Annotated in this window: 120 protein-coding genes, 1 tRNA gene and 1 other annotated feature (1 of these 122 only partly in view); of the genes, 46 read left to right on the top strand and 75 right to left on the bottom strand. The window is 61.5% G+C overall.

The window, feature by feature from the left end; all coding sequences use genetic code 11:
• From HWE01_RS09770 to HWE01_RS09755, 4 genes are all read right to left on the bottom strand, one after another.
• Window positions 1-281: the 5' portion of a hypothetical protein gene (locus tag HWE01_RS09770; protein ID WP_241821703.1), read on the bottom strand. It extends 247 nt beyond the left edge of the window; the window shows 281 of its 528 coding nt (coding positions 1-281); the start codon lies at window positions 279-281; its stop codon lies off the left edge, out of view.
• A 292-nt stretch (window positions 282-573) separates the two neighbouring features.
• Window positions 574-2,049, bottom strand: coding sequence for an efflux transporter outer membrane subunit (locus HWE01_RS09765; protein ID WP_241821702.1), 1,476 nt, complete (start codon window positions 2,047-2,049; stop codon window positions 574-576).
• Window positions 2,049-3,608: an MDR family MFS transporter gene (locus HWE01_RS09760; RefSeq protein WP_241821700.1), complete on the bottom strand. Its 1,560-nt coding sequence runs from the start codon at window positions 3,606-3,608 to the stop codon at window positions 2,049-2,051. The genes HWE01_RS09765 and HWE01_RS09760 overlap by 1 nt, the downstream gene beginning before the upstream one ends.
• Window positions 3,605-4,798, bottom strand: coding sequence for an HlyD family secretion protein (locus HWE01_RS09755; RefSeq protein WP_175343622.1), 1,194 nt, complete (start codon window positions 4,796-4,798; stop codon window positions 3,605-3,607). The genes HWE01_RS09760 and HWE01_RS09755 overlap by 4 nt, the downstream gene beginning before the upstream one ends.
• A 223-nt stretch (window positions 4,799-5,021) precedes the next feature.
• On the opposite strand from HWE01_RS09755, the gene HWE01_RS09750 reads away from it, so the two are divergent.
• On the top strand, window positions 5,022-5,546 hold the full coding sequence (locus HWE01_RS09750; RefSeq protein WP_241821699.1) for a MarR family transcriptional regulator: 525 nt from the start codon (window positions 5,022-5,024) through the stop codon (window positions 5,544-5,546).
• A 92-nt stretch (window positions 5,547-5,638) separates the two neighbouring features.
• Here the strand turns inward: HWE01_RS09750 and pip are convergent, their stop codons facing one another.
• Together pip and HWE01_RS09740 are read right to left on the bottom strand one after the other, a co-directional pair.
• Window positions 5,639-6,607 carry a prolyl aminopeptidase gene (pip, locus tag HWE01_RS09745; RefSeq protein WP_241821698.1) on the bottom strand — a complete coding sequence of 323 codons (969 nt, stop codon included), beginning with the start codon at window positions 6,605-6,607 and terminating at the stop codon, window positions 5,639-5,641.
• 67 nt (window positions 6,608-6,674) lie between these two features.
• On the bottom strand, window positions 6,675-7,136 hold the full coding sequence (locus HWE01_RS09740) for an Lrp/AsnC family transcriptional regulator (protein WP_008330522.1): 462 nt from the start codon (window positions 7,134-7,136) through the stop codon (window positions 6,675-6,677).
• Between the two features lie 198 nt (window positions 7,137-7,334).
• On the opposite strand from HWE01_RS09740, the gene HWE01_RS09735 reads away from it, so the two are divergent.
• The 4 genes from HWE01_RS09735 to fnr all read left to right on the top strand — a co-directional run bounded on the left by HWE01_RS09735 (window position 7,335) and on the right by fnr (window position 11,782).
• Window positions 7,335-8,402, top strand: a complete 1,068-nt coding sequence (locus HWE01_RS09735; protein ID WP_008330525.1) for a 1-aminocyclopropane-1-carboxylate deaminase — start codon at window positions 7,335-7,337, stop codon at window positions 8,400-8,402.
• Between the two features lie 207 nt (window positions 8,403-8,609).
• Window positions 8,610-9,236 (top strand): OmpW/AlkL family protein, encoded by a 627-nt coding sequence (locus HWE01_RS09730; protein WP_008330527.1) that lies wholly within the window; start codon window positions 8,610-8,612, stop codon window positions 9,234-9,236.
• Window positions 9,237-9,489: 253 nt separating this feature from the next.
• Complete coding sequence (locus HWE01_RS09725) at window positions 9,490-10,560, top strand: fatty acid desaturase (protein ID WP_349641001.1); 1,071 nt, start codon at window positions 9,490-9,492, stop codon at window positions 10,558-10,560.
• A 373-nt stretch (window positions 10,561-10,933) separates the two neighbouring features.
• Entirely contained in the window at window positions 10,934-11,782 is an 849-nt protein-coding gene (gene fnr / locus HWE01_RS09720; RefSeq protein ID WP_008330533.1) for a fumarate/nitrate reduction transcriptional regulator Fnr, read from the top strand.
• Between the two features lie 32 nt (window positions 11,783-11,814).
• On the opposite strand, the gene HWE01_RS09715 is transcribed toward fnr, so the two are convergent.
• From HWE01_RS09715 to yddG, 17 genes are all read right to left on the bottom strand, one after another.
• Complete coding sequence (locus tag HWE01_RS09715; protein WP_008330535.1) at window positions 11,815-12,072, bottom strand: hypothetical protein; 258 nt, start codon at window positions 12,070-12,072, stop codon at window positions 11,815-11,817.
• Window positions 12,073-12,147: 75 nt separating this feature from the next.
• Complete coding sequence (locus HWE01_RS09710) at window positions 12,148-12,693, bottom strand: FixH family protein (RefSeq protein ID WP_008330536.1); 546 nt, start codon at window positions 12,691-12,693, stop codon at window positions 12,148-12,150.
• Window positions 12,694-12,746: 53 nt separating this feature from the next.
• Window positions 12,747-14,222 (bottom strand): cytochrome c oxidase accessory protein CcoG, encoded by a 1,476-nt coding sequence (ccoG, locus tag HWE01_RS09705; protein WP_241821696.1) that lies wholly within the window; start codon window positions 14,220-14,222, stop codon window positions 12,747-12,749.
• A 146-nt stretch (window positions 14,223-14,368) separates the two neighbouring features.
• Window positions 14,369-15,301, bottom strand: coding sequence for a cytochrome-c oxidase, cbb3-type subunit III (gene ccoP / locus HWE01_RS09700; protein WP_008330543.1), 933 nt, complete (start codon window positions 15,299-15,301; stop codon window positions 14,369-14,371).
• Window positions 15,294-15,488, bottom strand: a complete 195-nt coding sequence (locus HWE01_RS09695; protein WP_008330546.1) for a cbb3-type cytochrome oxidase subunit 3 — start codon at window positions 15,486-15,488, stop codon at window positions 15,294-15,296. Before HWE01_RS09695 ends, ccoP begins: the two co-directional genes overlap by 8 nt.
• A gap of 4 nt (window positions 15,489-15,492) precedes the next feature.
• The gene (ccoO, locus tag HWE01_RS09690) at window positions 15,493-16,107 is read right to left on the bottom strand and encodes a cytochrome-c oxidase, cbb3-type subunit II (protein ID WP_175343614.1); all 615 of its coding nucleotides are present in this window, start codon (window positions 16,105-16,107) and stop codon (window positions 15,493-15,495) included.
• 12 nt (window positions 16,108-16,119) lie between these two features.
• On the bottom strand, window positions 16,120-17,547 hold the full coding sequence (gene ccoN, locus HWE01_RS09685; protein ID WP_008330550.1) for a cytochrome-c oxidase, cbb3-type subunit I: 1,428 nt from the start codon (window positions 17,545-17,547) through the stop codon (window positions 16,120-16,122).
• A gap of 152 nt (window positions 17,548-17,699) precedes the next feature.
• The gene (gene ccoS, locus HWE01_RS09680; RefSeq protein WP_008330551.1) at window positions 17,700-17,873 is read right to left on the bottom strand and encodes a cbb3-type cytochrome oxidase assembly protein CcoS; all 174 of its coding nucleotides are present in this window, start codon (window positions 17,871-17,873) and stop codon (window positions 17,700-17,702) included.
• On the bottom strand, window positions 17,873-20,389 hold the full coding sequence (locus HWE01_RS09675) for a heavy metal translocating P-type ATPase (protein WP_241821695.1): 2,517 nt from the start codon (window positions 20,387-20,389) through the stop codon (window positions 17,873-17,875). The genes ccoS and HWE01_RS09675 overlap by 1 nt, the downstream gene beginning before the upstream one ends.
• A 2-nt stretch (window positions 20,390-20,391) precedes the next feature.
• Window positions 20,392-21,246, bottom strand: a complete 855-nt coding sequence (locus HWE01_RS09670) for a sulfite exporter TauE/SafE family protein (protein ID WP_241821694.1) — start codon at window positions 21,244-21,246, stop codon at window positions 20,392-20,394.
• 11 nt (window positions 21,247-21,257) lie between these two features.
• Window positions 21,258-22,709 carry an oxygen-independent coproporphyrinogen III oxidase gene (hemN, locus tag HWE01_RS09665; protein WP_241821693.1) on the bottom strand — a complete coding sequence of 484 codons (1,452 nt, stop codon included), beginning with the start codon at window positions 22,707-22,709 and terminating at the stop codon, window positions 21,258-21,260.
• Between the two features lie 243 nt (window positions 22,710-22,952).
• A complete protein-coding gene (locus HWE01_RS09660) occupies window positions 22,953-24,488 on the bottom strand; it encodes a histidine-type phosphatase (RefSeq protein WP_081486088.1) in 1,536 nt (511 codons plus the stop codon).
• Between the two features lie 49 nt (window positions 24,489-24,537).
• The gene (locus HWE01_RS09655) at window positions 24,538-26,652 is read right to left on the bottom strand and encodes a TonB-dependent siderophore receptor (RefSeq protein WP_241821691.1); all 2,115 of its coding nucleotides are present in this window, start codon (window positions 26,650-26,652) and stop codon (window positions 24,538-24,540) included.
• Between the two features lie 153 nt (window positions 26,653-26,805).
• Window positions 26,806-27,219 carry an ExbD/TolR family protein gene (locus HWE01_RS09650; RefSeq protein WP_008330563.1) on the bottom strand — a complete coding sequence of 138 codons (414 nt, stop codon included), beginning with the start codon at window positions 27,217-27,219 and terminating at the stop codon, window positions 26,806-26,808.
• Window positions 27,219-27,953: a MotA/TolQ/ExbB proton channel family protein gene (locus HWE01_RS09645; protein ID WP_008330565.1), complete on the bottom strand. Its 735-nt coding sequence runs from the start codon at window positions 27,951-27,953 to the stop codon at window positions 27,219-27,221. The genes HWE01_RS09650 and HWE01_RS09645 overlap by 1 nt, the downstream gene beginning before the upstream one ends.
• Before the next feature lie 22 nt (window positions 27,954-27,975).
• Window positions 27,976-28,758, bottom strand: a complete 783-nt coding sequence (locus HWE01_RS09640; RefSeq protein ID WP_241821690.1) for an energy transducer TonB — start codon at window positions 28,756-28,758, stop codon at window positions 27,976-27,978.
• 165 nt (window positions 28,759-28,923) lie between these two features.
• Window positions 28,924-29,817, bottom strand: a complete 894-nt coding sequence (yddG, locus tag HWE01_RS09635; protein WP_241821689.1) for an aromatic amino acid DMT transporter YddG — start codon at window positions 29,815-29,817, stop codon at window positions 28,924-28,926.
• Between the two features lie 192 nt (window positions 29,818-30,009).
• Here yddG and HWE01_RS09630 point away from each other — a divergent pair, with 192 nt between their 5' ends.
• On the top strand, window positions 30,010-30,666 hold the full coding sequence (locus tag HWE01_RS09630; protein ID WP_175343606.1) for a 7-cyano-7-deazaguanine/7-aminomethyl-7-deazaguanine transporter: 657 nt from the start codon (window positions 30,010-30,012) through the stop codon (window positions 30,664-30,666).
• A gap of 96 nt (window positions 30,667-30,762) precedes the next feature.
• A complete protein-coding gene (locus tag HWE01_RS09625; protein WP_241821688.1) occupies window positions 30,763-31,920 on the top strand; it encodes an MFS transporter in 1,158 nt (385 codons plus the stop codon).
• A gap of 82 nt (window positions 31,921-32,002) precedes the next feature.
• On the opposite strand, the gene argE is transcribed toward HWE01_RS09625, so the two are convergent.
• Window positions 32,003-33,205, bottom strand: coding sequence for an acetylornithine deacetylase (gene argE, locus HWE01_RS09620; RefSeq protein ID WP_008330592.1), 1,203 nt, complete (start codon window positions 33,203-33,205; stop codon window positions 32,003-32,005).
• A gap of 521 nt (window positions 33,206-33,726) precedes the next feature.
• On the opposite strand from argE, the gene HWE01_RS09615 reads away from it, so the two are divergent.
• Window positions 33,727-34,182: a response regulator gene (locus HWE01_RS09615; RefSeq protein WP_241821686.1), complete on the top strand. Its 456-nt coding sequence runs from the start codon at window positions 33,727-33,729 to the stop codon at window positions 34,180-34,182.
• Between the two features lie 82 nt (window positions 34,183-34,264).
• Here the strand turns inward: HWE01_RS09615 and HWE01_RS09610 are convergent, their stop codons facing one another.
• A complete protein-coding gene (locus HWE01_RS09610) occupies window positions 34,265-34,507 on the bottom strand; it encodes a hypothetical protein (protein ID WP_008330598.1) in 243 nt (80 codons plus the stop codon).
• Between the two features lie 141 nt (window positions 34,508-34,648).
• Between HWE01_RS09610 and HWE01_RS09605 the strand changes: the two genes are divergently transcribed.
• A complete protein-coding gene (locus tag HWE01_RS09605; protein WP_008330601.1) occupies window positions 34,649-34,831 on the top strand; it encodes a type II toxin-antitoxin system HicA family toxin in 183 nt (60 codons plus the stop codon).
• A 17-nt stretch (window positions 34,832-34,848) separates the two neighbouring features.
• Window positions 34,849-35,100, top strand: coding sequence for a type II toxin-antitoxin system HicB family antitoxin (locus tag HWE01_RS09600; protein WP_008330607.1), 252 nt, complete (start codon window positions 34,849-34,851; stop codon window positions 35,098-35,100).
• 99 nt (window positions 35,101-35,199) lie between these two features.
• Here HWE01_RS09600 and HWE01_RS09595 read toward each other — a convergent pair whose 3' ends face one another.
• Both HWE01_RS09595 and HWE01_RS09590 read right to left on the bottom strand, forming a co-directional pair.
• A complete protein-coding gene (locus HWE01_RS09595; RefSeq protein ID WP_008330613.1) occupies window positions 35,200-35,823 on the bottom strand; it encodes a LysE family translocator in 624 nt (207 codons plus the stop codon).
• Window positions 35,823-36,278 carry an Lrp/AsnC family transcriptional regulator gene (locus HWE01_RS09590; protein ID WP_241821685.1) on the bottom strand — a complete coding sequence of 152 codons (456 nt, stop codon included), beginning with the start codon at window positions 36,276-36,278 and terminating at the stop codon, window positions 35,823-35,825. The genes HWE01_RS09595 and HWE01_RS09590 overlap by 1 nt, the downstream gene beginning before the upstream one ends.
• Window positions 36,279-36,691: 413 nt before the next feature.
• Here HWE01_RS09590 and HWE01_RS09585 point away from each other — a divergent pair, with 413 nt between their 5' ends.
• From HWE01_RS09585 to HWE01_RS09575, 3 genes are all read left to right on the top strand, one after another.
• Window positions 36,692-38,098, top strand: coding sequence for a lipopolysaccharide biosynthesis protein (locus HWE01_RS09585; RefSeq protein WP_241821683.1), 1,407 nt, complete (start codon window positions 36,692-36,694; stop codon window positions 38,096-38,098).
• Between the two features lie 15 nt (window positions 38,099-38,113).
• Window positions 38,114-39,379, top strand: coding sequence for a hypothetical protein (locus HWE01_RS09580; RefSeq protein ID WP_241821681.1), 1,266 nt, complete (start codon window positions 38,114-38,116; stop codon window positions 39,377-39,379).
• A gap of 137 nt (window positions 39,380-39,516) precedes the next feature.
• A protein-coding gene (locus HWE01_RS09575; RefSeq protein WP_502798431.1) for an IS3 family transposase occupies window positions 39,517-40,748 on the top strand; the annotation gives its coding sequence in 2 pieces (ribosomal slippage) (window positions 39,517-39,799 and window positions 39,799-40,748; 1,233 coding nt in all).
• Window positions 39,798-39,914 (top strand) — a sequence feature (AL1L pseudoknot). Its footprint overlaps the gene before it by 117 nt.
• 361 nt (window positions 40,749-41,109) lie before the next feature.
• Here the strand turns inward: HWE01_RS09575 and HWE01_RS09570 are convergent.
• From HWE01_RS09570 to HWE01_RS09400, 35 genes are all read right to left on the bottom strand, one after another.
• Window positions 41,110-41,904: a DNA adenine methylase gene (locus HWE01_RS09570; RefSeq protein ID WP_241821678.1), complete on the bottom strand. Its 795-nt coding sequence runs from the start codon at window positions 41,902-41,904 to the stop codon at window positions 41,110-41,112.
• A gap of 131 nt (window positions 41,905-42,035) precedes the next feature.
• Window positions 42,036-42,551, bottom strand: coding sequence for a lysis system i-spanin subunit Rz (locus HWE01_RS09565; RefSeq protein WP_241821677.1), 516 nt, complete (start codon window positions 42,549-42,551; stop codon window positions 42,036-42,038).
• Window positions 42,548-43,123, bottom strand: coding sequence for a glycoside hydrolase family 19 protein (locus HWE01_RS09560; RefSeq protein ID WP_241821675.1), 576 nt, complete (start codon window positions 43,121-43,123; stop codon window positions 42,548-42,550). Before HWE01_RS09560 ends, HWE01_RS09565 begins: the two co-directional genes overlap by 4 nt.
• The gene (locus HWE01_RS09555; RefSeq protein WP_241821673.1) at window positions 43,120-43,419 is read right to left on the bottom strand and encodes a hypothetical protein; all 300 of its coding nucleotides are present in this window, start codon (window positions 43,417-43,419) and stop codon (window positions 43,120-43,122) included. The genes HWE01_RS09560 and HWE01_RS09555 overlap by 4 nt, the downstream gene beginning before the upstream one ends.
• Window positions 43,416-43,820 carry a restriction endonuclease gene (locus HWE01_RS09550; protein ID WP_241821672.1) on the bottom strand — a complete coding sequence of 135 codons (405 nt, stop codon included), beginning with the start codon at window positions 43,818-43,820 and terminating at the stop codon, window positions 43,416-43,418. Before HWE01_RS09550 ends, HWE01_RS09555 begins: the two co-directional genes overlap by 4 nt.
• 83 nt (window positions 43,821-43,903) lie before the next feature.
• A complete protein-coding gene (locus HWE01_RS09545) occupies window positions 43,904-45,160 on the bottom strand; it encodes an acyltransferase family protein (RefSeq protein ID WP_241821670.1) in 1,257 nt (418 codons plus the stop codon).
• A 76-nt stretch (window positions 45,161-45,236) separates the two neighbouring features.
• Window positions 45,237-45,584, bottom strand: a complete 348-nt coding sequence (locus tag HWE01_RS09540) for a phage tail protein (RefSeq protein ID WP_241821668.1) — start codon at window positions 45,582-45,584, stop codon at window positions 45,237-45,239.
• Between the two features lie 54 nt (window positions 45,585-45,638).
• Complete coding sequence (locus tag HWE01_RS09535) at window positions 45,639-46,433, bottom strand: phage tail protein (RefSeq protein WP_241821667.1); 795 nt, start codon at window positions 46,431-46,433, stop codon at window positions 45,639-45,641.
• A gap of 10 nt (window positions 46,434-46,443) precedes the next feature.
• Window positions 46,444-47,040, bottom strand: a complete 597-nt coding sequence (locus tag HWE01_RS09530) for a YmfQ family protein (protein WP_241821666.1) — start codon at window positions 47,038-47,040, stop codon at window positions 46,444-46,446.
• Window positions 47,031-48,077, bottom strand: a complete 1,047-nt coding sequence (locus HWE01_RS09525) for a baseplate J/gp47 family protein (RefSeq protein WP_241821665.1) — start codon at window positions 48,075-48,077, stop codon at window positions 47,031-47,033. The genes HWE01_RS09530 and HWE01_RS09525 overlap by 10 nt, the downstream gene beginning before the upstream one ends.
• Window positions 48,067-48,474, bottom strand: coding sequence for a phage GP46 family protein (locus tag HWE01_RS09520; protein WP_241821663.1), 408 nt, complete (start codon window positions 48,472-48,474; stop codon window positions 48,067-48,069). The genes HWE01_RS09525 and HWE01_RS09520 overlap by 11 nt, the downstream gene beginning before the upstream one ends.
• Window positions 48,471-49,019, bottom strand: a complete 549-nt coding sequence (locus HWE01_RS09515) for a phage baseplate assembly protein V (RefSeq protein WP_241821662.1) — start codon at window positions 49,017-49,019, stop codon at window positions 48,471-48,473. Before HWE01_RS09515 ends, HWE01_RS09520 begins: the two co-directional genes overlap by 4 nt.
• A complete protein-coding gene (locus HWE01_RS09510) occupies window positions 49,016-50,131 on the bottom strand; it encodes a phage baseplate assembly protein (RefSeq protein ID WP_241821660.1) in 1,116 nt (371 codons plus the stop codon). The genes HWE01_RS09515 and HWE01_RS09510 overlap by 4 nt, the downstream gene beginning before the upstream one ends.
• Window positions 50,132-51,367, bottom strand: a complete 1,236-nt coding sequence (locus HWE01_RS09505; RefSeq protein WP_241821659.1) for a DNA circularization protein — start codon at window positions 51,365-51,367, stop codon at window positions 50,132-50,134.
• The gene (locus tag HWE01_RS09500) at window positions 51,367-53,232 is read right to left on the bottom strand and encodes a phage tail tape measure protein (RefSeq protein ID WP_241821658.1); all 1,866 of its coding nucleotides are present in this window, start codon (window positions 53,230-53,232) and stop codon (window positions 51,367-51,369) included. Before HWE01_RS09500 ends, HWE01_RS09505 begins: the two co-directional genes overlap by 1 nt.
• Window positions 53,233-53,358: 126 nt before the next feature.
• Window positions 53,359-53,883 carry a phage tail assembly protein gene (locus tag HWE01_RS09495; protein ID WP_241821657.1) on the bottom strand — a complete coding sequence of 175 codons (525 nt, stop codon included), beginning with the start codon at window positions 53,881-53,883 and terminating at the stop codon, window positions 53,359-53,361.
• Window positions 53,880-54,227 carry a phage tail tube protein gene (locus HWE01_RS09490; RefSeq protein ID WP_241821656.1) on the bottom strand — a complete coding sequence of 116 codons (348 nt, stop codon included), beginning with the start codon at window positions 54,225-54,227 and terminating at the stop codon, window positions 53,880-53,882. The genes HWE01_RS09495 and HWE01_RS09490 overlap by 4 nt, the downstream gene beginning before the upstream one ends.
• A gap of 60 nt (window positions 54,228-54,287) precedes the next feature.
• Complete coding sequence (locus HWE01_RS09485) at window positions 54,288-55,778, bottom strand: phage tail sheath subtilisin-like domain-containing protein (protein ID WP_241821654.1); 1,491 nt, start codon at window positions 55,776-55,778, stop codon at window positions 54,288-54,290.
• Entirely contained in the window at window positions 55,775-56,008 is a 234-nt protein-coding gene (locus tag HWE01_RS09480; protein WP_241821652.1) for a DUF2635 domain-containing protein, read from the bottom strand. The genes HWE01_RS09485 and HWE01_RS09480 overlap by 4 nt, the downstream gene beginning before the upstream one ends.
• Window positions 56,001-56,597, bottom strand: coding sequence for a phage tail terminator protein (locus HWE01_RS09475; protein WP_241821651.1), 597 nt, complete (start codon window positions 56,595-56,597; stop codon window positions 56,001-56,003). Before HWE01_RS09475 ends, HWE01_RS09480 begins: the two co-directional genes overlap by 8 nt.
• Before the next feature lie 10 nt (window positions 56,598-56,607).
• Window positions 56,608-57,078 (bottom strand): hypothetical protein, encoded by a 471-nt coding sequence (locus HWE01_RS09470; RefSeq protein WP_241821650.1) that lies wholly within the window; start codon window positions 57,076-57,078, stop codon window positions 56,608-56,610.
• Window position 57,079: 1 nt separating this feature from the next.
• Window positions 57,080-57,409: a head-tail adaptor protein gene (locus HWE01_RS09465; protein WP_241821648.1), complete on the bottom strand. Its 330-nt coding sequence runs from the start codon at window positions 57,407-57,409 to the stop codon at window positions 57,080-57,082.
• Window positions 57,409-57,753 carry a head-tail connector protein gene (locus tag HWE01_RS09460; RefSeq protein ID WP_241821647.1) on the bottom strand — a complete coding sequence of 115 codons (345 nt, stop codon included), beginning with the start codon at window positions 57,751-57,753 and terminating at the stop codon, window positions 57,409-57,411. Before HWE01_RS09460 ends, HWE01_RS09465 begins: the two co-directional genes overlap by 1 nt.
• Before the next feature lie 3 nt (window positions 57,754-57,756).
• Window positions 57,757-58,194, bottom strand: a complete 438-nt coding sequence (locus HWE01_RS09455) for a dynein light intermediate chain family protein (protein ID WP_241821646.1) — start codon at window positions 58,192-58,194, stop codon at window positions 57,757-57,759.
• 64 nt (window positions 58,195-58,258) lie between these two features.
• On the bottom strand, window positions 58,259-59,557 hold the full coding sequence (locus HWE01_RS09450; RefSeq protein ID WP_241821645.1) for a phage major capsid protein: 1,299 nt from the start codon (window positions 59,555-59,557) through the stop codon (window positions 58,259-58,261).
• An 8-nt stretch (window positions 59,558-59,565) separates the two neighbouring features.
• Window positions 59,566-60,234, bottom strand: a complete 669-nt coding sequence (locus HWE01_RS09445; protein ID WP_241821644.1) for an HK97 family phage prohead protease — start codon at window positions 60,232-60,234, stop codon at window positions 59,566-59,568.
• Window positions 60,231-61,535, bottom strand: coding sequence for a phage portal protein (locus HWE01_RS09440; RefSeq protein ID WP_241821643.1), 1,305 nt, complete (start codon window positions 61,533-61,535; stop codon window positions 60,231-60,233). The genes HWE01_RS09445 and HWE01_RS09440 overlap by 4 nt, the downstream gene beginning before the upstream one ends.
• The gene (locus HWE01_RS09435; RefSeq protein ID WP_349640999.1) at window positions 61,532-63,145 is read right to left on the bottom strand and encodes a terminase large subunit; all 1,614 of its coding nucleotides are present in this window, start codon (window positions 63,143-63,145) and stop codon (window positions 61,532-61,534) included. Before HWE01_RS09435 ends, HWE01_RS09440 begins: the two co-directional genes overlap by 4 nt.
• Window positions 63,146-63,227: 82 nt before the next feature.
• Window positions 63,228-63,743, bottom strand: a complete 516-nt coding sequence (locus tag HWE01_RS09430; RefSeq protein ID WP_241821639.1) for a phage terminase small subunit P27 family — start codon at window positions 63,741-63,743, stop codon at window positions 63,228-63,230.
• A 257-nt stretch (window positions 63,744-64,000) separates the two neighbouring features.
• Complete coding sequence (locus HWE01_RS09425) at window positions 64,001-64,309, bottom strand: HNH endonuclease (RefSeq protein WP_241821637.1); 309 nt, start codon at window positions 64,307-64,309, stop codon at window positions 64,001-64,003.
• 121 nt (window positions 64,310-64,430) lie between these two features.
• Entirely contained in the window at window positions 64,431-64,787 is a 357-nt protein-coding gene (locus HWE01_RS09420; RefSeq protein WP_241821636.1) for a hypothetical protein, read from the bottom strand.
• Between the two features lie 125 nt (window positions 64,788-64,912).
• A complete protein-coding gene (locus HWE01_RS09415; protein ID WP_241821635.1) occupies window positions 64,913-65,482 on the bottom strand; it encodes a hypothetical protein in 570 nt (189 codons plus the stop codon).
• The gene (locus HWE01_RS09410; RefSeq protein WP_241821633.1) at window positions 65,479-65,772 is read right to left on the bottom strand and encodes a hypothetical protein; all 294 of its coding nucleotides are present in this window, start codon (window positions 65,770-65,772) and stop codon (window positions 65,479-65,481) included. The genes HWE01_RS09415 and HWE01_RS09410 overlap by 4 nt, the downstream gene beginning before the upstream one ends.
• Window positions 65,773-66,020: 248 nt before the next feature.
• Window positions 66,021-68,717, bottom strand: coding sequence for a DUF5906 domain-containing protein (locus tag HWE01_RS09405; protein WP_241821631.1), 2,697 nt, complete (start codon window positions 68,715-68,717; stop codon window positions 66,021-66,023).
• Entirely contained in the window at window positions 68,714-69,193 is a 480-nt protein-coding gene (locus HWE01_RS09400) for a YmfL family putative regulatory protein (protein ID WP_349640998.1), read from the bottom strand. The genes HWE01_RS09405 and HWE01_RS09400 overlap by 4 nt, the downstream gene beginning before the upstream one ends.
• 152 nt (window positions 69,194-69,345) lie before the next feature.
• Here HWE01_RS09400 and HWE01_RS09395 point away from each other — a divergent pair, with 152 nt between their 5' ends.
• Together HWE01_RS09395 and HWE01_RS09390 are read left to right on the top strand one after the other, a co-directional pair.
• Entirely contained in the window at window positions 69,346-69,579 is a 234-nt protein-coding gene (locus HWE01_RS09395; protein ID WP_241821628.1) for a hypothetical protein, read from the top strand.
• 218 nt (window positions 69,580-69,797) lie between these two features.
• On the top strand, window positions 69,798-70,100 hold the full coding sequence (locus HWE01_RS09390; protein ID WP_241821627.1) for a hypothetical protein: 303 nt from the start codon (window positions 69,798-69,800) through the stop codon (window positions 70,098-70,100).
• Here the strand turns inward: HWE01_RS09390 and HWE01_RS22960 are convergent.
• The gene (locus tag HWE01_RS22960; RefSeq protein WP_502798430.1) at window positions 70,054-70,386 is read right to left on the bottom strand and encodes a transcriptional regulator; all 333 of its coding nucleotides are present in this window, start codon (window positions 70,384-70,386) and stop codon (window positions 70,054-70,056) included. The genes HWE01_RS09390 and HWE01_RS22960 overlap by 47 nt on opposite strands.
• Before the next feature lie 116 nt (window positions 70,387-70,502).
• Here HWE01_RS22960 and HWE01_RS09385 point away from each other — a divergent pair, with 116 nt between their 5' ends.
• The 9 genes from HWE01_RS09385 to HWE01_RS09345 all read left to right on the top strand — a co-directional run bounded on the left by HWE01_RS09385 (window position 70,503) and on the right by HWE01_RS09345 (window position 76,415).
• Window positions 70,503-71,177: a LexA family transcriptional regulator gene (locus HWE01_RS09385; protein WP_241821626.1), complete on the top strand. Its 675-nt coding sequence runs from the start codon at window positions 70,503-70,505 to the stop codon at window positions 71,175-71,177.
• A gap of 338 nt (window positions 71,178-71,515) precedes the next feature.
• Window positions 71,516-71,800, top strand: coding sequence for a hypothetical protein (locus HWE01_RS09380; protein WP_241821624.1), 285 nt, complete (start codon window positions 71,516-71,518; stop codon window positions 71,798-71,800).
• Window positions 71,797-72,093: a hypothetical protein gene (locus HWE01_RS09375; RefSeq protein WP_241821623.1), complete on the top strand. Its 297-nt coding sequence runs from the start codon at window positions 71,797-71,799 to the stop codon at window positions 72,091-72,093. Before HWE01_RS09380 ends, HWE01_RS09375 begins: the two co-directional genes overlap by 4 nt.
• Window positions 72,090-72,230, top strand: a complete 141-nt coding sequence (locus HWE01_RS09370; protein WP_241821622.1) for a hypothetical protein — start codon at window positions 72,090-72,092, stop codon at window positions 72,228-72,230. The genes HWE01_RS09375 and HWE01_RS09370 overlap by 4 nt, the downstream gene beginning before the upstream one ends.
• Complete coding sequence (locus HWE01_RS09365; protein ID WP_241821621.1) at window positions 72,227-72,481, top strand: hypothetical protein; 255 nt, start codon at window positions 72,227-72,229, stop codon at window positions 72,479-72,481. The genes HWE01_RS09370 and HWE01_RS09365 overlap by 4 nt, the downstream gene beginning before the upstream one ends.
• Before the next feature lie 4 nt (window positions 72,482-72,485).
• Window positions 72,486-72,764: a hypothetical protein gene (locus tag HWE01_RS09360; protein ID WP_241821619.1), complete on the top strand. Its 279-nt coding sequence runs from the start codon at window positions 72,486-72,488 to the stop codon at window positions 72,762-72,764.
• Between the two features lie 13 nt (window positions 72,765-72,777).
• The gene (locus HWE01_RS09355; RefSeq protein ID WP_241821617.1) at window positions 72,778-74,577 is read left to right on the top strand and encodes a ParB/RepB/Spo0J family partition protein; all 1,800 of its coding nucleotides are present in this window, start codon (window positions 72,778-72,780) and stop codon (window positions 74,575-74,577) included.
• Window positions 74,567-74,857, top strand: a complete 291-nt coding sequence (locus HWE01_RS09350) for a hypothetical protein (protein WP_241821616.1) — start codon at window positions 74,567-74,569, stop codon at window positions 74,855-74,857. Before HWE01_RS09355 ends, HWE01_RS09350 begins: the two co-directional genes overlap by 11 nt.
• Window positions 74,823-76,415 (top strand): recombinase family protein, encoded by a 1,593-nt coding sequence (locus tag HWE01_RS09345; RefSeq protein ID WP_349641000.1) that lies wholly within the window; start codon window positions 74,823-74,825, stop codon window positions 76,413-76,415. Before HWE01_RS09350 ends, HWE01_RS09345 begins: the two co-directional genes overlap by 35 nt.
• Here the strand turns inward: HWE01_RS09345 and HWE01_RS09340 are convergent.
• Window positions 76,372-76,448: transfer RNA gene (locus HWE01_RS09340), tRNA-Met, on the bottom strand. The genes HWE01_RS09345 and HWE01_RS09340 overlap by 44 nt on opposite strands.
• A gap of 200 nt (window positions 76,449-76,648) precedes the next feature.
• Between HWE01_RS09340 and HWE01_RS09335 the strand changes: the two genes are divergently transcribed.
• The 4 genes from HWE01_RS09335 (at window position 76,649) to HWE01_RS09320 (ending at window position 80,046) form a co-directional block, all read left to right on the top strand.
• The gene (locus HWE01_RS09335; protein WP_008330652.1) at window positions 76,649-77,215 is read left to right on the top strand and encodes an NUDIX hydrolase; all 567 of its coding nucleotides are present in this window, start codon (window positions 76,649-76,651) and stop codon (window positions 77,213-77,215) included.
• A gap of 17 nt (window positions 77,216-77,232) precedes the next feature.
• Window positions 77,233-77,976: a leucyl/phenylalanyl-tRNA--protein transferase gene (gene aat, locus HWE01_RS09330; protein ID WP_175343599.1), complete on the top strand. Its 744-nt coding sequence runs from the start codon at window positions 77,233-77,235 to the stop codon at window positions 77,974-77,976.
• A gap of 119 nt (window positions 77,977-78,095) precedes the next feature.
• Window positions 78,096-78,824, top strand: coding sequence for an arginyltransferase (locus tag HWE01_RS09325; RefSeq protein WP_008330660.1), 729 nt, complete (start codon window positions 78,096-78,098; stop codon window positions 78,822-78,824).
• A gap of 154 nt (window positions 78,825-78,978) precedes the next feature.
• Entirely contained in the window at window positions 78,979-80,046 is a 1,068-nt protein-coding gene (locus HWE01_RS09320; protein WP_241821614.1) for a quinone-dependent dihydroorotate dehydrogenase, read from the top strand.
• A gap of 88 nt (window positions 80,047-80,134) precedes the next feature.
• Here the strand turns inward: HWE01_RS09320 and HWE01_RS09315 are convergent, their stop codons facing one another.
• Entirely contained in the window at window positions 80,135-80,278 is a 144-nt protein-coding gene (locus HWE01_RS09315; RefSeq protein WP_008330662.1) for a hypothetical protein, read from the bottom strand.
• A 240-nt stretch (window positions 80,279-80,518) separates the two neighbouring features.
• Between HWE01_RS09315 and HWE01_RS09310 the strand changes: the two genes are divergently transcribed.
• From HWE01_RS09310 to HWE01_RS22860, 3 genes are all read left to right on the top strand, one after another.
• Window positions 80,519-81,118: a gamma-glutamylcyclotransferase gene (locus tag HWE01_RS09310; protein ID WP_008330663.1), complete on the top strand. Its 600-nt coding sequence runs from the start codon at window positions 80,519-80,521 to the stop codon at window positions 81,116-81,118.
• 35 nt (window positions 81,119-81,153) lie between these two features.
• The gene (locus HWE01_RS09305; protein WP_241821612.1) at window positions 81,154-81,573 is read left to right on the top strand and encodes an NAD-GH domain containing protein; all 420 of its coding nucleotides are present in this window, start codon (window positions 81,154-81,156) and stop codon (window positions 81,571-81,573) included.
• A 681-nt stretch (window positions 81,574-82,254) separates the two neighbouring features.
• Window positions 82,255-82,386: a hypothetical protein gene (locus HWE01_RS22860; RefSeq protein ID WP_008330666.1), complete on the top strand. Its 132-nt coding sequence runs from the start codon at window positions 82,255-82,257 to the stop codon at window positions 82,384-82,386.
• Between the two features lie 115 nt (window positions 82,387-82,501).
• Here the strand turns inward: HWE01_RS22860 and HWE01_RS09300 are convergent, their stop codons facing one another.
• A complete protein-coding gene (locus HWE01_RS09300) occupies window positions 82,502-83,383 on the bottom strand; it encodes an alpha/beta hydrolase (RefSeq protein WP_241821611.1) in 882 nt (293 codons plus the stop codon).
• On the bottom strand, window positions 83,380-84,777 hold the full coding sequence (locus HWE01_RS09295) for an HdeD family acid-resistance protein (protein WP_349640997.1): 1,398 nt from the start codon (window positions 84,775-84,777) through the stop codon (window positions 83,380-83,382). The genes HWE01_RS09300 and HWE01_RS09295 overlap by 4 nt, the downstream gene beginning before the upstream one ends.
• A gap of 164 nt (window positions 84,778-84,941) precedes the next feature.
• Between HWE01_RS09295 and HWE01_RS09290 the strand changes: the two genes are divergently transcribed.
• Window positions 84,942-85,709: a YdcF family protein gene (locus HWE01_RS09290; protein WP_034351125.1), complete on the top strand. Its 768-nt coding sequence runs from the start codon at window positions 84,942-84,944 to the stop codon at window positions 85,707-85,709.
• 254 nt (window positions 85,710-85,963) lie between these two features.
• A complete protein-coding gene (locus HWE01_RS09285) occupies window positions 85,964-87,793 on the top strand; it encodes a methyl-accepting chemotaxis protein (protein ID WP_241821609.1) in 1,830 nt (609 codons plus the stop codon).
• Window positions 87,794-87,860: 67 nt separating this feature from the next.
• Here the strand turns inward: HWE01_RS09285 and HWE01_RS09280 are convergent, their stop codons facing one another.
• From HWE01_RS09280 to HWE01_RS09265, 4 genes are read right to left on the bottom strand one after another with little or no spacing between them, the layout of a single operon-like run.
• On the bottom strand, window positions 87,861-88,748 hold the full coding sequence (locus HWE01_RS09280) for an HD domain-containing phosphohydrolase (protein WP_008330671.1): 888 nt from the start codon (window positions 88,746-88,748) through the stop codon (window positions 87,861-87,863).
• A gap of 18 nt (window positions 88,749-88,766) precedes the next feature.
• A complete protein-coding gene (locus HWE01_RS09275; protein WP_008330672.1) occupies window positions 88,767-89,408 on the bottom strand; it encodes a DUF1109 domain-containing protein in 642 nt (213 codons plus the stop codon).
• On the bottom strand, window positions 89,405-90,034 hold the full coding sequence (locus tag HWE01_RS09270; RefSeq protein ID WP_034350757.1) for a sigma-70 family RNA polymerase sigma factor: 630 nt from the start codon (window positions 90,032-90,034) through the stop codon (window positions 89,405-89,407). Before HWE01_RS09270 ends, HWE01_RS09275 begins: the two co-directional genes overlap by 4 nt.
• Window positions 90,035-90,049: 15 nt before the next feature.
• Window positions 90,050-90,715 carry a DUF1109 domain-containing protein gene (locus tag HWE01_RS09265; protein WP_237713569.1) on the bottom strand — a complete coding sequence of 222 codons (666 nt, stop codon included), beginning with the start codon at window positions 90,713-90,715 and terminating at the stop codon, window positions 90,050-90,052.
• Window positions 90,716-90,958: 243 nt separating this feature from the next.
• Here HWE01_RS09265 and HWE01_RS09260 point away from each other — a divergent pair, with 243 nt between their 5' ends.
• From HWE01_RS09260 to HWE01_RS09235, 6 genes are read left to right on the top strand one after another with little or no spacing between them, the layout of a single operon-like run.
• Window positions 90,959-91,237: a BufA1 family periplasmic bufferin-type metallophore gene (locus HWE01_RS09260; protein WP_008330675.1), complete on the top strand. Its 279-nt coding sequence runs from the start codon at window positions 90,959-90,961 to the stop codon at window positions 91,235-91,237.
• A gap of 20 nt (window positions 91,238-91,257) precedes the next feature.
• Entirely contained in the window at window positions 91,258-92,109 is an 852-nt protein-coding gene (gene bufB / locus HWE01_RS09255) for an MNIO family bufferin maturase (RefSeq protein WP_241821608.1), read from the top strand.
• Entirely contained in the window at window positions 92,106-92,861 is a 756-nt protein-coding gene (locus HWE01_RS09250) for an HvfC/BufC N-terminal domain-containing protein (protein ID WP_241821606.1), read from the top strand. The genes bufB and HWE01_RS09250 overlap by 4 nt, the downstream gene beginning before the upstream one ends.
• Window positions 92,862-92,881: 20 nt before the next feature.
• Window positions 92,882-93,352, top strand: a complete 471-nt coding sequence (locus HWE01_RS09245) for a DoxX family protein (RefSeq protein ID WP_008330679.1) — start codon at window positions 92,882-92,884, stop codon at window positions 93,350-93,352.
• Between the two features lie 15 nt (window positions 93,353-93,367).
• Window positions 93,368-94,996 carry a methyl-accepting chemotaxis protein gene (locus HWE01_RS09240; RefSeq protein WP_008330695.1) on the top strand — a complete coding sequence of 543 codons (1,629 nt, stop codon included), beginning with the start codon at window positions 93,368-93,370 and terminating at the stop codon, window positions 94,994-94,996.
• Window positions 94,997-95,037: 41 nt separating this feature from the next.
• Window positions 95,038-96,351 carry a tetratricopeptide repeat protein gene (locus HWE01_RS09235; RefSeq protein ID WP_241821604.1) on the top strand — a complete coding sequence of 438 codons (1,314 nt, stop codon included), beginning with the start codon at window positions 95,038-95,040 and terminating at the stop codon, window positions 96,349-96,351.
• Between the two features lie 29 nt (window positions 96,352-96,380).
• Here the strand turns inward: HWE01_RS09235 and HWE01_RS09230 are convergent, their stop codons facing one another.
• Window positions 96,381-97,046: a peroxiredoxin-like family protein gene (locus HWE01_RS09230; RefSeq protein WP_008330701.1), complete on the bottom strand. Its 666-nt coding sequence runs from the start codon at window positions 97,044-97,046 to the stop codon at window positions 96,381-96,383.
• Between the two features lie 146 nt (window positions 97,047-97,192).
• Here HWE01_RS09230 and HWE01_RS09225 point away from each other — a divergent pair, with 146 nt between their 5' ends.
• Together HWE01_RS09225 and HWE01_RS09220 are read left to right on the top strand one after the other, a co-directional pair.
• A complete protein-coding gene (locus tag HWE01_RS09225) occupies window positions 97,193-98,086 on the top strand; it encodes a LysR family transcriptional regulator (RefSeq protein WP_034350759.1) in 894 nt (297 codons plus the stop codon).
• 307 nt (window positions 98,087-98,393) lie between these two features.
• Window positions 98,394-98,582, top strand: coding sequence for a hypothetical protein (locus tag HWE01_RS09220; RefSeq protein ID WP_008330704.1), 189 nt, complete (start codon window positions 98,394-98,396; stop codon window positions 98,580-98,582).
• 130 nt (window positions 98,583-98,712) lie between these two features.
• On the opposite strand, the gene HWE01_RS09215 is transcribed toward HWE01_RS09220, so the two are convergent.
• On the bottom strand, window positions 98,713-101,058 hold the full coding sequence (locus tag HWE01_RS09215; protein ID WP_241821603.1) for a TonB-dependent receptor: 2,346 nt from the start codon (window positions 101,056-101,058) through the stop codon (window positions 98,713-98,715).
• Between the two features lie 642 nt (window positions 101,059-101,700).
• Here HWE01_RS09215 and HWE01_RS09210 point away from each other — a divergent pair.
• Complete coding sequence (locus tag HWE01_RS09210; protein ID WP_008330708.1) at window positions 101,701-102,261, top strand: gamma carbonic anhydrase family protein; 561 nt, start codon at window positions 101,701-101,703, stop codon at window positions 102,259-102,261.
• Between the two features lie 98 nt (window positions 102,262-102,359).
• Here HWE01_RS09210 and uraH read toward each other — a convergent pair whose 3' ends face one another.
• Window positions 102,360-102,713, bottom strand: coding sequence for a hydroxyisourate hydrolase (uraH, locus tag HWE01_RS09205; RefSeq protein ID WP_008330710.1), 354 nt, complete (start codon window positions 102,711-102,713; stop codon window positions 102,360-102,362).
• Window positions 102,714-102,955: 242 nt separating this feature from the next.
• Here uraH and HWE01_RS09200 point away from each other — a divergent pair, with 242 nt between their 5' ends.
• From HWE01_RS09200 to HWE01_RS09185, 4 genes are all read left to right on the top strand, one after another.
• Window positions 102,956-103,774 carry a hypothetical protein gene (locus HWE01_RS09200; protein ID WP_008330712.1) on the top strand — a complete coding sequence of 273 codons (819 nt, stop codon included), beginning with the start codon at window positions 102,956-102,958 and terminating at the stop codon, window positions 103,772-103,774.
• A 367-nt stretch (window positions 103,775-104,141) separates the two neighbouring features.
• The gene (locus HWE01_RS09195; protein WP_241821602.1) at window positions 104,142-106,457 is read left to right on the top strand and encodes a catecholate siderophore receptor Fiu; all 2,316 of its coding nucleotides are present in this window, start codon (window positions 104,142-104,144) and stop codon (window positions 106,455-106,457) included.
• A gap of 444 nt (window positions 106,458-106,901) precedes the next feature.
• Entirely contained in the window at window positions 106,902-109,139 is a 2,238-nt protein-coding gene (locus HWE01_RS09190; RefSeq protein WP_241821600.1) for a catecholate siderophore receptor Fiu, read from the top strand.
• A 156-nt stretch (window positions 109,140-109,295) separates the two neighbouring features.
• Window positions 109,296-109,976: a Fe2+-dependent dioxygenase gene (locus HWE01_RS09185; RefSeq protein ID WP_241821598.1), complete on the top strand. Its 681-nt coding sequence runs from the start codon at window positions 109,296-109,298 to the stop codon at window positions 109,974-109,976.
• A 121-nt stretch (window positions 109,977-110,097) separates the two neighbouring features.
• On the opposite strand, the gene HWE01_RS09180 is transcribed toward HWE01_RS09185, so the two are convergent.
• Window positions 110,098-110,685, bottom strand: a 588-nt coding sequence (locus HWE01_RS09180; RefSeq protein WP_241821597.1) for an aromatic amino acid lyase, incomplete at its 5' end; no start/stop codon positions are given.

The following is a 110,685-nucleotide window of genomic DNA, read 5'->3' as shown; positions in this document are numbered from 1 at the left end:
ACACCAGCGGTGCCGAAGTATGTGTCTTGCCGACGCGAAGTACCGAGCTGCAGGCCGGGATCAAAGGTCCCCGGAACCAGGCCCAGGCCCGCCGCCAGATTGACGATGCCGGCCGTGGACGCCAGGCTGTGGCTATGGCCGCTGACCCGGTGCTGGGCCCTGGCGGCCAGGCCCAGCATCAGGCCCAGCACCAGCAGCATGAGGGCATTGCGCCAATAGGAAAGGAAGATCGCCGCAACATGCGGCGCGCCATGCTTGCTCAGGTTCTCACGATTGCTCATCTGTTTGCCCACCTCGACGCTGCGGAATCGATCAGGGCAAACCACCATGCCGGATGCCCCGTCCTCGTTTTTTTTCATCCCCGGAGGGACGCTGCTCACCGCTTGTTATGTCGCGTATTGTCGGAGCACTGGGCGATTCTGGACACTGTCTTTTGGTGCAGCTTCCGTAAAGAATATGTGAATTATTTTTCGTAAGCTCACCCACCCGGAAGATGAATCTTCTGTCGCAATGGCGCAAAAAAACCGGCAGCGCATCGAGGCGCTGCCGGCGTGGGGGTGCGCTCGGGCGGATTCAGCCTGGCTGGTCGGACCAGCCCAGTCCCAGCGCCTTCTGGATGCCCACGAAGCTGCGCGTGAGATTGGCCTCGGCCTGCAACAGGTTCTGTTGCGCAGTGAGTTGCTGGCGGGTGGTATCGAGCACCTCGATGAGCGTGCCGGTACCGGCTTGATAGCGTTGCCGCGCCAGCGCCAGCGCACGGTCGGCGGAGACCTTGGTCCGTGCGAGGGTGGCCACGCTGATGCGACCATAGCGCATGCGCGAGAGCGCATCCTCGGCATCGCGCAGCGCTTCCAGCACGGCCTGGCGGTACTTCATCTCGGCTTCGTCACGCACCCGCTCGGCTTGCGTGACGCGCGCCCTGGCGCGGCCAAAGTCGAGGAAATTCCAGCTCAGCATGGGGGCGCCGATGGCAGCGAAATCATCCAGGCGCGTCAGGTCCGATGGATGCGTGCCGCCCAGTCCGATGACACCAAAGAGCTTGAGGCTGGGATAGCGTGCCGCTTCGGCCTGGCCGATCCTGGCGGTATCGGCGGCCAGCGTGCGCTCGGCCGCACGCACGTCGGGCCGGCGACGCAGCAACGACACCGGATCGCCGACGGCGACCTGCTGCGGTGGCAGCGGCACCGGTGCGGTCGCGGCCAGTTCCGCATCGAGCGTGCCGGGCTCCTGCCCCAGCAGCGTGGCCAGCTGGTTGAGGTAGGCATCGCGCTCGGCCTGCAGGGGGACCAGGTCGGCGCGGCTGGCATCGAGCTGGTTCTGCACACGCAACTGATCCAGCGACGAGGCGGTGCCGCGCTGGACCCGCTGATCGGTCAGCTGCAGCATCTGCTCCTGCGCCTGCACCGCTTGCCGGCCCAGCGTCAGGCGCTGCTGGCGGTCGCGCAGGCTGATATAGGCGTTGCCCACTTCGGCGGCCAGGCTGACCTGTACATCGGCCAGCGAGGCTTGCGCGGCGTCCGCCGTCGCCGTGGCTGCCTGGACGGCGCGGCGGTGTGCACCGAAGAGATCGATCTCCCAGCTGGCATCGAAGCCCACGCTGTAGAGATTGGCGCTGGTGGCCGAGCCATTGCCGGAGCTGGAACCGCCGGTCAGCGCCGCCAGATTGGCCGGTGGCAGGCGTGCGTGCGCCGCCAGCGCCGAGGCGCCCACGCTGGGCGCGGCGTTGGCCTGCTCCAGCGCCAGCCCGGCGCGCGACTGCTGCAGGCGGGCGCGTGCCACGCCAAGATTCGGGTTGGCCTGCAAGGCGCGTTCGATGAGGCTGGTGAGCTCGGCATCACCCAGGGCTTGCCACCACTGGTTGATTGGCGCGGTGGCCGTCACGGTGTCGCCGCCGCGCACGAACTGCCTGGTGTGTGCGGCTTGCGGGGCGGCCTCGGGCGGGCCGGCATAGTCCGGACCGAGGGCGCAGCCGGCCAGCAGAGCTGCCGCGGCCAGGGCGATGAGGCGCGTGGCCGGGAAGGAAGAAGAGGTCTTGTCCATGTTGTTCATCAATGAGAAGCCACCGGTGCGGCATGGGTCGGCAAGGGACGCAGGAACAGCACCAGCGGTGTCACGCACAGGATGGCCACGCCCAGCAGCCAGAACAGGTCGGCATAGGTCATGGTCAGCGCCTGGGCCTGGATGGTGCTGCCCATGAGCCGGATGGCCACGTCCTGGCCGCCCAGCAGATGGCCTTGCGCAGCGATGGTGGATTGCACCAGGTCGGAATTGGCGTTGAGGCTTTCCTCCAGGCGGCGGCTGTGCAGCCACAGGCGCTGGTCCTGGATCACGGCGATGGCAGCCAGCGCCAGCGAGCCGCCAAGATTGCGCGCGGCGCTGTAGAGTCCGGAGGCATCGCCGGCCTGCGAGGGGGGCACCGAGCGGATCGCCGCCTGGTTCAGGAACAGCATCGCCAGCACGGTGCCCACCCCGCGCATGAGCTGCGAGGCCACGAAGGAGCCGCCGTAGGAGAGCGGGCTGAGGTCGGTCTCGATGAAGGCCGAGGTCGCCAGCAGCAGGAAGCCCGTGCCGACGGCGATGCGGATGTCCACCAGCCGCATCAGCAAGGGCGTGAAGGGCATCATCAGGATCATCGGTACGCCCGAGAGCAGCACGATCCAGCCCGACTGCAAGGAGTTGTAGCCGGCGATGCCGGAGAGGAACTGCGGGATCACATAGGCCGTGCCATACAGCGCCACGCCCACGATCATGGCCATCATCACCACCGAGCCGAACTGGCGGTCACGCAAGAGCCGCAGTTGGATCACCGGATGGCGCGAGCGCACCTGGCCGATGGCCAGCAAGATGAAACCCAGCACGGAAGTGGCGGCCAGCCAGCGGATGTCGGGCGAGGAAAACCACTGCTCGCGCTCGCCCTCTTCGAGCACCACCGTCAGCCCGCCCAGCCCCAGCGCCAGCCCGGCAATGCCGAACCAGTCAGCCTGGCCGAACTGCTCGAACTTGGGACGCTCATAGGGGATCGCCACCAGCAGCAAGGTGATGAGGGCCGCGCCCACCGGCAGGTTGATGAAGAAGGCGTAGTGCCAGCTGACGTTCTCGGTGAGCCAGCCTCCCATCACCGGCCCCAGCACCGGCCCGAGAATGGCAGTAGCGCCGAACAGGGCATTGCCCACCGGCTGCTGCGCGCGCGGCAGCCGGGTGGCGATGATGGTCATGGCGGTCGGAATGAGCGCGCCGCCCGTGAAGCCCTGCCCGACCCGCCCCACGATCATCATCGGCAGCGTGGTCGAGAGACCGCACAGCACCGAGAACATCGTGAACAGGCCGGCTGCCGTCAGCAGCAGCACGCGCAGCCCCAGCAGCCGCTCCAGCCAGGCCGACATGGGGATGATGACGATCTCGGCCACCAGATAGGCGGTGGCGATCCAGGTACCTTCGGTGCCGGAAGCACCAATCTCGCCCTGGATGGTGGGCAGCGAGGAATTGACGATGGAGATGTCCAGCGTGGCCATGAGCGCGCCCAGCGTACCGGCGGCTACTGCCAGCCAGGCAGCGGCATCGGCCTTCTCTCCCTGGACGCCCTGCCCTGGCGACGCGGCGCTGCTCACTGCGGCTCCTTGCGGGTGGCGTTGATCTCGCTGTTGCGTTCGCGCAGATCGCGCAGTTCATCCTTGGCGGCGATGGTGTTGACCTCCACCGTCACCGACAGGCCGGCCACGAAGGCGCGGGTTTCTTCCGGGGTGGCATCGATGGCAATGCGCACCGGCACGCGCTGGACGATCTTGGTGAAGTTGCCCGTGGCGTTCTGCGGCGGCAGCAGCGAGAACTGCGCACCGGTGCCCGGCGAGAGGCTGTCCACATGACCGTGGAACTCCACGCCCGGCAAGGCATCGACCTTGATGATGGCGGGCTGGCCGATGCGCATGATGCCGATCTGAGTCTCCTTGAAGTTGGCCGAGACGTAGAAGTGTGTCGGCACCACGGTCATCATGCGCGTCCCCGGCGAGACGAACTGGCCGACCCGCACCTGCTTGTCGCCGATGCGGCCATCCACGCTGGCGCGGATCTCGGTATAGCCGAGGTTGACGCTGGCGGCGTCATACTGCGCACGGGCGGTTTCGCCCTGGGCCTGGGCCTGGCGCACCTGCGCCTGCAGCGAGCGCACCCGCAGCTGGGCCGCATCCAGCGCCGCACGGCGCGCCGCCACGGTGCTGCGCGCCTGAGCCTGCTGGTTGCGCAGGCTGGTCAGGCGTTCGCGGGTCTCGGCGCCGGAGGCGGCCAGGGGCGTGTAGCGTTCCACTTCGGCGCTGGCGAAGCGGGCATCCTCGTCCGCCGAGGCCAGCTGTGCCTTGGCCTGGGCGATGGCGGCCTGCTGCTCGGCCAGTTGCGCCTTGGCAGCTTCCTCGCTGGCGGCGGCGGCATCGATCTGGGCCTTGGCCTGAGCCGCCTGCGCGGAATAATCACGGGCATCGATGCGTACCAGTGCCTGGCCGGCCTTGACGATCTGGTTGTCGGCCACCAGCACCTGGTCGACATAACCGGTGACCTTGGAGGAGACCGTCACGCTGTCGGCCTGGACGAAGGCATCATTGGTGCTTTCGAGATACTTGCCACGGAACTGGTAGTACAGCACCCAGGCCGCTACGATGACCAGCACCAGCAAACCCAGCGTACGCAGGATGAAACGGGCACGCGGGCTCATGCGTTTCTTGGGAGCGCTGTTCTTGTCGTTACCGGGAGAGGAGGAGTCTGGCTGGGATGGACTGGCTTCTGGTTTGCCGGGTGTGGCGTCGGTCATCTTTTTTATCCTAATATCGGGGCGCGGAAGGTTTCAAACGGAATCCATACGGTGCCAGTACAGTGTTGGTGACTGGCAAGACACTTTGCCGTTGGGAAGCAATACAGTGCCAATACAGTGCCAATACAGTGGCGATACAGTGGCGATACAGCGTCAGTACGGTTATGCGCAAACCAAGGCAATAATTAATGAGGTACCATATGATATGGTATCTGGAAAAATCATGTCTACAAGCTTTACAAACGATGACAGCAGCAGTGCCGCCGAGGCACTGCGCGACTTCTACATTCGCTCGCACCGCACGCTGGACAAGCTCATGGCCGGTGAAGGCGCCTCGCTGGCGCGCAACAAGATGCTCGGCCATATCGAGCGCAACAGCCCGGTGCGCGCGGCTGATCTGGCGACGGCCTTCGGTTTTGCGCCGCGCACCATCACCGAGGCCATCGATGCGCTGGAGCGCGACGGACTGGTCCGGCGCAGTGGCGACGCCAGCGACCGCCGGGTCAAATACATCGCTTTGACCGCATCGGGCAAGGAAGTGCTGCGGGCCTCGGAGCCGGTGAAGAAAACCTTCATCGATGGACTGTTCGCTGCCTTGAGCGAAATGGAGATCGCCAGCTTGACCACTGTCCTGGGCAAGCTCAACCATCGATTGGCGGAACTGGAAGAGGTCTATTCCGCGCCCCCCTCTGCGACAGCCGTTGCAACGGATGAGGTACCCGCCAGGGGCGGTCGAAAGAAAAGCTGACACGGCAGAACAGACAAAAAAAACGCTCCCGCCAGGGGAGCGCCAGAACATGCGGTATGGCGAGGGGTGAGACCGCCTTCAGCGCCGGGCCATCACCGATCCGCGAAACGATCGGTGGCTGCGATGAGCTGGTCGAGAATACCGGGTTCGTTGTAGGCGTGACCGGCACTGTCGATCAAGTGCAGTTGCGAACCGGGCCAGGCCTGGTGCAGGTCCCAGGCGGACTTGGCCGGGGTGGCCAGGTCATAGCGACCCTGCACGATCACACCGGGAATGCCTTCCAGGCGCGCGGCATTGGCCAGCAGCTGGCCCTCCTCCATGAATCCCTTGTTGAAGAAGTAGTGGTTCTCGATGCGCGCAAAGGCCAGCGCGAATTGCGCATCGTTGAAGGAATCGATCAGGCCTTCATCGGCTACCAGGGTGATGGTGCTGGCTTCCCAACGGCTCCAGGCGCGCGCGGCCTGCAGCTTGGCGGCTTCGTCGTTGCCGGTCAGACGTCGGCGATAGGCATGCACCAGATTGCCGCGCTCGGCCACCGGGATCGGGGCCAGGAATTGGTCCCAGCGGTCCGGCACCATCCACGAGGCCCCCTCCTGGTAGTACCAGTCCAGCTCGGCCTGGCGCAGCAGGAAGATGCCGCGCAGGACCAGCTCGGTCACGCGCTGCGGATGGGTCTCGGCATAGGCCAGCGCCAGCGTGCTACCCCAGGAACCGCCGAAGACCTGCCAGCGCTCGATGCCCAGCAGTTCGCGCAGGCGTTCGATGTCGGCCACCAGGTCCCAGGTGGTATTGGCCTCGAGGTTGGCATGCGGCAGCGAGCGGCCACAGCCGCGCTGGTCGAACAGGACGATGCGGTATTTTTCCGGATTGAACAGGCGCCGGTGCGAGGGGCCGCAACCGCCACCGGGCCCGCCATGCAGGAAGACCACCGGCTTGCCCTTGGGGTTGCCGCAGACTTCCCAATAGACCTGGTGACCGTCACCAACGTCGAGCATGCCGTGCTCATGGGGTTCAATGGGGGGATAGAGGCCGCGCAGGGTGGCAGGGGAGGAAGTGGTCATCAGCAGATCCTTGGGGATGAAGACAAAAGAGGCAGTATAGGGTGGGCAGGATGAGAATGCAGATTCCTCATTCCACCACGAGTTCCGGATTGTTCTTCACTTCGTTGAGGACAAAAAAGGAACGCAATTGCCGCACCCCCGGCAAGCGCAGCAGGGTGTTGGCGTGCAGGCGATTGAAGGCTTGCAGATCCTTCACGCGCAGCTTGATCCAGTAATCGAATTCCCCGGCCAGCAGCAGGCACTCCTGGACGGCGGCAATCTCGCGCACCGCCTTCTCGAATTCGGCGAAGCTCTCCGGGGTGGAACGGTCCAGCACCACGCCCACCGTCACCAGTACCGGCAGACCGAGTTTTTCGGGATCGAGGATGGCGCGCACTTCCTTCACATAGCCCTCGTCCATCAGCCGTTTGGTGTGGTTCCAGCAGGCCGTGGCACTCATGCCGAGCTTCTTGGCCAGCTCGGCATTGCCGATGCGGCCATCCTTCTGCAGCGCCTTGAGGATGCGCTTGTCCATGCGGTCGAGCGTCATGATGATTCTTTCCTTAAATGACAAATTGTCGCAATTTTCTTTGCATGAAATAATTTACATCGATTTTTCATCACGAATCATGCCATAAATTCGGAAGCACCATTTTAATCCTCCGGCGTAAAGTTGATCCCGGCGATTCACCATGAATCGGACCAGATTCGGACCCCTTTCGACCATCCACCTGAACCGGAGCACTCCATGCTGGCACTCGACAAACTCTTCCCTCGCAAGACCCTGGGCTTCTTCCCCTCCCCCATCCACAAGCTGGAACGCTTGTCCGCCATGCTGGGCGTGGAAGTGTGGGCCAAGCGCGATGACGTCTCTTCCGGCCTGGCCTTTGGCGGCAACAAGATCCGCAAGCTTGAATGGCTGGTGGCCGATGCCCTGGCCAAGGGCTGCGACACCCTGGTCTCGATCGGCAACATCCAGTCCAACCACACGCGCCAGGTCTGCGCAGCCGCCGCCGCCGTGGGCATGAAGTCCTATACCGTGCAGGAAACCTGGCTGGAATGGGATGACCCGGTCTACGACAAGGTCGGCAACATCCTCTTGACTCGCATCATGGGCGGCAACCCGATCATGGGCGGCTATGGCTACTCCACCACCGAGAAGGACACCTGGGCGCGCGCCCTGGAAGAAGTGCGCGCCAAGGGCGGCAAGCCCTATGCGATTCCGGCCGGTGCGTCGGACCACCCGCTGGGCGGCCTGGGCTATGCCAACTTCGCCGATGAAGTGGCGATGCAGGAACAGCAGCTGGGCATCTTCTTCGACAACATCGTGGTGGCCACCTGTACCGGTTCCACCCAGGCTGGCATGGTGGTCGGTTTCGCCGCCCAGGAAAAGCGCCGCCGCGTGATCGGCATCGACACCGCCGATGACGAAGCCATGACCCGCCGCGCCGTCACCAAGATCGCCAACGACACCAGCGAGCTGATCGCCGCCAAGGGCGGCAAGCGTGTGGTGGTGCGCGACGCCGACATCGAGATCATCCCCGACTACAGCGGCCCGGCCTACGGCCTGCCGAGCGAGCAGACCATCGCCGCCATCCGCACCGCCGCCGAGATGGAAGCCATGCTGACCGATCCGGTGTATGAAGGAAAATCCATCGACGGCTTGATCGACATGGCCAAGAAGGGCCATTTCAAGGGCCAGCGCGTACTGTATGCCCACCTCGGTGGCGCACCGGCACTGAACGCTTATTACAAGGCCTTCGAAGATCCGGAAAACCTCACCAAGCTGGCGCGCGAAGCACGCTACAAGGAGTAAGCCTGAGCGCTCCGCGCAGGCGCATCGGCGCGCTGCACATCCAGCCCGTGCCTGCTCAAGCAGGCCGGGCTTGTGTCATTTTGGGGCGCAAGTTCCCGCTGGCCGGCTCATTTTTTATTCATGTGCCTGCCCGCTTGATCGGCATCAAAGCCCGCAGAAAGCTTCACGCGTACCTTTCGGACATCCTCACTCGACAGGTAAAACACCGTGAAAAAAATCGTCACCCTCACTGCCGCCGTGGCCGCCCTGGCCTCCTCCTTTGCTGCTGCTCCCGTGTTCGCACAGGAAGCCCAAGGCCCGTGGCTGGTGCGCGTACGCGCCGTCAACCTGAGCCCGGAAAACAAGTCCGACCCGGTCGGCGGCACCGGCGCCTCGGACCGCATCACCATCAACAACAAGGTGATTCCCGAGTTCGACATCAGCTACTTCTTCACCCCGAACATCGCCACCGAACTGGTGCTGACCTATCCGCAAAAGCAGGACGTACGCCTGGACGGCACCAAGATCGGTACCTTCAAGCACCTGCCGCCGACCCTGACGCTGCAATACCACTTCATGCCTGAAGCGGCCTTCAGCCCCTACATCGGCGCCGGCATCAACTACACCCGCATCTCCAGCGTCAGCCTCGCCAACGGCCTGCAACTGGATAGCAGCAGCGTCGGTGGCGCCCTGCAGATCGGTGCCGACTACAAGATCAACAAGAACTGGCTGATCAACTTCGACATCAAGAAGGTGCAGATCTCCAGCGACGTGAAGACCGCTGCCGGCACCAAGGTCAGCAACGTCAAGATTGATCCGTGGCTGATCGGCGTTGGCGTGGGTTACCGTTTCTAAGGTATTCTTGCCGCACCCAAACGGCGCGATCCGTCATCGATGATGACCGGTCGCGTTGTTTTTTGGGATCCGCGCTAACGTCCCGCCACCGGTTTTCCGGCCGCCATGTCTTGCAATGCCATCCGCCCCTTGCAGCGTTAGCTGGAGCAGTCTCCTGCGGCATGCTCCCCCGTCCACCGTTTGATAGTAGGAAGAGGTAATTACGATGTCGACGACTTCGCCCCCCCACACCCCGGTCGCGCCTGGCGCACCGATGCCCCATCGCAAGATCATCCGCTCCTGGGTGATCCCCATCAGCCAGCGCAGCACGGCCATCGCCCTGGCGCTGTCGGTACTGGACTTCTGCCTGTTCGGCGCCAGCCTGGCGGCCATCGTCTGGGCCCCCTGGCTGCTGGCCAAGATCGCCCTGGGCGTGGTCAATGGCTTCATCATCGGACGCCTGTTCATCCTCGGCCACGATGCCTGCCACCAGGCCTTCACGCCCAGCCGCAAGCTCAATACCTGGCTGGGCCGCCTGCTGTTCATGCCTTCGCTCACGCCCTATAGCCTCTGGGCCGTGGGCCACAACGTGGTGCACCACGGCTATACCAACCTGAAGGGTTTTGATTTCGTCTGGCAGCCGCGCTCGCTGGAAGAGTTCCGCGCCCTGCCGCGCTGGCGCCAGCGCCTGGAGCGCCTCTATCGCAGCGGCTTCGCTCCGGGTCTGTACTACATGGTCGACATGTGGTGGAAGCGCATGTACTTCCCCTCGAAGAAGCAGATGCCCACCCGCCGCGCCGAATTCATGTGGGATGGCGTGCTGGTGACCGCCGTGGCCGCCGTCTGGATCGCCGGCCTGGCTTGGGCGGCGCAGGCGACGGAACAATCGTTCTGGACCCTGCTGGTGACCGGTTTTGCGATTCCGCTGCTGTTCTGGAAGGCCATGATCGGCTTCGTGGTGTATGTGCACCATACGCATACCTCGGTGGCCTGGTATGAAGACAAGATCACCTGGGCTGCTGCGCAACCCTTCGTCTCCACCACCGTGCACCTTACCTTTGGCCGCTACTGGGGCGCGCTGCTGCATCACATCATGGAACACACCGCGCACCACGTGGACATGAGCGTGCCGCTGTATCGCCTCAAACAGGCCCAGAAGAAGCTGGAAACCATGCTGCCCGGCCGCATCGTGATCCAGCGCTTCTCCTGGCGCTGGTATTTCGATACCGCACGTCGCTGCAAGCTGTACGACTTCAAGCGCCTGTGCTGGACCGACTATCGCGGTCGTCCCACCAGCACGCCGCTGCCGCTGCCGGAAGTCAACAAGGCGACGGCCGAAGCCTGATCCGGCAGTGCCGGTCAACGCCTTCAGATCGCCACGAAGATACTGAAGTTTCAATAACAAGACGGTCGCATGGAAGGGCATTCGCGGGTCCCCGGTAACCCCGTGATACCGCCCACTTTCCCCCATCAAGGCCGCTTCTCTACACTGCGCTGTGCGCGCTTTCCAGTGCCGCTCAGGCACCGTCAGTTGTGATGGATTGCAGTGGAATTGCGCGTGACAACGCGGCCTCGCCAGTCGATTGCGGCGATTACTTCGACCATGTTTGATCTGGGACAAGAAATGCCGTCTGATACGGGAATACTGTGCTTCCTATTACGTTCCGCGCACTTAAAATCGAGTCATTCGATTGCCACAAGTCCGCCGGGAACATCGTATGAACCAGCCTTGCCACTCCACTTCGCTCGCCGCTGGCGCCACCAACGCCACCGCTTCCCTGACCTCATGCTCGCCGCTGACGGCCGCGCGTGAAGCCGCTGCCAGCTCCGCGCTGCGCAGTTGCACCGCCTGCGGCATGCACCAGCTGTGCCTGCCCATGGGTCTGGACGAATCCGACATGAAACGCCTGGACAAGATCATCGGCCGCCGCAAGGTCGCACGCGATGACTTCCTGTACCGTATCGGCGACCGTTTCACGGCACTCTATGCAGTGCGCGTGGGACACTTCAAGACCTACCAGGAAAACCTCGACGGCGACCGCCAGATCACCGGCTTCCAGATGCCCGGCGAACTGCTGGGCATGGATGCCATCAGCACCGAGCAGCATCAATGCGATGCGGTGGCCCTGCAGGACAGCGAAGTCTGCGAAATCCCGTTTGCACGCCTGGAACAGCTGTTCGGCCAGATTCCGCATCTGCTGCGTCATTTCCACCGCATGATGAGCCACGAGATCACCAGCGAACAGAACGTCATCATGCTGTTGGGGAACATGCGTGCGGAACAGCGGTTTGCCGCTTTTCTGGTGAATTTGTCTTCACGTTACGCTGCACGCGGCTATTCCTCCACACGCTTCCAGCTGCGCATGACGCGCCAGGACGTCGGCAACTATCTGGGCCTGACCATCGAGAGCATCAGTCGCCTGATTTCCAAGTTCCGCAAGCAGGGTCTGCTGGCGGTGGAACAGCGCGATGTGGAAGTGGTCGACCTGGCCGCGCTCAAGCGCCTGGCTGCGGGCGTGGATGCCTGCACTCCGGTGGCGGCGGCAACCGCCCGCTCGGGCAGCTAAGCGCCAGCGGCCCCGCAAAGCGTCCGGGGTGCTCAGCCCTGGACGTAATGGCGCAGGCGCTCTCTTGGCAGCGCCCGCGTCAGCCGTACGGCCAGCAGGCCACATGCGGCAAAACTTCCCCAGAAACAGAAGAACCCTACGGTGTAGGCCGCCAGTGCTTCCCACTCATGGCCGGCCGCCATGGCCAGCTCCTCGGGATTGAACAGGGAAAAGAACATTCCTTCGGCCGCGATGGCCATCAGGAAGGCGACCCAGCCCACGATGGCGAGATTGCGTTGTTGTTTGCGCATGACTGTCTCCTTGATGCAGGAAGTTTCATCCGTAGAGGGCCGGTCTTGAAGCCGGCTTCACTCCAGCTTAGCGCATTATTCGGCCGGTGCGTAGGCCTCGGCATTCATTTCGATGCTGCGCTGTTGCGGCCACACCCAGGTACCGTGCAGGCGCCAGCGGTGGCTGCCATCTTCGGCTACCAGACGCCAGCGCGCCTGTTCCATCTCCGCCAGCGGCACCGAGAAGCTGCCATCGGCGGCGGGGTGGACCATGAGCGTCCTGTCCTTGGCGGGCAGCGTCGGGTGCACCAGGTTCAGTACCAGGGTCTGCCCTTCTTCGCCGGTAGCAGGCGTCTGGCGCATCTGCAAGCGGCCCCGCAGCACCGCGCTGGCCGGATCATAGGCAATACCGATGGAGGCGCCCAGGCGCTGCGCTTCGTGATCGCGGCGCAGGTCCTTGTTGATGGCCTTGCCCTGCTTGTAGTAATCGTCGGCCACCAGCGCATCGGCGCGCGAAATGGCCAGCCAGGCAGTGAAGATGCCGGCCACCACCACCACGGCCGGGCCGGACATCAACAGCCAGGGCCAGCGGTGACGGTACCAGGGAAGGGTGTTGCCAAGCTTGGGGGAGACGGTCTGCATGGTTTCCTCTCGATATGACGTTGGGTTCATGTGAGCTGCGCCATTTCCTGCCGTCAGCGGCGCGGCACCAGGAAGACCGCCTTCTCGCTGACGTGCAGCGCGGGCTGGTCCTCGGCCTGCAATTCGATATGAATCTTGTTGGAGCCGGACTCGCCTGCCCCGTGCGGTGCCCTCACCCTGACCGGCACCATCAGGGTCTGGGTCGCAGCCAGTTCGATGGGACCGGCGGGATCGACCGTCAGACCATCGATGCCGGTGGCGCTGATGCGGTAGCGATGGCCGCGCTCGTCGGTATTGATGACCTGCAGGCGATAGACGTTTTCGATGATGCCATCTTCCACTTCGCGCCCCATCGAGCCGCGGTCGCGGATCACATCCAGCTTCAGCGGGGTGCGCACCACCAGCGAGCCCAGGAACAGCGCGATCACCGCCCCCAGGATGGCGGTGTAGATGAGGATGCGCGGACGGAACAGGCGGCGCCGGATTTCCGGCGTCGAGAAGCCCTGCTCGATGGCGTTCTCGGTGGAATAGCGGATCAGGCCGCGCGGACGGTCGATCTTGTCCATCACGCTGTCGCAGGCATCGACGCAGGCGGCGCAACCGATGCACATGTATTGCAGGCCCTGGCGGATATCGATGCCGGTGGGGCAGACCTGGACGCACATGGTGCAGTCGATGCAATCGCCCGCCTTGCGGCCCTCCTGCAGCTTGGCCGCCTTGGCCGCCGGCATGCGTGGCTCGCCACGGGTGTCGTCGTAGGTAATGATGAGCGAGTCGCGGTCGAACATGGCGCTCTGGAAGCGCGCATACGGGCACATGTACTTGCACACCTGCTCGCGCATCCAGCCGGCATTGCCGTAGGTGGCGAAGGCGTAGAAGACGATCCAGAAGCTTTCCCACGGGCCCAGCGCGAACTGCCCGATTTCAGGCAGCAGGTCGCGGATGGGCGAAAAGTAGCCGACGAAGCTGATACCGGTCCACAGGGCCACGCTGCCCCAGGCCAGGTGCTTGGCGGACTTGCGCCAGAGCTTGTCGAACGACCAGGGCTGGCGGTCCAGACGCATGCGGGCACTGCGGTTGCCTTCGATACGACGTTCAATCCACAGGAAGATCTCGGTGTAGACCGTCTGCGGACAGGCATAGCCGCACCAGACGCGGCCGGCAATGGCCGTGAAGAGGAACAGGCTGAAGGCACAGATGATCAGCAATGCGGCCAGCCAGATGAAGTCCTGCGGCCACAGCACCAGGCCGAACAGGTAGAACTTGCGCGAGGCCAGATCGAACAGCACGGCCTGGCGCTCGTTCCAGTTGAGCCACGGCAGGCCGTAGAACACCAGCTGCGTCAGGAACACGCACAGCCAGCGCAGGCTGGCGAAGCGTCCTTGAATCTCGCGCGGGTAGATCGGTTCACGCGCGGCATACATGCGGATGACGGCATATTCATCCTTGCCGTCCTTGCGGGGCGCCTCCTCCTGGGATGGCGGGCCCTCTTCCTTGCCCTGCCTGGGTGTCATTGCGGCCTTGTTCATGGTCTTGCCTGCTCTGCTTTCGCTCTCTGGAGCGCCCCTTGGCCGGGCGCGGTGATCATGGCCATCGGGCCATCACGAAGGACGCCGGGGCCGCGCAGCTCTGTGTCTGCGTCGGCCCCGGCGCGGGTTCAACTACGCATGGCGTCCTACTTGGCCGCGGCGTTGCTGGGCTTGTTGGACAAGCTCCAGACATAGGCGGCCAGCACATGCACCTTGGGTTCGCCGAGGAATTCGCCAAAGGCCGGCATGGTGTTGTCACGTCCCTTGTTGATGGTTTCCTTGATGGTGTCGATGCTGCCGCCGTAGAGCCAGATCTTGTCCGACAGGTTGGGCGCGCCCAGGGCCTGGTTGCCCACGCCGCCAGGGCCGTGGCAGGCCATGCAGGCGGCGAACTTGGACTTGCCCAGCTCGGCCTTGATCGGGTCATGCGCCGAGTTGGACAGGCTCAGCACATAGTTGGCGACGTTGTCGACATCCTTGTCCGTCCCCACCGCAGCAGCCATGGGTGGCATGACGCCGTGACGGCCCTTGAGGATGGTTTCCTTGATGATCTCGGGTGTGCCGCCATGCAGCCAGTCGTTGTCGGTCAGGTTGGGGAAGCCCTTGTTGCCGCGCGCGTCCGAACCGTGGCACTGCGCGCAGTAGGTCAGGAACAGGCGCTCGCCGATGGCATGGGCCTGCGGGTCGGCGGCCACTACCTTCAGATCCTTCTTGAGGTAGCTGTCGAAGAGCGGTCCGTACTTGGCTTCGGCCTGCTTGACGTCGGCATCATGCTCGCCGGTCGAACGCCAGCCCAGGGTGCCGGGCAGGTTGCCCAGGCCGGGATAGGCGATCAGGTAGCCCACCGAGAAGATGATGGTGATATAGAACAACCACATCCACCAGCGCGGCAGCGGGTTGTTCAGTTCGGTCAGGTCTTCGTCCCAGACATGACCGGTGGTCGAACCGGCAATGGGCTGGTCACCCTTCTTGACCTTCCAGCTGGACTGCTGCCACAGCAGCAGCGCGCAACCGGCGATACCCAGCACGGTCAGGACGATGATCCAGATATTCCAGAAACCATTGGTGAAATCAGCCATGGCTTGTCTCCTTGTCGCTGCTGTCGGCCGCGGGCTGGCCGATGTCGCCATCGGCGAAGGGGATCATCTCGGCTTGCGTGAAGTCAGCGGGCTTGTGGCTGACATAGGTCCACCACAGGATGCCGGCAAAGGTGAGGAAGCTGATCAGCGTGATCAGGCTGCGTGGATCGGTCAACATTTCAATCATGGTCTTATCTCTCCGCCTTGATCAGGACACCCAGGCCTTGCAGGTAGGCGATCAGCGCGTCCTGTTCGGTCTTGCCGACCAGCTCGGCCGGCGCATTCTTGATGTCTTCTTCGGTGTACGGGTCGCCGATGCGCTTCAAGGCCTTCATGCGCGAGACGATGTCGTAGTTGTCCAGCTTGGTCTGCTCCAGCCACGGATAGGCCGGCATGTTGGACTCCGGCACCACGTCACGCGGATTGTGCAGGTGGGCGCGATGCCATTCATCGCTGTAGCGGGTGCCGACCCGGGCCAGGTCCGGACCGGTACGCTTGGAGCCCCACTGGAAGGGGTGGTCATAGACCGATTCCCCCGCCACCGAATAGTGGCCATAACGCTCGGTCTCGGCGCGCAAGGGGCGGATCATCTGCGAGTGGCAGTTGTAGCAGCCCTCGCGGATGTAGATGTCGCGGCCGGCCAGGCGCAGGGCCGAGTAGGGCTTCAAGCCGGCGATCGGTTCTGTGGTCGATTTCTGGAAGAACAGCGGCACGATCTCGGCCAGGCCACCCACACTGACCACCAGCAGCACCAGGCCGATGAGCAGCCAGGGGTTCTTCTCAATCCATTCATGCGAAAACTTCATACTTTCCCCCAATCAGTGCGCAGCGTTGGTCACGGCAGGAATCGGTGCGACAGCCAGTTCGGTGCCGCGCATGGTGCGCCAGGTGTTGTAGGCCATCACCAGCATGCCGGACAGATACATCAGGCCACCCATCAGACGAATGACGTAGTACGGGTAGGTCGCCTTGACGCCCTCGACGAAGGTATAGGTCAGGGTGCCGTCGGGATTGACCGCACGCCACATCAGGCCCTGCATCACCCCGGCGATCCACATGGCGGCGATGTAGAGCACGATGCCGATGGTGGCTACCCAGAAGTGGATCTCGATCAGATCCTTGCTCCACATCTGGGTCTTGCCCGACAGACGCGGGATCAGGTAATACATCGCTCCCATGGTGACGAAGCCAACCCAGCCCAAGGCACCGGAGTGCACGTGGCCGATGGTCCAGTCGGTGTAGTGGGACAAGGCGTTGACGGTCTTGATAGCCATCATCGGACCTTCAAAGGTGGACATGCCATAGAAGGACAGCGAGACCACCAGGAACTTCAGGATGGGATCGGTACGCAGCTGGTGCCAGGCGCCCGACATGGTCATCATGCCGTTGATCATGCCGCCCCAGGACGGTGCCAGCAGGATCAGCGAGAACACCATGCCCAGCGACTGGGTCCAGTCAGGCAGCGCGGTGTAGTGCAGATGGTGCGGACCGGCCCACATGTAGGTGAAGATCAGCGCCCAGAAGTGCACGATGGACAGGCGATAGGAGTACACCGGACGGTTGACCTGCTTGGGAATGAAGTAATACATCATCCCCAGGAAGCCGGCGGTCAGGAAGAAGCCCACCGCGTTGTGACCGTACCACCACTGGATCATGGCATCCTGCGCGCCGCTGTACATGGAGTAGGACTTGGTCAGCGTGGCCGGCATGGTCATGCCGTTGACGATGTGCAGGATGGCCACGGCGATGATGAAGGCACCGTAGAACCAGTTGGCCACGTAAATGTGCTTGACCTTGCGCTTGACGAGGGTGCCGAAGAACACCACGGCGTAAGCGACCCAGACGATGGCGATGAGAATGGTCAGGGGCCATTCCAGTTCGGCGTATTCCTTGCCGCGGGTCAGCCCCATGGGCAGCGTGATGGCCGCACCGACGATGACCAGCTGCCAGCCCCAGAAGGTGAAAGCGGCCAGGAAGTCGGAGAACAGCCGCACCTGGCAGGTCCGCTGGACGACGTAATACGAGGTAGCCATCAGCGCACAACCGCCGAAGGCAAAGATGACTGCGTTGGTATGCAGGGGACGCAGCCGGCCGAAACTCAGCCAGGGAATCCCCATGTTCAATTCGGGCCATGCCAGCTGGGCGGCGATGATCACACCGACCAGCATACCGACTACGCCCCACAGGATGGTCGCCACGGTAAATTGGCGCACAACCGTGTAGTTGTAGCTATTTTCTTTGCTCACGAAACTCTCCCCACTTTGTTGAGTACTGTTCAATGCGAGCTTACGGGGCAAGCCTTCCAGGGGCATTGACGTGTATCAAGTAGAAAGACAGCGGCAGAGAAATGCCGCAGATCGTGAGCCACAGGCCGCAGCGCGCGGCACGCAAGAGCGGCTCAGGAAGGATCGTGCCGACCCTGCGGCGCAGGGGTGTCATCGTCGTGGAGAATGCGCATGGCCGGGCCTTCGAGGTCATCGAACTGGCCGCCGTCGGAGGCGCGGAAGAACACCCAGATCGCCACGAACACCAGCAGCGTACTGAGCGGAATGAGCAGGTAGAGCGCTTCCATCACGCCCCTCCTGCCAGTGCTGGCCGAGGTGCCGATGTCGGCACCGTGACCGGCAGCGATGGGCGCGTGGCCCGACTCAGGCGCAAGGCATTGCCGACCACCAGCAGCGAGCTGGCCGACATGCCCACCGCCGACATCCAGGGATCGAGCAGGCCGAAGGCTGCCGCCGGGATGGCGAGGAAATTGTAGAGGCTGGCCCACACCAGATTCTGGCGCACGATGCGCATGGTGCGCCGAGCCATCTGCGCGCACTGCGCCACGGCAGACAAGCGGTCGCTCATGATGACGGCATCGGCACTGACCTGGGCCAGCGCCGCACCCTTGCCCATGGCGAAGGACACATCCCCGGCGCGCAGCATGGCGGCGTCGTTGATGCCATCGCCAACGATGGCCACCACCGCCCCGCCCTGCTGCAGTTCGCGCACCACCTCCAGCTTGCGTTGCGGGGTACAGCCGGCAATCACTTCATCGATGCCGACGGCGGCCGCCACCTCGGCGCAGACGTCAGGCTGGTCACCGCTGAGCAGGATCACGCGCATGCCCTGCGCACGGAAGGCGGCCACCGTCTCTTCGGCATCGGCACGCAATGCGTCAGCCAGGTCGAAGCGCGCCAGCCAGCCATCGCTGTTGCCCAGATAGACCGACCCGGCAGCGGCGGCAGCGGGATGACTCAGCTCGGAAGGCAGCTGTGCTCCGGCAAGCTCGGCCACGAAACGACGCGCTCCCAGACGATGCGGTACGCCATCGATGAGGCAGTGCATGCCAGCACCGGTCACCGAACCCGGTTGCATCACCTCGCACGCCGCAACACCCTGGCGCCGCGCCTCGTCCACCAGTGCCCTGGCCAGTGGATGCAGGCTGCCGTGCTCCATGGCCGCTGCCAGCGACAAGGCCCGTGCTTGCGGGATGCGGCTCCACAAGGCTGTCAGTTGCGGCCGGCCCTGGGTGAGCGTCCCGGTCTTGTCGAAGAGAATGGTATCGGCGCGTTGCAAGGTTTCCAGTACATTGCCACGCACCACCAGGGTACCTTCACGCAGCAGGCGATCCGTCGCGGCGGCCAGGGCCGAGGGCGTGGCCAGCGACAGCGCACACGGACAGGACACCACCAGAACGGCGATGGCCGTGGCCCAGGCGCGCGCAGGATCGATCAGGTGCCAGGTGAGAAACGTGATGGCCGCCAGCAACAGCAAGGCCACCACGAAGCGCGAGGCCACGATGTCGGCCCACTGCGCCAGGGCCGGCTTGCCCTGCCCGGCTTGCTCGGCCAGGCGGGTAATGGCGGCCAGCGTACTCTCGCGCGTGGTGCGCAGTACACGCAGCAGCACCGGCTGGCTCAGGTTGACGGCACCGCCCGGCGCCTCCTGGCCGGGCTGGAAAGTCTGCGGACGACTTTCGCCGGACAGCAGGGCCAGATCCAGTTCGGCCAGGCCTTCGAGCAGGCAGGCATCGGCGGCGATGGTATCGCCGGGACGGGCCAGAATGACGTCGCCGACCTGCAATTGCGCGGCTGCCACCAGCGTCGTCTCACGTTGCTGCGGATAATTGCGCAGCACCAGCGCCGCCGCAGGAAAAGCCTGCTGCATGCGTTCCAGCGCCGCCGCTGACTTTCGTCGTGCAGCCGTTTCCAGATAGCGGCTGGCCAGCAGCAGGAAGATGAACATGCTCACGCTGTCGAACCAGATCTCGCCCTCCCCGCGCCAGGTGGCGATGGCGCTGCCGGCGAAGGCGGCGGCGATGCCAATGGCCACCGGCAGGTCCATGCCCGGCGCACGGGCGCGCAGACCTGCCCAGGCGCCGGTGAAGAACGGCAAGGCTGAATAGAACACCGCCGGTATGGTGAGGAACAGGCTGGCCCAGCGCATCAGCGCCATCATGTCGGGATCGATGCCTTCATGCGTCATGTAGACCGGCACGGCATACATCATCACCTGCATCATCGACAGGCCCGCGATGAACAACTGGCGGAACAGGCGGCGACCGGCGCGGCGCGCCTGTTCACCCTGGCGTAGCGGATCGAAGGGATAGGCGGTATAACCCAGGCCACGCAGACCGCGCAGGATGGTGGAAGTGGAACAAAGGGCGGGATCACGGCGGATGTGCAGCCGTGCACTGGCCACGTTGAGTTCGGCGATGTGGATACCGGGCAGCCGCGTCAGGTATTTTTCGATCAGCCAGACGCAGGCGGCACAGCGCAAGCCGTCGATGGACAACACCAGTTCCTGCGCTTGGTCGGTTGTGCCAGAAACTTCACCATCGCCTGTCTGCACGGGCAGGTCCACCAGCGCCAGCTCGGGCGGCAGCAATTGTTCCGGGTCGACACGGGCTGAGGGAACGGTACGACGCAGGTAGAAATCTTCACATCCACTCTCGACGATGAGCCGGGCCACGCTCTGGCAGCCCACGCAGCACAGGGCGCGCTGAACACCGCCGATCTCCAGCCGCCACGACTCCCCCGCCGGCACCGGCTGGCCGCAGTGGAAACACAGGTTCGCCGCGTCACTTTCCTGCTTGCGCATGGTCATCCTCCATGTACCGGACTGACGCAGAATACGTCGATCCAGCCACGTGCGATTCCCAGGCCGCCTATTTCGGCAACGCGCAGCAACCCCAGCAAGCCGAAGGCCAGCACGATCACACCGGCGCTGCGCCGCACCCAGACCCGCGCGACCAGCTGACGCAGGCGCGCACCCGACATGCCTGCCACCAGCAGCACCGGCAAGGTGCCGGCACCGAAGCTCAGCATGGTCAATGCGCCCTGCCAGGCACTACCGGCCATGAGTGCGGTGAGCAAGGCGCTGTAGACCATTCCGCACGGTAGCCATCCCCACAGACTGCCCAGCAACACGGCCTTGGCGGGCGTATCGACCGGTACCAGCCGTGCCGCGTGCGGACGCAGGCGCGCCCACAAGCCGCTGCCCAGTTGCTCCATGCGTGACATGCCGCTCCACCATTGGGTCAGGTAGAGCCCCAACAGGATCAGGACGAGATTGGTGATGACGTAGGCCACCGTCTGCGCCGGTGCCATCCAGCCCAGCACATCGGCGCCGCGCAGCAGACCGGCGGCGATGCCACCGGCCAGCGCACCCGCCAGCGTATAGCTGGACAGGCGTCCCAGGTTGTAACCCAGCACGCGTACCAGGTCTTGTCCGAAGGCCTGCAGCTGCGCCGGGCCAACGAAATGAAGAGGAATCACGCGAGGTGTGCCGCGCACCGGCTGAGCCGCCATGACGCAGACCTGAGCCGGTGCCGGTGCTGGCCTGCCCGATGCACGGGCAGGTGCGGCCGAACTGAGCGCACCGACGATGCCGCCACACATGCCGATGCAATGGACGCTGCCCATCAGGCCTACCAGGAAGATCGGCAGCAGGTTCATCGTGGCTCCGCTCAGACGGTCTGCGAATAGCGCTGCGGTGCGTCCTTGTCTTGGCTCGCAGCCTTCTCGCGATCCTGGGTCAGGTAACGATCGAACACCATGCAGATGTTGCGGATGAGCAGGCGCCCCTTGGGCTCGACGGTGATCCATTCAGGTTCGATCTTGATGAGGCCGTCTTGCTCCAGCAGCTTGAGCTTTGCCATCTCGGGTGCGAAGTATTCGCGGAAGACGATGGGATAGGCGATCTCCAGCGAGTTGATCGACAGTTCGAAATTGCACATCAGTCGCTGGATGATGAGCCGGCGCAGCACGTCATCCATGCCCAGCTGGATCCCGCGTGCAATGGGCAAGGTGGAGTTTTCCAGACGGGCGTAATAGCCGTCCAGGGTCTTTTCGTTCTGGCTGTAGCTGCCGCCCACGGCGCTGATGGCCGAGACGCCGCAGGCCACCAGATCGGTCTCCGAATGGGTGGAATAGCCCTGGAAGTTCCGATGCAGGCGGCCCTGCTGCTGGGCGATGGCGAGATCGTCGGTGGGCTTGGCGAAGTGATCCATGCCGATGTAGACGTAACCCGCACCGGTCAGCTGGCGGATGCACAGCGAGAGCATGTCCAGCTTGCTGTCGGCGCTGGGCAGGTCTTCTTCCCTGATCTGGCGCTGGGTCTTGAACAGCGCCGGCATGTGCGCATAGTTGTAGACGGCGATGCGGTCGGGGCTGGCGGCGATGACCTTGGCCAGGGTGCGCGACATGGACATCACGTTCTGCTTGGGCAGTCCGTAGATCAGGTCGATGCTGACCGAGCGGAAGCCGGCATCACGCGCGGCGGCGATGATCTGCAGGGTCTGCTCCTCGGACTGCACGCGGTTGACGGCCAGTTGCACCTCCGGATCGAAGTCCTGGACGCCCAGGCTGATGCGGTTGAATCCCTGCTGGCGCAGCTTGTGGACACGCTCCACCGAGACCGTGCGCGGATCGATTTCGATCGAATATTCGCCGACGTGATCCGGTGCCAGCGTGAAACTGTGGCGGATGTGGTCCATCAGGTCAGACATCTGCTCGTCCGACAGATAGGTCGGCGTACCGCCACCGAAGTGTAGCTGCTCCACCTGGTTCATGCCGGAGAACAGCGAGCCCTGCATGCTGATCTCGCGCTTGAGATAGCTCAGATAGAGTGCAGCCTTGGCGCGGTTCTTGGTGACGATCTTGTTGCAGGCACAGTAGTAACAGATGGTGTCGCAGAACGGAATGTGCAGATACAGCGACAGTGCCCGCCAGGCGCTCATGTTGCGGCGGTCGGAGACCGCGTGCAGGTAGTCGGTGACGTCAAAGTCGCTGGAAAAGCGGTCTGCCGTCGGATAGGAGGTGTAACGCGGGCCACGCTGGTCCATTTTGCGCAGGACGGCCTTGTTCATGCCGGCGAGACTGGCGGAAGGATGCAGGGTGGACGGATGGGCGACTTGCATGCGATGCTCCTGGCCGGCTGCCGCGCCGGACTGACGCGGCGCGCACATGCGCTGGGCCGCGAGCCCACCGGGCGAGCTGGTATTGACTGGAGCTTGCAGAATAGACAGATCCTTGCAGGATCGCATTGATGTGCATCAAAGGGGCGGGCCTGTTGACCGGTGGATATCAGTTACGCCAGGGCTCAAGCAGTACAGCCGCATACCGGCGCCCGTTGGCTCAACCGTGCCACCAGCCTGAGCACCTCAGTGCTGAGCGCCTGCGCGGGCCTGTCCATAACAGGCCCGCAACGCGTGATAGTCGTAGTAGTGGCTGCGGGGCGCGATTCTGGCCTGATCACAGGACGACTTGAAATCCATCTCCCCCTCGTTGTACAGCAGTCGCACCAAGGTACGTCCGGCGGCATTGGCAAACATGTCCCATTGCAGGTTGGCAGCCATCGGCGCAATCTGCGCGCCACGCCAGCCATTGCGAGCCGGCGCATAGGGTTCACGCGCGTCAACCTGCTGCGCCGCACCGGGCAGGCCCAGCAACGTGGCCAGCGGTATGACGATCTCGGCATGGGCAAAGCGCAGCTTGGCCAGATGCTGGCGCTGACCACGGTCGATGGCGTCGGCCTCATCAAAGAAATCCTGCAGCAGGATGCGTCCCATGCGCGAAGTCACATCGCCCTGCTCTACCATTGCCGGCCCTTTGCTGTAGAAATCTTCAGCATCTTCGATTTCCGCGAAGACCTGCGCCGCCATCGGAGGCATGATGTTGTCGAAAACCTTCACATTGCTGCCAGCCCGCTCCAGTTCAGTACGCATCCCGGCACTGATGGCATAGAGGTCATACAACGCCCTGGCTGCCTGCACGCCGCTGGCGATGACGCTGCGGCCGTCGCCGGTCAGGGTATTGGTATGACGCCCATCCGCGCTGGTAAAGCTGAGCGTGCCGCTGTTGCTGAAACGATAGCTGCCCTGCTCCAGGCGCGTCAGGAAGTCTGCTCTGAACAGCCGCGACAGGACCGCATCGGCGGCGTCCTGCAAGCGCGGATCCTGGCCGATGCGCGCCAGTTGCGCCTGCAGCGCTGCCCCATGCAGATAGGCCTGGTAGGCGCGGCTATCCTTCCAGGTCTGCAGGCGCAGCGTGGTCGTCTGTGTCGGGGGATTCTTGGGCAAACGATGGAAATACAGCAGATAGGTATCCTTGGAAGGCCCCTCCACATGACCGCGCAAGCCCGGACGGGCGGCCAGCAACGACTGCGTAAAAGCCTCTGCACTATCCACCGCGCGATCCTTGCCCGAACTGACCACGACGACCTCGCGTGCACCTGAGCTGGCCTGGTCGAACAGGCCGGGCAGACGTTGCACCATCCGTCGTGCCAGCTCGATGTGCTCTTGCAGCCCGGCCAGGGTCTCGTTGCCATAGCCGGGCTCGCTGATTCCGGGCACACCCGCCCCCAGCAGAAAATTGGCCCGCAGCATGGCCTGCAAGGCCGGTCCCAGCGTCTGGCCCAGCGGGGTCAGTGCGTGCTCCTGCTCGGCCTGCTGCCACAGGCGATAGAGGGCCAGATCGGATTTCATCCCGGTCAGGCCACGAGAACCATGGCGCGCCAGCAACTGGGTGAACACCGGTGCATAGCCGGCAGGCACCGGTTCCAGGCTGGAGAGCGGCTGGCGCGGGGCATAAGGTGTCTTGGTCTGGCGATCGTCACGATCAGCGGCCTGCGCCAGGCTGGCGGCCAGCAACAGGCCGATCAGCCAGGCACAGGCCCTGGCAGTTTTATGGAAGTTCATGCCACCGATCATGCGATATCAGCCTTTCCGGGTCGGGAACCCCTCACGCTCAGAAGTCGGCGCGCACGTTCAGGTTCAGGGTACGCGGCGCCCCCACGTTCAGGTAGGTTTCCTGATAGTAGGTCCAGTACTTGCGATTGGCCAGATTGGTGATGTTGGCGCTCCAGGTGGTCATGTGGCCACCGATACGGGTGCGATAGTTCAGACCTGCATCGAACAGGCTGTAGGGAGAGAGCATGTTGGTATTGGCCGAATCCAGCGCCATGGTACCCACATACTGCGCGCCGGCATGCAGTGACAGGCCTGCCAGGGTCGGCACCCGGTAGCTTAGCTGCGCACCGGCCTGCACATCTGCCGCGCCGACGGCGCGCTTGCCATTGACCGCTGCTGCCGCATGGGTGACTTCGGAGCCCATCACCATCACGCTGCCATCCAGGCTCAGGTCCCGGGTGAGCTGTAGCGACGCATTGACTTCCACCCCGCGATAGATGCTCTGACCATCGGCCACATAGACGTTGGCGCTGTTGATGTACTGCGAGCCACGCTCGATGCGGAACAGCGCCAGGCTGCCGTTCCAGGCGTCGTGCTCGGTCTTGACGCCCACTTCTGCCTGCTTGCTCTTGATGGGAGCGAAGGTCTGGTTGGCATTGACCGTCGTAGTGGGCGCCGAGGCGCTTTGCTCCAGGGCCTCGGCATAGCTGACGTAGACCGTCGTATCGGCACGCGGCTTGAACATCACGGCGGCCGTCGGGCTCAGCGGGCTGGCAGTGAAGCGTGCACTGGTGGCGTTGGCGGTGGTGTAGGCGGTATCAATGTAATTGGTGTAACGCAGGCCGGCCAGCAACGACCAGCGCTCATCGAACTTCATCGTGTCGCTGGCGAAGAGCGCGGTCTGCGTGGTCCTTTCATCACGATAGGTACCGCCGCTGTAGTTGACGCTATCGGCCGAGTAGATCGTCGGCGCATACAGGTTGCCGGTGCCGATGTAGGGCTTGGGCGTGGTCACGGAAGAAGTGGAAAGCAGGTTCTGGGCCATCGCACCGAACACGACTTCATGCTGCAGGAAGCCGGTGCTCACCTTGCCCTGCACCATGGCCTGTGCTTCGTTGAATTCGTAGCCATGGTATTCGGATGTGAGGCGGTCGCGATAGTTGCCGCTATTGCTGGTGATGTAGTACTGATCCTTCTTGTAGACTCGCACCGATTCGGAATGACGCACGGCGACGGTGGCCTTCCAGTCATCCGAGAGACGATAGTCGGCACTCAGCGTCACCAGGCGGTAATCCACATTGGTGTAGGAGCCATTGCTGTAGAGGCGCGTGCTGCCATCCAGCGCCGATGGGATCTTGAAGCCGCTGACGATGACATCGGTACCACCGGTGGTGATGCGCCGCTGGTAGAGGGCATCGAGCCTGACGGTCAGGTCGCTGCTCAGCCGTGCATCGAAGGAGGCACCGATGGATTGGCGGTTGATGCTGCCGTGATCGGCCTCGGTATCGCCGCTCTCGTTGACCAGGTTGATGCGGTAGCCCAAGCGCTGGTCCTCGCCCAGACGACCTCCGGCGTCGACGTGTTCCTTCCACGTCCCGCCACTGGCATAGCCGAGATCGGTAGCGAGAAAAGCGTCATCGGTCGGACGCTTGGTGACGTAGTTGACGATGCCCCCCGGCGAGCCAAACCCGTACATGAAACCGGACAAGCCCTTGAGCACCTCCACCTGCTCGAACATCTCCAGCGGCATCTCGGTGCCCCGATTGATGTTGGCCAGGCCATCGATCTTGTAGCCGTTCAGGTCGTCCAGGCGCAGCCCGCGTATCGCAATGGTGGCCGGGTGAGTGCCGTTGACCGGACTGCTGTTGCTGACGCTGGCGTCGTACTTCAGCACTTCGGCCAGCGAAGTGGCCTGGCGGTCTTCGATCTCGTCGCTCGTGACGGCGCGCGTGGAGAACGGCGTCTCCAGTTCGGAACGCTCGCCGAGGGCTCCTCCGCTGACCTGCTCGGCCAGCTTCTTCTTGTCGGCGCTGTCGGTCACGGTGATCTGGGGCAGCACGCTGTCATCGGCCTGTGCCAGCAGCGGACCGCTACTGCCCAGCAGCAGACCGGCGCCCAACAAGGCGCGCCGCATGGTGGAAGGACGGGGGGTAGCAATACGTCTGGAAATCATCTTGAACTCGCAGTGGATGGAAGTGAGGAATTTGGCCTTGCTTTTTTATGGTCTGATTCCGGGCATGCCCGATCAGCCTTTGGTATCGGTTGAATCTGATCTGTCTGTCTGCCTGTCTGCCTGTCTGCCTGTCTGCCTGGCTGCCTGGCTACCTTATGGCCGCGGATCGGTCACGAAGCCGATCTTGGCCAGCCCGCCAGCCTGTGCCATGGCCATCACCTGCGCCACCTTTTCATAAGGCGTGGTGCGGGCCGCGCGCAGATGCAGTTCCGGTGGCTGCGACCGGGCCGCCGCGGCGCCGATGCGGGCCTTCAGTTGCGCCATGTCGACCGGTTCGTCATTCCAGAAGGTCTTGCCCTGGGCATCGATGGCCAGGTTGATGCTGTCCGGCTTGAGCGTATCGGGCTGGGCTGTGGCACGCGGCAGGTCGATTTTTACCGCGTTGTTCATGACCGGAACGGTGATGATGAAGATGATCAGCAGCACCAGCATCACATCCACCAGCGGGGTGGTGTTGATCTCGGGGTTGAAGTCGTCGTCCGATTCGGACAGGGATCCCATGCCCATCACGCTGCTCCCTGGACGCGCAGGTGCATCGTATGGGACTGTTGCGGCCCGGCACCGGAGGCATCGGCGCGAGCGCCAGTGACGAACAGCGCATGCAGTTCGAATCCGAACTTGTTCAGGCGCGCGATGATGCTCTTGTTGCCACGCAGGAGCGCGTTGTAGCCGAAGGTGGCGGGAATGGCGACGGCCAGGCCCAACGCCGTCATGATCAGGGCCTCGCCCACCGGGCCGGCCACCTTGTCGATGCTGGCCTGGCCGCTGCTGCCGATGGAGACCAGGGCGTGATAAATGCCCCAGACCGTTCCGAACAAGCCCACGAAAGGGGCCGTCGAGCCGACCGAGGCGAGGACGGCCATGCCCGACTGCAAACTGGCCGAGGCCTCATCGATGGCCTGGCGCAACGACAGTGTGACCCATTCGCTGACCGGCAGACGATCCTGCAACTGGCCCTGATGGATCGTGTGATGATCCACCGCCCCTTGCCCGGCACTGGCGAGCGCGACGAAGGGATTGTCCCGCCCCAGGCAAGAGACGCCGGCAGCGACGTTGTCAGCCTGCCAGAAGGCGTGACCGGCGGCCTGTGCCGGGGCGCGATAGCGCAACAACTGCAGGGCCTTGGTCAGAATGACGTACCACGAGGCCATCGACATCATCGTCAGCAGAATCGCCACCGCCTTGGTGACGACATCGCCTTGCGACCACAAGGCCGTGAGGCCGTAGGGACTTGCATCCATTGTTGATTCCTTTCTGGCTGGATTACTGCGTCAATTGAAATTTGATCGGCACGACGACATAGGCAGACTGTGCCCGGCCCTGCTCTACATAAGGCTGAAAGCGGGCCTGCGCGACCGCCACGCGTGCTGCCTGGTCGAGGCTGGCGATGCCCGAGGATTTTTCCAATGCAATCTGTTCCACGCTGCCCTGGGCATTGATCAACACGCGCAGCAGCACTTCACCTTCGTCGCCACGACGACGGGCAGCGGCGGGATAAACCGGTTGCGGGGCGGTGAGGTATTGCACGCCGCTGGTGATGACGGGCGGACTGGATGGGCGGGACACTGCCGCTACCGGTGCAGCGGCAGCGCTCGCGGCGGCAGGCGCAGACGAGGATGATGCAGAAGCGGCTGGCGCAGTCACGGCGGCCACGGGAGGCGCCAAGGTCGGCGCTGCGCTCACGGGAACGGATACGGGCATGGCTGCCTGGTGGGCGCGCGGCGTTGGCGCGGGCCGCACGTGCACGGTGCGTACCGGCGGTGCGGGCGCCGGTAGCGCAGAAGGACGGACTGGCTGGGGTGCAGGCTCGAAGAGCGCCAGCATCACGGTGCTCGGTACCGGTGGTGTAATGGCGGGGGGTGACAGCGGACGCATCTGCAGCGCCAGCCACAGCACACCAAGATGCGCTGCGATCACCAGCAGCGCCGGCCGGACCGTCCGCCACCGGTCCGCTGCTGGCCAGGCGCGCCAAGCCGGTGAAGCAGCCGCTGCCACGGCCATGCCGGCAGCGGTGCGCTGAGGAAAATGAGGGAGAGATGACAACATGACTCGCGCCGCAGGGTACGGCGTTGCTTTGAAAAAAGCAGGAGTCTAGGCAGTCATGATGACCTTGCCGTTACGCTTGTGTGACAACGGCGTCAGGAAGGGCGTCGCCGATGTAAAACTTTGTAAGCCACCCCCTCCCCAACGGAGCTTCCCGCGCGACGAACGTCAAGGGTCCCGGCGTCCCGCCGTCGCCCGCCAGCACAGGATCGACCCGGCACACACCAGCGCGGCCCCCACCCAGAAAGAGGGCGGCAAGGGGGCTCGCAGCAGCAGCGCCGACAGCGCCGATGAAAACACCGGAATGAAATACGAGGCCCCCGCCAGCACCGTCACGTTGCCATGCAGAATGCCGATGTTCCAGGCTGCATAGCCCAGCCCCATGGCAGCCGAGGCCAGCACCAGATAGACCGCTGCGGGGATACTGAAGGATAGTTCATCGACATGCCCACCCAGCAAGACCTTCACCCACAAGGCCAGTGCCACCAGCATGAAGAAAGGAGTCACGCCGTTCTTGCCCCCGGCGATGCGCGTGGTGACGGTACAGTAGGCGGCCCAGATGAGGGCGCCGATGAAAGCCAGGCCATAGCTCAGCGGATTGTCCTGGATGTTGATGAGCATGCCGGGCAGATCCAGCCCCTGGTCGCCGCCCAGCACCCAGCAGATCCCCAGCATGGACAGGATGAACCCGGGCACCACCAGCAGCGTGGCGCGCTGCCCGCCGAACAGGATGGCCGCCACCAGCGTAAAGGTCGGCCACAGGTAGTTGACCATGCCGACCTCGATGGCCTGGCGGCCATCATGCGCATAACCGATGGAAAGCGACAGGCACAGCTCATAGGCCACGAACAGCACACTGCCCCACGCCAGATACCGGCGCGGAAAGCTCGACAGCCGCGGGAAACCCACCGACACCATCAGGATCAGCGACGCCACCGTATAGATCGCCGCCGCGCCGCCGGTGGCGCCGAGATGTTCGCTCACGCCCCGGATCAGGCCCACGATGGCGCTCCACAGGACCACGGCGCTCAGTCCGATCAGGGTTGCCTTCTTGCTGTTCATTGCACCTGCCCAAAAGCGCAAGAGTGTACCTCATGGGCCACGCTGCCTGTCCTGCAGCGGCGGGCGAGCCAAGCCCCGCCCCCGCTGCCGTGATAGAATCCTGCCCCTTCTGTCCGCGCTTGAGTGGCCGTCGCCCACCTGGCCGGACGTGTTCCATGGGTTCCCTCGCCCCCATTCATCAAAAAGGTTCATATGACGACTCTCGACCTGCGCCGCCACGCTGCGCTGCTGACCTGGCTATCTCTGTTCCACCTGGTGGTGATCACCTCCAGCAATTACCTGGTGCAACTGCCGGTTTCCATTTTCGGCCTGCATACCACCTGGGGCGCCTTCAGTTTTCCCTTCATATTCCTGGCGACCGATCTGACGGTGCGATTCTTCGGCGCCCCGCTGGCCCGCCGCATCATCTTTGCCGTGATGCTGCCGGCGCTGTTCATTTCCTATGGCATCTCGGCGCTGTTCTACATGGGGCAGTGGCAGGGCTTCGGCGCGCTGGCGCATTTCAACCTCTTCGTGGCGCGCATCGCGGCGGCCAGCTTCACGGCCTATGTACTGGGACAAGTGCTGGACGTACAGGTCTTCAACCGCCTGCGCGCCTCGCGCCACTGGTGGCTGGCGCCGTCGGTATCGATGATCTTCGGTAACGCCAGCGATACCATCGCCTTTTTCTCCATCGCCTTCTGGCGTAGCAGCGATCCCTTCATGGCCACGCACTGGGTGGAAATCGCGCTGGTCGACTACGGCTTCAAAATCGCCATCAGCCTGCTGTTCTTCCTGCCGGCCTATGGCGCCCTGATGTCGTTCCTGAAGAGCTGGTTCGCCCGCCCTCTGGCCGCCGATCCGGCCTAAGGCCTGCAGCGATTTCCATCCGGCGGTAAACTTGCGGCTTTTGCGCGCTCTGCCCGGGCGCGCCCTCCTCCTCTCCACTCTCCACCTGGACTGCGCATGAACTGGCCCCTGTTTGCCCTTGCCGTTGCCGCCTTTGGTATCGGTACCACTGAATTCGTCATCATGGGCTTGCTGCCCGACGTCGCGCGCGATCTGGGGGTGAGCGCACCGGCCGCCGGCATGCTGGTCTCGGGCTATGCCCTGGGCGTGGCCGCTGGCGCCCCCATCCTCGCCATCCTCACCGCCAGATGGCCGCGCAAGCAGGCGCTGGTGGGGCTGATGTGCCTCTTCATCCTGGGCAACGTGCTGTGCGCGGTAGCGCCCAATTACGTCTTCCTGATGGTGGCGCGGGTGGTCACTGCCTTCTGCCATGCGGCCTTCTTCGGCATCGGCTCGGTGGTAGCCGCAGAACTGGTCGCGCCGCACAAGCGCGCCCAGGCGGTGGCACTGATGTTCACCGGCCTGACGGTGGCCAACATCCTTGGCGTACCGCTGGGTACGGCCTTCGGCCATGCGGCGGGCTGGCGCTCCACCTTCGGCGTGGTGACCGGGATCGGGGTGCTGGCCGCCATCATGCTGTGGACCATGCTGCCCAGGAAGATCCCCATGCAGGCCGGCAATATCTTCCAGGAGTTCCGCTCCATCATCGATACCCGCGTACAGCTCTCGCTGCTGACCTCCACGCTGGCCTCGATCAGCATGTTCAGCGTGATCACCTATATCGCCTACATCCTGCTGGATGTGACCGGTTTCACCACCCAGCAAGAGAGCTGGGTGCTGCTGCTTTTCGGTGCCGGCATCACCGTGGGCGGACTGGTCGGTGGCAAGCTGGCGGACTGGAAACTCATGCCGGTGATGTGCGGCGTGTTCCTCTGCATCGCCGTGGTACTGGGACTGTTCTCCTTCACCAGCCACTACAAGTGGCCGACGCTGGTCACCATGTTTGCCTGGGGCGCCTTCGCCTTCGCGGTGGTACCGGGCGCGCAGATCCGCGTCCTCGATACCGCGCGTGGCGCGCCCAACCTGGCCTCCACCCTCAACCAGGGCGCCTTCAATCTGGGCAACGCCACCGGCGCCTGGGTCGGCGGCGTGGCGATCTCGGCGGGACTGCCCCTGACCGATTTACCTTTGATCGGCTCGGTCTTCGCCCTGCTGGGGCTGCTGACGGTGGCCTTCTCGGCCTCGCTGGACAAGCGCGTGCGCGCCCCGGCCTGATCAACCACGACGCCAGCAAGAAGGCGCTTGTCCCTCGCGGGAAAAGCGCCTTTTCTTCATTGCGGCGACGACAGCGGCGCCGTCAAGCCGCCGTCAGATGTGCCGAAGCGATGAAGTTGTCGAAGAAACCTTCACATCTGGCCAATTGCTCCAGCGTGACGAACTCATTAGGCTTGTGGGCATGGACGATGTCGCCCGGTCCGCAGATCACGGCCGGCATGCCGGCCTGGCCGAACAGGCCGCCTTCGGTACCGAACCCGACCTTGCGTGCACGTTCGCTGCCCAGGATGCGCAACGCCGAGCTCACCAGCGGATCATCGGGTGGCGTGCTCATGCCGGGATAGGCCGTGAGGGTCTCGAATTCGATGCGTCCTTGCGCGCCCTCGATCTGCATCTGCGGCAGCAGTTCCTGCTCGGCATAGCGCCTGACTTCCTCGAACACCTCCGCCGGATCGATACCAGGCAGGAAGCGATGCTCGAAGACGAACTCGGCCTTGTCCGGAATGATGTTGGGCGCATTGCCGCCGTTGGAAAGCGTGGTGACGATGGAAGAGTACGGTACGTCGAAGTCGTAATCCTGCGCCTCCGAATTGCGTACGCGCAGGGCGATCTCGCGGATCTTCAGCTGCATCATGGCGGCATAGTCGATGCTGTTGATGCCCAGGTGCGGGCAGGAGGAATGGGCTGCATGACCATGCACCGAGCAGCGATAGGATCGCTTGCCCTTGTGCGCGATGACGGGCTGCATCATGGTGGGCTCACCGATGATGACGCCGGTGGGCCGGATGTCGTTCTGCTGCAGATCGGCCAGCAGCTCGCGTACCCCGAGGCAGCCGACCTCTTCATCGTAGGAGAAAGAGAAGTGCAACGGCGTGTGCAGCCTGTCCTGGGCGATGGCGGGCAGGCGCGCCAGGCAGACCGCGATGAAACCCTTCATGTCGCAAGCACCGCGACCGAACAGTTTGCCATCGGCCACGCGCGCCACGAAGGGATCGGAATCCCAGTTCTGGCCGGTGACCGGCACCACATCGGTGTGGCCGGAGAAGACTGTTCCGTAGTGTCCGGGACCAGCGTCGCCCAGGGTAGCGAAGAGGTTGGCCTTGCGCCGTTGCGCATCGTAGGTCAGACGGGTGGTGGCGCCGTGGCGCTCCAGGGTGTCGCGCACCCATTCGATGAGGCCGAGGTTGGATTCGCGGCTGATGGTGTTGAAGCCGATGAGGGTCTTGAGGATATCCAGCGTCGCCTGGGTCGGGGCCGCAGCGGCTGATGTCAGTGGTGCATTCATGATGATGGTTTGCCTGTTCAAATCCGGAACGCCGGGCCATCGGACAGGAGGACAGATGGCGTGGGGGTTCCCTCAGAAGTGCAGCAAGCGGCGTGCCACGGCCTGCCCCTGCTGGCATGGCGGCCAGCCGAGGCAGACGGCGCGGCTGCAGATCCCTGCGCCTGGTTCCCTGCCGTCTCATCGGACGGGATCGGCATTGATCCGGGGGATCGCTACCCTGCACGTGAAGGACTTAGCTTACACCGCAATACATGGCGTGGTTGGAGAGATGAAGGATTTTCACGGCTGGGGGCGGGGATGCGCGCTGGCGAGCTTGCCCTGTCATGGCCCATCGAACAGGCCGGACGGCCTGCTCGACCGCGAAGCAGGGCCGTATCAGGAAAATCCTGCTAGGCGCTTTTGCGCATTTTTGTCAGACTGCTGCTGAAGTTTTGTGCCGGGAGAGGCGCCCGCAGAGGCCAGCATGGATTCCCGCAGCACAGGAATGGTGATCAGGGTCACTACAAGAGAAGGACAAGACCATGAAGCCGCCGATCATATTGATGATTGAGTCGAACGGCGAAGCAGTGGAGCTGGCGCGTTTTGCGCTCTGGCGCCAGAATTTTCACTGTGTATTGCAGTGGTATGACGAAGCAGACGCTGCCATCGAGCGACTGTTGCCACGCCGCCAGGAAGGTCAGGTGCAGTTACCGGGCATGATTTTTCTCGATCCGGGCATGATGGAGAACAATGGCCTGGACTTCATCGAGGCCATGAGGGCGGGCCGCAACACGCGCGCGGTACCGATCGTGGTGTTTCCTGACAGTGATTACCCGCCGGAGATGCCGGCGCTGCTGGAAGCCGGTGCTGTGGAATATCTGCTCAAACCCGAGACGGCCCAGCAATACATGGATGTGGTAGTTGACCGCGCGCGGCGCTGGAGCAAGCGACGGCGCCGACGCGATTCGGCTGCGGTGAAGGCTGACGGGGATGTCTAGCGGCCAGACAAGAACGCCGCGATCCTCGCAGGTCGCGGCGTTTTTTCTTGTGCCCGCACGCATGCCGGGGGAAAGTTGACGCTTATTTCTTCACGCGCGTGCTGATGTGGCCATCGAACTCACGCTGCGCTGCTTCCAGCCTCTTGAGGGCTTCCTGCCAGGGGTGGTAGTCGGCTTCCGTGAGCCAGGAACCGTCAGGATTCTGTTTCCACTGTTCCAGCTTGGCGGTCATTTTTTCATATTCTTCCAACTGGGCGACCAGTAGCGATTCCATTTGCGTCTTCAACTCTTCAGCGCGGGTGATCCAGGGATCCTGTTCTGACATGGGCAGCTCTCTTTCGTCATGAATGAAGGTGCGGGAATGTTAACACGACCGCCAGCGTGTAATGAGCCACTAAAAAACCAGCACTAACTCTGCATCAAGGTCCAAGTTATGTATTCGTGTTTACAATCCAGAATGCACTGCATGGACAGCGCAACCCTCATCAAACTACTCAAGGCCGACAGCTGGGCTCTGGTGCATACGGTCGGCTCGCACCACCAGTTCAAGCACCCGAGCAAGCCCGGCAAGGTGACGGCACCACATCCCAAGAAGGATCTGCCGCTGCCCGCGCAGAACAGCATTCTCAAGCAAGTCGGCCTGAAGTGAGGCCAACAGGAGAACTCATGCTCTACCCCCTCTACGTCCACAAGGATGCCGAAAGCGCCTACGGCGCGGCCTTTCCGGATTTTCCCGGTTGCTTTGCTGGCGCGGACAAACTGCAGGACCTGCCTGCCGCTGCGCAGGAGACCGTGGAAGCCCACTTCCATGGCGAGACCGAGCCCATTCCGCATCCGAGCGTTCCCGAGCACTGGGCCGGCGATAAGCAATTCCAAGGCGCCTACTGGTGGCCGAGCTCCATGGGAAAAACGATGTAGCTGAGAAGCTTTTGATCGCTTCTAGCGGCATGTCTCTAAAACTGGTTGCGGCGGCGCGATTTGCCCGTTATCTACCCTTTAGAATCAAATAGCCACCTATCAAATCACCAGGTGCAGAAGCGATCCGAACGCGTAAAGTGCGAAACCGATCAAGATCAAACCGGAGAGTCGCGATACCCATGTCGTGAAGCTTTCCGGTAACCGCTGCCGCATCATCGCCACGCCACCGCTCAGGAAAAACCACCACAGAATCGATCCCAGGAACACGCCCGCTACGACAAGCGTTGCATTGAGCCCGCCGGCAGCCTCGGCCAATCCGAGACCTGCAAACATCGCCGCGAAAGAAAGAATGGTCGCCGGATTGCTGATCGTCAGAAGAAAAGTCGCCGCCACTGTCCCGAGCAAATCGCGCGTACCAAGCTGCGCCGCCGCCCGCTTGGGTCCGGGCGTCAGATTTTTCCAGCCGAGCCAAAGCATGAACAGGCCGCCAATCAACTTGAGAGGCACATCGATCATTGCCAATACGGCGGCAAAAGCGGAAAAACCAATCGCCGCCAGACCCGCATAAAAAGCATCCGCAGCCGCCGTTCCCAACCCTCCAGCCACGCCGGACCAAAAACCACGTTCGAGGGTGCGAGTAATGCACAAAGCACCGATTGGCCCCAGCGGGGCCGCTACCGCCAGACCGAGAAGCAGGCCTTTTCCCAGCAGCAGAATCTCCATCAGACCATTCCTTCCTTCAAAATAAAGGGACCATCCACTACAGACGACAAGGCGATAATCGTCTCGGAACGGGCGAGATAGCCATGCTTTTTCATGTCCGCCAGAAAGTCCTCAATCCCTGCTAGCGACCGCGTATGGATTTTGATGAGATAAGACCATGGGCCGGTTACGTGATGACACTCCGCGATAGCAACATGTGCGGCCGCATAACTGCGGAACGCAGCCTCATCGGCTTGAGGCGCAAGGGCAATCCAGACAAAGGCAAGAATCGGCAAATCCAGCAAATGCGGATCTGCATCAACAGTCGTGCGGCGGATCGCGCCGCTTGCGGTTAGACGGCGAATACGTTCATTGACGGCCGATGTAGACAGCCCCACCGCGCTACTAACATCTGCCAGAGAGCGCCGTGCGTCTTTCGCCAGAAATCCGATTATTTTGCGGTCAATATCATCCATAACCACATTATTTATTGTTTAAGTATATTTTTCAATAAAATTTTCTTAACGAGGCGTGATTCGCGTGACTGCGATCATAGAGATGAGAAGAGCCTCAAGGCTAGCCCTACGGTGCATGCCGCGTGGACGCACTGCTCAAGAACTCGAAGACTCCGGAAAAGGAAAAACTTGAACTGGCGTTGTTGGCCGCTTGAGGAGATTGGGCTCGAAGCAACACTGGCGTAGCTGAATGCCGTAGCCACTGAGTTATAACTAAGCAGCTTTGATCTGAGGCATAAGGTGGCCACCGCCCGAAAAGCAAAAAACCGCTATCGGCCAAGGCTGATAACGGTTTTCTGAGATTTGGTTGCGGGGGCAGGATTTGTCCGTTATCTACCTTTCAGGATAAGTTAACGCAAGACTAACTTCGGCACATGAGGCAGCACGGCGCTCGTTTCCTCGCGGAAATTCTGAGTGGCTGGGAAAAATGCACTAAAATTCTTTACATTATTGCTTTCTTAAACGAGATAAAAATTAATATCCGACGTATTACGCCAGAGCAACAAGTCTTCTTGCGCAATGCCGCCTTCAATTATGGCGGCATCATTTGGCGAGCAGCCCTTAGTATTTTGCTAGTTCCCGTCTATGTGCGGCATCTCCCCTCCGAACAGTGGGGGGTAGTTGCCTTCTGTATGGCCCTTCAAAGTTTTCTTACGCTGGTCGACGCGGGACTAGCCCAAATCCTTCCGAGAGATATTGCACGCGCTGGCGCCTCAGCAAACTTATGCGCGAACACATTCGCGAAATTTTCTCGAATGTATTTTTTCTTAGCTTGCTTAGTATTTGGCCTCGGCCAAATTTCTATTCCGTGGCTTACGTCCAGCTGGCTAAAATTGGATGGCATCGCGCCATCGGACCTAGCATTTACACTGCGGCTGGCTTTCGTATTGTTTTTCTTTCAGTTTTGGAACACAGTTCACCTAGGCTACTGGAACGGGATGCAGCAACAGCACCGCTCCAATATCAGCCAAGTCGTTTTTGCGACCCTTAAGCATGGCGGCGCATTGCTGATGGTGCTCCTCTGGTCGCCCAGTGCTGATTCTTATTTGATCGCTTTCTCATCCGGTGCGGCTATTGAATGGTTATGCAACCGCAGGCTAATCGCGAACCACCTACCCCATCCCCCTTACAAGCCAACCTTCTCTGAACTATATGCGACCGCGCGCTCCACTGTGACGCTTTCTCTCGGAGTGCTATTAGGCATTTTGGTCTCTCAGCTGGACAAATTACTATTGCCAGGGATTGTGTCAATTGACAATTATGGTCGATATGCGGCCGTAGCCGGGCTTGGCTTGGCCTTCCTTCAGTTCCAATCTCCTGTCGTCAGTGCGCTATATCCTCGTCTTGCCAAGGAACTGCCGGTCGGCGCAACGAAATCTCTACATACGCTGGTTCTCGCGCTCATAGCAACCAATATATTGCCCTGTCTAATAGCTGCAGCTACCGCGAGCTGGTTGCTTCGCCTCTGGATTCACTCTCCCATCATCGTTAGTATCGGCACCCTACCGCTGCAACTGATTCTTCTTTCGATTGCAGTAAATTCCGCCTATCAGATTTTTTATCAGCAAATTCTCGTTTTTGGAGATGGGCGCTACGTAATGTGCATCAATGCATGCAACGTCATCGTTGTTGCTGTATTCATTGCTTTCACGGCCCCTCATCTAGGTATCGTCGCTGGGGGCGCTGGCTGGCTGCTTGGCGCTTGCGTGCAACTGACAGCAGGACTGATCTGGGTTTTCTTCCGCAAGCCGAGAATGATAAAGACCAAAAGCGTCAGTTAACTTCTTAAAACACGAATGCCCTTCCCTAAACGAACATCAGATCAGATCTTTTGGTCCGGCACAGTCTTGTATCTTGTTCTCGGCATGACTGTTGGAATATTCACCCAACTCCACTTCACTGAGGCACTTCATCTAGGTATTGCGGTGACAGATGTTTCAGCACTCGCTCATTCGTTAAGTGAAGTCTATGACCTGAATACATTTCTATACATCAAGCGCTATGATCTCGGCGGATTGATGCTGCTATATGCCCCTGGCTATCGTATAAGCCCTTCATTTTATCCAACAATTAACGTCCTTCTGTTCAGTGGTTCAGCGCTTATATACAAGCGATTAATTGTTGATCGGCTTTCCGATGGAGGCAGCCTTAAAATAGCTATGCTAGGCCTCCTCGGTAATCCTTTCTTTCTACTGAATATGGCGGGCCCGAATAAGGAACTTCCCCTCCTGCTGCTGACATTGCTGTTGGCATTTAATCTGACGAACAAAGGTAAGGGTTGGTTCTGGCAATGCATCCTGATAGCAGGCCTCGCAGCCTTTTTCCGGGATGGGTACGGCATATTGCTGATGGTCTTCGTATTCGTGTATTACGTCGCCCACATCCCGAGATGGCGGCTTCCGATACACGCGAGAGTAATTTCTATATGCTTGGCGATCTCTGCAGGTGCGGCTGTGTTCTCGCACCCGTTAGGCGAGTGGCTACCATTTGTGCGACGAAATCTGAGCGTGGCCGGCGTTCTTCCTCATGGCGCAGCCGCCGGCGAAGCTGACATCGCCACCACATGGCTTGATATCGTAATGGTCTTTGTGCAATGGGGACGACACCTCGTGTTGAACGCCACCAGTCTCGCATTGTTCCCAATGCTTTCCCAGCAGAACGGCTCCCTCTATTGGATCGGTGTCGGCTACACCATTTTCGGGTGTCTCAATTTGGTGGCGTGCATCTGTGCCATCTTCACCCTCGCTTCGACGGTAAAGGCCAATGAGGACGTCGCCCAACAACTTGACGCTTTGGTACTGGCAAGGATTCTCTCTCTCATATGGCTAGGCTTGTTTGTACTGATGTCGGCTTCAGCCTATGTTCAACCACGTTATCAAATGACGATCTTGCCCATCGGCCTAGCGGTAGTTGCACTGCACACGCGCCATGTCCGTCGTGCGATTCTATGGATTCCGATTTTGCTTGTTCTTGGGTTTCTCGCATCACGCTATGCGCATGGAACCCTACCTCCACCGGTCCCATTTGATTTTTTCCCAGTAAATCCGTACATACCCAGATGATGATGGGTCTTTCTTCCTGTGAAAGAATGATCACGCGTGTAGAAGCAGAAATACGGTTTGAATATAACGGCAACCTTGGCCGAGAGATGAACCGCCCCGGATTTTGAGGAGGCTCTAACTCTTGAGAGAATAGAGCCATGAACAAGAAATCAAGCAAGTTTTCCCCTGAGGTACGAGAGCGTGCGGTGCGCTTGGTGCGTGAGCAGCGGGATGAGCATTCCTCCACGTGGTCTGCAGTCCAATCGATTGCGCCGATGATCGGCTGTACGCCTCAGACGCTGCTGGACTGGGTCAAACGCGCCGAGGTCGATAGCGGCGAGCGGGATGGCGTCAGCACGGCCGAGCGTGAGCGTATCAAGGCACTGGAGCGCGAGGTCAGGGAATTGCGCCGTGCCAACGAGATTCTCAAGACCGCGAGCGCTTTTTTCGCGCAGGCGGAGCTCGACCGCAAACTGAAGTCGTAAATACATATATCGATCGCTATCGGGATATCCACGGGGTCGAGCCGATCTGCAAGGTATTGCAGGTTGCCCCGTCAGCATATCGGCTTTATGCAGCGAGGCAGCGCAATCCTCAATTGTGCTGTGCTCGTAGCAAGCGTGATGCGGTACTGCGAGTTGAAATCAGCCGGGTGTGGCACGCCAACATGCGTGTGTACGGTGCTGACAAGGTGTGGCGACAGCTCAATCGTGAGGGCGTATCCATCGCACGTTGTACGGTAGAGCGGTTGATGCGCCAGCAAGGGCTTCAGGGAGCCCGGCGTGGTAAGCAACTTCGCACCACGCGTTCTGATCGCAAGGCAGCCTGCCCGTTGGACCGGGTCAATCGTCAGTTCAAGGCTGATCGTCCCAACCAGCTTTGGGTATCCGACTTTACCTACGTATCGACCTGGCAAGGCTGGCTGTATGTGGCCTTCGTCATCGACGTGTTTGCCCGTCGCATCGTTGGCTGGCGTGTCAGCAACAGCATGACGACGGACTTCGTGCTGGATGCGCTGGAGCAGGCGCTCTATGCTCGCCAGCCTGAAGGTAACGGTCGCCTGATCCATCATTCCGACAGGGGATCGCAATACGTCGGGATTCGCTACAGTGAACGCTTGGCCGAGGCAGGCATTGCGCCATCGGTTGGCAGCCGTGGCGACAGCTACGATAACGCCTTGGCCGAAACCATCAATGGCTTGTACAAAGCTGAATTGATTCATCGCCGTGGCCCCTGGAAAACCAGGGAATCCGTCGAACTGGCCACGCTCGAATGGGTGGCTTGGTTCAATCATCATCGACTGCTTGAATCCATCGGCTATATCCCTCCGGCAGAAGCTGAGGCAAACTACTACAGCCGGTTCGCCAGCAATACTGCGGTGTCGGCATAACTTAAACCAAATAGCCTCCGCGAATCTCGGGGCGGTTCAGTGCCGCTAAGCTGCGTCGGCTTGGACGAAATGTCAGGTCTCAGGCTACACATCTTCCAGATGCCGGCCCACAAACTCCTTGCTTAGTAACGAAGTTGTTGTTGCAAGCAGTCAGCGCCAGCGCCGAGAGCATCGCTACCACACATTTCTCCATAGTGCCTCCAAGAAAGCGGAAAAGTTGACGATCCACCAATAATACTAGCTCAACATTAATGAGAAAATCAGTGATCACCTTGGTGCAACAACATCAAATGTCGCAATTTCACTACCAACACACAATAGGATGTGCTGAGTGCAATAATCTGCACTCAGCATCTAATTACTAGAACAGTCCGACCGGTTCAATCAGCCGATCCCAGCTATAAATCAGAAGCTCGCCCCGACGAGCAGCCTTACCGCCGCCACCGACCGTGTAGTCAATGCTCAGCTCCTCCAGTTGGAAGCCCGAGAAAATCTCGCGAATCGTCGGGTGGTCGTTGATGCTGACGATAGCCTTACCCTGCAGCGACCGCATCATTGATGCCATTTTCTCGTACTCGCCAACCGGGAATGACACACCATAGCCCTCAGTCTCCAGGTAGGGCGGGTCCATGTAGAAGAAGGTATGGGGCCGGTCATAGCGATCAACGCACTTCGCCCAGTCGAGACGCTCGATCTGCGCTGCTGCCAAGCGCAAGTGCGCGGCCGACAGCATCTCCTCGATCCGGAGCAGGTTGACGGGAGGCGCCGTCGTGGCGGTGCCCCATGTCTGGCCCTCGACTTTTCCGCCGAAGCAATGCTGCTGCAGGTAGAAGAACCGGGCTGCACGCTGGATGTCCGTCAGGGTTTCTGGCGGCGTGTCCTGCAGCCACTTAAAAATCTCCCTGCTGGACAGGGACCACTTGAACTGGCGGACGAACTCCTCGAGGTGGTTCTGGACGACACGGTATAAATTGACCACGTCGCCGTTGACGTCGTTGATCACCTCGACCTTCGCCGGCGAGCGCAGGAAGTACAGCGCTGCACCGCCAGCAAACACTTCAACATAGCAGGTATGGACGGGGAAACGGGGGATGATGATGTCGGCCAGGCGGCGCTTGCCGCCGAGCCAAGGAATGATAGGGGATGGTGTTGCCACTGTGAACCTTTCTTGTTGTGGTAGACTCCTGCCCGCCTCGCGAGGCTGGTAGGGCCTTGCTTGATTCACTGCCAACTCAGTGGATTGAGGCCCGGTCCGGTTGCTCCAACAACCGGCCGGGCGCTCTACTCTTACTGCTGTCCTGCTTCGTTAATCACTTGCTCTGCACGGTGGTACTTGTCGATACAGGCGTTGAGATCCCGCACGATGTCATCGCCTTCGAGGGCGAAATCGAGAATTCGCCCAGCAGTCGCTGGCAGAAGGTCGGCTCGCGCTTCTCGATCCCCAGCGGCGGCAGCTTGGGCAGCGGCGGCTGCACTAGCCGCGTCGACGGCGACTGACAGGCGCACAGCACCAGTGCGTAACTCATCACGCAAAGCATCCATCCGTTTTTTTGCATCGTCTTTCTCCTTTTGAAGAGCGGCCGTCATATTGGCGAAGGCTTGCTGACCTCCGCGTTCAGCCTCTCGGTATCGTTCGGTGGCGCTGGCCAGGGCGATTGCATGCTCTTCGCTGACCTCCGCCGCCCTCCCCTCATCGAGCTGCGCCTGGCGGTGGCCACCCCACAGGTAGCCACCAATCAGGCCCACGCAGAGAGCCAGCAGCACAGCGCCGAGGACGGTCACCACGGTCTGAAGCCTGTTCATGGGATCACCTCCAGCGCACGCTCCCAGATGGTCTTGCGCTCAGCAAAACCGTTTGCGTCACCGATGGCCACCGTCTTCTTACCTCGGTTGACCAGGTCGCTCACGCCATCGATGTCGCCCGCGTCAGCCCACTTGGCCAGGCCATTAACCGACCAGAACCAGCCGGCAGCACGACAACCGTGGACCGGCTCACACAGCAGGCGCGGCTGCTCCACGCAATCCACGTGCAGTGCCAGCATCGCGGCCAGGTGATTGAGGTAGCCAGTGATCTGGATCGGACCATGTCCCTTCCAGAATCGGCCCGGCGTGCTGCCATACGCGGCCGCGATTCGGATCGCCTCCGGATTGGTGTTACCGAGATCCGCGCGGTTGTCATAGGCGGCGCCGCTGGCCAACTCCTCCATAAACCGGAACTGGCCAGACTCATGGCCGATCTGCGACAGAAAGGCGGCAACGCGCAGGCGCGTATCGATCCCGAATTCCTGCATGGCTGCATTGAGGGGCTCCAAAAACAACGATGCCCGCGTAGAAGCGGGCATGATGCGTTGGAGCTGGGCAAGCGTGAGGATCATCTTGGCTCTCCTAGATCAGTTGAGCGACGGTTGCGGTAAAGCCAACCACCGGCCAGCAGGCCGGCCACGCCGACGTTTGAGATCACCTCGGCCGGCTGCGGGCTGATGTAGCCGTACAGCGGCCCGGCAATCACCCCAAATGCACCCAAGGCAGAAATGACATACCACGCACGCACCAGGTGATTGCTGCGATGGTTCATTCGATTCAGCGCGAATACGCAATGCAGGAACAGCGCGAGGCTGGCCAGGACATTGACGACTAGCAGGTAGTCGGTAGAGAGCAGGATCTTGATCATTTGGACGGCTCCTGGTTGATGTTGCCCCCTCCGAATTTTGTGCGCATCCACCCCAGCGCCAGCGGGATCACCGTCTGAGAGCTGGCCCCGATCAGAAACCCGCTACAGAGCCTGGTCGCCTCCGAATACTTCCCGGACCAGGCGAACACGTCGGACTGGATAGCCCAGGCGTGCAGCATGGGACCGACGTAGCCCCCCATGAGCGCACTGGTAATCAAGATCATCACGGCGCGAGGGCGAGATACTGGTGGCAGGCTTGAGAGCATGGCCAGGCCACCGGCCAGCCCTGCCAGCAGCATCTCGTACTGCAGTCCCAGGAATGACCCTGTAATGGTGATGGTGCCGACGGCAAACGCCCCCGAGCCGGCGCCGATCACTGCCCCTGTTGTTGGTTCTGGCATCTATGTCCCCAAATGAAAAGCCCGCACAAAGCGGGCATAAAAAAGCCGCCCGAAGGCGGCATGCTCTTAAGACTTTCTCATTTTCAATATCGGCTAATCGCACATGTCTCCACTTTCACGGAATCAGTGCCCCGTTTCCGCCGCAGCCACCCTCTATAGGCGGCCAGCATAGGCAGCTCGACATAGCGATACGCGACTACACCAACAGCAACTGAGATGAGCACTGCCACACTTGCCGCAGCAAGCGATCCCGAAGGCAGTAGGATCGGCCAGCGCGCAGCAACGGCCTGGATGATTACCAAGACGATTCCATGGGTTAAATAAATGGAGTAGGACGCAGCCCCCAAAAGCAGCGGCAACCGCGCCGAGATACGTACGCCTGCCTCGTGCGCTATCAGCGCGACGAGCAACACACACTCCGGGATTACACTTCCAATAAAGTGCCCAAAAAGCGGAACCTTTTGAAGTATCGGCGCCAGAACTGAAGGTGCCAAATGCCATCTAAAGAAGGCCAAGCTGAACAGAACAACGGCCATATTTACCCATCGTTTCGGAAGGGGACGGTCACGCAACAAATACTGCCAGATATAGAAAATCACTATCCCCGAGGCAAACGAGTTCGTGTAGTTGCCAACATAGGGGCGAAGGAAGAGGGGAATCTCTATCAATCGCCCCACCATCTCCGCACCCATGATCGCCACGATGACCAGCAACGGTGCCCATTTTTGGGTCAGCACCAAGCAGATGGCAAAAAGCAGATACAGAATAATTTCGATATTGAGCGTCCAGCCGACACCCAGCACAGGAAGAATTCCTCCATCGCTGTTCGTGTAAGGAATGAACAATAAGCTCTTCATCAGATGAAAGACTTCTTCACTGCCCGCCCACCTGATTAGGCACAAAAGCCCGCTCACCACCAAAATGGCGGGGAGCGCCAGCCAAAGATACTGCAGTATCAATTCGTCACTACACACCTTGCGACGGAAAGAGCGAAACAATGTCACGCCGCAGGCGATGAGAACACCAAATACCGCTAATAGCATCAAATGATGCCCTGATCTAAATGCTCCCGTAATCTCCGGAATGGCAAATCTCAAGTAGAGAACCAGAACCAACGCTGACGTAGCACACCAATACATAGGAGCGATACGAATCACTCGGTTCAGCATGAAGCCCTCGGCACCTTTCCGAGACACATAAGCCATCATGAATCCGCTCAAGCAGAAGAAGATAGCTACTCCACCGAACTCGGTGTGAATGCCGTTGAAAAAATATCCGGTGTGATAGAGGACGACCGCAATCGAAGCAAACGCGCGAAGCAACTGAAGATTAGATAACATTTCCCGCTAGTTGTAATTTTTTAGTTACGCAATCTTAACACCTAGCGAGATTTACGATTACTCAATGATACGTAACTCAATCATCTTGTCTATCAAGCCATGAGGGAACTGGACCACCGCCGTCATAAATCAACACCTCCCCACCAACCTCCACAGGGGTGTTGACCGCGTATTCGCGGTACTCCTCCACTCCTTCGGCTGTTACCGAGCGATAGAACAGCAGATCACGGCGATGATCCTCCACCAGTTGCCATCCGTTCTCGACGAATCGCGCAACGTATCCTTGCTGCGCCGCTGGCGGCTCATCAATCAGCGCTCCGTAGGGAATATTGAAATCACCCGGCTGCAGGGGCAGCTCGAAAGCCTCGGTCGGGTACAGAAAGAATCCCTGCGGATCTGCCTGATATACGGTTATCAAACTCATTGCTTACCTTTCAGAAAATTGCCACTGGGCGCAGTGATCGGCAGAAGACGCAGATCAAATATGGATGACAGGATTGAACGCGGTGTGCTTTGGCGCGGTTTCGGCCGTCCCTGTCGCTCCGGTGCTCCCGGTACCAGTCGGCGCACCGCCAGACGAATATTGGCCGCCGACAAGGCCCGCAACCCCACCGCCGTGAATATGCGACTTCAGGGTGTCCGCCTTGTACGAGCCGAGCGCCCTTGCATTAGCGGTATCTGCGTCCGTACCCGTATAGCGGCGGAAGATGTTGCGCAGATCCGGCACGCGGAAGCTGGTCGCATCAACGTCCACGAAGTAAAAAGCGCCGATGTTCGCTGTCCAGACTGCTTGGGTAACTACCAGCCCGTTTTCCTGAGCGAAGCCCCAGAGCGCTGCATAGGCGGTCTTGTTGAGCACGCCGCCCACGGCGCTGACCTCGGAAGCCAGCGGCGCGATGGTGTGACCGTCCATCGGACGCCCACACAGCGGACTGCGATAGCCGGTGAAATACGCGCTACTGGACCAGCGCCAGACCTCTGCAACCTCCGACACGAGGATCGGCCCGACGTCCTCGGTCGGCAGGTTTGCCACGGAGTAGGCCAACACCCCGGCGCTCTGTTCGATCAGCTTCTGAATCGCCAGGAGAAGCTGGTTCGTCTTGGTCTCGTCAGGCTCCTGGCCACCCGCAGCCTGAACAGCCAAGATCTCGTCGGTAACATCATTCCCCCACGCAGAAGGAATCAGCGAGCCTTGCTGGCCAGTCTGCTCGTTCTCGTCGATAAATTTGCCGTTGACCAGGCCGACGCCGGCAACCGATTTCGGATAATCCATTTCTTTCCCTTTATTCGTATTCGAAGAACACCACCGTGAAGGGTGGCGCCCAGCGCTTAATGACACATTCGACCGCCTCACTGGGATTCGCACCGAAGCGTTCGCCCCACAGCGCAACACCAAAGCGCCGTCCGCCGGCATGGCGCTGCCCCAGTTTGATCGTCCAGATGAATTGCGCCGCCCACGTTCCAAATCGGGCCTTACCAAAGCGAGACCGACCAAACCGGGGCGCACGCCATTCGACGGCCGTTGCATCGGGATAGCCAAGCCCCTGGGCCAGGCCCACGAAATAGGGCAGATCCTGCGCCCCCTGCGCCAGATGCCGCCGCAGCACAGCGGCCTTACGCTGCCCGAAGCTCGGATCATCTGGGAGACACTCGTCGGGCAGGCCCATGACCGCCTCCCAGTCGGGCAATAACTCTTTCATCGTCGGCGGGAACAGCTCGGCCAGCAGTGCGTCGCCTCGCGCATCGATGCGCGCAAATTCGGGCACCATACCTTGCAGAACCTGATCCACCTCGGCGCCGTAGAACTCTCGGTCCCACGCAGGACCAGGCGGGAGCAGCTGCCGCATCTGCTCCAGATAGTCCGCTTCGGTCATAGCCATGCGATGCCTCCGAAGGTCGCGATCTCATTGCGTAGCACCGTGACGCTTTCCGCTGGGACCACCATTTCGTGATCCTCCTCTCCAACGGCTCCGCTGATGGCTTCATCCTGGTGACTGCGCGGCAATGTCACACCCAGCGATGCTTCCGCCAGAATCAATGCCTGCAATGCCGCTGTCACCGCAGCACGCACCGGGCCAGTATCCGGCGTGAGCCTGATCTGGTAATTGACGGGCTTTGGCGTAGGCGTCAGCACGTACAACTCACCGGTGGCGTGCCGCCTCTTGTCGATGTAATCAAACACTGCCGCGCGAAACGCTTCGTTGGGGAACGGATCATCATCGCCATCGCACATGATGAACACCGCCACCGTACCGGGGCCCACCCAGTTGCGCCGCGTCCAGGCTCTGGTCACACCGGGATATTCCAGCGCCCAGGTCTCATAGTCATCGGCAGAGCCACCCTGCGGGACGATGCGATAGGTACGCAGCACCGCCGCGCGCAGTTGCTCAAGCGTCTCCTGGTCGACGCCACCGGTCATGCCGGCGGCCACGACCGCGGCTTCATCACTCACACCCAACACCGGAGACACCGCCGTCAGCTTGGTCCCGCCATCAAGATTACCTGCCACACCCGCAGTCACCGCCCGGATTGGAACAAGCGTCACACCATTGATAATCGTGTCTGCGGTCACGACCACTTGGCTCCGATCCGGCGCCTGGTAGAGCGAGCCAGCATCAATCGGTGCATCGGTCTGCCCTTCGCACTCCATGAATCCAGTCGCGTAGGTCGCGGCCCGGTACCCACGACCGAGCCGCCATTGCGCATAGCGAAGAAGCATGTCCTCATCGCACTTGTCCGGCAGACTCTGCGCGGCAATGTAATCCTGGTGCTGGTAGAGGCCAGCAGCCACACCGCTATGCGCGCGGGCCAGCACTTCGGCATCCGTCCGGCGAAGTGCGCCGGACGAGGTAGCGGGCACCAGATCTCCCCTCACCCGCTTAATCAAGGCCACAAGGCCCGGAATACTAAACGGCATTGATTACCCTCCAAAAATCATCGATTTCGATCTGTAGCGGCTCGTCATCCAATAGATCAATAACCGCGTTCATCGTCACGCCGTCGGTATCCGTCCGAGCAACCGTCACCGTCACCTTGCTCGCATGGCCATCGGAGACGAACCAGGCCAGCGCCTCTTCGCCGAATGCGACTGCGTCTTGAAGTGTCTCGTCCGTGATGGATCGGCGCTGCAGCAGCCACACACGGGAGCCGATCTTGTCATCGGTGACTGTGGGGTAACTATCCCCCCACCAACCGAGCGGATCGGCACCGTCGTTCGGATCAGAAGGATCTGCACGTCGCCAACTGAAGAGGCTAATGATCGCTGCACGCCACAGGACGGCGCGGCGGTCATCCTCAGAAAGAGTCAGGATCATCCGCCACCTCCTGCCTGCGGCAGACTTGTCTGCGGGCCGTCGTGCTCTTGGTGGAAGTGCTTGCCCATCGGGATGCCATCCACGACCACCTCGGGCATCTCCATCGGCCCGGTCGATTCAGCTGTCCCCGAGGCATCGAGCTTGTAATCACCCGTGGCGATGCTGACCGCCTCCTCGGCGACCACCTCGTAGCGCTTCGCCTTGACCCGATAGACATCGCACTCGACCTCGATAATGCGCCCCTGCCTCAGCACGATCCGTGCACCTTCGTTCGTATAGATGGCCACCTCGCCGGCCTTCAGGTCGGTCGGGCGGTAACGCTTGTCGCTCGGCATGATGACGGCCGCATGAGAGCGGTCTCCATCAAAGAACAGGGCGAGACCGCCCGCACCGACAAGAGGGATGGAGGTGATGCCGTACTGCTCGAACAACTCCACATCATCCTTACCCTCGCCGGACAGAATGCTGACTTGCACGCGCTGGCGGCGCTGACCAGGCTTGGTTAACATCACCGTGCACCTGGCGATTGGACTGTCGTTGCTCATGAATTCCTTTCCCAATCCGCAGGCAGCAAGTATTCGAAGCCATCTTTCGATTTCTTCAATTTCATGCGCTTGCGTTTGTCATTTGGTTCTGGCTCGAAACCATCCGGCGGCGCGACTTTCAAAACCGCTGTTGTACCGGCAGAGCGGGAACGCTTGTAGCTGACTTCCGAAATCAGCATGTCGCGGTCAAAGCCGATCAGCGGATCGACCACAGACACCACCATATTCGGCACCCACAGCGCGCCATTGGACTGGTACCAGCCCTGCACTGCATAGGTTGTTTCGAGCGCACGACTGATTCGGCTTTCTCGTTCCCAGTCTGCCCGCCACTGAGCCAGCTCGTTGGTGATCTGGCCAGATTCCCGAATAACCAGGCGCCGATGGCGAGACACACGGGTATCAACGGATGAGGCAGCCACTTGTGCGCTGTTCTCCTCATCATCGTCATCATCATTGCCAGACTGCTGCCCCTTGGTCACGTATTCAGAAAACACGTTCGAGAAATCAAGATCCGACTCCCCGGACAAGATGTTTTCCCGATAGACCAGTCGGTCATGTGCACGTCCGGCACTCCCTGGCCTGGCCATCACCATCCGGCCGCGTCCGTCGTCCATGGCCAGCAACCGCGACAGAGTGAGCAAGCGATCCAGCGATTCGAAAACTGTCTCGCCGGGCTTCACGGTATGGTCCTTAACCATGGTGCTGTCACCAGCCTCATTGATGACCGTGATCCCGTAGGGCTTCACCAAGGCGCGCGCAATATGCTCAATGGTTTGGTTGCGCCACTGTCCGGGCTTGTCATCCGGGCAGCAGTCCACCAAATCTGCCGGGCGGGAGCGCCCCTTAATCGACAGCGATATCGATTTAGCGTCATATCGAATCGGAGTACCAAAGACATAGCCAGTCAGGATCAAATGGCTGTCAATGCGTACCTCGCATCGGTCGCCCTGCCGGACCCGCACTTCACCCCGCTGGTTCTCCGGCCAATCCCAGGTCACCGTCAAAGTGAAGTCGCGCGCCAAGCGCAAGACTCCCGCACCGATATCCACGTCCAGCCAGCCGGCGTAGTCCTGCCCATTGACGTTCAAAGTGACGATTTCTCGATCTGCCATTTATGTCCTCGCCACTTGCAACTCGACCGCCGGAACAAATCCGGCATGCCGGATTCGGTTCCGGGACACGATTTCCGTCCCGCGCGATGCGTCTGCGTATAGTCGATAGGCGAGCACCAGCGCCGGCACAGTAGCGCTTGGTGTCTCAGTACGCAGCCTGACACCCGCACGCGCTACCGCCGAGAGATGAGCATTCACCGCCTGCCGCGCGGCGTTGAGCGTCTCGTAGTGCCCCAGCGGCGAATACAGGGCGTACTGGAAGACGGCTTCGGCCAGGTCATCCCTGGCGGCCACGATGTCATCAGCGACCGGTACCTCTTCCGCTGTCGTGATCGTGGCCGCCTGCATATCCAGGCTGGGCGTTGCACTTCCCGAGACGGACGGCGCCGGGATCGGCACAGCTGCTGCATCAAGCATGCCGTTGTAGGTCGCCGCGTCTTGCATCAGCGCCACCAGGGCCGACTGCACACCCTGCGCATCCTGACCACCCGAGACCGGCGCCTGGGCCAGCGAAGTGATCGCCGCTCCACTGCTCGACACCGAACTACTGGAGCTACTGAAACTGCTGAAGGGCCGTTCCAGGTCAGCCAGGGTCGAGAAGACCGTCGCACCAAAGGAGGACGGCGCACTCAAGAGCGAATCCACCATGGCGCCAGTGGAGGAAAAGAGCGAGGAAAGCGGCTTGACGTAGTTATTGACCGCTCCGTACACGGCCGCCACGTTCGCCTGGATGGCCCCCACCTTCACCCTGGCCATGTTCACCGCCGCCATCGCCTCGGCGAACCGAGTGAGCGCTGAGTCCTTGACCGATGTTGCAGACGTCTGCACTTGCTGAGCCGTGTTCGCCGTCGCGACGGGAAACCCGAGTTCGCCACCTTCCACAAAGACCAGCTCGAAGCGAACGACACCACCCTCATCCCAGCTGTGGCTGGCGGTACAGTCGCCGGTGGCCGTGACCTTCATCCGCCCGTACCAGGGATGGATCAACTCCCCCTCCCCTGGCTTGTTCAGTTCTGCCAGTAAGGCGTCTCGCTCTTCCAGGCAGGCCGGGCCAATCACGAAGGCGACAAAGCGAATAGTCCTCGTCTTGCTCCCCATGTCCTCCACGCGCGGCTTATCTCTGCCGGGATACTCGAAGACCACCACATCCCGGCCAACCGGCGAGGTCTCGGTATTGACACGGAAGGGGACGCCTCGGAAGGAGGCCGGCTTGAGCCGCTTTTTCCAATCACTCATCAGTTCCGTCCCAATGTTCTGTAGCCTACCTTCGGCGTGATGTTCAAGCCCGGCTGGTTGGACTGCCCCGCATCGACTCGCATGCCGGGCTGCGCATCATCAAAGCGCACCACCAGTTCACCGCGCAGGTTCGCTGTTGCCCCTGCACGACCGGCGCCGGCGATCAGCTGCTGGCGCCACCCAGCGGGACCGCCACTTGGCGTAGAACTCGCATCGCCCGAAACGCCCCGACCTGCACCAGCTACACTCGGGAAGACACCAGGTACACCCGAGTTTCCTGCCCCACCAAAGCCGCTGGCTACGGCGGGCACCTTGCGGCTAAACACGAAATTGAAGCCGTCAATCAACGGCTGCACATAGGGGCGGATGCGATCCCACATCTTGCTGAACCAATCGACGATGGGCTCCCAATTCTTGATGATCATGCCCAGCGGCGTGAAGCTGAACACCGTCTTGATGAACTCCCATCCCGCAGCGAAGCCGGATTTGACGACATCCCACATTTGACTGAAGAACGGCCCGACCGAGCGCCAATTCGCGATCAGGAAGCCGGCCGCCAATGCGATGAGGCGCACGGCAATGCCGATAGGCGTCAGGTTCGAGACGGCCAGGAACAGCTTCGTCGCCATGGTGGCACCCAACACCGCAATACGCAGACCGACGAAGCCGACCGCAGCCCCGACCAGACCCTTGATCAACCAGGGATTGGCTGCGGCCATCGAGGCGATTCCGTCTGTGATCGGCCCGGCCACCGCCAGCAAGCTATTGAGCGGCGGTAGCAACACGTTACCGACGTTGACACCCAGCGCGATCACGCGGTTGGTGAACAACTGGACGTTGTTGGCCGTGGTCGCCGCTCGCGCTGCATACTCCTGATTCATGGAGTTGGCAAACTTCGTCGCGTCCGTGACCTTGCCCAGGTTCTCCTTCAGCTTGTCCAGGTTCGTCAACATCGGCGCAATCGCCTCAATCGACTCCCGACCGAAGAGCTGTTGCAGCACCGATGCCTGCTTGGGCTTATCGACCTTGCTCACCGCCGTCAGCACGCGCAGCATCGTGCCCTGGGCATCCTTCTGCATGTCGACCGCCAGCTTCTTGGCATCGAGCCGCAGTGCTTTGAAGGTCTGCTGCTGTTGCTTGGTGGCCGAGGCCCCGGCCGTCAAGGTCAGGAAGAAATTCTTCATGCCGGTGGCGGCGACATCCTCCTGGATACCCACGCCAGCCAGCGTTGCGCCCATGGCGGCGATCTGGCCCGAGGCCAGCCCGGCCACCTCGGCCAGCGGGCCGATACGCGTCACGATGGCCGAGATCTGCTTGGCCTTCGCGGGACCGGTGTTGCCGAGATAGTTGATCTTGTCGGACAGCGCGACGACTTCATCCTGCGTCATCCGGAAGGAGGTGCGCCACTTCGCCATCATCTCGCCGGCCTCGCTGGCGCTCTGATCAAAGGCCACACCCATCTTGACCGCATCCTCGGCGAAGCGCGGCAGCTCACTGCGGTCAAAGCCGGCCTGCCCACCGGCCGCCACGATAGCCGCAATATCCTTCGCAGCCATCGGCAAGCGCCGGGACATCTGCAGCACGTCCTGGTTCATCTGCTTGAACTGGGCCGGCGTATCGAAGTTGACGACCTTCTTGACGTCGGCCATGGCCGATTCAAAGTCGATAGCCGACTTCGTGGCAGCAACCATCGTGGCCGCAAAGGCCCCGCCCTGTACCAGCTCGCCCAGCGAGATCTTCTCGCCCAGGCTGCTCGACGTCAGTTGCTTCCGAAACGATGCAACGTTCTTCCGGATGCCGGCCAGCGTCGGAGACAGCTTGTCGACGCCAGTGATCAGCGCCTTCAATTGAAATTTATCTGCCATCCCTATCTCTCATTTGCTCAATACGCCAGGCCTGAGACCGATGCTCCATCAAATGGGATATCGTTCGATCCAGCTCGATCTCAGGATCGACTTGCCAGAACCACGCACACTCGTAAGCGATATCGATCAGCTCGCTGTCGTCTCGGAAGTCCCACCCAAGAAAAAACCGGCGACCGCCCAATACAGGGAATTGAGCTCACGCGCCGACAGTTCGTCCAGCGATTCCTGTTCCTTGCCCGAGCAGTGCAGCAGGTACTTGGAAGCCGCGTCCGTGTTGATGGTCATGGAGCCATCCGGGGAGACCCAATAGGGCAAAGCCTTGATCTCCCGCGTGAACTTGCCTGTAGGCTCCTTCAGCTCGAACGACAACTGCACCTCGTCCTCGCTCTCCTGGCCGAGGAAGAAGCCCACGACTTCCCAGTACAACTGGTTGCGGTCCACGGCTGCCAGCTGGTCGACCGAGGATTGCGGAATGGCAGCGCAAGCCACCAGCAGCCGGGACGCTGCCTCGGTATTGATCGCCATGGATTCGTCGCGAGCCATCCAGTACGGCAAGGCGCGGGCTGCGCGGATCTGCGGACCGGTCGGCGACTTCAGGGTGATCTCGGTGAGCTCCTGGCCATGGGCCATGATGGGCTTGGAGAGCTTCATTGCCAGGTCCCCTTGATGCCATGGAATTCGAGGCCGGCCTTTGCGTCATCGCCCGAGGTGGTCGGGTCGCCCACCAGGTAAGCACCGGTCAGCACGTAGGTGCGCCCGTTCTTGAATTCGCAGGTCACCGTCATGTTCGTGCCCTCGGCCAGCTTGGCGCGCGGGAAGTTCGGCGTATCGACGGCGTCGCACTTGATGTAGGGCGTGCGCTCCTTCTCCGAGAAGTAGCCCGGCACTACCGTCTCGCGGGTGGTATCCGTGAGGGGAGCCTCGCAGCCGCCGCTGACGACGAGTTGGTCACCATCCACCTTGATGTAGCAATCGCCTGCTGTTTTTTGTCCCATAGGATTCTCCAAATAAAACGGCCCGGACTAGCCGGGCCGATAAGGGTTGATCGAGGATGCTTATGCCGTTTCCGCGTACTGCAGGCGGAACTGGTTGAGCAGCGCGAAGATACGCAGCTGGTTCACGTAGTCGGGCGGGAACAGCACATTGAGGCGGCTCGGATTGTTTGCATCACGCTCCACGATCAGATACTTGGCAAACAAGGCCGAGTTCTCGACCAGGCCGGCCGTCTCCATGCGCTGATACTCCCCGATGAGCTCATTGCGGATCACCGAGGGCGTCACGATGGCATCCCCCGGCCCATACTTGGTGCCGTCATCGGCCAGCTTGTGGCGTCCGTACTTGCTGGTAATGATCGACTGCAGCCGACGCATGACGGCGCCACTGATGTGCATCGTTTCCGAGTCGTAGTACGAATCGTCGGGCTGACCGTAGCTGTTGCGCTGGTAGGTGGTACGCGCACGCTCAATCTGGACCGACGAGCCGGAATACTTCTGCGTCGCAATGCCATTCTTCAGCAGCGCGCTGCGCTCCACATAGATGAAGCGCTCACCCGACGGCGCGGGCGTGGAACCGACCAGTTCACCGGTTTGTGTGGGACGCGCCGGATCGGCCGAGATGAACACCGCCTGACGAGCCGTGTAGGCGGCCACGTCATCCCAGATCGGATCAGGCTTGGTCGGCTCGAAGCCTTCGATGGTCATATGCGCATCGTTGCGGTCATTGCCAAATGCCGACAGCTCCCCCATCGTGCCACGGCGACCGGTATAGACATGGCCCCACAGCTGCTGGGCGTAGGACCAGCGCCCCGAGCTGTCATTCATCCAGTCCTTGAAATCGTCCAGGCTGGCCGCGTCGGAATACGGATGGCAGATGAATTCGAACGGCTCATCGCCCACCAGCGCCAGGAGCGACACCAGATCCGGAGAGCCGGCGCCACCCGTCAGGTTCGTCAGCGCGACGGTCAGGCCGGCCGGGGTCTTCTCGTTGGCCGAGGCGCCCTTGAAGTTCATTGCCAGGCGAATATCGTTGCCAGTATCGCCCCTCCAGCGGCACGTCAGCGTCACCTCACCCGCAGCTGCAACCGCTGTCACCGGCAGACTGGCCGCGTTGATGGCTGCGGCAATGGCCGCCGCGCTTTCTGCAGCGGTCTGACCAATCACCACCGTCGCGCGCACACGAGTCGCGCCCACGTAGAGATTGAGCACGCCGCCCTCCGTCGCAGCACCGCCGAACTCGACCTTGCCAGCGGCTGCAGTCCCGGTATCCACCTTCACCGGCAGCACCCACACCTCGCCGGCCGGATCGGACTTGCGCCACGCGGTGTACATGGAAGCGAGCATTGAGCCAGCGCCGCCCATGGCCACGGCATCACTGACGCGGGCCATCGGCTGGAGCTGGCTGGCCGGCAGCACCTGGTCATCGTTGACCTGGGCAATCAGCAGGCGGCGCAGTGTCGACGTTGCGCTGTTAGCCATGCTGTTATCCATCTCGCCGTAGAACAGCGGCACGTTGGCGTCTGCCGGCATATTGTTGAAGGGGACCGTCATTGCGACTCTCCTTCATTCGATGCGGACTTGGCTGCCGACTTGCCAGCAGGCTTTGCGGTACCAGCGTCATTGCTCTTCGCGATGACAGCGTCGCCGGAATTCACGGCGCGCACCCAGTAGGCGGTGCGCGGCACATTCCGGCCCTCGGCCGGAAGATCGTCGCCACGCGCGGGGTCATGGACAACACGTCCCTCGCCCGGCTTGACGAAAATGGAGCGGTCATTACTCACTTGGAAACTCCTGGTTAATGGTGATTTCAATACGCCCATCCGGGCCTGGATACTTCAGGTTTTTGTCCGCCATCGGGTCAATGGCGTCCAATTCGAACTTGATGCCTGTAATCGCTGGCAACTCATCTCGCACCACATCGCCCCAGGTCTCGGCCGGCCCCGTCGCATCTCCCCGGCCGAGCTGGAACTCGGTAAGAAAGGAGAAGCGATAGACGATGCGGGAACGGTTCTGCAGGATCAGCTGGCCGCCCACGAACTCAATGGGCTCGAAGTCCGGCATGGGCTTCCAGCCAACCAGCGCCAGCGACAGCAGAGTGCGCACCATATGGACGTCGTCAATGCGCTCCAGGTCCTGGCCATTCGGTGCATCCAGGACCACCACCACATCAAACTGATCGGTGACGTCTTGAGCGACCATGCTCTGGTACTTGTTGCGCTCGGCATCTGAATCACCGACGATCACATAGGCGCAGGGAGTAGCCAGCTTGGCGCTATCTTCCAGCGCCTCCCAATCGATACCGCCAAAGATGCGGCGCGCGAAGAAGGGCACGCGGTCGCGCAGCTGCGCGACAACGGGAGTCAGCTTCATAGGGGAATCCTTACTTGATATCGAGAGCCTTGGCGAAGGCCGACTGCAGTATCCTGCGCACCTCTTCACTGCGATCATTGAGCGCGTCGACCATATAGTTGCCGCGCGGCTCAACACGATTGCTTCCGCTGCCCTTTCCTTCGGCCTTGCGCTTGGCGCCCGGCTTGCGCCTGACGCCGTAATGCAGGAACGCCGGATAGAACTGCTTCATGTCCGAGGTCAGTTGAGGGGCCACTCGCACTAGGAAGCCCGAACGCGACACCTTGAGCTTGATGGAGCGCTGCAGACGTCCTGTTCGGCGACCGGGATAGGCGCCGGGCTGAGAGCGCGTCGACTTGGCGACCAGCTTGCGGGCGGCCTGCTGGACGGTGCGCCCCGACTGCCGCATGGCACGGCGGATCTCTTTCCTGTCGAAATCGATCTTCTTGTCGAAGCCGTCAAAGCCCCCGAAATGAAGATAGAAACCTTGATCTTTTGCCATATCAGAGCTCCTCGACTTCCAGCATCGTAAAACGTGGCGCACCGTTCATCGCCATAGAACGCCGCACCCGGTATACCTGGTCACCATGCACGATCTCGTGATCAGTGGTGATACCCAAGATCCGCCGCAGGAAGACCCGATGCGTTACCTTCTCCTCAATCTGCACACTTCCCGCATAGGTCGCCGCGCCCACCGGTTCGATCTTGGCCCAGCGAAGTCGGCTTTCCCCGAACGCATGGGCGAGCTCGGTATCAGCCAGCGGTAGATCCTGCCGGTGGCGGATCTCGATCCGGCGATTCAGTTCGCCGGCCGTCGGTTCATCGAGCGCCATCACACCCCCATACATTTGCGATACGGCTGCAGCAGGGACTGCGATCCGCGCGGTAACTCGAAGATGTCTCGCACCGCCACCACGTCCGAGCGGTGCTCGTAGAGATGGCCGAGGATCAGCAGGATCGCAGCCTGGATAGCAGAATTGACCACCATAGGTGCTTCGCCCGCTGTTTCAGCGGCCACGGCTTGCACCATCGCCTCATCCGATTCGAACACCTGGCGATTGAGAAACTCCACGGCCGTCGCTTCTGCTGCGCCCAGGTAGATCGCGATGCTGGCATCCTCATCGACCTCGTCTACCTTCAAGTGCTGCTTGGCCACATCGAGGGAAACGAGGGGCATGAATTAACCCTCCCCGCTGCCACCGGCGTCGGCGCCTGCGCCAGGGTCGGCACCTTCCTCCTTACCGGCAGGCGGTGCCTGCACACCGGTCGGGGCATCAGATCCTTGTGCAGACGTCTGCACGACATTGGCCGGCAGCGCGGCCTGGCTACCCGCATTCGCGCCATCCACTGGCACATTCGGCTTTGCCTCGGCTGCAGCTGCGGGGTTCTGCGGGCCACTGGCCGAAGCTGGCTCTTTTTTGGAACGGCTGGCACGAGCGGGAGCGGAGCTGCCTTTGGCGGGTACCGCAGGAGCCGCGGGCTCGCTCTCCACTCGCTTCACCAGGGACACCCGCTCCAACTCCGCAGCAACTGCTTCCGGGATCTCGACCACCTCCCCCTTGCGCAGATTGAGGCGACCGTGCATGAGCGACTGCCGCGCAATAACTTTCACATCCATGTGACTTCTCCTATACCGGCGCCCAGTGGCGCCGGCCTCAAGTTGTGATGGTGATCAGCGCCGATCAGGCCGCTTCCGGCGTCAGGTCGCCCTTGACGAAGGCCTCCGGGCGGTAATCCGCCAGGGCGAGACGCTCTTCGGCCAGGATCGTGACCAGATTCTTCACGAAGTCGTCTTCGTTCTGCGTGGCGATGGTGACGCTGGCCTGCTCGCGGTCGAAGATCTGTGCACCCATCTTGAAGGCGCCGACCAGGAACTCGTCAACGGTCATGGACTTGGTGGTGACCACCGGTCGACCCCACAGGCCCGGCTGCGCCGTAGACTGCGGATTGGCGAAGATGTAGGCCCCCGTGGAGTCCTTCTGCAGCTCAATGGCGGTCCAGTCGGCCGGGTTCAGCACGATACCAGTGGACGGATATTCCGCCAGCTCGGCCTGCAGCAGAGCCAGGCGCAGCACATCGATGCGCGTGGGATTGTTGATCACGATGGGCGCGACGTACTGGCTGGCCTGGGTATAGATGCCGTTCAGGTTGTTGCCCACACCGGAGCCCTTCAGCAACTGGGCTTCTTCGATCAGCGCCAGGCCATAGCGCAGGCGCGTATCGATGATCGACTGCAGCGCCGGGAAGTCGGACATGATTTCCGAGGATGCCTTGATGAAGTGCGCAATCTTGGCCACGACAGATTGCGCCTCGATCATGGTGATGCTCGATTCAGGCTTCTTCGTGGTTTCGTCCACCATGGCAGCATTGTTCACGAACCCGGTTTCCTTGATGTACTGGATCAGGTTCGAGGAGGTACGGCCAGGCGACAGCAAGTCGCGCACGGTGAGGCGCTGTTGCGGCAGAGTCACGATGCCCGCCAGGCGATCCGGCGCCACGGCTGCGCCGACGCTGTTGGCGGCGCTGGTGAGGGCCTTCACCTGGACGGTGATGCTCTTCTTGAAATTGCCTTCCTTGACGTACTCCTTCAGCTCATCGGACTCGACCACTTGGCCGCCGATGGATTTCAACTCGACCGATGCAGGGCCGGTGGCATGCTTGTCGAGCTTCTGCTCGGTCTCCTGGAGGCGCGCCTGCAATTCACCCTGCTTGACCAGCAGTTCGTCGACTTTCTTCTTCGTATCTTGCGAGAGCTCGCCTGCCCTCTCGGCTTCCTTCAGCGCCTTCTCGCCGACTTCCTTCACCTGGTCACCGATGCGCTTGAGCTCCTTCATGATCGGCTCGGGGTCGCCCTCGAACAGAATGCCACCGGTGCGCACCATGTAGATGAACAGATAGGCGTGCAGGAACTCGCCGGTATAGGTGATTGCTGCGGCCATCTTCTTGGAGATCGCCGCGTAGATTGCGCGAACTTGATTCATAGTTTTCCTCATGGATTGAAATTGAAGGCTTGCAGCGAAGCCAGGATGCCGCCGTCGGTGCCACCGGACTCACTCCGGTCAAGCAGGGTCTTCAGGCCGCGACTGGCGACAATCGTGGCCTGACTCTTCGAGAACCCTGCCTCACGCAAGATGTCCTCGAATTCGGAGAGGCTCGGCAGCTTCCCGCCATGCAGGCGGGACTTCACGCTGTCGATCAATGCCTCGGTGTTCATGGGGAAGGTCACTGCACTCACCTCCAGGAGATCGAGCTCCTTCAGCGAGCGGGTCCGCTCCTTCTCGTTCCAGCTGTCGTCCAGGACGTAGTAGCCGATGGACAGGCCCTTGACGATGCGGCGCTTCATCAGCGAATGCGCCTGTGCCGCCAGCGGAATATCGTCCTTGAGCAGGAAGCCCTTCACGCGCAGGCCGCGCTCATCTTCCTCCAGCTCGTCATAGCCGCCGATGGGCTGCGTTTCGTCGTGCTGCCACAGCAGCGGCAACGGATCGCCCGAGGCTTTCAGTCTGGCCAGGCTCTTGGTGAAGGCGCCCGGCAGCACGATGTCGCGGCCAAGGTCGACATTCCCGAAGATCGAGGCATAGCCACTGAAGGTGCCATCGTCCTTCACCTCGTCCGCAATGAAGGGCACGCGCTTGCGCGCCATAGTCTTAAAACTCATTGTTCTGTCACCTTGTCTTGTGAAAGCCAGGCATTGAGTGCCTGGCGAACTTGGGTGGCGCCATCGGCGCCCAGGCCCAGTTGATCGATAGGAAGCAGATTCGATTGCACGGTCAGTACATCGGCCTGGCCGCCATGGACTGGCAAGTTCTCCAAGCGTCGACACTCGTCGCGGGTCATGATCCCGTTCTGGACCATCTGGCTGTAGAAGGCAGCTCGCGCCTTGCTGTCGCCGCGCAGCAGACCTTCGAGCGAGATCTCCGCGTAGTAGCGGCGCTTCTCTTCCGGTCGGAGCAGATCCTTCCGGATGGCCTGCTCCAGCTTCACCGCCCAGGGCCGCATGGCAAGCGTCACTAACCAGGTCATCTTCTCTTCCAGGCCTGTGCCCCAGTTGCTGTCCTTACCGCCGTGACCGACCAGCGAAGGGTCTACCCGGTACCAGCGGCAGATCTCCTCGATGTTGAATTTGCGGGTCGACAGCAGCTCGGCGTCCTGCGGGTTCATCTTCAGCTGCTGAAACCCGGCCCCCTTCTCCATCACCATGACGCTGCCAGTCTTCTGCACCTTGTCGACGTGTTGACGGATATCCTCCCGCTGCTCGGGCTTCAGCACTGAGTCCATCATCACCAGGCCCGGCGACTTGAGACCATTGGTGAATGTCTCGGCGCTGGCCTTGTCCGCCGCCAGAGCTGCGCCGAACACATTGGCGCCGTAGGCAATCGGAGACAATCCGTCGACGCCATTCAAGGTGAAGGCCGGTACCTCCCACTGATTCCCCGGCGCAATGACCCGCGACGTACCGAGGATAGGATCGTTGTAGTGCCACTCGTACACGCCTGGCGCAATGCGGCGACGAGAGATGCACTCCGGTACCAGCGGAATCAGCGAGGTGATCGTGCGCCCCGCCATCCGCTTCTCGACCCTGGCCACCCCGTGCAGCAGCATGCTGGTCATGAAAACCTGCCAGAAGGTGGAGGCCGTCATGTCGGCATTGGGCTGGGTATGGATCAGGTAATACAGCTGGTGATCGCTGGCGGCGATAGGCGTGCCGTTCTTGTCCTTCTCATACAAGCCGAAGGGGAGCGTCGAGATCACCTCGGACAACAGGCGAACGCACGCCATCGCCGTGCTCAGCTGCAGGGTGGAGTTCACGGTCACGCGCTGGCCGGAGAAATTGTTCCCCAGCCAGCCCCGCCAGAACTCTCCGTCTGTCAGCTGGATCTCCCGACCAAGCCAGCCAGAGACGACCCCAACTACCGCAGACTTCACGCGGCGGGACCAGGTTTGCTTTTCTGTTTTCATGCAATGATCGGATTCTTCAAAAAGTCGTCAAGGTCGCCGGAGTCCTCGGGTTCGCCGAGCGTCCCGCCGACTGCCATAACTGCCGCCACCATGCCGTCTACGCGGCCAGTCGCCCTCTCCTTCGCAATCTTTCGATTGCCCGCCGGGTCAGTCAGCAGCACCGCGTTAGCAGCACACCAGGTCATCACAGGATTGCCGTCATGGCGCAGGCGCTGATCCAGCAGCATCCGCTCGAACTCATCGATGGCCGGCGCCATGTCCTTGAAGCCCTGCCCAAATGGCAGAAGGGGTGGCAATGCCACCCCTTCTCGGTTGATCAGATGCTGGAAGTCTTCCAGGCGCCAGCGATCACAATGGATCGCCCGCAAGTCGAATGATGCTGTCAGTGCAGCGGCCCGGTTGAGTACCGCCAGGCGGTCCACCGCCCGGCCGGGCAGCGCTTCCAGGTAACCAGCATCGCGCCAGACCAGATAAGGCACGCGATCCTTCTCGGCTTTCATGTGCAGCCCATCACCCGGTAACCAGAAATACGGAATGATCCGGGTGACCGGATCTTCGGGCGTGGGGTCCAGCGCCAGGACCAATGCCGTCAAGTCCTGCGTGCTGGATAGGTCGAGACCGGCCACACCGGCCCGGCCGTAGTACGCCTCGAGCGGCAGCTTCTCTTCCTCTTGGCAGGCAAACCACACATCGGCCGAGATCCACGGACTATCCGCCTCGGTCCACTGGCAGAAGTTCAGCCGGCGGACAATAGCCTCTTTCGAGGGCATGCCGCGCGCGTCGGTCACCTGCTCCCGTAGGTACTTCAGGCCAGGGATGCCCACCGATAGACTCGGATTCGCCTTTTCCCAGCAGCTCTCATCCTGGAACGGATCGTCACCAGGATCGAGCGAGCAAATGAAGGCGAAGAGGCTGTCGTTCTGTTCCGTTCCCGCCACGACCTTGCAGCCGTATTCGTGATAACTCCAGCAGACCGACCGCTTGTCGGTACCGGAATTGGTGATCATGAAGATCAGGGCCTGCTTCCGGCTCTTCGTGCCGGCCCGCATCATCTCGATCACCAGCGGCGACTTGTGCTCATGCACCTCATCGATCAGGGCCATGTGTGGCCGTGGGCCGGACTGCCCATCGTCCGCACTGATGGTGCGGAAGAAGCTGGACGTGGCGTGGTAAGCCAGGTTGAATTCCTTGCCCTTGCTGCCCGACGTCACCAGCCGTGCTGCCAACTGGGGCGACTGCTCATACATCGCGATGGCGTCCCGGAACAGAATCTGCGCCTGTTCCTTCTTGGTCGCCGCCGCGTACACCTCGGCGCGCTGCTCCCGGTCGGCGGTCAGGCCGAAGAGGCCGACGCCCGCCGCGAGCGGCGACTTGCCGCTGCCCTTGGCCGTCTCGATATAGGCCACGCGAAAGCGGCGCAGACCATCTGCACCCATCCAGCCGAACAAGCTGCCGACCACAAAGCACTGCCAGCTGAGCAGCAAGAACGGACTTCCCTCGAACGCGCCGCCATTCAGGCAGAGCACTTCCTCGAAGAAGGCAATGGCGTGATTGGCAGCCTTCAGATCCCAGCGCAGGCCGCGCTTCTTCCCTTCCTTCAGGTCGCGCAAGTGCCTCTTGCAGGCATTGCGCACGTCGGGGCCAGCCACCAGCGTGCCTTTAACAACAGCACGCGCATAGGCGGTCGCTCGATCAGTCGTTGAAGAACTTGTTCGCGGTTTCCTTGGGCTCATTGGGGAAGAGCTCCCCTTGAGGAGCATTGACGTTCAGGCGCATGCGCGCCGATGGGTTCAGGCCGAACGATGCGCCGGCTGTCCGCATGCGATCCTCGGCACGATTCGAGATCTGCATCCAGACGGACATTTGCTTGTAGCCACTGGGCGTCATCTCGGAAAAACCTTGCTCGCCCAGCTCGGTGATCTTCTCGCGGGCGCGCTTCCAGTCACCCCAGGCCTGGCAGTACACCGCCAGTTCGGCCCGGTCGACGCGGGACAACAGCCCCATCACCAACAGATCCGCGACGATGCGATTCCATTCTTCACGCGCATCGGCCGAGAGAAACTCGGGACATTCGGGCGGTGCAGCCGGCGCCACAACCGGACGGCCGGCGCCAGCCAGTTCAGCCGCGCTTTTTTTACTGCGATTGCCGCCAATCAGATGCAATGCTGCTGGCATCGGCTTGCGGCCAGAGTTGGAATTGCCAGCCATGCTGACCTCCTATGTCGAGATACCCCCCTCCCATATTTCCCGCTCTGACAAAAAACGGGAGGCGAGCGGTGTGGAAGAAGCGCGGCCGGAACTTTCGACCCGCCCCCTCCTACTTCTGTTCTGAAAATGCAATATTTAGGGGCAAAGGGAGTAACCCCAGGCGGGGCGCGCCTTCCCTGTGGTTTCCCTAGCCCTCAGCAACCGCCAGCGTGACGGCGCACCTAATGCGCCGTTGTTGCCCGGATGTGCGGCGAAATTCATTTCCGGTTCCAGTGATGGTTACGATCCAGAGGCAAACCAGATTCATCGCAGCCACGCATGACGCCGCTCTTCTCCATCTGCTGCTTGATTGAGTCATGGCATGGCTTACACAAGGACTGCAGGTTCTCGGGATCGTAAAACTTCGCTTCGTCTCCACGGTGTGGCTCGATGTGGTCAACGATGGTCGCGGCGGTCACGCGCTTCTGCTCTAAGCAGAAGCGACATAGCGGCGCCTTCTGCAACTGGTGGTGACGTAAGCGAAACCACTGCTTCGTGCCGTACAACCGCTTGTAATCGACCGCCATGCGTCTAACACACCAAATAAAAAAACCGCGACGATGCGCGGCGAAGCTTCCGACCCAGCCTTCAAAATCGGAAGAAGGAGAGTTTTGTAAACGGCCGGACCCGCAGAGCGTCGATGCTTGGCTAATCCTGGTGAGCGAACAACTGCTCGGCAAATTCGCCAGACACATCGATGTCGAGAGCGACCCTGACGCACGTGATGACAGCCTCGATCTGCCCGTCACTAGTGATGGGTCGTAGGTCAATACGGCTCACCCCAGGAACGACCGAGCCATCTGGCATGACCAGGCGCGTTCCCATGCCACTGCCATCGCTCACGATCTTGAGCATTGGAACCTTCGACGTTCCCATAAGCACCTCGAAAATGAAGAGCGCCGGCAAAGGCAGCTTCCGGGCCGGCGCGCTGATTCGGAAAGCTGAAAACAAAATGTCTAATGTTCGCTGCAGGTGGCCGCGCAAAGTGGCGGCCGCACCAATCATGCAGGCGAAAAAAAACCGCGCAACGGATGCTTGCGCGGTTTCGACGGACTTTTTACGTGTATCGGAAACGGACTATAAATTGCACCGATTTATGCAGTCAAGAGATTTCTGTGGAAAAGTTGCTTCTAACTTTCCTCCAACTCGGCCGACCGGATTCCGATGATGTCGCGGTAAGCAGCAAGCGCCTGGGCCTCAACCTGCTTCAGCCGCTCATGAATCTTGTTGCGCTGATTGTGTACGTTGCGAATCGGCACCTTAGCGCGATCTGCTGCATCCGTGATCGAGGTCTTCTTGTCAAAGTAGTTCTTGATGATGGCCTCGCGCACATGGCCGTGACTCAAACCACTGACGGCCGTCTGCGACCAATACCGCAGACCAGCAATTGCCTCGACCCACTCAGGCATCGCCCGATCACCGTGGCAGCATGGGCATTGATCATACTTCGGCGAGAAGCGTGCTGTCAGGCAGTGCCGGAACAACGGGTCCAACGTGGACAGCTTCTTACGAAGCAGGCCAGCCTGCGCAGCGCCGTCTACCGACACCAGGCCCTTGCCCGTACCGAGGGCCTTGATACCACCAAGCTTCGACATCGGCGACAGCGGATACTGCTGGCTCTGGTAGTTGAAGGCAAAGGTCAGCGCCTCATGCTCATTACGGAACAGGTCGTTGATATCGAGCCCGAATTTGTCGTTCATTTTTTCCTCGCTTGATGTTCACCGGACTTGCCCGGCCCAATTTGTAAATCACTTCCACCTTGGCTGCCGGTGTAATCCTCAGCGTAACGATTGCCTGCAGCGTCAATCCTGATTGCCCCAACCGCTGGAAGTAATGGCGTTCCGATCTGATGTCTTCCCTCGGCAGCGAAGAAGACCGGCTCACCGCGCACACCTCTTCGCAGCTGTTCATTGATCTCTGCCTCTCCGAATGCCTGCCGTAGAAGATCGATCCACGCGGCCACCGTTGGCATTGCCTCACGTGATTTCATCACTTGCCTTTCACTACCCTTCACACCGTTAACATGACTATCAACACGCTGAAACCCTTATGTTTATTGAGTTTGTTAACAGTATTAATAGTGTGAAGAGTAAATATTGATATCCAAGACGCAGTAACATTTTCCTCCCTCGCATGTGCGCGCACGCACACACATGAAGACACCTCAACAATCTGTTCATACTGTTCACACCGTTAACAAAGCCCCATTTCATGCAGCTTTCAGCGTGTTGATAGTTGTCAGCTATGTGAAGGGTTGACCGTTAACTCTTCCGGTTGGTCATACACGTGCCGATAGCGGCGAAGATCCTTCTCGAACATGTCGCACGCGTTCTTGACATAATCCTGCAGTGACTGATCTTCCTTCGGCTCACCCATGAGGTAGACAGTGCGCTGCTTGTATGCTTCGCCGAACTCATACTTCACTACCTGGTCACGCAACGCGGCCCCCGCGATCCGTTTGACCTCCGACCCGAATCGCGTCTTGGTCGGTGTGTAGCGCTCCCCGTTCAAGGTGCACCATCGCTGGAAGGCGCTGTATAGCTGCTGCGAACTGCAGGTCATGAAGGGCACCGGTAGCGCCTGGTCTTCCCATTCGCGATAGAAGCGTTCGGACGGCGAGAGCCCCAGGCTGATCAGGTTCTGCTTGGCCTGATTCATGATCGGCTCTGTGTGGGGAGTGAAATCGGTCAGGTCGACCTCATACTTCAGGTAGTGGAAAAAAGCTTCCATGCCGCCTTCATCCAGCTCGCGGCCGACCTCGGCATAAAATTCCTTCTCTCGTTTGGGAGGCGTCCACAGCACCAGGTAGCGGCGGTCGGTCTTGTCCAGGGCCAGCGGCTGCAGCTCGTTGGACAGGAAGACGAAATTCATGTGGTTCGCTTCGTACCGCACGGACAGGTTCTTCGGATTGATCGGCAGCTCGTCGCCCGAGATCATCTTCTTCATCCGGCCCTTGAGCTGCTTGAGCTCGTTGCGCGTAACCACTTCATCACAGACCAGGAACAGCTTGCGCGAGGCCCACTCGTTGAAGGGGCTCTCCAGCTCAGCGTCCCCGATCACCCAGGAATACTGGCCGTAGATCTGGCGAACTACCTTTTCCCAGAACAGGTTTTTCCCTGAGCCCTCATCGCCGTGCATGATGATCGCGGTGGCCATCTTCGCACCCGGATGCTGGAGCGGATAGGCAATCCACTTCAACACCCAAGAGAACATCACCTCATCGTTATTGCAAAGGTGCTTGAGCAGTTCCAGAATCTTTTGGCATCGCCCCTTCCTCGGCACGACATCGAAACCGTCGTACATGTTCACGTGCGTGACCTCAGCAACCGTCTCGGTCGGATCGAAGACCAGGTTCTTGATGTTGATCATCTGTCGGCGCTTGGTATTCAGCCAGCCTTTGACCACATCATTGCCATAGGCCAGTCGGAGGGCCGTGATCTCGATCTGCATCTTGCTGACGCGATCCCAGGCGGTGCTGGTGCCATAGAGCAGGACGAAGTTATCGACCAGGTAGCGCCACTTCTCCAGGTATTCGGGATCAGCCTCATCGCCATCGGCCTTGGACTTGCCTTTTCCCCTGCCCCCACGCCCGCCACCGGCAGCCGAGACTTCACTATCCTTACCAGGAGCCGAATCAACCTTGCTTTTTTCCTGCTTTTGCTCTTCGGGGGCAGGAGCCCCCGACCGATTTCTCTCCTCAGGGGAGCGGGGGACAAGGGACAGCCGAGGGCCTGCCGCTACGGCCACGGACGCGGGCACCTCAGGAGCAATCGCTTCCACGATGGCAGCGCAGATCTGCTGAGAGACAGCCTCAAGGCCATCGACTTGGTGCAAGTCGTTGAAATCCGTCAGCTTCTTGCCGCCTCGATCACGGAAGAGCGGCTTCACGACCGATGCCTTGCCGACCTCGATGGCTGCAGCGTGGCATGCAGCGAGGCCGGCGTTCTCGAATCGAATCTCTTTGATGACGCGGCCGCACCGGATCTCGACATGCAGATAGGCCACCGACTGGTGACCAAAACGATACTCCGCACAGATCTCGGCTAGATCGCCTCGGGCCGTCTTGACCTTCCGCCACTCGCCATCGATGGCCGGCGCCGGATCGATGCCAAAATCTTCCCGCAGACGCTCTTCGTAGCGGAGCTCCAGCTGAAAATCATCATCAGCGAGGAACAGCAGATGCGCTTTAGGGAAATCAGTCCGAAGTTTCCGGGCGATGTGGATGATGTTGCCGGCGTCGAAGGCCACCATGACCGGTAGATCATGACTGTTCGTCTCAGACAGGGCGGCAGCCATGCGTGCCGACTGACAGGTCGCATAACCTTCCCCGACTGCGATGATCGGTGCGTCGAGGGCACTGCCGAGCAGGAAGCCGGCGCCGATCTTGTCTAGGCCTTTGTTGTAGCGCTTCTCACCACCGGCCGAGACCTTCTGCAAGCCCACCAGGCTACCGCCCTCATGGGAATAGTGCCGCATCGGCACCAAGAGCTGCCCTTCTGCATCAACACGCAGGCCCTCCGCGACGACGCCCTTGCGCACCAAGTATGGATGAGATCCCACATCATCTTCTATCGCTGCCGACCACTGGCCCTTAGCGCGGTTTGCTGCCAGACGTGCAGCATTGGCGCGATCTGCAGCCGCCTTCTCTTCGAACGCACGCTGGCGATCCGCATACTCGGCGACATCCTCAGCCGAGAATTTCTCAGACTCAATGCGAACGGGGACCGTATTGTGATTGCTACCGCGATTGATCCCAAAGTAACCCGCTACCACTTCCTTACCGGACTTGAGCGTGAACTTGCGCAAGGAGTACCAACCCTTTTTCTTGGGGCCGAAGCGCAAGACCTTTTTCGAATTGAAGATGGGATGTCCAACTGGCAATTCTGGCAGCTGATGCTCTCTCATCAGAGCAATGACTTCAGCCTCAAAATTCATACCTTACGCACCTCGCGCGGAGTGCTCTGCTCTTCCGGCGTGCAATAGATCTGGAACATCAACGCCATCAGCTCCTGCATAGCACGCTGGATCTCGTTGGAAATCCGCTGCAAATCTGCTTTCTCTCGGCTATCGATATAGTTGTCGTCGGTGTAGGCTGTATAGGCACGCGATAGATCGCCTACCTTGGCCCACAATTCCTGGAACTTGGAGTGCAAGTCTTCACGGTCCACCGTTCCCGGCTCAATCAGCTTGGTGAAGACGCCGCCACTGCGATTAGCGATGGCTTCAGCAAACAAAGTAGTACCGGAGAATTCCTGCATCTGCAGCTCCTGATGTACGCTGACCGACTGGCCCTTCCGCTCGTACACTCGGTTCTCAAGCGCATCGCGGCTCAGACCTAAGACTGCAGCCATGCCATCCCATCCGCCTGGATATGAATTAATCATGCCCAGATTTGCTTGGCGTAGATTCACAAGATCCCCTTTTCTAATAAAAATCCGATGCCGTTGACCATCGCCATTTCATGTCTAACGCTGTCACGCATCCGGAAATAGATGGGAATCTCCCCTGGTATAAGATAGAAGTCCCACAACCTCATCTCAACCAAACTGCAAAGGAGATTCCCTTGAACAATGATGAACTGCTTGGTCGCATACTCGCGCTGGAGGCATTTGTTAACGCCGTCACGACAAAAGCGCCGCAAGAATTTATGAACGCCGTTTCACGCGAGTTCTCAAGCCTGCTTGAAAGTGTGGAACAGTCGATCGCTCATGATTTTCCAAATCGGCCAGACCTCGCCGAATCGTTCTCCAAAAGTGCAGCCGCGCTTCAAGCTCATCACCGCGCGCCCATCCATTAAGGCTGTTACGAGAGACCAATAGGCGAAACTGATTTGCTGCCCCTGCGTCCTGAATGGAGCTTCGCCTCAGCAATTCGGCCTGCACTGCCGGGCCGATTAACCACCAAACAAATCGCGTGTAGAATTTTTTCACCGAGAACTCCCGTCAGTTGTGGTTTTGAGATTCCTTCTCACCGGCTATGCTTTTCCTATCAATCGCAAACATGAAGGAAGGTGGCATGAAAGCCGAGAGATACCTGGTACTAATTCACTTCGCGGCCAAGATCACCAAGGTCAACTTGCATGAGGTCGCTGCGCAGGTGGCGCGATCAATCGGGCATAACCTTCAGAACAGCGAGGCGATCTGCTCGACGCCTTTTTCGGTCACCTTCGTTGGTGAAGCGAGCGTTTCAGCAAAGTCTTTATTCCGGTCACTGGCAACCGATCTGCGACCGGGTGACAGCCTGAGTATTTTCGTGCTGGGTAGCGATATCGCTACATCCCATTCTGGTTTGTACCGGTGGATTGGTGCGCGCAGTTGAGGGAAGTCTCAGGAAGCTGCTTCTCTCCTGAATCGGATTCGCCTACTCGACACAAACAGGCGATAGCCTCCTCCCGAGAACCGAAAACCGAAGGATTTAGGTCGTAGCGAGTTATATCGTTGGGGTAGTGACTTTCGATAGTCCGGCAATGTTCGGAAGTGACAAAACCTTGCGCGACCCATTTCTGAACGGCCTGCGGAGTTACACGAAGGATTCGCGCAAGTGCCGTTTGGCTGCCTGCTAAACGCACAACCCTCTCGATTCCAGTCTCTGAAATTTTGCTCATGGTTGTAACTAAGATATTTGTTTACAACTCAAAGTTACATTAATTGAGCATTTTCTACAACTTAAATTTGCAGTGCAAACTACAACGCATATTTGTAATCTGCGCTGATGGACAAGATGAACGATAGAATCCGAGCCGCTCTCGCCAGCAAAAACGGTGGCAACCAGTCGGAAATGGCTAGATTTGTCGGTGTGAGCCCGCAAGCTGTTCAGAAGTGGGTTTCTGGGGTTACTGAGCCTCGCGGAGACAATCTGCGTCTCACCGCTGAATTTCTGGGCGTGACGGAGGCATTTCTCCGATACGGTGGTGAACCGTCCAATGTGCTTCCGGGCTCCTACACTCCCGTGGTGGAGCACGACCCTGACGATCCCGATTTTGTCGAAATAAAGAAGGTGAAACTGAAGCTCTCAGCTGGGATTACAGGCTTTGAGTCAATTCCTGCCCAAGACGATGGCCGCCCTATTACCTTTAGGAAAGAGTGGCTACTAAAGAAGGGATATAGCGCCTCTAAGCTGATCGCGGTCGGAGTAAAAGGAGAAAGCATGGAGCCCACCATGTCGGATGGCGATACCGTAGTTATCAACACGGCAGACACCGTCCTCAAAGACGGCATGACTTACGCGATCAATTACGAGGGAGAGGACATCATCAAACGCATGGTGCGAGATTTTGGCAGGTGGTTTCTTGTCTCCGATAATCCAGATCAGAAGCGATATCATCGGCAAGAGTGCAGTCAAGGTGCCTGTATCGTAATCGGTCGAGTCGTGCTTCTACAACGCGAAAACTTTTAGCACACCGCCCCCGTCCCACCGAACGATAAAAAGCCGCTTTATGCGGCTATTTTTTTGTTGTTTTTTCCGTTACAACTTAGACTTCAACTTTATCTACAACTTTTAATTGCAATTTTAAGATTGCAGCTGTAACCTTGGGTTGTAAATGGCACTTGCCATCACAACCTGGAGGATGCGATGCAATCACACAGCCGAAAAGCCGCTGCCACCCAGCTGCCAGCCAAGTTCAACTTCCTCGCCGGTCGCCGGCCGCCCTCTCGCCGCGAATGGCCACTTGGTCACCCACCAGCGGATGCCAAAACTATCGCTACGGACGCTAACAGCCAGCGAGGCGCGAAGTGACCCGCTTCTACCTCGCCCCCGAGTCCGAGAAGCGCTTCCGCGCTGTCACCAACAAGACGCTCCACGTCTCGCACGTGCGGCACAAGTGCGCGTGCGGTAGGCAGGTCACAGCAAAAGCCCTGACGCAGTACGGTCGCTGCATGGCCTGCCAGAAGGCTGCCGAGAAACAGTCGGCCAAATACGCGCTCACCACCAGGCTCCCGGACAGGCTGCTGCCTGACAACGGCGACCGTCGCTTCGTTGCTTTCCCTTCCACCTGGACGAAAGCGAGGAAGGCATGACCACTAATGAAATCCAGAGCATCGAAGTGGCTACGCCCTTTTCATCCGTGCATTTGCGGGTTAGCCGACGGAATGGGCTCCGCTGGGCATCGCTGTTCTACAAAACCAAGGCCGGTCCGTATCAATCGCTTGGCTACGCGAGCTGTTACACGGATTCAGAAATCAGCATCTCGACGACATGCTCGGGCGGATGGACGCTCTGGATGGGGCAAGCTGCGTTCGAAATCGCTACCAAGGAAGTTCGCAAGCTTGCGGGTTTTCTGGATTGCCATGTCGAGGAGAACGCTGAGTGAAAACCTTCCTGCTCACAGTGACCCGCGAGAGCGGCGTCCCCTTGACCCTGACCATCATCGCGCACTCCTCTTTCGATGTGCATACGTCTGCACTCGATATGTTCGGCGTCTGCAAGATCTCGGTGAGGCCCGCATGAATATCCGGACCGCCCTCATCCGCTTGATAGCAGCAATTGCGGTCATCTACCTGCTCCTGATGGCCCAGGCTTTCACCAAGAACGGTCCCGAGCTGGAGCCATTCGTGAACCTCGGCCGCCAGATGGCCATCGAGGAGCTGCCACCCGTCGATCAGCTGCGCTCCCTGTGCTCAGTTGAGTGGCCGAGCGAGGTCGCCGGCGACAAGACAGCTGAAGCCCGCCGTAAGGCCTGTCGCGTATTCGGGGAGTGACCACATGCGCCACCTACCCAAGTCGGTCGCCCCGCAAATGACGCTCCAGGAGCTGGGACTCGCTGTCACCTCGAAGGCCGGCTGCTCCCCGCTACTTGGCCAGGACGTTGCTCGCACGCTCCTAGACGAATTCAACTCAATGCTTGCTGCAGGCTACCAGCTCAGCGTCCCACAACTTTGCCCGCCGACCAGGCCGGGCCACACCACCTGGCGCATCGATGTCTCGAACCCAAATCTCGGCTTCGCTGGTGCGCTGCTCTTCACCGTTCCCACCATTCACTAATCCGGAGATGACCATGAATCAAGTCACCCAAGCACAGTTCGGGATGATCCCGCTGCAATTCATAGAGACCGACCCCAACCAGCCCCGACGGACGTTTGACGAAAACGCCCTGCTGGAACTGGCGGATAGCATCAAGGTCAGCGGCGTTATCCAGCCCATCCTGTTGCGCACCATTGAGGATAGCGATACGCGCCTGCAGCTGGTGGCAGGGGAGCGCCGCTATCGGGCATCTCAGCTCGCCGGGCTGACCGAGATTCCTGGCATTGTGCGCCAGTTGAGCAATGCAGAGGTCGCAATCATCCAGCTGGTCGAGAACCACCAGCGTGCCGGCGTGCCGCCACTCGAAGAAGCAGAAGCCATGGATCGCGCCATGCGCAACCACGGTCTGAAGATCGATGATATTTGCGCCGAGCTGGGAGTTAAGCGCCGGTGGGCCTATTCACGCCTGCAGCTACTCGACCTCTGCGCCGAGGCGCGCATCGGATTAAATGACGGCCGGCTGGCGCCTTCGACCGCGTTGCTAATCGCACGCATTCCAGTAGCCAGCCTCCAGGAGCGAGCTGCAGCCGAAGTACTGACAAACAATGGAGCAGGCTCCCCTATGTCCTACCGGCAAGCCAAGACCTGGATCGAACAACGCTACACCCTGGACATCAACCGGGCCGTGTTCAGCCTGGTGGACGCTAAGCTCTGCAAGTCAGCAGGATCGTGCGCCGAATGCCCGAAGCGTACCGCAAACGATTCAGACAAGTTCCCCGACATCACTGCAGACGTCTGCACTGACCCCGACTGCTTTGAGATGAAGACGGAGGCACATAATGCGGCCGAAATCGCCAAAGCAGCAAAGAAGAAGATCCCCTTCTATGAATCGTGGGAACAATGCAAGACGGAACGCAATGGCGATCTGAGCACCGGATTCGTCCTGGCGCGCAGCTTTGACCGCATCATCAATCCGAAACACGAAATTGTTCCTGTGGACACACTGCTGGGCAACGACGGTATGCCAAAGCCGGTCGGTATCTTCAAGAACCAGTCCGGAAACATCACGAACATCTACTCCAAGAGCGACATCCAGTGCGCACTGGAGAATACCGGCCTTGCTCGCACCGAGGCGCAGGAGGCGGCTCTCGACGGCGAGCAACAAGAAAATCACTCAGTGGTCGCCGAGAGCGAAAAAGTAGGCGCGCAACAAGATGCCGGCAAGCTCAAGCCCCTTGAGCTCCAGCAGAAGATCGGCCGCGCCTATAACGAGTATCGCCTTGAGCTGTTCGACGAAATCAAGAACGCAATATCTCAGTCCAACATCTTTGCGATCTATCGTATCTTGGCCAAGGTCTCATTCGCTATCGTGGAAGAGTACGAAGGCTGGGCCTTGGCTGAAAAGGCAGCGGATATCTACGATTTTCCGTTCGATGACGAAAAGGCCGTTGACGAAGCCATGAACCAGGCCAGCGACGCAGATATCTGCTGCACATACATGGATTTCGTGCTGAGCGGATATGTGATGGTGCACTTCAGCTATATCGTCGACGGAGAGTTCAAAGAACCCAATGACCTGATGCGCGTAGTCACGTCGGCGCTACTGCAGCTAGCCATACTCTGCGGCGTGGATCGCGAAGCCATCCGAAAGAAGTATCTTGATCCGGTTCTGAGTCACGCCACCGAAGACTCAGCTCCAGCTGAAGAAAAGGCCGGCGATGCGCTATCGGCAGTGAAGAAGAAGCAGCCAGCTCGCCCCAAGCAAGCAGCCAAGAAGGATGCCATTGACCCCGCTGATGCCTGGCCCTTCCCCAAATCGAAGGATGGAGCATGAGCAGCCATCCGCGCAACTGGCCGACGCGCGCCATCCGCCAGCGCAATCAACAACACAAGCAGAAAAATTGGGAGGCGAGATGAAAAAGCGCTCCAAAAGCTCACACCAAAGCTCCCCATTTATTGCTGCTGATATGCTTGAAAAAAACTCAAAAATGCGTCCATTGATCAGGATGCTTGCAGCCCAGGCGGTGAAGAACTGGCTGACCGGCAACCCACTCAATACAGCAACATCAACGACACACGATGGTAATGAAGGCAACGATCTACGCACGGTATAGCAGCGACAAACAGAGCGAGACCTCTCTCGATGACCAGTTACGAGTATGCCGAACTCGGGCAGATCGGGAGGGGGCTACAGTCGAATTCGAGCGCTGCGATGCTGCCATCTCCGGCTCGACTGCCGTTGGAAGCCGGCCGGCAGGTAATGCAATGTTGGCCGATGCCCTCGCCGGCCGCTTCGATCTGCTGCTGGTTGAAGGTCTCGACCGGCTTGCACGCGACCAGGTGGAGCAAGAGCAAATAGTCCGTCGGCTTGAGCACCGTGGTATACGGATTATCGGCGTTTCGGACGGATACGACTCTCGGCATAGCGGCCGCAAGATAATGCGCGGCGTGCGAGGTCTGATTAACGATCTTTACCTGGACGACCTGCGCAGCAAGACGCATCGAGGCCAAGCCGGCCAGGTGGAGCGAGGCTACATCGCCGGAGGTAAGTCTTATGGGTATGACATTGTGAAGGCTGATGGCGGGAGCACATACCAGATCAATGAAAACCAGGCGCGCTGGGTAGTTTGGATTTTCGAGCAATATGCGGCAGGAAACAGCGTACAGAGGATCGCTCATGAGCTGAATAACCAGGGCGTACCATCGCCACGTGACAGCACGTGGGCCGTGTCGGCGATCTATGGCAGCCCGGTGAAGGGCTCAGGCATCTTGAATAACTCGATGTATGTGGGGCAGTACGTCTGGAACAGATCTCAGTGGATCAAAGATCCGGATACCGGGCGGCGCCAGCGGACAGAGCGCCCCCGAGAGGAATGGCAGACGGCCAGCCTGCCAGACCTGCGCATCATTGACGATGAGCTATGGCGCCGCGTGCGCGAGCGCATCGACGCCGGCCGGGACGAGCATGGGCGCAAGCGCCAAGTCCGCCCCGCGACGACTCTCTTTGGGGGCATGATGCTCTGCCCGCACTGCGGCGGAGCCGTGGTTGCGATCAATGCCGAGCGCTATGGCTGTGCAGCTGCGAAGGATCGCGGCCCTTCCGTATGCAAAGGATTTTCAATACTAAGAGATCTGGTCGAGAAGAGACTGATTTCGATCATCCGGGCAGAACTGCTGTCACCAGTGGCTGCTGCCGAGTTCGAGAAAGCCTTTGAAGAGATGCTGAAGGAGAATACAGGTTCTACGGAAGATGCTACTCAGACAACAAAACGTATAGCACAGCTGACGGCAGAGATCGGCCGAGTGGTTGATGCCATCACGATGATCGGTGTCTCGGAGGCGCTGGCAGAGAAATTGAAGACCCTCGAAAATGATCGCAGCTCCCTGCAGCGCAGTCTTGCGCTGAAAGCTGCGAGCGAGGCAGCACGCAATCCCAACGTAACCAGCATCTTCAACGAGATCCTGATGAACCTGACTGCCGCGCTTCGGGAAAATCCCCTGATGGCCAGGAAGATCCTGGGCGATATCTTCGGCTCGATCCAGCTGGAGCTCAGGGAAGACAATCAGGTGTGGGCCAAAATGGCAACGGCCCAGCTACTTAAGCAAGTAGCCGGGCCGTCTATATCGGTGGTTGCGGGGGCAGGATTTGAACCTACGACCTTCGGGTTATGAGCCCGACGAGCTGCCAGACTGCTCCACCCCGCGTCTGAAGAACACAATTATAGGACAGCCAAAATGGGAATGCAAACATTTTCTGCAATCTTTTTACAGTGATACACTCCTAACCGCATTGCAGCTTCCTGCAACCGTCCAGCCAGCCGGTCAAGCGGTCCGTGCCGCCACAGGAAAATGCACCCAAGGCCCCTTCCCTACTATATATAAAGACAGACACCTTCCGAGCCTCTATGAAATTCTGTTCCGAGTGCGGCCACACAGTATCCCAGCAGATTCCTCCCGATGACACGCGGCTGCGCCATGTCTGCACCAACTGCGGAGCGATCCACTATCAGAATCCCAAGATGGTGGTCGGCTCCATCCCCGTCTGGGAACAGGATGGCCAGGTCAAGGTCCTGCTGTGCAAGCGCGCCATCGAGCCGCGACTGGGTTACTGGACCCTGCCGGCCGGTTTCATGGAAAACGCGGAAACCACCGAAGACGCCGCCCGCCGCGAAACCGAAGAGGAGGCCGGTGCCCGTATCCAGCTGCACGAACTGTTCTCCCTGGTCAACGTGCCCCACGTCCACCAGGTCCACCTCTTCTACCGCGCTACCCTGCTCGACCTCGATTACCAGGCCGGCATCGAAAGCCTGGAAGTGGCCCTCTATACAGAAGACCAGATTCCCTGGCAGGACATCGCCTTCCCCACGGTGGAATTCACCCTGCGCGCCTTCTTTGCCCAGATGAAGAAAGTGCGCAGCGGTGAAGGCGGCTTCACGCTGCACACCGAAGACATCCGCCGCCGCATGATCTGATCCGCAGGAGCACGCGGATGATCGCCTGGCTGGATCTCGATACGCCCTTCCCCGATGTCTCGCGCGCCCTGGCCGATCCGGCCGGGCTGCTGGCCGCCGGCGGTGACCTGTCGCCACAGCGCCTGCTCGAAGCCTATCGCCACGGCATCTTCCCCTGGTTCTCCGAAGGCCAACCCATCCTCTGGTGGAGCACCGATCCGCGCATGGTGCTGCGCACCGATCACTTCGTCGTCTCCGACAGCCTCAAGAAAACCCTGCGTCGCATCGAGCGCAGTCGCCACGGCGACGGACTCTGGCAAGTCACCTTCGATACCGTCTTCGAACAGGTCATGCAAGGCTGCGCCGGCCCGCGCCGACACGAACACGGCACCTGGATCTCGCCCGAGATCATGGCAGGCTATACCGGGCTGCATCGCGCCGGCTACGCCCACTCCTCCGAAGTCTGGCTCAACGGTGAACTGGTCGGCGGCGCCTATGGCGTCTCCATCGGTCGCATGTTCTACGGCGAATCGATGTTTGCCCGCGTCAGCGATGCCTCCAAGGTGGCCCTGGCACACCTGGTGTTCTTCCTGCGCAGCCATGGCGTGCAGATGATCGACTGCCAGCAGGAAACCGCCCACCTGGCCTCGCTGGGCGCACGCCCCATCCCCCGCAGCGACTTCCTGCACCATCTGCGCGCCGCCATCCAGTGGCCGCAGATCCACGGATGGGCACCCCTGAACCTGCTGGAAACCGGCATCCCGTCCGGCCCACGTGACTGAGCCTGGCTCCATCCTTCACTGCGACTATCAAAATGGTGTAAATTGGAACCTGACTCCAGGGACCCACGGTGCGCTCGACACCTCGCCGCCGGCCTCCCGCAAGACAGGACAGGACGCACATGACGCATCTCAAAGACTTGCCGTTCTCCACGTTGCAGTTCTATGCAACCGCGCCCTACCCATGCAGCTATCTCGATGACCAGCAGGCCCGCTCGCAAGTGGCCACACCCTCGCATCTCATCAACGCGGATGTGTACTCGGAACTGGTCAAGACGGGCTTCCGGCGCAGCGGCATCTTTACCTACCGCCCCTACTGCGATGGCTGCACTGCCTGCACTCCAGTACGCATCCGCGTAGCCGACTTCGAACGCAACCGCAGCCAGCGCCGCGCCTGGGAACGCAATCGCGGCCTGCAAACCCTGGTCACCAACCTGACCTACGCCCACGAGCACTACGAACTCTACCTGCGCTACCAGTGCGCCCGCCATGCCGGCGGCGGCATGGACCAGGACAGCCGCGACCAGTACGCGCAGTTCCTGCTGCAAAGCAAAGTCAACACCCGACTGGTGGAGTTCCGCGAGGCCGACGGCACGCTGCGCATGGTCAGCATCATCGACGTGCTCAATGACGGGCTGTCCTCGGTCTATACCTTCTTCGATCCCGACCTGCCGGCCGCCTCCTTCGGTACCTACAACATCCTCTGGCAGATCGAGCAAGCGCGCCAGCTGGAGATGCCCTACGTCTACCTGGGCTACTGGATCAAGGAAAGCCAGAAGATGGCCTACAAGACCAACTACCAGCCGCTGGAAGCCCTGCATGAGGGCCACTGGAGCCTGCTCGAAGGCTGAAGCGGGCTTCACGTCTGTGGCGCAATGTCTGCAAAAACAGCCGCAGAAACTGCAAATGATGGGCGACAACGGCCCGGATACGGAGAACGGAAGGCGGCACGCGTTAGAATAGCGGCAGTTTTTTTGGCCCTCTTCCTTACCTGATCGCCCCATCGTGTCCGACAAATTTCTCTACGCGCTCGCGCGTCCGCTGCTGTTTTCCCTGGAACCCGAAACCGCACACCACCTGGTGCTGCCCGCGCTGCGCTGCGCCGCACGCTACAGCCTGACCGATTTCATCACCAGAAAACCGGCCGCCGATCCGCGCACGGTCATGGGTATCACCTTCCCCAACCCGGTGGGCATGGCCGCCGGACTGGACAAGGATGGCGCCTACATCGACGGCCTGGCGGCGCTGGGTTTCGGTTTCATCGAAGTCGGCACGGTCACGCCGCGCGCCCAGCCGGGCAATCCGCTGCCGCGCATGTTCCGCCTGCCGGCCGCCAACGCGGTCATCAACCGCATGGGCTTCAACAATGGCGGCGTGGATGCCTTCGTGGCCAATGTGCAATCCTCGCGCTTCTATCAGGAGCGCCAGGGCGTGCTGGGCCTCAATATCGGCAAGAACGCCGATACCCCCATCGAGCGCGCCGCCGAAGATTACGTGCACTGCCTGGAAAAGGTCTATCCCTACGCCAGCTATGTGACGGTGAACATCTCATCGCCCAACACCAAGAACCTGCGCCAGCTGCAAGGGGCCTCCGAACTGGATTCCCTGCTCTCGCAGCTGAAATCGGCCCAGCGCCGCCTGGCCGACCGTCATGGTCGCTACGTGCCGGTGGCGCTCAAGATCGCGCCGGACATGGACATGGAACAGGTCAAGAACGTCGCCGACGCCCTGCTGCGTCACCAGATCGATGGCGTCATCGCCACCAACACCACCATCACCCGCGATGCCGTGCAAGGCATGCCGCACGGGGAAGAAGCCGGCGGCCTGTCGGGCAAGCCGGTGCTGGAATTGTCCAACCAGGTGATCCGTGGCCTGAAGGCCGAAGTGGGCGAGGCGCTGCCCATCATCGGCGTGGGCGGTATCTTCAGCGGGGCCGATGCGCGCGCCAAGATCGAGGCCGGGGCCTCGCTGGTACAGCTCTACACCGGACTGATCTACCAGGGACCGGCGCTGGTGCACGAATGTGCCGACGCCCTGCGCGTGCCGCAGGCAGCACACGCGGCGCACCACTGAAGCGGCGCGCACCGCACAAACGAAAACAGCAGGCCAGGTGCCTGCTGTTTGTGTTTCCGGGAGCGCTGCGCTCTCCCGTGGGTGATGCTCAATCCTTGGAGGACTCCCTCTTGAGATTGAAGATCCGGCGCGCATTGGCGTCGGATTCGGACTTCTTTTCAAAATCGGTCTTCTCGCAACCGGCCAGCACAACACCGACGACCAGCGTCAGCAGCATGACGACAAAACGCATGATATTCCCCTGAAGATTCGGATGAGGCCCCGGATGGCCGCACGCCCCTTCGAGGAGCAGGCGGATAGCGCCGCAGGACGGGTCTGTGCGACCAGCATAGGGGGCCGGAAGGCGCCATTTTATGCGCAAAAGATCACTTCGCAATGACTATCAGTGAAAGTTTTCGCTCAAAACCGACTGCCCGTTCCCCTCTATAATGGCAGGCTTCCGGCGGCCAGGCCGTCGCCCTGCTTTGTGTCCATGTCCGTCAACACCATCGCCCTCAACCGCCAGATGCGTCGTTTCGATGACCACGCCAGCGTCTGGCTGTTCGGTTACGGCTCCATCATCTTCAAGGCCGATTTCCCCTATCTGGAACGCCGCCCGGCCCACATCACCGGCTGGGCGCGACGCTTCTGGCAAAGTTCCCACGATCATCGCGGCACAGCCCAAGCCCCGGGCCGGGTGGTAACCCTGGTACCGGAGCAGGATGCCGTCTGCGCCGGCATGGCCTACCTGATCACGCCGGAAGTCTTTGCCCATCTGGATCATCGCGAGAAAAACGGTTACCTGCGCCTGGTTACCGAGATGAGCTTCGAGGATGGCCAGGTCGCCGAAGGGCTGATCTACATCGCTGCCGACGACAACGAAGCCTTCGCCGGGCCCGCCAGCGAACTGGAGATCGCGCGCCAGATCGCCGGCGCCGTCGGTCCCAGCGGGCGCAACAGCGAATACCTGCTCAAGCTGGCCCAGGCTTTGCGCGAGCTGGGCGCCGAAGACCACCACGTCTTCGCCATCGAACGACATCTGCTGCAACTGATCGGGCAGCCGCCCGTGCTATCGTCTGCGGCACGCCCCTGAGTCCCGCATCGCCTACGACCACAAGGAAGAGCAACATGATCAAGACCCTCGCCGCCAGCCTCACCCTCATCATGGCCCTGGCCGCCTGCACCACCCCGGTGGAACGCACCGCCAGCGGCGCCATCCCCGCCGCGCGCGTCTACATCAAGAGCATGACCGAGCAGGCCGCGGGCCTGTCGCCCGTCACCTTCACCCGTGCCGCCGGCCTGCTCAACAACGACATGCTGGAACTGGCCATCAACGATGTGGTGCTGGCCCAGATCGCCGGCGGTGAACATCTGTCGATCTGGCTCAAGCCCGGCAGCTATGATTTCAGCATCAAGCGCGTCAACAGCCTGGGCAGCAATGCCGGACCGACGACGGACAAGCTGACGCTGCCCGTGGCCCAAGACGGCCGCTACGAGCTCCGGATCAATACCGAATTGCGCGGCCTGAAGCTGCAACTGGTCAAGTAAGCCTGAGCATCCTGCACGACAAAACGTGCCGGATATCGTGATGTTGCCCCATAGCCCCTGTCGTACGGATGACACACCGTGCCACGGGGGCTTGCTGCGTCAGCCCGGAGGGTTTTACGCAAGCCATTGATTAAAAACGGTTTTTCTCAAGAAAAAAAGACATCGGAGATACCCGGACAGCCAATCATTCACAAAATAGATAACTGGTATTGGGATTCAAAAGTGGAAGCACGCCCGTGAAGCGAATATATTGCAATGCAACAGATCAATTTCTTCCTCACGGAGCTCACCATGAACATCATCGCCGACATCCTCCCGTACACCCTGCTCATCGGCGCCATGGTTGCGCGCTACCTGATTTCGGTCAAGTAAGCAGCCTCCTGGCCGGGTGATCGCCCGTCTCCGCACGGAGACGCGATGCCACTTCGGAGCAGTCCTGAAAAGCGGTTATTGTCGCGTTGCAACGCTGACAAGCCGCTTTTTCTTTTGGCGCCGGTCGCGGATCGATTCGCACTGATTTAGGGCAAATTCGCACCATTATCATCATCGTTGATATCTCAACGATTTACCATGGTGCAACTCTGGCTTGCCGGTGTGGTAAATGTCGTGTCGTCGTCTCACTTGCAAAGCTGCTGCAGCGCATTACACTCGCAAGCTTTGCCAACGCAACGAAAGTGACGCATGAAGCGACTTGCCTCCCTCCTCGCCGCCTCCGCCCTGCTGCTGGCCGTGCAAGGCTGCGCCTGCGCGCCTGGCTTCGTCGGCTTTGACAGCCGCTGCCAGTTCAGCAACGTTCCCAGCGGGCAACCCTGAGTGAACAAAAAAGCACCGGATCGGCCCCTTCAGACGCCTGTCGCGGTGCTTTACATGCGTAATTCCAGGTTAATTCCTGAACCCTTCTTCACGCTGGCTTCAGCGTCTTCTGGTTTTACCCCATCGATACCGTCGGCATTGGACTGGCTTGCTCGGTCGGCGGCAACTGTCCCAGCCACTCCCGCAAGTCCTGCATGGCCTGCTCACGCAGTCGGGTTTCCTCATTGAAGATCTCGTGGTAAGCCTGGGCGTACCAGTGCAGCGTCTTGCTTTGGCCGGGCAGGGCCTCGTAGAAGGCCCGGCTGCCGCGCGGGGCGACGAAGGCGTCATCGCCGGCGACCTGCAGCAGCACTGGCCGCGTGAACTGGACGGCATCGCGCGCCGTCTGCTGCATGGCATCGAGCATGAAGTTGAGCATGCGCGGCGCGATCTTGCCGTGATTGAGCGGGTCCTGGCGGTACGCTCTTACCTGCTGCGGATCGTGCGAGATGCGCGCAGCCGGCAAGGCGGTCGGCAGGGCCAGGCCCGGGGCGATGGCCGAGGAGACCTTCAGCAGCAGCCGCTGCCAGCGCGACAGATCCAGCGCCAGCGCCGGTGAGGACAAGGCCAGTGCCCGCACCGGGCTGAAACCGCCGGTGGCAAAGCGCGCCGCCACCAGGCCGCCCATGCTGTGACCGAACAGCAGCGGCGTGCACTGCGTGCGGCGGCTGAAGTCATCGAAGCTCTGCTTCAGGTCGCGCAGCAGATCATCCGCTCGGATCAGGCTGCCCTGGCGGCCACCCGAATTGCCATGGCCGCGATGGTCGCAGATGCGCACGGAAAAGCCGGCCTGATTGAACAGCTGTGCCAATGCCTCATAGCGCCCGCCATGTTCCCCCAGGCCATGCACCATCTGCACCGCCGAGGTGGCGCCGGGCAGCAGCCAGTCGCGGCAAAACAGGCGGGTGCCGTCGGCGGCGTCGATCCAGTGTTCCTGTACGGGGAGAGGATGGCTCATGGTTTCCTGAAGGAAGAGGACTGCGCATCCGCCTGGCGGCGCGTCATTCGCCAGGCCTTGCGCAGGCGCCGGCTCTGGCGCAGGGCGAGCTGCAGCGACGCAGCCCAGGACAAGGGACGCGGATGCACCACCGCGCGCAAGGCGCGGGCATAGTCCAGCACCATGCCCGGCGTCCAGGCCATGGTCACGGCGCGCTTGCGGATCTGGCTGGCGACCCAGATCTCGGGCGTCAACATCATGCGCACCGCATTGAACCAGTGCCGGTCCCGGGTGCCGATGACGCCCTCAAGCGCGGCCTCCAGGGCATGAGCCACGGTGCTGGAGCAATTGCGATAGGTAAGGTTGTAGATCTCGGTCTGGCGGTAATGCTGCCAGAAGCGCTCCAGCGAGGCGCGACGGTAGTCGCGGAAGACGATCTTCTCGGTCGATTCGCACCAGGCCGCGGCTTCGCTGCGGTAATCGGTGAGGTAGCGGCCCTTGACGTCGTTGTCGGCCGTAGCGCGCAGGAGCCGGGCGAACTGATCCGGCGAGCGGTCGATTTCTTCGGCCGGATAAAGGCTGATATACAGATCGGGCAGGATCTCCAGCGCGGCGTGGCCGGTCGAGATGACGCCCTGGGTGTCGACGGCGGCAATGTAGCGGTCGATCACCGGCTGCCGCCGGGCCTGTCCCTTGGCGCTGCCGGTGGGGGTCCATACGTGCAGGGTCATCGGTGCCAGCGGCCCTGGTGTCGCAGCAGCCGTGGCCGGGGTGCACAGCTGTGCCTGCAGGTCGGGGGCAGCGTCGTGCAGCCCGGCATCGAAGGGCAAGTCATCGCCGCTGTTGCGCTCGGCCAGCACGTCAGCGGCGGCCTGCTGCGGCAGCATGCGGCTGCGCAGGGCCACCCAGATCATGTTCCAGCCACCGAAGACCAGGCCCAGCGCCAGGCAATACGGCACGGTTCCCTTGTAGTGGGTGGGATACGGCTGGAAGAAGAAGATCGCCAGCCCGATCTGCACGACCCCGCCGAACATGGCCGTGCGCCAGCGCGGAAAGCGCACCACCAGGGCCGAGGTGATCTGCAGCGCACCGCCGATGGTGAAGGCCAGCCCGAACAGCATGGCCAGCGCCATGTTGCTGGCGTAGTGCTGGGTGATGACCAGGATAGCAATGAGCAGGAACAAGCCGCCCTTGGCGTAGCGCAGGGTCTTCTGCGCGCCCATGCCGCTGTTGGCCACCCACAGGGTGACCAGGCTCTCCAGCAGCAGCAGGTAGCCGAACAGGGTCAAGGGGAAATTGAGCACGCCATCGAGTGCATCGATCATCAGCGACACGCCGACGGCTCCCCAGGCCAGACCGGCCACGGCCAGAGCGTGCCAGTTGCGGCGGATGAAATCGGCACCCAGCAATAACAAGACAAGTCGTATCACGGCATTCCCGGGGCTGTGCCCTTCCTTTTGCGATCCCGCATTCTGGGGGATTCCCTGCGGCGAGGCAAATCGGCATGCGGCAAGGCTGGCCCGGACCGGCACAATCACGCACAATGCCAGGCTGTCCACCATTGCTGCCGATCCTGTTCATGTCCTTGCCGGTCCTCCTCTCCGCCATGGCCAGCAGCCTCCTGCTGCCGCCCGTCTCGCCCCTCCTGCTGTACCTGGCCGGGCGATGGCTGCGCCGCCGCGCGCCGCGCAGCGGTCTGGCCCTGATGCTGCTGGGGATGATGATCCTGCTGGTCCTCAGTACCCGCGTCGGCGCCCTGTGGACGGTACGCCCCCTGGAAGACCAGTATCCGCCGCTGACCGGCCCCGGCGATGCGCAGGCCATCGTCATCCTGGGATCGGGTCGGGTCGACCGGGCGCCGGAATACGGTGGCAGCGACGACGCCACCGCCCTCGGCATGAAGCGGCTGCAATACGGCGCCTATCTTGCGCGCCAGACCGGCCTGCCCATCCTGGTGACCGGCGGCAGCCCCGACGGTTCGCCGGAAAGCGAAGCCGCCCTGATGACGCGCGACCTGCAGCGCGACTTCGGGGTAGCGGTGCGATGGCAGGAGCAGCAGGCCGACACCACGGCCCAGAACGCCAGCCATTCGGCCGCCATGCTCAAGGCCGATGGCATCACGCGCATCCTGCTGGTCACAGACAGCATCCACATGCCGCGCGCCATGCGCGTATTCACGCAGACGGGCTTGCAGGTCCGGGCAGCGCCTACCCTGTTCCACGGTCGGTCACGCCCCCGACCCACCGACTACCTGCCGCGCGCCAGCAACCTTGAGCTGGCCAGTTATGCCCTGCGTGAACGGATCGGCCTGTGGTGGTATCGGTTCCGCTCGGCGCTGGAGCAGTGAAATTGCCCCGCACCGCACCATTCATTTCCGAAAATGAGCGCACTTGCGCCTCCTGTTCCGGCATTCAGCAAGGCAATACCGGGTTAGAGTGGCAAGGTCGCGCGCATTTCATCTGCGAAAGCCCGTGAACACCACCTTGACTTGGCAACAATGACGCTCACGCAAGACGATGCACCAGGCCCGCGGGTTCCGCTGCCATCGTCCAGGCACGACGATGCCGGCGAGCGTCCAGATAAAAATTGGGAGATTACATCATGGGCCAGTTATCCTTCAGCAAGAAGCTGTGGCTGCCACTCGTATTGAGCCTCGTCGCCCTTCTGGCGATTTCCGTCTTCAGCGCCTATATGGTGCGCGACGTGCGCCTGGAAGAGCGCAAGAACGATCTGACCAACATCGGCCAGACCGCGCTGTCGCTGGTCAAGGCCTATGGCAGTCTGGCCGACAGTGGTGCCCTCACCAAGGAAGAGGCACAAAAACGTGCCAAGGCCGCCATCAAGAGTCTGCGCTACGGGACCGATGGCTACTTCTCGATTTCCACCTCGGCCCAGATCATCGTCATGCACCCGATCAAGACTGAACTGGACGGCAAGGACCTGACCAACTTCAAGGATCCGGCCGGCAACAACCTGTTCGTCGAGATCACCAAGGCCGGCAGCAAGCCCGGCGGCGGCTTCGTGCACTACCTGTGGCCCAAGGTTGGCGCGGCCGAACCGGTGGCCAAGACTTCCTTCGTGATCGCCTACCAGCCCTGGGACTGGAACCTGACCACCGGCGCCTACATGGATGACATCAACGCTGCCTTCATGGGCACGCTGGCCCGCATGGCGATCCTGTTCGCCGTGGTCGCCGCCGCCCTGGTGGGGCTGGTGATCGTGATCAACCGCGGCATCCTGCGCACCATCGGCGGCGATCCGGCCAAGGCGGCCGAGGTCGCCAACCGCATCGCCCAGGGTGACCTCACCCCCAACATCCAGACTGCGCCGGGCGACCAGAGCAGCCTGCTGTACGCAGTGCGCAGCATGCGTGACTCCCTGCTGAGCACCATCGCCAATATCAAGACTTCGGCCGATACCATCGCCACGGCCAGCCACGAAATCGCCAGCGGCAACCTCGACCTGTCCAGTCGCACCGAGCAGCAGGCCGGTTCCATCGAGGAAACCGCCTCGGCTATGGAAGAACTGACCGCCACCGTCAGGCAGAACGCCGACAACGCGCGCCAGGCCAACCAACTGGCCGAATCGGCATCGGACGTGGCGATCCAGGGCGGCAGCGTGGTCGGCCAGGTGGTGCAGACCATGGAAGGCATCACCGACAGCTCGCGAAAGATTGCCGACATCATCGGCGTGATCGACGGCATCGCCTTCCAGACCAATATCCTGGCCTTGAATGCGGCCGTGGAAGCGGCCCGTGCCGGCGAACAGGGGCGCGGCTTTGCGGTGGTGGCCTCGGAGGTGCGTTCGCTGGCCCAGCGTTCGGCCTCGGCGGCCAAGGAAATCAAGACCCTCATCGATGACTCGGTGAGCAAGGTCGATACCGGCAGCAAGCTGGTGGAACAGGCCGGCGCCACCATGACCGAAGTGGTGGCCAGCGTACGTCGGGTCACCGACATCGTCGGCGAGATCAGCTCGGCCAGCCAGGAACAGAGTGCCGGCATCGCCGAAGTCGGCCGCGCCATCACGCAGATGGATGAAGGCACGCAGCAGAACGCCGCACTGGTGGAGCAAGCTGCTGCCGCCGCGCAATCGCTGCAGGACCAGGCCGCTACCCTGGCCGGACTGGTAGGACGTTTCCAGATCGATGGCAACCAGGCACGTACCGCCCAGGCCACGCCAGTGCCACCGGCCGCACCCGTGGCCGCCAGGGCGGCACCGCGCCCGGCGCCGACGGCTGCGGCGCCACGCAAGCCGGCGACGACGCCGGCTGCTCATGCGGCCATTGCCGCACCCAAGGCAGCCGCAGCCAAACCCGCTGCCGCACCAGCCGCCAAGACCGAGCCAGCGGCCGAGAAGACAGCCGCCAAGCCGGCCGCCAAAGCCTCGCGCCTGCCTGCCGGAGAAGATGAAGGGGATTGGGAAACCTTCTGAGCCAATGAGCGCCGTACCGCCAGCCCGCCAGCCCGCTTCGTGCGGGCTTTTTCATGGGTGATGCAACTCAGGTCAGGGCGGCGCGGTTTTCCCCGACCAGACGACGGATCAGACCGGTATCAGGCGGCACCGCCAGGGCGCGCGCCGTATCCTGCTTGCCGCTGGCCAGAAGGCCCTGTGCACCGGCCGCTATGGTGTATTCGCTATGGCAGGCCGGACAGTACAGAGTATCGCCCACGGCCGCGTGGCGCGGCTGCACGATGATCGGACCGCAACTGAGGCAGCGTTGCAGGGGGATACCCTCGTCGCTGTGACCGACGATGTGGGCCAGTTCCGGATGGGACTGCAAGCCGATGAACAGCTGACCCAGCTCTGCATCGAACTGCTTGCCCAGCTCGCCCCCGATGATCTCCATGGCGCGGGCGATCGGCATGCCGCTGCGGTAGGGGCGCGTGCTGGTCATGGCATCGAAGGCATCGCAGATGCCGACGATGCGCGCAGCCAGCGGGATGTCCTCGCCGCGTCGTCCGTAGGGGTAGCCGCGGCCATCCGGCGTTTCGTGATGCAGCAGCACGGCCTCTTCGGCCAGCGCCGCCAGCGGGTGGCCGGCCAGCATGCGATGGCCGATCTCGGGATGGGTCCGGATGACCGCATATTCCGCGTCATCCAGTCGAGATTTCTTGCCCAGTACGGCATCGGGAATGCCGATCTTGCCCAGGTCATGCAGGAACGCGCCGATCGTGATGCGCGCCACCTGCTGCGCAGGCAATCCGGCCGACTCGGCCAGCAAACGCGAGAGCCGCGCCACCCGCCACAGATGCCCGCCCGTGTAGGGATCGCGCGCCTCGACCGCCCAGGCCAGCAGAAACAGACTCATCAGCAACTGCTCGTCACGTGCAGCCTGGCCTGCAGCGGTCCTTTGCGTGGCCCGCTGCCACAGGGAAAGCAAACTCATTGGAAAACTCCCGGGAACTTACCAGCGCAACAGGCGCGGACCCAGCAGCAAGCCGACCGCTGCCGGGATGAGAATGCCCAGCAAGTACCAGACGCCCCAGAAGGGAACGCCCATTTCCGGGCAATGCAGGCAATACACCATGGTCGCACTGGCGCCGGCCAGCAGCCCGGCCACGGCGCCGGTCAGGCGCAGCCGCGTCGGTGCCATGCCGCGCACGGCCCAGAAGATGCCGATGAACAGCGGTACCGACAACAGCGCGATATTGAAGGGGCAACTGCGCCAGCTGATCCCCATCAACAGCGGCAGACGCTGCGCCACCGGCGCACTGAGCAGCACCGTGACGCCACCCAGCCACAGCGCCAGGCCGGGCAAGGCAATGCCGGCCCAGCGCGCACCCACGCGCAGCCCCGGACGCACCAGACGCCGCAGCACCAGCAGGGTACCCACGGTCAGCGTGGTGGGAAAAGCCAGCTTGATCCAGAACAGCGGCACCCCCAGCATCACGGTCAGATCGGGGCGCAGTCCATAGATCGGCAGCATCAGCAGCAACGAACCCAGGCCGCCCAGCAGCAGTGCCTGGGCCATCTGCCTGGCCGGCAGGCGACGGTCCACCGGCGCTACGTCACCGGCCATCATCGAAATAAGGTCATCAGTCTTCATGCTTGCAGTTTCTCCCGGATCTTCAGGGCCAGGGCCTTGAGGCCGCGATGGATCCCCACCTTGACGGCCGATTCCGACATCCCCGTCAGTTGCGCCGTCTCGGCTACCGACAGGCCCTCCAGCTTGACGTGCACGATCGGCAGGCGCTGCTTGTCGGGCAGCTCCTCCAGCAGGGCGCCGACATCGCGCCGGGCCTGGGCCGGTTCGTCGTCACAGACGGCCAGCAGGTCATGCTCTTCCTCCAGCGGATCATTGAAGGCTTCGCGGCGCGAGCGCGCGCGCAGGAAGTCCATCAGCTTGTAGCGCGCGATGGCATGCACCCAGGCCGTCAACGGCTGGTCGGGACGATAGGTGTGACGGGCGTTGTGGATGGCCAGCAGGGTTTCCTGCACGACGTCCTCGACGTCATCCTGCAGATGGACCAGCCGCTTGCGCAGGAAAGCGCGCAGGCGTCCGCTGAGTTCGGCCAGGAATTGGCGATAGGCCACGGCGTCACCGTCGAGACCGGCCAGCAGCAGCGTACGCAGGCGTTCCTCGGCCGGGTGCGAAGGCTTGCCGGGAAGACCGGCCAGGTCACCCGACAAGGCCGGGCCGCCAGTGGCCAACAGGAAAGGACTCTCAGTCATGAGCACGCCGACAGATTACCAACGAAGCAGCCATGGGCCGCACAAGGCGCCTGCCCCCGTCGGCAGCGCCACCCCCAGTACATACCAGACGCCCCAGAACGGCGGCGCCATCTCCACGCAATAAAGTGAATAGACTAGCACGCCCTGGGCACCGGCCACCAAACCGGCCACGGCACCGGCTGCGCGCAGTTGCGTAGGTGCCAGTCCGCGCAGGAACCACAGCATCGTTGCCAGCGTGGGCAGCGACAGCAAGGCCACATTGGCCGAACAGACCTCCCAGCTGCTCCCCAGCAGCAGGTCCAGACGCTGCGAGGGTGGTGCCAGCGCCAGCCAGCTGCCGCCAGCCAGCCACAGCAGGGCCGGCGGCAGCAGCAATCCCGCTGCCGGTGCCAGGCCGATGCGCATGCCAGGCAGTGCCAGCCGGGATGCGGCCAGTTGTCCGGCCAGCAGCGCAGCCAGCGGAAACGAGACCTTCATCCAGAACAAAGGTTGCAGCAGCAGGGTGCGCAGGTCGCTGCGGACCCCATACAGAATGGCCAGCAGCAGCGCCGCTCCCATCAGGCCCAAGGCCAGCGCCACGGCCATGCGCGCGGCCACGTTGCGCACCAGGGTGCGCTGGCCGGGGCCGGCGGAACCTCCGGTGCCGGTGGCCAGCATGTTGACCAGTTCCATCGTTTTCATTCACATCCCCTGTTTCGCCCCTGCGGGCAGACTGCGCAACGGCGCGCTCTCCTGTGTATTCGTTCACAAAACCGTTTGGGTTACAGCAAGCGCGAAAAATATTTCTTCAAAAAATTTTCGATGCGCTGTAACCGGCCAGCCTCCGCCTGCGAATTAACCATCAGACCGGCAGCCTGGCTGCAGCAAATCAGCCTGCGCCGGTCAGTGTCATCTTCCACTTCATTCCATTTCAAGGAGCACACCATGAACCACCGCCTCGTCGCCACCGCCGCCCTGACCCTCGCCACCCTCGCCTCCGGCGCAGCCATGGCGCAAGACAAGCAACCGATGAACAAGACTGCCGTCGAGAAGTGCTATGGCGTTTCCATGGCCGGCCAGAACGACTGCAAGGCTGGTGAAGGCACCACCTGCGCCGGCACGGCCAAGATGGATTACCAGGGCAATGCCTGGAAGAACGTTCCGGCCGGCACCTGCACTTCCATCAAGACCCCGCGCGGCATGGGCTCGCTCAAGCCGATCTGATCCATCCGGAGCCAATGGTCATGACAGCGCACCTCCTCACTGCCGGCCTGGGTCTCAAGCCGCAGCACTTCGATGCGGCCCTGGCCTGCACCACGCCCGGGCTGTGGTTCGAAGTCCATCCGGAGAACTACCTGATGGAAGGCGGCCCCCGACTGGCCTGGCTGCAGGCCATCCGGGAAAGGCATCCGGTGGCCCTGCACGGGGTGTCGCTGTCATTGGCCGGGCCGCAAGCGCCCGATCCCGCTCACCTGCGCCAGCTGGCACAACTGGCCCGACGTATCGAACCGGTACTGGTCTCCGAACACCTGGCCTGGTCACGTGCCGGCGCACACTACCTGCCCGACCTGTTACCCGTGCCGCGCACGACCGAGATGCTGGCGCGCGTGGCCGCCAACATCAGCCGTACCCAGGATGTCCTGCAGCGTCGCATCGCGCTGGAGAATCCTTCTCACTATCTGCGCATGGAAAGGCACAGCTGGAGCGAGCCGGAATTCCTGCAAGAGCTGGTACGCCGCACCGGTTGCGGCTTGCTGGTCGATGTCAACAATGTCCACGTCAGCGCATGCAACCTGGGTATCGATGCCACCGATTACCTCGACCAGTTGCCAGCGGAGGCCATCCTCGAAATCCACCTGGCCGGCCACAGTGCCGACGCCCATCTTCCCGGCCTGCTGGTCGATTCGCATGATGCACCGATCGCGGCCCCGGTATGGGCCTTGTACCAGCATCTGCTGGCCCGTACCGGCCCCCGCCCCACGCTGATCGAACGCGACGGCAACGTGCCGGCCTTCGATGTGCTGCTGGCCGAGCGCGACATGGCCGCTGCATTGCTTCATCCGCTGGTGCTGGCACCAGAGGAGCAGCCCGCATGAATGCCACCGAGAGCCGCTATCACGACGCGTTCCTGCAGGCCCTCCTGAGCGGTCATAGCGACGATCCCGAGATCGGCGCGCTGCTCGCCCAGCCGGCTTTCGCGATCTATCGCAATACCGTCTTCAAGGGCTGCGTCGATGCGCTGCTGGCCAACTATCCCGCAGTGCACCGACTGGTGGGTCGCGCATGGATGGAATCGGCCGCACTGGAGTTCGCGCATCACCACTTGCCACGCCAGGCCAGCCTGATCGCCTATGGCGAAGGCTTTGCCGAATTTCTCGGCACGCTGGAGGCCGCACGCGCCCTGCCCTATCTGCCCGGCATCGCCCTGCTGGATCGCTGCTGGACCGAATCCCACTTGGCCGCCGACCAGCCCGTCCTGGCAGGCGCGGCCCTGCACACCGCACTGGCCGAGGGCCGGGACGTGACCCTGGTCCTGCATGCCGCCTGCCGCTGGCATCACGATGGGCAACATCCGGTCTACACCATCTGGAACGCCAACCGCAACGAAGAAGACGCCACGGAACTGGCCCCGCAATGGTGCGGCGAGGGCGCCCTGCTCACCCGCCCCCACGGCCAGGTGCAATGGCAGGCACTGGGCCCGGGCGGCGGCCGTTTCCTCGATGCCTGTCGCGATGGCTGCGCCATCGCCAGTGCAGCCGACCAGGCGCTGACACACGAGCCCGGGCTGGACCTTGCCCTGCTGCTGGGCCAGCTGGTTCTGGCCGGCGCCTTCACTTCCTTCTATTGAACACCCCCACGGAGACCCTCATGGAACCGCCTCTCACCCTGGAAGCCACGGCCCGGCCGCATACCACCCTCTACACGCGCGCCGCCGACCTGGCCAGCCGCCTCATCAGCGATTCACTGCTGGCCCTGGTGGCACGGCTGTCGATTGCCGCCATCTTCTTCCTCTCCGGCCGGACCAAGGTCAGCGGATGGCTGCACATCAAGGACAGCACCTATGTCCTGTTCCAGGAGGAATATCGCCTGCCGTTGGTACCGCCCGACCTGGCTGCACACCTGGCCACCTATGCCGAACACTTCTTCCCGCTGCTGCTGGTGCTGGGCCTGTTCACGCGCGGCGCGGCGCTGGCGTTGCTGGGCATGACGGCGGTCATCGAGATCTTCGTCTACCCGGATGCCTGGCCAACCCACCTGTCGTGGGCCGGTCTGTTGCTGCTGCTGGTGGCACGCGGTGGTGGTGCCTGGTCACTGGACCGGCGCCTGGGCCTGCACTGATCGAGGGAGACCATCATGTTGACCAGAATGAAGCTGCGCACTGCCCTGCTGCTGGTACTGGGGCTGTTGACCCTGGCGCTGTGGCTGGCGGTGGCCATGGCCTGGCAGGGCGCGCGCTCGGCAAGCCGTGCCACTGCTGCGCTGATCGAACTGTCGGATCGTCACATCCAGCCCCTGCATGACACCGAGCGCCTGTTCCTGACCACCCTGATCAACATGGACAACGCCTACATCAATCTGGTCAAGGGCGATGAAATCAAGTCCAATGACTACAGTCGACGGGCCTCGGCCGCCCTGCAGGAAGCCCGCAAGGCTTTCGACGGCTACCGCCAGGGCCTCACTCCGCAAGCCCTGGCCGAGCCCGAGGCACTGCGTGTCTCGGCGGCCTATGACAGTTACATCAAGGTGTTGAACCAGCGCGAGGTGGCGCTGTATGACGTCTCGCTGGACGACTACGCCGCCGCCACCGTCAGCGCAGAAGCAGCCGATCGCGAATTTGCCGCCACCCTGCGCGCCGTGATCCAGCGTGCGGAACAGGTCAAGGACGGTCTGCGCCAGGCCTCCGAACGCCGCTCGGCCCAGGCCTCGCTACTGGCCGTATCCATGCTGGCGGCCTCCATCCTGCTCATTGGCGTCTGCTGGCTGCTGTTCGACCGCCTGCTGCTGCGACCGCTCAAGCGCGCCGCCGAACATTTCGACCGCATCGCCGACGGTGATCTGAGTCGCCCGGTACAAGGCATCTCCGGCAATGAAATCGGTGTACTCCTGGCCGCATTGCAGCGCATGCAGCGCGGCGTGGCCCGCACCGTCGACGACATCCGCGAGGCCACCCGCGACCTGCATCACGGTGTCGCCGATATCGCCCAGGGCAACGGCGAACTGGCGCAGCGTACGCAGTCCCAGGCCAGTACGCTGGAGTCGACTGCGGCCACCCTGGAACGGCTCTCCGGTGCCGTGCGCAACAATGCCCAGAACGCCGGCCGCACCAATGCAATGGCGGCTGCCGCCGCCCGCGATGCCGAGCGCGGTGGCCAGGTCATGGGCGGCATCGCCGGTGCAATGGCCGAGGTCACGGCAGGGGCAGCACGGATCTCCGACATCGTCAGCGTGATCGACGGCATCGCCTTCCAGACCAACATCCTGGCCCTGAATGCCTCGGTGGAAGCTGCCCGCGCCGGCAGCCAGGGCCGCGGCTTCGCCGTCGTGGCCTCGGAGGTGCGCTCGCTGGCGCTGCGCAGTGCGCAGGCCGCGCGCGAGGTCAAGGACCTGATCGCCACCTCGATCGGCTCGGTCGACCACGCCGCAGAACAGGTCAAGGAAGCCGACCAGGCCATCGTCCAGATCGTGCAGTCGTTCGGCCATGTCATGACCACCGTCAACGAGATCGCCACGGCGACACAGGAACAGGCCGAAGGCATTTCCCAGGTCAGTCTCAGCCTGGCGGACATGGACCGTGCGACCCGGCAGAACGCGACCCTGGTCGAACAGACTGCGGCAGCCGCCGATGCCCTGACCGAACAGGCGGCTACGCTCACGGCGTCGGTGGCCGTCTTCACCCTGGCCGTCCCTGCCGCCATGAGCAGCACAGACACGACCGATGCGCAGACCCTGTCGCTGCCTCGGCTGGCGGTTTCGAGTCAATAAATTCACATCGCCCCGACGATGACACCAAGAGGAGACCCCCCATGACGTCCAGCGGCGCCCTGGAAGAACTGATCGAAGAAAGCTTCACTTCGGCCTTCAACCACCATGCAGCGGGCCGCCTCGATGCGGCCGAAGAAGACTATCGCCTCATCCTCGCCATGGAAGAGCAGCACGCCCCGGCCCAGCATTATCTGGGCGTGCTGCTGCATCAGTGCGGTCGCCACGAGGAAGGATTGGCGCTGATGCACGAGGCCGCGCGCAACGCCCCGCCTGATGCCGACTGGTGCAACGATCTGGGCAATGTTCTGTTCGCCTGCGGACGTTTCGAGGAAGCGGCACCGGCCTATGAACAGGCCCTGGACTTGCGGGCGGCAGATGCGCAACTGTGGACCAACCTGGCCGCAGCGCGGCGCGCCCTGGGCCAGACCGACGCCGCCATCGCCGCCGGCAAGCAGGCCTTGCAGTATGACCCGCACTGCCTGGCCGCCCTGCATCAGCTGGCAGAGCTCTACGCCCAACTGGGGGATCGCATGCAGAGTTCGCGCTACCAGTGCATGGCCTTCGTGCTGCCGCCGCACGAGGGCAAGTCGCGCGAGCTGCTGGCGATCTCTTTCTATTTCCTGGGGCAGATGGAGCAAGCCGCAGAAGTATGCCGGCAATGGTTGCTGGAGGAGCCCGGACACCCCATCGCCAGCCACATGTTTGCCGCCTATGCCGGACTGCCCAGCGACACGGTCCCGCGTGACTACATCGTGCAGCGCTTCGATGACTACGCCGATCACTTCGACAGCAACCTCGTCACGCACCTGGACTACCGTGGGCCGCAAGTGCTGGAGGCGATGCTGCAGGCGGGCCTGGCCGACGCAGCACCGGTCAATGTCCTGGACGCCGGTTGCGGCACCGGCCTGTGCGCGCCGGTACTGGCGCCCTATGCGCAGGCGCTGGAAGGCATCGACCTGTCCCCCAACATGCTGCGCCACGCTGCACGGCATGCACAATACACCGCGCTGGCCGAAGCCGACGCGGTGGAGTGGATGAGGGCTCATCCGGCACGTTATGGCCTGGTCGCGGCCTGCGACGTGCTGATCTACTGTGGCCAACTGGCCTCGTTCTTCGGGGCAGCCGTACAAGCCTTGCAGGAAGGCGGCCACCTGATCTTCACCGTCGAACTGGCGGAGGAAGAACGTGCCACTGGCTACTACCTTCACGCCAGCGGCCGCTTCCGCCACCAGCGCAGCTATGTGCAACAGTGCCTGCAGGAGGCCGGGCTGGCGATGGTGCTGGTGCGCGAGGAAAGCCTGCGCGTGGAAATGCAGCAACCCGTGCCGGGACTGGTCGTCCTGGCACGGCGCTGAGCGGGCAATGCAGATGCGCGTCGGCGAACTCAGAGCACGCTCTGGCCGATGGCTGGCAGCATGTCGGCCGGTTCCGGGCGGCGGGTATAGTCAGGATTGACTTCGGCGTAGACGATCACGCCATCCGGAGCAATCACGTAGCGGGCCGGCATGGGCAGCGTCCAGCTGGGATCGCCATTGAAGGCCGGCAGCTCGTTCTTGAGCGACTGGTAGAGCTGCACCAGGTAGTCCGGCAGCGCAAAACGCAACCCGAAGGCTGCCGCCACCTCATTGCCCGCATCCGAGAGGATGGGGAATGACAGCGCGTTCTGGCGCATGGCCTTGCGGCTATTGGCCGGCAGCTGTGGAGAAATGGCTACCAGGCTGGCGCCGGCCTGCTGCAATTGCGGCAGTGCTTCCTGCAGCGCCTGCAATTCCATGTTGCAGTAAGGGCACCACACGCCGCGATAGAAACTCACCACCAGCGGACCGCGCGCCAGCAGCTCGGCCGACGACACCGGCTTGCCTTCCGGATCGGCGAGCGTGAACTGCGGTGCACGGTCACCGGCCTTGAGCGCCAGCTTTGCTGCGCCCGAGGCGATCAGTTCATCGGTAGCGCGCTGCATGGTGGCAATCACCGGGGCAGGCACGTTGTAGGGCGGCTTGCCGGCCACGAAGTCGGCTTTGAAGGCATCCAGCTTGTCTTGCAGAGTCATGATGAAGCTCCTGTCATTGGTTGGGTTGAGTGCGCTCGGCGGTACGGGTCACCACCGATGAGGCGCATTCTGGTCCCAATGATTCAGGAATGGCAGACAGGTCATGGCTATAATGCTTATTCCAATCAGGAATGAACAAGGCAGATATGGATCGCTTGCTGGCCATGACGGCCTTCGTACGGGTGGTGGAGGCGGGGTCGTTTTCGGGGGCGGCGCGCGTGCTGGGCGTGGGCCAGCCAGCAGTCTCCAAGACGGTGGCGCAGCTGGAGGACAAGCTCAAGGTCAAACTGCTGCTGCGCTCGACCCACGGCCTCACGCCGACCGAAGCCGGGATGCGCTTCTACGAACGTGCGCGCCTGGCCATTCAGGAAGCCGATGAAGCCGAACTGGCTGCCCGCGGGGCCGGGGCGGGCCTGGCCGGACGGCTGCGGATTTCGGCGGCGCCGACCTTTGCACGACTGTTCGTGATTCCGCATCTGCCGCTGTTCCTGGCACGTCACCCGGGCCTGGAAGTAGATGTGATCCTGGACGACCGCACCATCGACCTGATCGCCGAGGGTATCGACGTCTCGCTGCGCATGGGCAGGCTGGCCGATTCGGCCAGCGTGGCGCGCAAGCTGGCCACGACCCGACGTTCGGTCCTGGCGACCCGGGCCTATCTGGAGCGGGCCCCGGCACCGCGCGTACCGGCCGACCTGAGCGCACACGAGACCCTGGTCATGAGCCAGCTGGACAATGTCTGGACCTTCACTCGCGCAGGGAGCGAAGTGTCGGTCATGGTCAGGGGACGAGTGCGTTTCAACGCTGCCGAAGGCATCCGCGCCGCCGTCCTGGCTGACATGGGTCTGGCCATCGCGTCGGACTGGATGTTCGCCCCCGAACTGGCCGCCGGCAACGTGGTACGTCTGCTGGAAACATGGTCCCTGCCGGAGATCGCCTTGTGGGCGGTCTTTCCCACGGGCAGACTGGCCAGCGCAAAGGCGCGCGCCTTTGCCGACTTCGTGGAAGAAATCATGCTGCAAGAGCAAACCGCGAACTGATGCACGACGGACATCGTCAGCTTGGTAACGATCCTGCGTCGTGTCGTGGCAACTCTTACCGATTAAGCATGCCGCTACGGCAACGCAGCGGCGAAAAGCATATCCACCATGCAACTTCCCCGCAGAAAGCTTCATTTTTTGTTGCACTTTTCGACCAAGGTACAGTCGTAGCTCCATTCGGCATGGCTTAGAATAGCCCAAGCTCACGACGTAATCGATTGGACCGTACCGGCCTGCAGCGCGATGAATCCCCGCTCTTCATTGCCCGCCAGACATCCCCGGTACGACATCTGAAAAGGAAAACGGAATGACGCAGTCTCCCAAAAATATCTCGGCCCTGATGTGTGAGCTCAGCGTGGCGCTGGCGGAACTGTCGGAGAAGATGAGCAATCTCTCGGTCACGCTGGAAAACACCTATCTGCAATCCGACGCCCCGGAACCGGCCGCCCTGATGGAAGCCGCCCGGGAAACCATCGACAAGGCGCGCAACGGCTGAGCGGGCGCTTCGACCTCACCGGGTCTCAAGCTCCTCTCAACTCCCTTCCACCTCACCGGCAGCCGGATCCACTCCGGTCTGCCCGGCCAGCCGCACAGCACGCCAGGGCATCAACTCCCCCACGCTCCGCTCAGAAATCGTATTTCAGCTCGGCAAAGACCGTGCGCTGCGGGAAGGGATGGAACAGGAAATAATCCCGGTTGGTCAGGTTGTCCACGCCCAGCGCTGCGCTCCAGTGACGGTCGATGCGATAGCGCACACGGGCGTCGAAGACGGTATAGCCATCAAAGCCCTGATAGGTGTGGGTGTTGATGTCGGTATTGTCGACGGTGGCATAGACCCGTCCGCTGTAACGTCCCGCCAGCGTATAGGTCCAGCGGTCATCGGGCTTGTAGCTGGCCACCAGGGTGGCGCGCCATTCGGGTACATAGGGCGTGCGCTTGCCGACCGAGGTGGCGCCGGCCGTGGTGGCCACATAGCTGCTGTTGTCCAGGATACGGGCATCCACCCATGTCACGCTGCCATTGAGAGAGAAGCCGCGCATGAACAGATCGTTGCGCTCGAAGGCGGCCTCGATGCCGCGCTGGCGCGTGCGATCCACGTTCTGCGTGAAGGAGGCCACGCCGCTGCCGATGGTCGAGGTCTGCGAGATCAGCGCATCGGATACCCGCTCTTCAAACAGCGACACGCGCCATTTACCCCGCCCTTGCGGCAACTGCTTCTCGATGGCCAGTTCGGTGGACCAGACTTTCTCCGGTTTGAGATTGGGATTGGCCTGCAGATAGACGCCATTGAGCAGCACGTTCTGGTACAGCTCGCCCACGGTCGGGAAGCGCAATGCGCGGCCACTCGAAAGTGTCGCCATCCAGTCGTCGGCAAAGGCCCAGGCCAGCGAAGCCTTGGGCGAGAGCCCGTTGTGACTGACCTGCGGCTGGTTCACCGCAAAGACGGTATTGCCCGAGGTCGACACATTGCGTCCATCGAAAGCGCGCCACCATTCGTAACGCGCCCCCAGCGTGGCCTTGAGCGCTGGAGCAAGATGCCACACATCCTGTGCCCACAGCGCCGAGGTCTCGGTCTTGCCGCGCGAGTCCGAGGCCAGCGTGCCATTGCCGCCGCTGATCCAGTTGCTGGTATTCCAGGTGGGCGTGGCCAGGGTATAACGATCCACATGCGCACCGAAACTGACGACCTGGGCACTCCCCGCAGGGCGCCAGATGCCCTTGGCGTCGACCGTGCTCCAGCCGGTGCCGCTGGCATCGGCAATGGTACCGGCGCCGCCGCTCTGGCCGGCCGGGAAGGCTGTGGTAGAGGTGCGGGTCAGGTCGCGCGACGCCGACAAGGTCGAGGCGGCCACTTGCCAGTCCCACTGACCACCGGTCTTGCTGCGCAGCTCCAGCGACTGCATCCATTGCTGCTGGTCCACGTCATTGCTGGCGAAGCTGCTGGTATAGACCGTGGCGCCACTGGCATTGTTCAGGAAACTCTGCGGATTGGCATGGGCCTGGTTCTGCCAGAAGCCCAGCGTATAGGTCGCCGTGAGCGCCGGCGTGAAGTCATAGGAAACCTTCAGCCGCGCCGTATCCTGCACGGTGTGGGTGAGATTGCCGGCCCCCAGCACGTAGAGATTCTTGCCCGTGCGATCCTGCGTCGGCACCGCTCCGGTGGTGCCGGCTGGTGCACTGGCGGCGGTGATGTAGGTCACCGGCTGCGAATAGCTGTCCAGGTGATTGACCGAGAAGCGCCAGGCCAGGGCCCCGCTGCGATTACCCAGACCGACGTTGTATTCCTGTGCGCGATAGGTGCCGGAAGCGCCGTAATGGCTGAAATCCTGCTGCGCGTATTGCGCCTTGATGCTGGCCTCGAACTGCTGTGGCATGCGCGTGGTGATCTCGGTCACGGCACCGTAGGAGTTGCCCGGATACTCGGCCGCGAAGGGGCCATACATCACGTCGATGCGCTCGATCTCTTCCGGTGCCACCATGAACCAGCGTGGCGAACCATTGCCGTTGTTGTTGTTCACCAGCGCCGAGAGCAGGATGCCATCGGCATAGATCAGGCTGCGCGCGCTGGCGTTTACACCCGTGGTGCGGGTGGCCAGCGGCGACTGGGTATCGCCGATGTAGCGCTTGCGCACCGACAGGCTGGGCAGATACTTGAGCGCATCCGAACTGTCGGTGACGTTGATGCTGTCGGCGGCCGTGTCGGCAGTGACGCTGGCCGTGGTCTGCGGCAACTGCTTGCGCTCGGCGACCGATCCGCTGCCGTGCACCTCGACGGTCGGCAAGGCCGTTGGCTCGCTGCTGGCAGTCTCGCTCCCGGTTTGCTGTGCCAGTGCACTGCCGCTCCAGGCGCACAGCACCGCCAGGAGCAAGGGCGAGGGACGCAGATCAATGAACCGGGAAGATGACTGCGACTGCGACGGCGACAGCGAGCGAGATGACGAGGATGGGGAAGAAACAAGCAGCGTGTTCATGGCGAGGATGTCCGGACTTTTCTTGGTATCGTGAGGGAAGCGCGCGCAGCCGCACCCGCGACCGCCGTGACGTTCGCACTCCCTGTTTTTTTCATCGGCGCAATCTATCACGCAGCTTGTGCGCCGCGCTCCGGCCAGTCTGCTGCCGGCCGGCAAGAGCGCGCCGCATGCCCGAAAAAAAATCCTTTGCACACAAGCAGTTAGCCACGCCGACCGACAAAAAAAATGGGCTGCGACATATTGCCGCAGCCCGCAAATACAACAGAGAGGAGGTGAGATTGGACCCGATTTCCGGGCCCCTTCCCTTAATCCAAATCAAATGCGCTGCGCGCATGCGAGCGCGTCTACCGTCGCGCAAAACATCCGGAGCAGCGATCACAATCACGACAAGACCAAGCCCGCGCACCCGCTGTAGCGGAGCAGCTCGCCGCCACCACGCACGATCTTTGCAAGGCGCTGCCCCATGGCCAGCTGTCCGTCCACCGTCCAAACAGGGTATGATCGCTACCCGCCTGAGCACGGCCGGGTCAATGCGAGTCAATGCTTCGCAGGCGGCCCGTCCGTGCCACGCCAGCGACGCCGTGCTCACCGGCCGCGTCAGCACGATCCGCTTCACCCGCATCACCAGGAGAACCCCCATCCATGCTTCGCCGCAACCCTTCCGGCCATCGGCCCCAAGTCCACGAATCTGCCTATGTCGACCACACCGCCATCCTGTGCGGCAAGGTGATCGTGCATGAGAATGTCTTCATCGGCCCCTATGCCGTGATCCGCGCCGACGAAGTCGATGACCAGGGCGAGATGGAGCCCATCGTCATCGGTGCCCATTCCAACATCCAGGATGGCGTGGTGATCCACTCCAAGTCGGGCGCTGCGGTCACCATCGGCGAGCGCACCTCGATTGCCCATCGCGCCATCGTGCATGGTCCCTGCTCGGTGGGCGATGGTGCCTTCATCGGCTTCAACAGCGTGCTCTTCAATTGCAGCATCGGCGCCGGTTGCGTGGTGCGCCACAATGCCGTGGTCGACGGTTGCGACCTGCCGCCGGGATTCTACGTGCCGTCCACCGAACGGATCGGACCCAAGACCGACCTGGCCACCATCCCGCGCGTAACGGTGGCCGCCTCGGAATTCTCCGAAGATGTGGCCCGCACCAACAATGAGCTGGTGCGCGGCTACAAGCAGTTGCAGAACGAGTTCTGAACCCTGCCTCCTGCCGATGACATAAAAAAAATCCGGCTTCTGGCGTGAAGACCGGATTTTTCATTTATCGCTTCAGTCGATGATTCAGGCCCCTCCCATCAACTGCCGCGATAAGTGGAATAGGCCCAGGGCGAGACCACCAGCGGCACATGATAGTTCTGGCTGGCATCGGCCACGCCGAAGGCGATCACCACCTCATCGACGAAACGCGGTTCCGGCAGGCTCACGCCCTGCCCCACAAAATATTCGCCGGCGGCAAATACCAGCTCGTACTTGCCGGGCAGCAGGGCCTCACCTTCCAGCAGCGGCGCATCGCAACGGCCATCGCTGTTGGTGACGGCATGCTTGAGCAGTGTCTTGCCCTCGGCAGTGACCGCGTAAAGCGCCAGCTTCACGCCCGCGCCCGGCTTGCCCTTGGTGATATCCAGCACGTGCGTGCTCAGTTTGCCCATGTTGCTGTCCTTTCCCTTTGTGATAGATGAGTCGTCCTGGGGACCGATGATATACCGCCACCCGCCGATGCCTATACGAGTGCGCTTATACCGGCCATCCTCGCAGCGGACATAATGCCTTACCGCGTCACCCCCTGCCAAACCGGAGTCCACATCCGGTGCGCGGATCACGGCTGCGGCATCAAGGCCAGAAAATCCTAAATCATTTATATCAATAAACATCCATCACTGGAGGAGGCACCATGCCCATTTCATCCCTGCGCCGACACGGCCTGCTTGCCGGCGTTCTGCTCGTGACCGGCGGCAGCACGCTGGCCGCCGACTGGTCCGACAATTCGATCGGCTATCGTTACGGCACCCGCTTTGCCGAACCCTACAATTCGCAGGACATCAGCAAGAACATCCTCAACTTCCAGCATGCCAGCGGCTACAAGTACGGCACCAATTTCCTCAACGTCGACCTGCTGATGTCGGACCGCAAGGATGACAACGCCCAGGAAGCCTATCTCACCTATCGCCATACGCTGGACCTGGGCAAGATCAGCGGCCGCGATCTGTCCTTCGGACCGGCGCGCGGCGTGGGCCTGACGCTGGGCCTGGACTGGAACACCAAGAACGACAACAGCTACGCCTCCAAGAAGCGCATGTGGGTCATCGGCCCGACCCTGATGATGGATGTGCCGGGCTTCCTGAACGTGAGCGTGCTGGCACTGTTCGAGAGCAACCAGCCCAAGGGCGTCAGCAGCCGCTACCGCTATGACACCCACCCGATGCTGAACCTGGCCTGGGGCATTCCCCTGGGTACATCCGGTTGGGCCTTCGAAGGCTACATGAACTACATCGCCGCCAAGGGCAAGAACGAGTTCGGCGGTGCCACCGCCCCCGAACTGAACTTCGACGGGCAGCTCATGTACGACGTCGGCACCGCCATGGGCCTGGGCAAGAACACCTTCCGTCTGGGGCTGGAATACCAGTACTGGCGCAACAAGTTCGGCAACCCCGGCAACGTCCCCGGCTCGCTGGCGAAGACGCCGATGGTACGTGCCGAATATCACTTCTGATCCGCGCCTGATCCGCGCCTGATCCACGCCTGATCCACGCCTGATCCGCCCAGGGGGGCTCATTCTTTTCTTCCAGGATTCAGACGATTCTGATTGAAAAAAAATCGAGTTCCCCGATTCAAATAGCGCGCTTTAAAACTCCTGCAAAAAATCGAAATTTTCAGGAGTTCTTTTTTTCGCCCCGCTTCCTATACTCGTCAGGATCCGTTCCCGGCATGTCTGTCCGCCCGGCCGGATATTCCTGACCTCTCCCCGCCAGCCCTTGCCCGACCGCGCTTCCCGCTTTTCTGCATGAAGCTTCATATCGCGCCGGATACCGCTCTTCGCCAGCCCAGAGTTTTCGCAACCCTTACTCTCGGAACCTGACATGAGCTTCATCAAGAGCCGCAAGCACCCTATCTCCACTCCTTCCACCCCTTCCGCTGCCTCCACTCCTTCCACCCCTTCCGCTGCCTCCACGCCTTCCTGTCTCACGGCTGCCATCGCCGGCGCCCTGCTGCTGCCGGTGGTCGCTGCGCAGGCCCAGTCACCCCGTGCGCAACTGCCTGCCGTGCAGGTCGATGCCCTCAAGGACTCACCCTACAAGGCCGAGCAATCGGCCTCACCCAAGTACAGCCAGCCGCTGGTGGACACCCCGCAGACCCTGCAGATCCTCAAACGTCCGCTGATGGAACAGCAAGGTGCCACGACCCTGACCGAGGTCCTGCGCAATACCCCCGGCGTGGGCACATTCTTCCTCGGCGAGAACGGCAGTACCAGCACCGGTGATACGGTCTACATGCGCGGCTTCGACGCCTCCAGCAATATCTTCGTGGACAACGTGCGCGACCTGGGCGCCATCTCGCGTGACGTCTTCAACCTGCAGCAGGTGGAAGTTCTCAAGGGCGCCGCCGGTACCGACAACGGACGCGGCTCGCCGACCGGGGCCATCAACCTGGTCAGCAAGCAACCCGAACTGACCGACGCGGTGACGGCCAGCGGCACCTATGGCAGCTGGAACCAGAAACGCCTCACCGTCGACTGGAACCAGGTGCTGGTCCCCGAGCAGGGCCTGGCGCTGCGCCTGAACCTGATGAAGCAGAACAGCGGTGTACCTGGCCGTCACGAAGTCCACAGCCGCCGCGACGGCTTCGCCCCCTCGCTGGCCTGGGGCCTGAACACGCCGACCCGCATCTATTTCAATTACCTGCACGTGGAGCAGCACAACCGGCCCGATGGCGGCGTGATCACCCTCGGCCTGCCCGGCTACAGTTCGCCTGATCTTGCTCGACCTTTCATCTCCCGTGCACCCAAAGTGAATCCGAGCAATTACTACGGCCATCGCGATGATTACGACCGGGTCAATGCCGACATGTACACGCTGCGGGTGGAGCACGATATCGCCCCCGAACTCAAGCTGCACAACACCACCCGCTACGCCCGTACCGACCAGGATTACCGTCTGGCCTCCTTCATCGCCACCGGATCCGACCGCGGCCGCTTCAAGACCGGCATCATCACGCCTTCGGCCACTGATCGCAGCAGTTGGCTGCTGGCGCGCAACATCGTTACCCGGCGCGATCAGGCCAACGAAATCATGAACAACCAGACCCATGTCACGACGCAATGGCAGACCGGGCGGATCCGTCATGCGCTGGTCGGCGGGCTAGAATTGACGCGTGAACGCCAGCGCTCGCTGTCCTTTGGTACGGACGGCTTCCGCCCCTATGCCAACCTGTACCAGCCGAATCCGCACTTTGACGAATCAGCGGTGCGCATCAGAACCACCGGCAGCAACGAAGGGCAGACCGATACCGTCTCGCTGTACGTGCTGGACACCCTCAAGTTCAACGAGCGCTGGTCGCTCAACCTGGGGCTGCGCGAGGACCATTACCGCAGCTCCTTCACCGGCATCGCCTCGGGCAGCCTCACGCAACTCTCGAGCTCGGGCAATCTGCTGAGCTGGAAGCTGGCGGCTGTCTTCAAGCCCACCAGCTACAGCAGCGTCTATGCCCTGCTGGCAACATCGCAGCAACCGCCGGGCGGCAACAATATCACCCTCAGCGCCAGCCGCCGGAACCCGTCGCACCCCGACTACGCGCCGCAAAAGACCCGCACCGCCGAGCTCGGCACCAAGTGGGATCTGCTCAATCGTCGCCTGGCCGTGACCGGGGCGCTGTACCGTACCGACGTGAGCAACGAAATCGAGGCAGGAACGCTGGCCGATACCTACTTCCAGATCGGAGAGAAACGTACCGACGGCGTGGAGCTGGGCGTCACCGGCGAGATCACCCCTGACATTTCGCTCACCGCCGGCTATAGCCGCATGAACAGCCGGGTCAATCAGGGACGTGTGGCCACCGCCAGCGGCGAAAACTATCTGGCCTACACACCGCGTCAGTCCTTCACCTCATGGGCGACCTGGCGCGCGGCACCGGGCCTGGCGCTGGGTGGAGGTCTGCGCTACACCGACGGCCTGCTGCGCGGCACGGACACCAATGCCGTGGGCACGCCCACCCGCACCGATGCCTACTTGCTGGTCGATGCCATGGCCAGCTACGCGATCAACAAGACGGTGGAGCTGCAGTTCAATGTCACCAACCTGTTCAACAAGCAATACGCCGCCGCCATCAACAAGAGCGGCTACCGCTATACCCCAGGCGGTGCGCGTGCCGTCTCGCTGACGGGCAACTTCCGCTTCTGATGACTTCCTCCGGTGGCGGCGTTCTGCCGCCACTGCCCCCCCGTCTCCCCTTCCTGCAACGCCTTCCTGCAAATCATTTATCACGTTGACCAAAACGGCAGGAGCACGGTGTATTTTCCTCACCACATGCCGAGCCATCCTGCCGATGCCCGCCATGCCCGAGCCCGCGCGGACCATCGGACTGCTGACCGCATCCGACCGGCTGTGACAATGGACTACATGCCAACTTTTTCAGGAATAAGAATCACTTTTATTTTCAATATGTATATAATTGTAAGCATCCTGATTCAATTCGTTACAAAAAAGACCGATACGGGATACACAAAAAGACAACCTCGCCAGCCATTGCGGCGGAGCCTGCCAGGTCATTTCTGACCACGCGATTGCCCGTTCGACTCGTAGCCAGCCAAGAGAACCCTCAACAATTTCTCTCGGAACCAAGCCATGAGTTACATCAAGAGCCGCAAGCACGCACAACCCGCGTTTGCCTCGACCCGCCTGTCTGCTGCCGTTGCCGGCGCCCTGCTGCTGCCCGCCGTGGGCGTGCATGCCCAGACCAGCAGCGCTCTGCCCAAGGTCGAAGTGACCGCCACCCAGGAATCGGACTACAAGGCTGACAAGGCTTCCTCGGCCAAGTACAGCCAGCCGCTGGTCGATACCCCGCAGACCCTGACCGTGATCAAGAAGCAGCTGATCGACCAGCAAGGCGCCACCACCCTGACCGAAGCCCTGCGCAACAGTCCTGGCGTGGGCACCTTCTATCTCGGCGAGAACGGCTCGACCAATACCGGCGACGCCATCTACATGCGTGGCTTCGACAGTTCCAGCGCCATCTTCGTGGACAACGTGCGCGACCTGGGTTCGATCTCGCGCGACATGTTCAACATCCAGCAGGTGGAAGTCCTGAAGGGACCGGCGGGGACCGACAATGGCCGTGGCTCGCCGACCGGCTCGATCAACCTGGTCACCAAGCAGGCCGAGATGAGCAACTTCTTCAATGCCTCGGCCACCTACGGCAGCTGGAACCAGAAGCGCGCCACCGCCGACTGGAACAAGGTGGTCGATGAAGAACGCGGCATCGCCCTGCGCCTGAACCTGATGAAGCAGGACAGCGGCGTACCCGGCCGTCACGAAGTCAAGAACGACCGCTGGGGCGTGGCGCCCTCGCTGGCCTTCGGCCTGAACAGCCCGACCCGCGTATTCCTGAACTACCTGCATATCGACCAGGACAACGTTCCCGATGGCGGCGTACCGACCATCGGCCTGCCCGGCTACACCTCGCCGGACAGCTCACGTTCCTTCCTGAGCGGTGCGGCGCGTGTGGATTCGTCCAACTTCTACGGCCTCTCGGGCGACTACGACAAGGTCACCTCCGACATGTTCACGGCGCGTGTGGAGCATGACTTTTCCTCCGACGTCAAACTGCAGAACACCACCCGCTATGCCAAGACCAGCCAGGATTACCTGCTGACCTCCTTCATGGGAACCTCGGCCAACCTGGTTACCCCGTCGGCCAGCAATCCATCGGCGTGGACCATTTCGCGTTCCAATCCGACGCGCAAGGACCAGAGCAACGAGATCATCACCAACCAGACCAACATCACCGCCGACCTGCAGGCGGGAGGACTCAAGCACACCCTGGTGGGCGGGGTGGAATTCACCGAAGAAAAGCAGCATGCCCTGTCCTTCACCCGTAGCGGCACGCTCTCGGTGGCCAACCTGTACAACCCGAATCCGAACGATCCCAAGACCTACACGATGACGGCCACCGGCTACAACGACGGCAAGACCGACACCGTCTCGGCCTACCTGTTCGACACCATCAAGTTCAATGAGCACTGGGCGATCAATGCCGGCATCCGCGAGGACCACTACCGCACCACGTACTACGCCAACGCCGCCGGCACCATCACCAACCTGTCGACCTCGGGCAACCTGTTCAACTGGAAGCTGGCCGCCATCTACAAGCCCACCGACTACAGCAGCATCTACGCGCTGTATGCCACGTCGCAGCAGCCGCCGGGCGGCAGCAACTTCGCCCTGTCGGCCTCGGCCAACAGCGCTGCCAACAGCAACTACGCACCGCAAAAGACCAAGACTTCCGAGCTGGGCACCAAGTGGGATCTGCTGAACAAGAAGCTGGCCGTCACCGCCGCCCTGTTCCATACCGAAGTGACCAATGAAGTCGAGCGCGATCCGACCTCGCTGCAATACTTCCAGACCGGCAAGAAGACCGTGCAGGGCATCGAACTGGGCGTGACCGGTGACGTGACCAGCAATCTGTCGCTGGCGGCCGGCTATACCTGGATGGACACCAAGGTCGACAACGGCGCCATCGTCACCGCCTCCGGTGACAACAACCTGGCATACACCCCCAAGCAGGCCTTCACCTCGTGGGCGTCCTATCGCCTGCCGCATGGCTTCACCGTGGGGGGTGGTGCGCGCTACGTCAGCTCGCTGCTGCGCGGCACCGATAGTGCCGTCGGCACCCCCAAGTACGCCAACAGCTACTGGGTCTTCGACGGCATGATGGGTTACGTGGTGAACAAGAACGTCGATCTTCAGTTGAACATCTACAATATTTTCGACAAGGACTACGTAGCGGCCATCAACAAGAGCGGCTATCGTTATACCCCGGGCACGCCGCGTTCGGTGGCACTGACGGCCAACTTCAAGTTCTGAGACAGCGCCTCGCGATGACTTGATCTGCCTCAGTTGCGTCACTGCCGGTCTTGCTTAAAGTGAGGCTGCCCACTGAGTCCAGTCATGGATCAGCCAGACTTGACGGCCCCTCCTTCACGGGAGGGGCCTTTTCATTAGCGACAGGAGAAATTCATCATGATGCTGCACATCCCCGCCGTTCTCAGCGCCGACCAGGTGCGCCACATCCGCAGCGAGCTCGACCGTGCCGGCTGGGTCGATGGCCGCGAGACGGTGGGCGACCAGGGCGCGCGCGTCAAGCGCAACCGGCAGTTGCCGGAGCACTCGCCACTGGGTTTCCAGCTGGGCGAGATCATCCTCGACGCATTGCGCCGCAACCCGCTGTTCTTTGCCGCCGCCCTGCCCAAGAAGACCATGCCGCCGCTGTTCAACAGCTATGAGGGCGGCGAACATTACGGCCTGCACGTGGATGGTTCGGTGCGCAACCTGCCCAACGCAGCGGGCAGCCTGCGTACCGATGTGTCCTCCACGCTGTTCCTGTGTGATCCGGACGAATACGAGGGCGGCGAACTGGTGGTCGTCGATACCTATGGCACCCACGAAGTGAAGCTGCCAGCGGGCGACCTGATCGTCTATCCCTCCACCAGCCTGCACCGGGTGGAACCGGTCACGCGCGGGGCGCGCGTGTGCTCCTTCTTCTGGACCCAGAGCATGATCCGCGACGACTGGAAGCGCAGCATGCTCTTCGAGCTGGATCGCAACATCTACAGCCTGCGCCAGAAGCTGGGCGATAGTGAGGAAGTGGTCGGGCTGACCGGGCACTATCACAATCTGTTGCGACAGTGGGCCGATGTCTGATTTCCAACAATTTTTTATTTGATTTATATCGTTGACGCAAATTTGACGTTCCCGTCATGCCAGCAACCAAGGGCCGTCCGGTGTTACCCGGACGGCCCTTGTGCTTTCCGTCAGCATCGCATCAGACGAAGCGCCCGATCGCTGCCATCACCGCCTGCCGCACCGATCCGCTGACCACGAAGTCATGCGCTGCCTGCACGTCATCATGGAACCAGCGATCGCCCTCCAGGCAGGCCGGAATCTGTCGACGGATCTCCTCATACGCCGCCTGCGTGCCCTGTCCCAGCATGAAGTCCTTGAGCAGTTCTTCGGTCATGGTCAGCGCCTGCGCGGCCAACAGCATTTCCACGCCGACGATGTATTGCGTGTTCTGCACCACCGTCATGGCCTTGCGCGCGCACCAGGTCGAATTGGAAATATGGTCTTCGCTATTGCCCTTGGAGGGGATGCTGTCGACGCTGCCCGGCATGCAGAGGGTACGGTTTTCCATCACCAGCGAACTCATCGAACATTGCACCACCGGATAACCGGTGTTGACACCACGCACGCCGCTCATCAGGTTGCGGGGCAAACCCCACGACAGCGTGGGATCGATCAGCCGCGCGATGCGGCGCTCGCAGATGCTGCCCAGATCCGTGATGGCCATGGCCAGCAAGTCCATGGCCTGCGCCAGATACTGGCCGTGGAAGTTGCCACCGGAAATGATTTC

Origin of the sequence: Herbaspirillum sp. C7C8 (assembly GCF_022627875.1) — a bacterium.
Taxonomy (GTDB): domain Bacteria; phylum Pseudomonadota; class Gammaproteobacteria; order Burkholderiales; family Burkholderiaceae_D; genus Herbaspirillum.
This window is presented reverse-complemented; position numbering and strand designations above follow the sequence as displayed.

What these genes read in the sequence shown, in the direction of transcription:
- HWE01_RS09765 (WP_241821702.1), bottom strand. Translation starts at nt 2,049, where the DNA reads ATGAACAACATGGACAAGACCTCTTCTTCCTTCCCGGCCACGCGCCTC.
- HWE01_RS09755 (WP_175343622.1), bottom strand. Translation starts at nt 4,798, where the DNA reads ATGACCGACGCCACACCCGGCAAACCAGAAGCCAGTCCATCCCAGCCA.
- HWE01_RS09750 (WP_241821699.1), top strand. Translation starts at nt 5,022, where the DNA reads ATGTCTACAAGCTTTACAAACGATGACAGCAGCAGTGCCGCCGAGGCA.
- pip (WP_241821698.1), bottom strand. Translation starts at nt 6,607, where the DNA reads ATGACCACTTCCTCCCCTGCCACCCTGCGCGGCCTCTATCCCCCCATT.
- HWE01_RS09740 (WP_008330522.1), bottom strand. Translation starts at nt 7,136, where the DNA reads ATGACGCTCGACCGCATGGACAAGCGCATCCTCAAGGCGCTGCAGAAG.
- HWE01_RS09735 (WP_008330525.1), top strand. Translation starts at nt 7,335, where the DNA reads ATGCTGGCACTCGACAAACTCTTCCCTCGCAAGACCCTGGGCTTCTTC.
- HWE01_RS09725 (WP_349641001.1), top strand. Translation starts at nt 9,490, where the DNA reads ATGCCCCATCGCAAGATCATCCGCTCCTGGGTGATCCCCATCAGCCAG.
- fnr (WP_008330533.1), top strand. Translation starts at nt 10,934, where the DNA reads ATGAACCAGCCTTGCCACTCCACTTCGCTCGCCGCTGGCGCCACCAAC.
- HWE01_RS09715 (WP_008330535.1), bottom strand. Translation starts at nt 12,072, where the DNA reads ATGCGCAAACAACAACGCAATCTCGCCATCGTGGGCTGGGTCGCCTTC.
- HWE01_RS09710 (WP_008330536.1), bottom strand. Translation starts at nt 12,693, where the DNA reads ATGCAGACCGTCTCCCCCAAGCTTGGCAACACCCTTCCCTGGTACCGT.
- ccoG (WP_241821696.1), bottom strand. Translation starts at nt 14,222, where the DNA reads ATGAACAAGGCCGCAATGACACCCAGGCAGGGCAAGGAAGAGGGCCCG.
- ccoP (WP_008330543.1), bottom strand. Translation starts at nt 15,301, where the DNA reads ATGGCTGATTTCACCAATGGTTTCTGGAATATCTGGATCATCGTCCTG.
- HWE01_RS09695 (WP_008330546.1), bottom strand. Translation starts at nt 15,488, where the DNA reads ATGATTGAAATGTTGACCGATCCACGCAGCCTGATCACGCTGATCAGC.
- ccoO (WP_175343614.1), bottom strand. Translation starts at nt 16,107, where the DNA reads ATGAAGTTTTCGCATGAATGGATTGAGAAGAACCCCTGGCTGCTCATC.
- ccoS (WP_008330551.1), bottom strand. Translation starts at nt 17,873, where the DNA reads ATGGAAGCGCTCTACCTGCTCATTCCGCTCAGTACGCTGCTGGTGTTC.
- HWE01_RS09675 (WP_241821695.1), bottom strand. Translation starts at nt 20,389, where the DNA reads ATGCGCAAGCAGGAAAGTGACGCGGCGAACCTGTGTTTCCACTGCGGC.
- HWE01_RS09670 (WP_241821694.1), bottom strand. Translation starts at nt 21,246, where the DNA reads ATGAACCTGCTGCCGATCTTCCTGGTAGGCCTGATGGGCAGCGTCCAT.
- hemN (WP_241821693.1), bottom strand. Translation starts at nt 22,709, where the DNA reads ATGCAAGTCGCCCATCCGTCCACCCTGCATCCTTCCGCCAGTCTCGCC.
- HWE01_RS09660 (WP_081486088.1), bottom strand. Translation starts at nt 24,488, where the DNA reads ATGAACTTCCATAAAACTGCCAGGGCCTGTGCCTGGCTGATCGGCCTG.
- HWE01_RS09655 (WP_241821691.1), bottom strand. Translation starts at nt 26,652, where the DNA reads ATGATTTCCAGACGTATTGCTACCCCCCGTCCTTCCACCATGCGGCGC.
- HWE01_RS09650 (WP_008330563.1), bottom strand. Translation starts at nt 27,219, where the DNA reads ATGGGCATGGGATCCCTGTCCGAATCGGACGACGACTTCAACCCCGAG.
- HWE01_RS09645 (WP_008330565.1), bottom strand. Translation starts at nt 27,953, where the DNA reads ATGGATGCAAGTCCCTACGGCCTCACGGCCTTGTGGTCGCAAGGCGAT.
- HWE01_RS09640 (WP_241821690.1), bottom strand. Translation starts at nt 28,758, where the DNA reads ATGTTGTCATCTCTCCCTCATTTTCCTCAGCGCACCGCTGCCGGCATG.
- yddG (WP_241821689.1), bottom strand. Translation starts at nt 29,817, where the DNA reads ATGAACAGCAAGAAGGCAACCCTGATCGGACTGAGCGCCGTGGTCCTG.
- HWE01_RS09630 (WP_175343606.1), top strand. Translation starts at nt 30,010, where the DNA reads ATGACGACTCTCGACCTGCGCCGCCACGCTGCGCTGCTGACCTGGCTA.
- HWE01_RS09625 (WP_241821688.1), top strand. Translation starts at nt 30,763, where the DNA reads ATGAACTGGCCCCTGTTTGCCCTTGCCGTTGCCGCCTTTGGTATCGGT.
- argE (WP_008330592.1), bottom strand. Translation starts at nt 33,205, where the DNA reads ATGAATGCACCACTGACATCAGCCGCTGCGGCCCCGACCCAGGCGACG.
- HWE01_RS09615 (WP_241821686.1), top strand. Translation starts at nt 33,727, where the DNA reads ATGAAGCCGCCGATCATATTGATGATTGAGTCGAACGGCGAAGCAGTG.
- HWE01_RS09610 (WP_008330598.1), bottom strand. Translation starts at nt 34,507, where the DNA reads ATGTCAGAACAGGATCCCTGGATCACCCGCGCTGAAGAGTTGAAGACG.
- HWE01_RS09605 (WP_008330601.1), top strand. Translation starts at nt 34,649, where the DNA reads ATGGACAGCGCAACCCTCATCAAACTACTCAAGGCCGACAGCTGGGCT.
- HWE01_RS09600 (WP_008330607.1), top strand. Translation starts at nt 34,849, where the DNA reads ATGCTCTACCCCCTCTACGTCCACAAGGATGCCGAAAGCGCCTACGGC.
- HWE01_RS09595 (WP_008330613.1), bottom strand. Translation starts at nt 35,823, where the DNA reads ATGGAGATTCTGCTGCTGGGAAAAGGCCTGCTTCTCGGTCTGGCGGTA.
- HWE01_RS09590 (WP_241821685.1), bottom strand. Translation starts at nt 36,278, where the DNA reads ATGGATGATATTGACCGCAAAATAATCGGATTTCTGGCGAAAGACGCA.
- HWE01_RS09585 (WP_241821683.1), top strand. Translation starts at nt 36,692, where the DNA reads ATGAGGCAGCACGGCGCTCGTTTCCTCGCGGAAATTCTGAGTGGCTGG.
- HWE01_RS09580 (WP_241821681.1), top strand. Translation starts at nt 38,114, where the DNA reads ATGCCCTTCCCTAAACGAACATCAGATCAGATCTTTTGGTCCGGCACA.
- HWE01_RS09565 (WP_241821677.1), bottom strand. Translation starts at nt 42,551, where the DNA reads ATGAACAGGCTTCAGACCGTGGTGACCGTCCTCGGCGCTGTGCTGCTG.
- HWE01_RS09560 (WP_241821675.1), bottom strand. Translation starts at nt 43,123, where the DNA reads ATGATCCTCACGCTTGCCCAGCTCCAACGCATCATGCCCGCTTCTACG.
- HWE01_RS09555 (WP_241821673.1), bottom strand. Translation starts at nt 43,419, where the DNA reads ATGATCAAGATCCTGCTCTCTACCGACTACCTGCTAGTCGTCAATGTC.
- HWE01_RS09550 (WP_241821672.1), bottom strand. Translation starts at nt 43,820, where the DNA reads ATGCCAGAACCAACAACAGGGGCAGTGATCGGCGCCGGCTCGGGGGCG.
- HWE01_RS09545 (WP_241821670.1), bottom strand. Translation starts at nt 45,160, where the DNA reads ATGTTATCTAATCTTCAGTTGCTTCGCGCGTTTGCTTCGATTGCGGTC.
- HWE01_RS09540 (WP_241821668.1), bottom strand. Translation starts at nt 45,584, where the DNA reads ATGAGTTTGATAACCGTATATCAGGCAGATCCGCAGGGATTCTTTCTG.
- HWE01_RS09535 (WP_241821667.1), bottom strand. Translation starts at nt 46,433, where the DNA reads ATGGATTATCCGAAATCGGTTGCCGGCGTCGGCCTGGTCAACGGCAAA.
- HWE01_RS09530 (WP_241821666.1), bottom strand. Translation starts at nt 47,040, where the DNA reads ATGGCTATGACCGAAGCGGACTATCTGGAGCAGATGCGGCAGCTGCTC.
- HWE01_RS09525 (WP_241821665.1), bottom strand. Translation starts at nt 48,077, where the DNA reads ATGCCGTTTAGTATTCCGGGCCTTGTGGCCTTGATTAAGCGGGTGAGG.
- HWE01_RS09520 (WP_241821663.1), bottom strand. Translation starts at nt 48,474, where the DNA reads ATGATCCTGACTCTTTCTGAGGATGACCGCCGCGCCGTCCTGTGGCGT.
- HWE01_RS09515 (WP_241821662.1), bottom strand. Translation starts at nt 49,019, where the DNA reads ATGAGCAACGACAGTCCAATCGCCAGGTGCACGGTGATGTTAACCAAG.
- HWE01_RS09510 (WP_241821660.1), bottom strand. Translation starts at nt 50,131, where the DNA reads ATGGCAGATCGAGAAATCGTCACTTTGAACGTCAATGGGCAGGACTAC.
- HWE01_RS09505 (WP_241821659.1), bottom strand. Translation starts at nt 51,367, where the DNA reads ATGAGTGATTGGAAAAAGCGGCTCAAGCCGGCCTCCTTCCGAGGCGTC.
- HWE01_RS09500 (WP_241821658.1), bottom strand. Translation starts at nt 53,232, where the DNA reads ATGGCAGATAAATTTCAATTGAAGGCGCTGATCACTGGCGTCGACAAG.
- HWE01_RS09495 (WP_241821657.1), bottom strand. Translation starts at nt 53,883, where the DNA reads ATGAAGCTCTCCAAGCCCATCATGGCCCATGGCCAGGAGCTCACCGAG.
- HWE01_RS09490 (WP_241821656.1), bottom strand. Translation starts at nt 54,227, where the DNA reads ATGGGACAAAAAACAGCAGGCGATTGCTACATCAAGGTGGATGGTGAC.
- HWE01_RS09485 (WP_241821654.1), bottom strand. Translation starts at nt 55,778, where the DNA reads ATGACGGTCCCCTTCAACAATATGCCGGCAGACGCCAACGTGCCGCTG.
- HWE01_RS09475 (WP_241821651.1), bottom strand. Translation starts at nt 56,597, where the DNA reads ATGAAGCTGACTCCCGTTGTCGCGCAGCTGCGCGACCGCGTGCCCTTC.
- HWE01_RS09470 (WP_241821650.1), bottom strand. Translation starts at nt 57,078, where the DNA reads ATGGCAAAAGATCAAGGTTTCTATCTTCATTTCGGGGGCTTTGACGGC.
- HWE01_RS09465 (WP_241821648.1), bottom strand. Translation starts at nt 57,409, where the DNA reads ATGGCGCTCGATGAACCGACGGCCGGCGAACTGAATCGCCGGATCGAG.
- HWE01_RS09460 (WP_241821647.1), bottom strand. Translation starts at nt 57,753, where the DNA reads ATGCCCCTCGTTTCCCTCGATGTGGCCAAGCAGCACTTGAAGGTAGAC.
- HWE01_RS09455 (WP_241821646.1), bottom strand. Translation starts at nt 58,194, where the DNA reads ATGGATGTGAAAGTTATTGCGCGGCAGTCGCTCATGCACGGTCGCCTC.
- HWE01_RS09450 (WP_241821645.1), bottom strand. Translation starts at nt 59,557, where the DNA reads ATGAATCAAGTTCGCGCAATCTACGCGGCGATCTCCAAGAAGATGGCC.
- HWE01_RS09445 (WP_241821644.1), bottom strand. Translation starts at nt 60,234, where the DNA reads ATGAGTTTTAAGACTATGGCGCGCAAGCGCGTGCCCTTCATTGCGGAC.
- HWE01_RS09440 (WP_241821643.1), bottom strand. Translation starts at nt 61,535, where the DNA reads ATGAAAACAGAAAAGCAAACCTGGTCCCGCCGCGTGAAGTCTGCGGTA.
- HWE01_RS09430 (WP_241821639.1), bottom strand. Translation starts at nt 63,743, where the DNA reads ATGGCTGGCAATTCCAACTCTGGCCGCAAGCCGATGCCAGCAGCATTG.
- HWE01_RS09425 (WP_241821637.1), bottom strand. Translation starts at nt 64,309, where the DNA reads ATGGCGGTCGATTACAAGCGGTTGTACGGCACGAAGCAGTGGTTTCGC.
- HWE01_RS09420 (WP_241821636.1), bottom strand. Translation starts at nt 64,787, where the DNA reads ATGATTGGTGCGGCCGCCACTTTGCGCGGCCACCTGCAGCGAACATTA.
- HWE01_RS09415 (WP_241821635.1), bottom strand. Translation starts at nt 65,482, where the DNA reads ATGAACGACAAATTCGGGCTCGATATCAACGACCTGTTCCGTAATGAG.
- HWE01_RS09410 (WP_241821633.1), bottom strand. Translation starts at nt 65,772, where the DNA reads ATGAAATCACGTGAGGCAATGCCAACGGTGGCCGCGTGGATCGATCTT.
- HWE01_RS09405 (WP_241821631.1), bottom strand. Translation starts at nt 68,717, where the DNA reads ATGAATTTTGAGGCTGAAGTCATTGCTCTGATGAGAGAGCATCAGCTG.
- HWE01_RS09390 (WP_241821627.1), top strand. Translation starts at nt 69,798, where the DNA reads ATGAAAGCCGAGAGATACCTGGTACTAATTCACTTCGCGGCCAAGATC.
- HWE01_RS22960 (WP_502798430.1), bottom strand. Translation starts at nt 70,386, where the DNA reads ATGAGCAAAATTTCAGAGACTGGAATCGAGAGGGTTGTGCGTTTAGCA.
- HWE01_RS09385 (WP_241821626.1), top strand. Translation starts at nt 70,503, where the DNA reads ATGAACGATAGAATCCGAGCCGCTCTCGCCAGCAAAAACGGTGGCAAC.
- HWE01_RS09375 (WP_241821623.1), top strand. Translation starts at nt 71,797, where the DNA reads ATGACCACTAATGAAATCCAGAGCATCGAAGTGGCTACGCCCTTTTCA.
- HWE01_RS09365 (WP_241821621.1), top strand. Translation starts at nt 72,227, where the DNA reads ATGAATATCCGGACCGCCCTCATCCGCTTGATAGCAGCAATTGCGGTC.
- HWE01_RS09360 (WP_241821619.1), top strand. Translation starts at nt 72,486, where the DNA reads ATGCGCCACCTACCCAAGTCGGTCGCCCCGCAAATGACGCTCCAGGAG.
- HWE01_RS09355 (WP_241821617.1), top strand. Translation starts at nt 72,778, where the DNA reads ATGAATCAAGTCACCCAAGCACAGTTCGGGATGATCCCGCTGCAATTC.
- HWE01_RS09350 (WP_241821616.1), top strand. Translation starts at nt 74,567, where the DNA reads ATGGAGCATGAGCAGCCATCCGCGCAACTGGCCGACGCGCGCCATCCG.
- HWE01_RS09345 (WP_349641000.1), top strand. Translation starts at nt 74,823, where the DNA reads ATGGTAATGAAGGCAACGATCTACGCACGGTATAGCAGCGACAAACAG.
- HWE01_RS09335 (WP_008330652.1), top strand. Translation starts at nt 76,649, where the DNA reads ATGAAATTCTGTTCCGAGTGCGGCCACACAGTATCCCAGCAGATTCCT.
- aat (WP_175343599.1), top strand. Translation starts at nt 77,233, where the DNA reads ATGATCGCCTGGCTGGATCTCGATACGCCCTTCCCCGATGTCTCGCGC.
- HWE01_RS09325 (WP_008330660.1), top strand. Translation starts at nt 78,096, where the DNA reads ATGACGCATCTCAAAGACTTGCCGTTCTCCACGTTGCAGTTCTATGCA.
- HWE01_RS09315 (WP_008330662.1), bottom strand. Translation starts at nt 80,278, where the DNA reads ATGCGTTTTGTCGTCATGCTGCTGACGCTGGTCGTCGGTGTTGTGCTG.
- HWE01_RS09310 (WP_008330663.1), top strand. Translation starts at nt 80,519, where the DNA reads ATGTCCGTCAACACCATCGCCCTCAACCGCCAGATGCGTCGTTTCGAT.
- HWE01_RS09305 (WP_241821612.1), top strand. Translation starts at nt 81,154, where the DNA reads ATGATCAAGACCCTCGCCGCCAGCCTCACCCTCATCATGGCCCTGGCC.
- HWE01_RS22860 (WP_008330666.1), top strand. Translation starts at nt 82,255, where the DNA reads ATGAAGCGACTTGCCTCCCTCCTCGCCGCCTCCGCCCTGCTGCTGGCC.
- HWE01_RS09300 (WP_241821611.1), bottom strand. Translation starts at nt 83,383, where the DNA reads ATGAGCCATCCTCTCCCCGTACAGGAACACTGGATCGACGCCGCCGAC.
- HWE01_RS09290 (WP_034351125.1), top strand. Translation starts at nt 84,942, where the DNA reads ATGTCCTTGCCGGTCCTCCTCTCCGCCATGGCCAGCAGCCTCCTGCTG.
- HWE01_RS09285 (WP_241821609.1), top strand. Translation starts at nt 85,964, where the DNA reads ATGGGCCAGTTATCCTTCAGCAAGAAGCTGTGGCTGCCACTCGTATTG.
- HWE01_RS09280 (WP_008330671.1), bottom strand. Translation starts at nt 88,748, where the DNA reads ATGAGTTTGCTTTCCCTGTGGCAGCGGGCCACGCAAAGGACCGCTGCA.
- HWE01_RS09275 (WP_008330672.1), bottom strand. Translation starts at nt 89,408, where the DNA reads ATGAAGACTGATGACCTTATTTCGATGATGGCCGGTGACGTAGCGCCG.
- HWE01_RS09270 (WP_034350757.1), bottom strand. Translation starts at nt 90,034, where the DNA reads ATGACTGAGAGTCCTTTCCTGTTGGCCACTGGCGGCCCGGCCTTGTCG.
- HWE01_RS09265 (WP_237713569.1), bottom strand. Translation starts at nt 90,715, where the DNA reads ATGAAAACGATGGAACTGGTCAACATGCTGGCCACCGGCACCGGAGGT.
- HWE01_RS09260 (WP_008330675.1), top strand. Translation starts at nt 90,959, where the DNA reads ATGAACCACCGCCTCGTCGCCACCGCCGCCCTGACCCTCGCCACCCTC.
- bufB (WP_241821608.1), top strand. Translation starts at nt 91,258, where the DNA reads ATGACAGCGCACCTCCTCACTGCCGGCCTGGGTCTCAAGCCGCAGCAC.
- HWE01_RS09250 (WP_241821606.1), top strand. Translation starts at nt 92,106, where the DNA reads ATGAATGCCACCGAGAGCCGCTATCACGACGCGTTCCTGCAGGCCCTC.
- HWE01_RS09245 (WP_008330679.1), top strand. Translation starts at nt 92,882, where the DNA reads ATGGAACCGCCTCTCACCCTGGAAGCCACGGCCCGGCCGCATACCACC.
- HWE01_RS09240 (WP_008330695.1), top strand. Translation starts at nt 93,368, where the DNA reads ATGTTGACCAGAATGAAGCTGCGCACTGCCCTGCTGCTGGTACTGGGG.
- HWE01_RS09235 (WP_241821604.1), top strand. Translation starts at nt 95,038, where the DNA reads ATGACGTCCAGCGGCGCCCTGGAAGAACTGATCGAAGAAAGCTTCACT.
- HWE01_RS09230 (WP_008330701.1), bottom strand. Translation starts at nt 97,046, where the DNA reads ATGACTCTGCAAGACAAGCTGGATGCCTTCAAAGCCGACTTCGTGGCC.
- HWE01_RS09225 (WP_034350759.1), top strand. Translation starts at nt 97,193, where the DNA reads ATGGATCGCTTGCTGGCCATGACGGCCTTCGTACGGGTGGTGGAGGCG.
- HWE01_RS09220 (WP_008330704.1), top strand. Translation starts at nt 98,394, where the DNA reads ATGACGCAGTCTCCCAAAAATATCTCGGCCCTGATGTGTGAGCTCAGC.
- HWE01_RS09215 (WP_241821603.1), bottom strand. Translation starts at nt 101,058, where the DNA reads ATGAACACGCTGCTTGTTTCTTCCCCATCCTCGTCATCTCGCTCGCTG.
- HWE01_RS09210 (WP_008330708.1), top strand. Translation starts at nt 101,701, where the DNA reads ATGCTTCGCCGCAACCCTTCCGGCCATCGGCCCCAAGTCCACGAATCT.
- uraH (WP_008330710.1), bottom strand. Translation starts at nt 102,713, where the DNA reads ATGGGCAAACTGAGCACGCACGTGCTGGATATCACCAAGGGCAAGCCG.
- HWE01_RS09200 (WP_008330712.1), top strand. Translation starts at nt 102,956, where the DNA reads ATGCCCATTTCATCCCTGCGCCGACACGGCCTGCTTGCCGGCGTTCTG.
- HWE01_RS09195 (WP_241821602.1), top strand. Translation starts at nt 104,142, where the DNA reads ATGAGCTTCATCAAGAGCCGCAAGCACCCTATCTCCACTCCTTCCACC.
- HWE01_RS09190 (WP_241821600.1), top strand. Translation starts at nt 106,902, where the DNA reads ATGAGTTACATCAAGAGCCGCAAGCACGCACAACCCGCGTTTGCCTCG.
- HWE01_RS09185 (WP_241821598.1), top strand. Translation starts at nt 109,296, where the DNA reads ATGATGCTGCACATCCCCGCCGTTCTCAGCGCCGACCAGGTGCGCCAC.